General features: G+C 73.1%; 99 protein-coding genes and 7 pseudogenes. 48 read left to right on the top strand and 58 right to left on the bottom strand.

Annotated features, from left to right (window positions below; translation table 11 throughout):
* Positions 1-141: 141 nt before the first annotated feature.
* On the bottom strand, positions 142-2253 hold the full coding sequence (locus tag ACIGFK_RS35875; RefSeq protein ID WP_400055208.1) for a S9 family peptidase: 2112 nt from the start codon (positions 2251-2253) through the stop codon (positions 142-144).
* A 42-nt stretch (positions 2254-2295) separates the two neighbouring features.
* Complete coding sequence (locus tag ACIGFK_RS35870) at positions 2296-4077, bottom strand: N-acetylglutaminylglutamine amidotransferase (RefSeq protein ID WP_400055207.1); 1782 nt, start codon at positions 4075-4077, stop codon at positions 2296-2298.
* 308 nt (positions 4078-4385) lie between these two features.
* Between ACIGFK_RS35870 and ACIGFK_RS35865 the strand changes: the two genes are divergently transcribed.
* From ACIGFK_RS35865 to ACIGFK_RS35855, 3 genes are all read left to right on the top strand, one after another.
* Positions 4386-5615 carry an aromatic acid exporter family protein gene (locus ACIGFK_RS35865; RefSeq protein WP_376658046.1) on the top strand — a complete coding sequence of 410 codons (1230 nt, stop codon included), beginning with the start codon at positions 4386-4388 and terminating at the stop codon, positions 5613-5615.
* Between the two features lie 131 nt (positions 5616-5746).
* Positions 5747-5932, top strand: coding sequence for a hypothetical protein (locus ACIGFK_RS35860; protein WP_376658045.1), 186 nt, complete (start codon positions 5747-5749; stop codon positions 5930-5932).
* A complete protein-coding gene (locus tag ACIGFK_RS35855) occupies positions 5929-6426 on the top strand; it encodes a DUF5709 domain-containing protein (RefSeq protein WP_376658044.1) in 498 nt (165 codons plus the stop codon). Before ACIGFK_RS35860 ends, ACIGFK_RS35855 begins: the two co-directional genes overlap by 4 nt.
* Before the next feature lie 141 nt (positions 6427-6567).
* Here ACIGFK_RS35855 and ACIGFK_RS35850 read toward each other — a convergent pair whose 3' ends face one another.
* The 5 genes and pseudogenes from ACIGFK_RS35850 to ACIGFK_RS35830 all read right to left on the bottom strand — a co-directional run bounded on the left by ACIGFK_RS35850 (position 6568) and on the right by ACIGFK_RS35830 (position 10642).
* On the bottom strand, positions 6568-6834 hold the full coding sequence (locus ACIGFK_RS35850; RefSeq protein WP_386468219.1) for a protealysin inhibitor emfourin: 267 nt from the start codon (positions 6832-6834) through the stop codon (positions 6568-6570).
* A gap of 217 nt (positions 6835-7051) precedes the next feature.
* Positions 7052-8146 (bottom strand): glutamate--cysteine ligase, encoded by a 1095-nt coding sequence (locus ACIGFK_RS35845; protein ID WP_376658042.1) that lies wholly within the window; start codon positions 8144-8146, stop codon positions 7052-7054.
* Positions 8143-8310, bottom strand: a pseudogene (locus tag ACIGFK_RS35840) (SpoIIE family protein phosphatase); the annotation flags it as partial. The pseudogene ACIGFK_RS35840 and the gene ACIGFK_RS35845, both read right to left, overlap by 4 nt.
* A gap of 339 nt (positions 8311-8649) precedes the next feature.
* Positions 8650-9429, bottom strand: coding sequence for a hypothetical protein (locus tag ACIGFK_RS35835; RefSeq protein ID WP_386468223.1), 780 nt, complete (start codon positions 9427-9429; stop codon positions 8650-8652).
* On the bottom strand, positions 9401-10642 hold the full coding sequence (locus ACIGFK_RS35830) for a hypothetical protein (RefSeq protein WP_386468348.1): 1242 nt from the start codon (positions 10640-10642) through the stop codon (positions 9401-9403). Before ACIGFK_RS35830 ends, ACIGFK_RS35835 begins: the two co-directional genes overlap by 29 nt.
* Positions 10643-10825: 183 nt before the next feature.
* Between ACIGFK_RS35830 and ACIGFK_RS35825 the strand changes: the two genes are divergently transcribed.
* On the top strand, positions 10826-11098 hold the full coding sequence (locus tag ACIGFK_RS35825; protein ID WP_400055203.1) for a hypothetical protein: 273 nt from the start codon (positions 10826-10828) through the stop codon (positions 11096-11098).
* A 103-nt stretch (positions 11099-11201) separates the two neighbouring features.
* Complete coding sequence (gene hemC, locus ACIGFK_RS35820) at positions 11202-12134, top strand: hydroxymethylbilane synthase (RefSeq protein ID WP_386468226.1); 933 nt, start codon at positions 11202-11204, stop codon at positions 12132-12134.
* Here hemC and ACIGFK_RS35815 read toward each other — a convergent pair.
* From ACIGFK_RS35815 to ACIGFK_RS35785, 7 genes are all read right to left on the bottom strand, one after another.
* On the bottom strand, positions 12121-13299 hold the full coding sequence (locus tag ACIGFK_RS35815) for a D-alanyl-D-alanine carboxypeptidase family protein (protein ID WP_400055201.1): 1179 nt from the start codon (positions 13297-13299) through the stop codon (positions 12121-12123). The two genes, hemC and ACIGFK_RS35815, sit on opposite strands and share 14 nt — an antisense overlap.
* Positions 13300-13496: 197 nt before the next feature.
* Entirely contained in the window at positions 13497-14075 is a 579-nt protein-coding gene (locus ACIGFK_RS35810) for a hypothetical protein (RefSeq protein WP_376658037.1), read from the bottom strand.
* Entirely contained in the window at positions 14039-15406 is a 1368-nt protein-coding gene (locus tag ACIGFK_RS35805; protein ID WP_400055199.1) for a molybdopterin-dependent oxidoreductase, read from the bottom strand. Before ACIGFK_RS35805 ends, ACIGFK_RS35810 begins: the two co-directional genes overlap by 37 nt.
* A gap of 32 nt (positions 15407-15438) precedes the next feature.
* Positions 15439-16854, bottom strand: a complete 1416-nt coding sequence (locus ACIGFK_RS35800) for a glycosyltransferase 87 family protein (protein WP_400055197.1) — start codon at positions 16852-16854, stop codon at positions 15439-15441.
* The gene (locus ACIGFK_RS35795; RefSeq protein WP_376658034.1) at positions 16851-17576 is read right to left on the bottom strand and encodes a class I SAM-dependent methyltransferase; all 726 of its coding nucleotides are present in this window, start codon (positions 17574-17576) and stop codon (positions 16851-16853) included. Before ACIGFK_RS35795 ends, ACIGFK_RS35800 begins: the two co-directional genes overlap by 4 nt.
* Entirely contained in the window at positions 17573-18202 is a 630-nt protein-coding gene (locus tag ACIGFK_RS35790) for a DUF2064 domain-containing protein (RefSeq protein WP_376658033.1), read from the bottom strand. Before ACIGFK_RS35790 ends, ACIGFK_RS35795 begins: the two co-directional genes overlap by 4 nt.
* On the bottom strand, positions 18199-18912 hold the full coding sequence (locus tag ACIGFK_RS35785; protein ID WP_386468235.1) for a glycosyltransferase family 2 protein: 714 nt from the start codon (positions 18910-18912) through the stop codon (positions 18199-18201). Before ACIGFK_RS35785 ends, ACIGFK_RS35790 begins: the two co-directional genes overlap by 4 nt.
* A gap of 124 nt (positions 18913-19036) precedes the next feature.
* On the opposite strand from ACIGFK_RS35785, the gene ACIGFK_RS35780 reads away from it, so the two are divergent.
* Positions 19037-19777 carry a response regulator transcription factor gene (locus ACIGFK_RS35780; protein ID WP_376658031.1) on the top strand — a complete coding sequence of 247 codons (741 nt, stop codon included), beginning with the start codon at positions 19037-19039 and terminating at the stop codon, positions 19775-19777.
* Entirely contained in the window at positions 19774-20892 is a 1119-nt protein-coding gene (locus ACIGFK_RS35775; protein WP_376658030.1) for a sensor histidine kinase, read from the top strand. Before ACIGFK_RS35780 ends, ACIGFK_RS35775 begins: the two co-directional genes overlap by 4 nt.
* A gap of 101 nt (positions 20893-20993) precedes the next feature.
* Here ACIGFK_RS35775 and ACIGFK_RS35770 read toward each other — a convergent pair whose 3' ends face one another.
* The gene (locus ACIGFK_RS35770) at positions 20994-22055 is read right to left on the bottom strand and encodes an NAD-dependent epimerase/dehydratase family protein (protein WP_376658029.1); all 1062 of its coding nucleotides are present in this window, start codon (positions 22053-22055) and stop codon (positions 20994-20996) included.
* 182 nt (positions 22056-22237) lie between these two features.
* On the opposite strand from ACIGFK_RS35770, the gene ACIGFK_RS35765 reads away from it, so the two are divergent.
* The 7 genes and pseudogenes from ACIGFK_RS35765 to ACIGFK_RS35735 all read left to right on the top strand — a co-directional run bounded on the left by ACIGFK_RS35765 (position 22238) and on the right by ACIGFK_RS35735 (position 26996).
* Positions 22238-22489, top strand: coding sequence for a hypothetical protein (locus tag ACIGFK_RS35765; RefSeq protein ID WP_376658028.1), 252 nt, complete (start codon positions 22238-22240; stop codon positions 22487-22489).
* Positions 22486-23529 (top strand): annotated as a pseudogene (locus ACIGFK_RS35760) (cation transporter); the annotation flags it as partial. The gene ACIGFK_RS35765 and the pseudogene ACIGFK_RS35760, both read left to right, overlap by 4 nt.
* Positions 23530-23695: 166 nt before the next feature.
* Positions 23696-24223 carry a copper chaperone PCu(A)C gene (locus ACIGFK_RS35755; RefSeq protein ID WP_400055194.1) on the top strand — a complete coding sequence of 176 codons (528 nt, stop codon included), beginning with the start codon at positions 23696-23698 and terminating at the stop codon, positions 24221-24223.
* Between the two features lie 122 nt (positions 24224-24345).
* Complete coding sequence (locus tag ACIGFK_RS35750) at positions 24346-24555, top strand: heavy-metal-associated domain-containing protein (protein WP_400055193.1); 210 nt, start codon at positions 24346-24348, stop codon at positions 24553-24555.
* Between the two features lie 151 nt (positions 24556-24706).
* Entirely contained in the window at positions 24707-25342 is a 636-nt protein-coding gene (locus tag ACIGFK_RS35745; protein WP_376658026.1) for a metal ABC transporter ATP-binding protein, read from the top strand.
* Positions 25339-26214, top strand: a complete 876-nt coding sequence (locus tag ACIGFK_RS35740; RefSeq protein ID WP_386468245.1) for a metal ABC transporter permease — start codon at positions 25339-25341, stop codon at positions 26212-26214. Before ACIGFK_RS35745 ends, ACIGFK_RS35740 begins: the two co-directional genes overlap by 4 nt.
* Entirely contained in the window at positions 26172-26996 is an 825-nt protein-coding gene (locus ACIGFK_RS35735; RefSeq protein WP_386468247.1) for a metal ABC transporter solute-binding protein, Zn/Mn family, read from the top strand. Before ACIGFK_RS35740 ends, ACIGFK_RS35735 begins: the two co-directional genes overlap by 43 nt.
* A 57-nt stretch (positions 26997-27053) precedes the next feature.
* Here the strand turns inward: ACIGFK_RS35735 and ACIGFK_RS35730 are convergent, their stop codons facing one another.
* A complete protein-coding gene (locus tag ACIGFK_RS35730; RefSeq protein ID WP_400055190.1) occupies positions 27054-28742 on the bottom strand; it encodes a class I adenylate-forming enzyme family protein in 1689 nt (562 codons plus the stop codon).
* Positions 28739-30523, bottom strand: coding sequence for a CoA transferase (locus ACIGFK_RS35725; protein WP_386468251.1), 1785 nt, complete (start codon positions 30521-30523; stop codon positions 28739-28741). The genes ACIGFK_RS35730 and ACIGFK_RS35725 overlap by 4 nt, the downstream gene beginning before the upstream one ends.
* 143 nt (positions 30524-30666) lie before the next feature.
* On the opposite strand from ACIGFK_RS35725, the gene ACIGFK_RS35720 reads away from it, so the two are divergent.
* Positions 30667-31881 (top strand): acyl-CoA dehydrogenase family protein, encoded by a 1215-nt coding sequence (locus tag ACIGFK_RS35720; protein WP_400055188.1) that lies wholly within the window; start codon positions 30667-30669, stop codon positions 31879-31881.
* Here the strand turns inward: ACIGFK_RS35720 and ACIGFK_RS35715 are convergent.
* A complete protein-coding gene (locus ACIGFK_RS35715) occupies positions 31868-32962 on the bottom strand; it encodes a sugar ABC transporter permease (protein ID WP_376658020.1) in 1095 nt (364 codons plus the stop codon). The two genes, ACIGFK_RS35720 and ACIGFK_RS35715, sit on opposite strands and share 14 nt — an antisense overlap.
* On the bottom strand, positions 32959-34086 hold the full coding sequence (locus tag ACIGFK_RS35710; protein WP_400055214.1) for a nitrate/nitrite transporter: 1128 nt from the start codon (positions 34084-34086) through the stop codon (positions 32959-32961). Before ACIGFK_RS35710 ends, ACIGFK_RS35715 begins: the two co-directional genes overlap by 4 nt.
* Positions 34087-34426: 340 nt before the next feature.
* On the opposite strand from ACIGFK_RS35710, the gene ACIGFK_RS35705 reads away from it, so the two are divergent.
* Entirely contained in the window at positions 34427-35206 is a 780-nt protein-coding gene (locus ACIGFK_RS35705; RefSeq protein ID WP_376658019.1) for a hypothetical protein, read from the top strand.
* Positions 35207-35352: 146 nt separating this feature from the next.
* Complete coding sequence (locus tag ACIGFK_RS35700; RefSeq protein WP_376658018.1) at positions 35353-36051, top strand: sigma-70 family RNA polymerase sigma factor; 699 nt, start codon at positions 35353-35355, stop codon at positions 36049-36051.
* Positions 36052-36248: 197 nt separating this feature from the next.
* On the opposite strand, the gene ACIGFK_RS35695 is transcribed toward ACIGFK_RS35700, so the two are convergent.
* A complete protein-coding gene (locus ACIGFK_RS35695) occupies positions 36249-37250 on the bottom strand; it encodes a LacI family DNA-binding transcriptional regulator (RefSeq protein ID WP_376658017.1) in 1002 nt (333 codons plus the stop codon).
* Between the two features lie 222 nt (positions 37251-37472).
* Here ACIGFK_RS35695 and ACIGFK_RS35690 point away from each other — a divergent pair, with 222 nt between their 5' ends.
* Positions 37473-38408, top strand: a complete 936-nt coding sequence (locus ACIGFK_RS35690; RefSeq protein ID WP_400055186.1) for a nitrilase-related carbon-nitrogen hydrolase — start codon at positions 37473-37475, stop codon at positions 38406-38408.
* A gap of 170 nt (positions 38409-38578) precedes the next feature.
* Here the strand turns inward: ACIGFK_RS35690 and ACIGFK_RS35685 are convergent.
* The 3 genes and pseudogenes from ACIGFK_RS35685 to aceA all read right to left on the bottom strand — a co-directional run.
* Positions 38579-38791: pseudogene (locus ACIGFK_RS35685) on the bottom strand (3-hydroxyacyl-CoA dehydrogenase family protein); the annotation flags it as partial.
* A complete protein-coding gene (gene aceB / locus ACIGFK_RS35680; RefSeq protein ID WP_386468263.1) occupies positions 38767-40359 on the bottom strand; it encodes a malate synthase A in 1593 nt (530 codons plus the stop codon). The pseudogene ACIGFK_RS35685 and the gene aceB, both read right to left, overlap by 25 nt.
* A gap of 106 nt (positions 40360-40465) precedes the next feature.
* Positions 40466-41752 (bottom strand): isocitrate lyase, encoded by a 1287-nt coding sequence (aceA, locus tag ACIGFK_RS35675; RefSeq protein WP_386468265.1) that lies wholly within the window; start codon positions 41750-41752, stop codon positions 40466-40468.
* Positions 41753-42128: 376 nt separating this feature from the next.
* Here aceA and ACIGFK_RS35670 point away from each other — a divergent pair, with 376 nt between their 5' ends.
* A complete protein-coding gene (locus ACIGFK_RS35670) occupies positions 42129-43532 on the top strand; it encodes a short-chain fatty acyl-CoA regulator family protein (protein WP_400055183.1) in 1404 nt (467 codons plus the stop codon).
* 3 nt (positions 43533-43535) lie between these two features.
* Here ACIGFK_RS35670 and ACIGFK_RS35665 read toward each other — a convergent pair whose 3' ends face one another.
* On the bottom strand, positions 43536-43856 hold the full coding sequence (locus ACIGFK_RS35665) for a hypothetical protein (protein ID WP_400055182.1): 321 nt from the start codon (positions 43854-43856) through the stop codon (positions 43536-43538).
* Positions 43857-44288: 432 nt separating this feature from the next.
* Here ACIGFK_RS35665 and ACIGFK_RS35660 point away from each other — a divergent pair, with 432 nt between their 5' ends.
* Both ACIGFK_RS35660 and ACIGFK_RS35655 read left to right on the top strand, forming a co-directional pair.
* Positions 44289-44516, top strand: a complete 228-nt coding sequence (locus tag ACIGFK_RS35660; RefSeq protein ID WP_400055180.1) for a CbtB-domain containing protein — start codon at positions 44289-44291, stop codon at positions 44514-44516.
* A 14-nt stretch (positions 44517-44530) separates the two neighbouring features.
* Positions 44531-45358, top strand: coding sequence for a CbtA family protein (locus ACIGFK_RS35655; protein ID WP_376656261.1), 828 nt, complete (start codon positions 44531-44533; stop codon positions 45356-45358).
* A gap of 122 nt (positions 45359-45480) precedes the next feature.
* Here ACIGFK_RS35655 and ACIGFK_RS35650 read toward each other — a convergent pair whose 3' ends face one another.
* Complete coding sequence (locus tag ACIGFK_RS35650; RefSeq protein WP_400055179.1) at positions 45481-46515, bottom strand: helix-turn-helix domain-containing protein; 1035 nt, start codon at positions 46513-46515, stop codon at positions 45481-45483.
* 109 nt (positions 46516-46624) lie between these two features.
* Between ACIGFK_RS35650 and ACIGFK_RS35645 the strand changes: the two genes are divergently transcribed.
* From ACIGFK_RS35645 to ACIGFK_RS35630, 4 genes are all read left to right on the top strand, one after another.
* Positions 46625-47521, top strand: a complete 897-nt coding sequence (locus ACIGFK_RS35645; protein ID WP_386468275.1) for an alpha/beta hydrolase — start codon at positions 46625-46627, stop codon at positions 47519-47521.
* 143 nt (positions 47522-47664) lie between these two features.
* On the top strand, positions 47665-48840 hold the full coding sequence (locus tag ACIGFK_RS35640) for a serine hydrolase domain-containing protein (protein WP_400055212.1): 1176 nt from the start codon (positions 47665-47667) through the stop codon (positions 48838-48840).
* A 138-nt stretch (positions 48841-48978) separates the two neighbouring features.
* Positions 48979-50358 (top strand): oxygenase MpaB family protein, encoded by a 1380-nt coding sequence (locus ACIGFK_RS35635; RefSeq protein WP_400055177.1) that lies wholly within the window; start codon positions 48979-48981, stop codon positions 50356-50358.
* A 166-nt stretch (positions 50359-50524) separates the two neighbouring features.
* Positions 50525-51484, top strand: coding sequence for a 5'-nucleotidase (locus ACIGFK_RS35630; RefSeq protein WP_400055175.1), 960 nt, complete (start codon positions 50525-50527; stop codon positions 51482-51484).
* A 10-nt stretch (positions 51485-51494) separates the two neighbouring features.
* Here ACIGFK_RS35630 and ACIGFK_RS35625 read toward each other — a convergent pair whose 3' ends face one another.
* Entirely contained in the window at positions 51495-52568 is a 1074-nt protein-coding gene (locus ACIGFK_RS35625; protein ID WP_400055173.1) for an alpha/beta hydrolase family protein, read from the bottom strand.
* 91 nt (positions 52569-52659) lie between these two features.
* On the opposite strand from ACIGFK_RS35625, the gene ACIGFK_RS35620 reads away from it, so the two are divergent.
* The gene (locus ACIGFK_RS35620) at positions 52660-53625 is read left to right on the top strand and encodes an ArsR/SmtB family transcription factor (protein ID WP_376656313.1); all 966 of its coding nucleotides are present in this window, start codon (positions 52660-52662) and stop codon (positions 53623-53625) included.
* A gap of 61 nt (positions 53626-53686) precedes the next feature.
* Here ACIGFK_RS35620 and ACIGFK_RS35615 read toward each other — a convergent pair whose 3' ends face one another.
* Positions 53687-54265, bottom strand: a complete 579-nt coding sequence (locus tag ACIGFK_RS35615; RefSeq protein ID WP_386468280.1) for an Ig-like domain-containing protein — start codon at positions 54263-54265, stop codon at positions 53687-53689.
* Between the two features lie 307 nt (positions 54266-54572).
* Between ACIGFK_RS35615 and ACIGFK_RS35610 the strand changes: the two genes are divergently transcribed.
* Positions 54573-54794, top strand: coding sequence for a hypothetical protein (locus ACIGFK_RS35610; RefSeq protein WP_376656268.1), 222 nt, complete (start codon positions 54573-54575; stop codon positions 54792-54794).
* Positions 54795-54813: 19 nt separating this feature from the next.
* Positions 54814-55404 carry a hypothetical protein gene (locus ACIGFK_RS35605; RefSeq protein WP_386468283.1) on the top strand — a complete coding sequence of 197 codons (591 nt, stop codon included), beginning with the start codon at positions 54814-54816 and terminating at the stop codon, positions 55402-55404.
* 27 nt (positions 55405-55431) lie between these two features.
* On the opposite strand, the gene ACIGFK_RS35600 is transcribed toward ACIGFK_RS35605, so the two are convergent.
* A complete protein-coding gene (locus tag ACIGFK_RS35600) occupies positions 55432-56094 on the bottom strand; it encodes a TetR/AcrR family transcriptional regulator (protein ID WP_400055171.1) in 663 nt (220 codons plus the stop codon).
* Between the two features lie 124 nt (positions 56095-56218).
* Between ACIGFK_RS35600 and ACIGFK_RS35595 the strand changes: the two genes are divergently transcribed.
* The gene (locus ACIGFK_RS35595) at positions 56219-57295 is read left to right on the top strand and encodes a medium chain dehydrogenase/reductase family protein (protein ID WP_400055169.1); all 1077 of its coding nucleotides are present in this window, start codon (positions 56219-56221) and stop codon (positions 57293-57295) included.
* 196 nt (positions 57296-57491) lie between these two features.
* On the opposite strand, the gene ACIGFK_RS35590 is transcribed toward ACIGFK_RS35595, so the two are convergent.
* Together ACIGFK_RS35590 and ACIGFK_RS35585 are read right to left on the bottom strand one after the other, a co-directional pair.
* Positions 57492-58217 (bottom strand): dienelactone hydrolase family protein, encoded by a 726-nt coding sequence (locus ACIGFK_RS35590; RefSeq protein WP_400055167.1) that lies wholly within the window; start codon positions 58215-58217, stop codon positions 57492-57494.
* Positions 58218-58400: 183 nt separating this feature from the next.
* Positions 58401-59999, bottom strand: a complete 1599-nt coding sequence (locus ACIGFK_RS35585) for an alpha/beta hydrolase (RefSeq protein ID WP_386468289.1) — start codon at positions 59997-59999, stop codon at positions 58401-58403.
* A gap of 197 nt (positions 60000-60196) precedes the next feature.
* On the opposite strand from ACIGFK_RS35585, the gene ACIGFK_RS35580 reads away from it, so the two are divergent.
* Complete coding sequence (locus ACIGFK_RS35580; RefSeq protein ID WP_386468291.1) at positions 60197-61057, top strand: MBL fold metallo-hydrolase; 861 nt, start codon at positions 60197-60199, stop codon at positions 61055-61057.
* Between the two features lie 97 nt (positions 61058-61154).
* Here the strand turns inward: ACIGFK_RS35580 and ACIGFK_RS35575 are convergent, their stop codons facing one another.
* The gene (locus ACIGFK_RS35575; RefSeq protein WP_376656275.1) at positions 61155-61991 is read right to left on the bottom strand and encodes an undecaprenyl-diphosphate phosphatase; all 837 of its coding nucleotides are present in this window, start codon (positions 61989-61991) and stop codon (positions 61155-61157) included.
* Between the two features lie 247 nt (positions 61992-62238).
* Between ACIGFK_RS35575 and ACIGFK_RS35570 the strand changes: the two genes are divergently transcribed.
* From ACIGFK_RS35570 to ACIGFK_RS35555, 4 genes are all read left to right on the top strand, one after another.
* Positions 62239-62631 carry a BlaI/MecI/CopY family transcriptional regulator gene (locus ACIGFK_RS35570; protein WP_376656276.1) on the top strand — a complete coding sequence of 131 codons (393 nt, stop codon included), beginning with the start codon at positions 62239-62241 and terminating at the stop codon, positions 62629-62631.
* Positions 62632-62642: 11 nt separating this feature from the next.
* Positions 62643-63578, top strand: a complete 936-nt coding sequence (locus ACIGFK_RS35565) for a M56 family metallopeptidase (RefSeq protein ID WP_376656277.1) — start codon at positions 62643-62645, stop codon at positions 63576-63578.
* Positions 63579-63715: 137 nt separating this feature from the next.
* Positions 63716-64651, top strand: a complete 936-nt coding sequence (locus ACIGFK_RS35560) for a phosphotransferase family protein (protein ID WP_376656278.1) — start codon at positions 63716-63718, stop codon at positions 64649-64651.
* A gap of 562 nt (positions 64652-65213) precedes the next feature.
* Positions 65214-66002 (top strand): hypothetical protein, encoded by a 789-nt coding sequence (locus ACIGFK_RS35555; RefSeq protein ID WP_400055164.1) that lies wholly within the window; start codon positions 65214-65216, stop codon positions 66000-66002.
* A gap of 19 nt (positions 66003-66021) precedes the next feature.
* Here ACIGFK_RS35555 and ACIGFK_RS35550 read toward each other — a convergent pair.
* Positions 66022-66354: pseudogene (locus ACIGFK_RS35550) on the bottom strand (ArsI/CadI family heavy metal resistance metalloenzyme); the annotation flags it as partial.
* Between ACIGFK_RS35550 and ACIGFK_RS35545 the strand changes: the two are divergent.
* A pseudogene (locus ACIGFK_RS35545) lies at positions 66343-66701 on the top strand (aquaporin family protein); the annotation flags it as partial. The pseudogenes ACIGFK_RS35550 and ACIGFK_RS35545 overlap by 12 nt on opposite strands.
* A 17-nt stretch (positions 66702-66718) precedes the next feature.
* Positions 66719-67012: pseudogene (locus ACIGFK_RS35540) on the top strand (phosphotyrosine protein phosphatase); the annotation flags it as partial.
* A 64-nt stretch (positions 67013-67076) separates the two neighbouring features.
* Here the strand turns inward: ACIGFK_RS35540 and zapE are convergent.
* The gene (gene zapE / locus ACIGFK_RS35535) at positions 67077-68138 is read right to left on the bottom strand and encodes a cell division protein ZapE (RefSeq protein WP_400055163.1); all 1062 of its coding nucleotides are present in this window, start codon (positions 68136-68138) and stop codon (positions 67077-67079) included.
* A 178-nt stretch (positions 68139-68316) separates the two neighbouring features.
* Complete coding sequence (locus ACIGFK_RS35530) at positions 68317-68862, bottom strand: GNAT family N-acetyltransferase (RefSeq protein ID WP_400055161.1); 546 nt, start codon at positions 68860-68862, stop codon at positions 68317-68319.
* Positions 68863-69111: 249 nt separating this feature from the next.
* On the opposite strand from ACIGFK_RS35530, the gene ACIGFK_RS35525 reads away from it, so the two are divergent.
* Complete coding sequence (locus ACIGFK_RS35525) at positions 69112-71625, top strand: MDR family MFS transporter (RefSeq protein WP_400055160.1); 2514 nt, start codon at positions 69112-69114, stop codon at positions 71623-71625.
* On the opposite strand, the gene ACIGFK_RS35520 is transcribed toward ACIGFK_RS35525, so the two are convergent.
* From ACIGFK_RS35520 to ACIGFK_RS35505, 4 genes and pseudogenes are all read right to left on the bottom strand, one after another.
* The gene (locus ACIGFK_RS35520) at positions 71561-72823 is read right to left on the bottom strand and encodes an anhydro-N-acetylmuramic acid kinase (RefSeq protein WP_400055158.1); all 1263 of its coding nucleotides are present in this window, start codon (positions 72821-72823) and stop codon (positions 71561-71563) included. The genes ACIGFK_RS35525 and ACIGFK_RS35520 overlap by 65 nt on opposite strands.
* Positions 72820-74151 (bottom strand): annotated as a pseudogene (locus ACIGFK_RS35515) (MFS transporter). Before ACIGFK_RS35515 ends, ACIGFK_RS35520 begins: the two are co-directional and overlap by 4 nt.
* A gap of 284 nt (positions 74152-74435) precedes the next feature.
* Entirely contained in the window at positions 74436-74567 is a 132-nt protein-coding gene (locus tag ACIGFK_RS35510) for a hypothetical protein (protein WP_376656285.1), read from the bottom strand.
* Positions 74564-74998, bottom strand: coding sequence for a hypothetical protein (locus tag ACIGFK_RS35505; RefSeq protein ID WP_400055156.1), 435 nt, complete (start codon positions 74996-74998; stop codon positions 74564-74566). Before ACIGFK_RS35505 ends, ACIGFK_RS35510 begins: the two co-directional genes overlap by 4 nt.
* A gap of 283 nt (positions 74999-75281) precedes the next feature.
* Between ACIGFK_RS35505 and ACIGFK_RS35500 the strand changes: the two genes are divergently transcribed.
* Positions 75282-75719 (top strand): hypothetical protein, encoded by a 438-nt coding sequence (locus ACIGFK_RS35500; RefSeq protein WP_400055154.1) that lies wholly within the window; start codon positions 75282-75284, stop codon positions 75717-75719.
* 101 nt (positions 75720-75820) lie between these two features.
* Here ACIGFK_RS35500 and ACIGFK_RS35495 read toward each other — a convergent pair whose 3' ends face one another.
* Entirely contained in the window at positions 75821-76384 is a 564-nt protein-coding gene (locus ACIGFK_RS35495) for a hypothetical protein (protein WP_376656288.1), read from the bottom strand.
* Between the two features lie 115 nt (positions 76385-76499).
* Here ACIGFK_RS35495 and ACIGFK_RS35490 point away from each other — a divergent pair, with 115 nt between their 5' ends.
* A complete protein-coding gene (locus tag ACIGFK_RS35490; RefSeq protein WP_400055210.1) occupies positions 76500-77480 on the top strand; it encodes a sigma-70 family RNA polymerase sigma factor in 981 nt (326 codons plus the stop codon).
* Positions 77481-77607: 127 nt separating this feature from the next.
* Here ACIGFK_RS35490 and ACIGFK_RS35485 read toward each other — a convergent pair whose 3' ends face one another.
* The 4 genes from ACIGFK_RS35485 to ACIGFK_RS35470 all read right to left on the bottom strand — a co-directional run bounded on the left by ACIGFK_RS35485 (position 77608) and on the right by ACIGFK_RS35470 (position 80318).
* Positions 77608-77883, bottom strand: coding sequence for an isoamylase early set domain-containing protein (locus ACIGFK_RS35485; protein ID WP_376656289.1), 276 nt, complete (start codon positions 77881-77883; stop codon positions 77608-77610).
* 120 nt (positions 77884-78003) lie between these two features.
* Positions 78004-78261 (bottom strand): helix-turn-helix domain-containing protein, encoded by a 258-nt coding sequence (locus ACIGFK_RS35480; RefSeq protein WP_400055151.1) that lies wholly within the window; start codon positions 78259-78261, stop codon positions 78004-78006.
* Entirely contained in the window at positions 78261-78752 is a 492-nt protein-coding gene (locus tag ACIGFK_RS35475) for a DUF2975 domain-containing protein (RefSeq protein ID WP_376656291.1), read from the bottom strand. Before ACIGFK_RS35475 ends, ACIGFK_RS35480 begins: the two co-directional genes overlap by 1 nt.
* Positions 78753-78863: 111 nt before the next feature.
* Entirely contained in the window at positions 78864-80318 is a 1455-nt protein-coding gene (locus tag ACIGFK_RS35470) for a PLP-dependent aminotransferase family protein (protein ID WP_376656292.1), read from the bottom strand.
* A 53-nt stretch (positions 80319-80371) separates the two neighbouring features.
* On the opposite strand from ACIGFK_RS35470, the gene ACIGFK_RS35465 reads away from it, so the two are divergent.
* Together ACIGFK_RS35465 and ACIGFK_RS35460 are read left to right on the top strand one after the other, a co-directional pair.
* The gene (locus tag ACIGFK_RS35465; RefSeq protein ID WP_400055149.1) at positions 80372-81910 is read left to right on the top strand and encodes a DUF885 family protein; all 1539 of its coding nucleotides are present in this window, start codon (positions 80372-80374) and stop codon (positions 81908-81910) included.
* Positions 81907-82557: a LysE family translocator gene (locus tag ACIGFK_RS35460; RefSeq protein ID WP_400055147.1), complete on the top strand. Its 651-nt coding sequence runs from the start codon at positions 81907-81909 to the stop codon at positions 82555-82557. Before ACIGFK_RS35465 ends, ACIGFK_RS35460 begins: the two co-directional genes overlap by 4 nt.
* A 22-nt stretch (positions 82558-82579) precedes the next feature.
* On the opposite strand, the gene ACIGFK_RS35455 is transcribed toward ACIGFK_RS35460, so the two are convergent.
* Positions 82580-83020, bottom strand: coding sequence for a hypothetical protein (locus ACIGFK_RS35455; protein ID WP_400055145.1), 441 nt, complete (start codon positions 83018-83020; stop codon positions 82580-82582).
* A 150-nt stretch (positions 83021-83170) separates the two neighbouring features.
* On the opposite strand from ACIGFK_RS35455, the gene ACIGFK_RS35450 reads away from it, so the two are divergent.
* Together ACIGFK_RS35450 and ACIGFK_RS35445 are read left to right on the top strand one after the other, a co-directional pair.
* Positions 83171-84439 carry a sensor histidine kinase gene (locus ACIGFK_RS35450; RefSeq protein WP_376656296.1) on the top strand — a complete coding sequence of 423 codons (1269 nt, stop codon included), beginning with the start codon at positions 83171-83173 and terminating at the stop codon, positions 84437-84439.
* A complete protein-coding gene (locus ACIGFK_RS35445; RefSeq protein ID WP_376656297.1) occupies positions 84424-85071 on the top strand; it encodes a response regulator in 648 nt (215 codons plus the stop codon). Before ACIGFK_RS35450 ends, ACIGFK_RS35445 begins: the two co-directional genes overlap by 16 nt.
* Before the next feature lie 8 nt (positions 85072-85079).
* Here ACIGFK_RS35445 and ACIGFK_RS35440 read toward each other — a convergent pair whose 3' ends face one another.
* The 4 genes from ACIGFK_RS35440 to ACIGFK_RS35425 form a co-directional block, all read right to left on the bottom strand.
* Complete coding sequence (locus ACIGFK_RS35440) at positions 85080-85295, bottom strand: TolB family protein (protein WP_376656298.1); 216 nt, start codon at positions 85293-85295, stop codon at positions 85080-85082.
* A gap of 307 nt (positions 85296-85602) precedes the next feature.
* Entirely contained in the window at positions 85603-86796 is a 1194-nt protein-coding gene (locus tag ACIGFK_RS35435) for a hypothetical protein (RefSeq protein ID WP_400055143.1), read from the bottom strand.
* A 147-nt stretch (positions 86797-86943) separates the two neighbouring features.
* Positions 86944-88173 carry an FAD-dependent oxidoreductase gene (locus tag ACIGFK_RS35430; RefSeq protein WP_400055141.1) on the bottom strand — a complete coding sequence of 410 codons (1230 nt, stop codon included), beginning with the start codon at positions 88171-88173 and terminating at the stop codon, positions 86944-86946.
* A 107-nt stretch (positions 88174-88280) separates the two neighbouring features.
* Positions 88281-88862, bottom strand: a complete 582-nt coding sequence (locus ACIGFK_RS35425) for a DUF6529 family protein (RefSeq protein WP_386468320.1) — start codon at positions 88860-88862, stop codon at positions 88281-88283.
* Between the two features lie 196 nt (positions 88863-89058).
* Here ACIGFK_RS35425 and ACIGFK_RS35420 point away from each other — a divergent pair, with 196 nt between their 5' ends.
* Positions 89059-90030 (top strand): ankyrin repeat domain-containing protein, encoded by a 972-nt coding sequence (locus ACIGFK_RS35420; protein WP_400055139.1) that lies wholly within the window; start codon positions 89059-89061, stop codon positions 90028-90030.
* Between the two features lie 50 nt (positions 90031-90080).
* Here the strand turns inward: ACIGFK_RS35420 and ACIGFK_RS35415 are convergent, their stop codons facing one another.
* On the bottom strand, positions 90081-90278 hold the full coding sequence (locus ACIGFK_RS35415) for a hypothetical protein (RefSeq protein ID WP_400055137.1): 198 nt from the start codon (positions 90276-90278) through the stop codon (positions 90081-90083).
* A 359-nt stretch (positions 90279-90637) separates the two neighbouring features.
* Positions 90638-90895, bottom strand: a complete 258-nt coding sequence (locus tag ACIGFK_RS35410) for a hypothetical protein (RefSeq protein WP_400055135.1) — start codon at positions 90893-90895, stop codon at positions 90638-90640.
* 296 nt (positions 90896-91191) lie between these two features.
* On the opposite strand from ACIGFK_RS35410, the gene ACIGFK_RS35405 reads away from it, so the two are divergent.
* On the top strand, positions 91192-91470 hold the full coding sequence (locus tag ACIGFK_RS35405; RefSeq protein ID WP_376656305.1) for a DUF6296 family protein: 279 nt from the start codon (positions 91192-91194) through the stop codon (positions 91468-91470).
* 102 nt (positions 91471-91572) lie between these two features.
* Here ACIGFK_RS35405 and ACIGFK_RS35400 read toward each other — a convergent pair whose 3' ends face one another.
* The 7 genes from ACIGFK_RS35400 to ACIGFK_RS35370 all read right to left on the bottom strand — a co-directional run bounded on the left by ACIGFK_RS35400 (position 91573) and on the right by ACIGFK_RS35370 (position 99290).
* On the bottom strand, positions 91573-92937 hold the full coding sequence (locus ACIGFK_RS35400; protein WP_400055132.1) for a carotenoid oxygenase family protein: 1365 nt from the start codon (positions 92935-92937) through the stop codon (positions 91573-91575).
* A gap of 36 nt (positions 92938-92973) precedes the next feature.
* Positions 92974-93414, bottom strand: coding sequence for an SRPBCC family protein (locus ACIGFK_RS35395; RefSeq protein WP_400055130.1), 441 nt, complete (start codon positions 93412-93414; stop codon positions 92974-92976).
* Positions 93415-93496: 82 nt separating this feature from the next.
* Positions 93497-94999 (bottom strand): MFS transporter, encoded by a 1503-nt coding sequence (locus ACIGFK_RS35390; RefSeq protein ID WP_376656308.1) that lies wholly within the window; start codon positions 94997-94999, stop codon positions 93497-93499.
* 120 nt (positions 95000-95119) lie between these two features.
* Complete coding sequence (locus tag ACIGFK_RS35385; RefSeq protein WP_400055128.1) at positions 95120-97129, bottom strand: AAA family ATPase; 2010 nt, start codon at positions 97127-97129, stop codon at positions 95120-95122.
* A gap of 45 nt (positions 97130-97174) precedes the next feature.
* A complete protein-coding gene (locus ACIGFK_RS35380; protein WP_386468332.1) occupies positions 97175-97567 on the bottom strand; it encodes a nuclear transport factor 2 family protein in 393 nt (130 codons plus the stop codon).
* A 70-nt stretch (positions 97568-97637) separates the two neighbouring features.
* Positions 97638-98861 (bottom strand): cytochrome P450, cyclodipeptide synthase-associated, encoded by a 1224-nt coding sequence (locus ACIGFK_RS35375; protein ID WP_400055125.1) that lies wholly within the window; start codon positions 98859-98861, stop codon positions 97638-97640.
* A 186-nt stretch (positions 98862-99047) separates the two neighbouring features.
* Positions 99048-99290 carry a hypothetical protein gene (locus ACIGFK_RS35370; RefSeq protein ID WP_376662164.1) on the bottom strand — a complete coding sequence of 81 codons (243 nt, stop codon included), beginning with the start codon at positions 99288-99290 and terminating at the stop codon, positions 99048-99050.
* 601 nt (positions 99291-99891) lie between these two features.
* Between ACIGFK_RS35370 and ACIGFK_RS35365 the strand changes: the two genes are divergently transcribed.
* The 3 genes from ACIGFK_RS35365 to ACIGFK_RS35355 all read left to right on the top strand — a co-directional run bounded on the left by ACIGFK_RS35365 (position 99892) and on the right by ACIGFK_RS35355 (position 104673).
* Positions 99892-101250, top strand: coding sequence for an FAD-binding oxidoreductase (locus ACIGFK_RS35365; protein WP_376662163.1), 1359 nt, complete (start codon positions 99892-99894; stop codon positions 101248-101250).
* A gap of 63 nt (positions 101251-101313) precedes the next feature.
* Positions 101314-102039, top strand: coding sequence for a hypothetical protein (locus ACIGFK_RS35360; RefSeq protein WP_400055123.1), 726 nt, complete (start codon positions 101314-101316; stop codon positions 102037-102039).
* A 282-nt stretch (positions 102040-102321) separates the two neighbouring features.
* Entirely contained in the window at positions 102322-104673 is a 2352-nt protein-coding gene (locus tag ACIGFK_RS35355; RefSeq protein ID WP_400055121.1) for a collagenase, read from the top strand.
* Between the two features lie 92 nt (positions 104674-104765).
* Here the strand turns inward: ACIGFK_RS35355 and ACIGFK_RS35350 are convergent.
* A partial coding sequence (locus ACIGFK_RS35350) for a transglycosylase SLT domain-containing protein (RefSeq protein WP_400055119.1) occupies positions 104766-104996 on the bottom strand: 231 nt, incomplete at its 5' end.

The raw sequence follows: 104996 nt of genomic DNA, 5'->3' as shown, positions 1-104996 counted from the left end.
GCAGCGGGCCGGTGAGGGGAAGGCCGTGCGGCACGCTCAGGGACTACTAGCCCGGCTCGTATGTGACCTGGGTCCTGTGGGGCGCCTCACCGGCAAGGGCCCCGAATCTCACCGTCCGCTTACGGTCGTGACCCTGCTGTCTCAGGGCGCGGGCCTCGTGGCGAGCAGGTGGCGCTGCAGCCAATCCGCGGCGGCGCGCCGGTAGGTGCGGCGGTTGTCCGCCCGCAGGAAGTCGTGGCCTTCGTTGCGCAGTGTCAGGAGTTCCGCCTCGACTCCCCGCTCCCGGGCCGCGCGGACGAACTGTTCCGATTCCGTCGGCGGCACATTGGTGTCGTGCTCGCCGTGGATCGCCAGGACGGGGGCCCGCAGCTGGTGGACACGGCTCATCGGGGACAGGGCGCGCAGCAGCTCGCGGTCGTGTTCCGGGTGGCCGTACTTCGCGGCGGCGGACTGCGCGATCCACGGTTCCGTGCCGGCGAAGAACGTTGCGAAGTCGGACATTCCGCAGGCGGCGACTCCCGCCCGGAAGAGCTCCGGGTGCCGGACCAGCGAGGCCATGGTGAGGTAGCCGCCGTACGAGCGGCCCATCACGCCGAGCCGCAGCGGGTCGGCATGGCCCAGTTCGACGGCGTGTGCGGCGCAGTCCGCGATGTCGTCGATCGCAGCGAACCTGCCGGTGCCCAGGTCGGCGTCCACGAAGCTGCGGCCCCAGCCTGACGAGCCGCGGACATCGGGGGCGAAGACGTCCAGGCCGCGGCCGAGGAGCTCGTGGTAGACGGGGTCGAACACCGGCCGTTCCTGTTCCTCCGGACCGCCGTGCAGGTGGATCACGCAGGGGGCGGGCCGGTCGGGGTCGCGATCCGGCGCCCTGTAGTACCACCCTCCGAGTACGAGCCCGTCCCGGGCGCGGCAGCGCAGGGGCACGGGGCGTACGGGAGCCCGTCCGGGCGGGGCGGCCCGCCGGTCGGGGGCCGTCCAGCCGGTCCGCGCGGGGGTGAAGCCGCCTCCGAGCTCCCAGATGCCCGGCCTCCGCTGCGAACCGGACAACGCGGCGAACACGCCGCCGTGTCCGACCGCCGCCAACCGGGTCACCACCTCGTGCGGAAGGACCGGACGGGCCCACGGCCCGACGCCGTCCTCCGCGGCTGCGGTGGGCAGACCGACGCTCTCCAGTTCGGTCGCGCCGTGGGCGTTCCAGGCGAGGAGGGCCCACCGGCCGTGGTCGGGGACGGCCAGCAGGTCCAGGCCGGACCCTTCGCGCCCGATGGCCCAGGACTGCCCCCGGGTCGCCCCGTGTGCGTCGAGCCGGACCCTGAGCAGGGCCGCGAACTCGCGCCCGGTGTCGCTCCGCAGCCACAGCGTCCGCGCGTCGGCGGAGAACCGGCCGATCCAGGGGTCGCCGTCGGCGACGCGCACCGAGAAGGTGGTGCGGCCCGACGAGGTGTCCAGTACGAGCGCCTCCCGGTGGCCCCGCGGGCCTCGGCGGACCAGCGCGAAGCGTCGGTCCGCGCTCATGTCGCACACGCGCAGGGCGGCGGCGCCCCTCTCGCCGAAGAGCAGGACGGGGGCGTCCGTGCCGTCCGGGTCGACCAGGTAGGCGGCGAGCCCGCCCTCGGCGCCGGTCTCCGCGGCTTGCCCGGCGGGCCGGGCCGCAGCTCCGGTGTCGAGGAGGGTCGCGGGGCCGCCTCGTCCGGTCCGTTCCGGTTCGAGGCCGCCCGCCCTGCCCGCTGCGGCCTGACCGCCGTCCTCGGCGAGGTGTCCGGCCCCGCCGTGCCCCCGTCCCGCCGCGGACGGCCTGCTGACCGTGACGGCCAGGGCTGCGCCGTCACGGGTCCAGCAGCCGAGGTGGGCGGAGCCGCCCGGCTCGGCACCCGCGAGCACACGGCGGCCGGTGCCGTCCGGGCGCACCGCCAGGACCCTGGTGTGCTCGCTGCCGCCCGGTGCCACGGTGTAGGCGATCCAGCGCCCGTCCGGGGACCACGACACCTCCGTCACCGGGTCGGGGCCTGCGTCCAGGACGTGGGCGTCGTCGCCCCGGGCGGGCCCGCGCCAGAGCTGCGGTACGCCCGTGCGGTCACAGATGAACGCCACGTGCTCACCGCCGGGGTCGGCCGACGGGTACCAGCACCCGTGGGCGGGGAGCACCGTCGGCGGATCCGCCGGGTGGTCGTCCGACACCTGCGCGGGTGCGGGAGCGCGGGCAGCGGGGGTCGTGCCGAAACGGCCCGGGGACTCGGTGCGCTCCAAGGGCATGTCCGCCTTTCCACGGCTCGCATCCTTCCAGGATCGCTCGGATCAGTGGATACCGTGCGCCTGCAACCAGATCTCCAGGGAGGCCACCTGCCACAGCGTGCTGGCCCCGCGTCGGGCGCGGTGCCGGCCGGGGGCTGCCAGCAGGTCGGCCACGTACGCCTGGTCGAAGATCCCGCGCCGGCGCGCTTCGGGGGCGGCGAGCGCCTCGCGTACGTGTTCCAGTACCGGCGCGGCCAGGTTGCGGACCGCCGGCACCGGGAAGTAGCCCTTGGGCCGGTCCACGACGCCCGGCGGCAGGACCTTGCGTCCGATGTCCTTGAGCACCGCCTTGCCGCCGTGCGCCAGTTTGAGCTCGGGCGGGCAGGCAGCGGCGAGTTCGACCAGTTCGTGGTCCAGGAACGGCACCCTCGCCTCCAGGCCCCATGCCATGGTCATGTTGTCGAGCCGCTTGACCGGGTCGTCGGGCATGAGCGCGTGGATGTCCATCCGCAGGGCCGCGTCGAGGGACGTCTCGGCGCCGGGGGCGCCCATGTGGGACCGGACGAATGCCATGGAGGCGTCGTGGGCCGGGGCGGCGTCGGGGTGGAGCATCTCGGTGAGCCGGTCATGGCTCCGGTCGGTGTACACATCGGCGTACGCGTCGGCGGCGTGCTGCCGGGAGGCCGAGGCGATCGGCGGGTACCAGTGGTAGCCGGCGAACACCTCGTCCGCGCCCTGGCCGCAGAGGACCACCTTGACCTCGTTCGCGACCTGCTCGGACAGCATGTGGAACGCGACGGCGTCATGGCTGACCATGGGTTCGCTCATGGCGCCGATCGCGGCCCGCAATGCCGCCGGAAGCCGGTCGGAGGAAACCCTGTACCGGTGGTGCTCGGTGGCGAAGTGCCGGGAGACGAGGTCCGAGTAGGGGAATTCGTCGCCGTCCTCGCCGTTCTCCGCTTCGAAGCCCATGGCGAACGTGGCGAGGCCGTCCTGTCCCTGTTCGGCGAGCAGGGCCACGATCAGGCTGGAGTCGAGTCCGCCCGACAGGAGCACGCCGACGGGGACGTCCGCGACCGTGCGCCGCCGTACCGCCGTGCGCAGGGCGTCGTGCACGGCTTCCCGCCACAGTGCCGGGTCCTCGCCGAGTTCGGGCCGGCGGGTGTACGACGGCTGCCAGTAGCAGTGGTCCTCGTGGGAGCCGTCGCTCTCGATCACGCGGACGGTGGCGGGCGGGAGCTTGCGGACCCCGGCCAGTACGGTCCGGGGCGCGGGCACCGTGCCGTGCCAGCTCAGGTAGTGGTGGAGCGCCAGCGGGTCGACCGAGGTGTCCACTCCCCCGCCCGCCAGCAGGGCCGGGAGGGAGGAGGCGAACCGGAGGCGGTCGGTGTCCTCGGTCACGTACAGGGGCTTGATCCCGAGCCGGTCCCGGGCGAGTACGACTCGGCCCGTGCGGTGCTCCGCCACCACGAAGGCGAACATTCCGACGAGGAAATCGACGCACCGTCGGCCCCATTGGGCGTAGGCCTTGAGGAGCACCTCGGTGTCGGATTCCGAGAAGAAGCGGTGTCCCATGCCCTCGAGGCGGACGCGCAGCTCGCGGTGGTTGTAGACGCAGCCGTTGAAGACTGCGGTGAGGCCCAGGTGCGGGTCGGTCATGGGCTGGCCGCCACGCTCGGACAGATCGATGATCTTCAGCCGCCGGTGCCCCAGGGCGACCGCTCCCTGCGACCACGCGCCCCGGCCGTCCGGCCCCCTCCGCTCCAGTGCGTCCGTCATCCGCTCCACGGCGGCCAGATCGGGGCGGCCACCGTCCCACCGCAGCTCACCGCTCAGGCCGCACACGGGGCACCCCCGGCGCTGCTGCAAGGCCGTCGTCCCTCGACAGCCCTCTCCTCGGAGGGCTCCGCCACGTACACCATGGTTCTTCACTCCTGTGCCCGTCCGGCCGGTGCCGTGCGGCCCGGCGGGACGGGCGGTCGGCTCGTGGGGCGCCTGCCCGGCCCACCCGCCGCTTAAGCCCCGGCGCCCCGTCCTCACCGCCGATGCCGCCGCCGGCGGGCCGGTGGTCGGCGGCGTGCACGGACCGGCCCCGGCCCGCCTCCATGGCCCCGCAGTGTGATCGCGGAGCCATGCGGGGAAGGGGGAAGGGTATGCCCCACGACGCACCGCCCCCGCCTCCCGGTCACCGTCCCTTGCACCGGCTGCTGAGCAGACGGCATGACCCCGTGGTGGTGCAGAGCGTCCGTTCCACCGGGGCCGCCGTGGTGTCGTACGTCGTCGCGCTCCAGCTGAGCAGTGAGCCGGCACCGCTCACTGCCCCGCTCACGGCCCTGCTCGTGGTCCAGGTGACCCTGTACTCCACGCTCACCACCGGGGTACGCCGCGTGAACTCGGTCGTGGCGGGGGTGCTGATCGCCATCGGCTTCAGCGCGCTCGTGGGCCTGACCTGGTGGAGCCTCGGGCTGGTCATCCTGGCCTCGCTGGTGGTCGGGCACCTGGTGCGGGTGGACGAGTTCGTCCCGGAAGTCGCGATCAGCGCGATGCTGGTCCTCGGTGTCACACGGGTGGCGGACACCGCCTGGGACAGGGTGCTGGAGACGCTCATCGGCGCGGTGGTCGGCCTGGCGTTCAACCTGCTGGTCGCCCCGCCCGTCTGGGTGGAGCCCGCCAGCCGGGCGATCGACGACCTCGCCGCCCGCATGGCGGCCCTGATGACCGGCATGGCGCACGAGCTCACCGGCCGTACCACCGTCGCCGATGCCGCGTCCCGGCTGCACGAGGCACGGCGGCTCGACAACGACATCGCCGGGGTCGACTCCGCCCTGCGCCAGGCGGAGGACAGCCTGCGCATGAACCCCCGGGTACGGGAGGGGCTGATGTTCCGGCTGGTGCTGCGCACGGGGCTGGACACGCTCGAGATCTGCGCGGTCGTGCTCCGCGTCTCGGCGCGGGCGCTCACCGACCTGGCGAAGGCCCGTGCGGACGAGCCCATGTTCGCTCCTGCGGTGGCCTCGGCCCTGCGGGAGCTGTTCGGGCACATGGCGCTCGCCGTGCACAGTTTCTCCCGGCTGATCACCGCTCAGGTCAGCACCAATGCCGAGGAGCAGGAGGACCGGCTCATGCGGGAGCTGGGGATGGCACGCGAGAGCCGCGACCTCCTGGCCGGCCTGCTGCTGGAGCAGCTGCGCAGCTCACCCGCTCAGTGGCAGTTGTACGGGGCTCTGCTCGCCGATGTGGACCGAGTACTGGACGAACTCGACGTGGACAAGCGGTCCCAGCGGCTCATGGAGGAGCTGGACCGGCACTCCCGGCTGCGCCACGAGGACGGCGGCCGGATCCACCGCGCGGTGCGGCGCGTGAGCGGCCGCCGGGAACCGTGACCGGTGGGGCCGGAACCCCGCGCCCGGCCGGCGGCATGAACGTACCGATCCGGGGAAGGCGCACGCGTCCCAGGACTCCGCTGCGACCCACCGTCGGGAGCGCGGCACCGGGGCCATGAGAGGAGGCCACCGTGACGTCAGCACGCGGCAGCCACCCGCACAGGAGAGTCCAGCACGCCACCGGGGCGCCCGCGATTCCGTGGGAGGGCTTCGACGACCTCATGGACCGGATGATCGGTCTCTTCGAGGCGGGCCGTTCCGCCGGACACGGGGACCACGCAGAGGCCGACGAGGAACCGAGGAGGCGACGGCCATGAACGGAAGCGACGCCAGAGGGGACGACGTCCACCAGCCGCAGCAGGACGCGGAGCCCGGCGAATCGCAGCCGGACATGGAGAACGCCCTCGGCGAACCCGATCTCGACCAGACCCTGGACACGGGGTACTCACCGCCCGACCGCCCCGTCGCAGCCACCCGGCACGGCACCACAGCCGGGGAACAGCAGACCGGCGAGACGCTCGACGAACGGCTCGCGCAGGAGGAGCCGGAGGCGGACGCCATGGCCGACGACGCACACGTCATCCCCTGGGGGCCTGCCAGAGCCCCCGGGAGCGACGACGTGACCGGCGATCCGGGGGGTGACGCATCCACGGCGGGCCGGGAGCGGGCCGGCCGGATGGCACCGGCCGACGAGGGGCCGCAGGTGCGGCACATCTCCGTGCTGGCCCACGACTCCGGGATCGACGGCGGGGCCGCTTCGGCGGAGGAGGCGGCCATGCACGTGATCGAGGAGGAACCGGAGGACGTGTGACCAGGAGTCACTCCGCCGCCACGGACCGCCGGCCCCGGTACGGATCCGGAGTGGTGCGGCCGGACGGTCCGCCGGTTGCCGTACCGGCCCTTGCCGGGCCGGTACGGCGCCTCGAACCCGCGGTCGGGCGTGCGGGTCCGCTCAGACCGCTTCGGCCAGAACTGCGTCGATCAGCTTCCGCTGCTCCTCGGTGAGGTACGGATCCTGTAACTGCACCAGCTTGCCGTCGACCTGGACGAAGTAACTGAAGCCGTCCGGCACGGACCCCTGCCCGGCGGGACCCTCACTGCTGAGTGCCGCCTCGGCCAGCCGTTCCAGCTCGGCACCGTCGGCTCGGCAGTCCGTGTCCAGGACGGCAGTCGACTCCCGGCCCGCGAACCCGCCGGTGCGTGTCACGGTGATCAGCATGATGGAACCTCCTTGGACGGAGCACCGCCCGGCCCGTCGTCAGGCCGGAGGGCCGGAGGGCCGGAGGGCGGCGCACGGCTGTGGACAGACCTCGCCTGCCCCCGAAAACCCCGCTCGCACAGCTCCGCGTCGGATCTGCGGCGAAATGGCCGAAAGCCACCTCCGGCGCGGCGGATCCGGCCGGGTGAGGCGGTGGCGGGGTCGGCCCGGGCCGGGCTCAGTCGGACGCGGTCGCGCCGGTGATCAGTCGGAGGAGTCCCGGCAGTCCGCCTTCGGCGAGAGCCCGGCGCTGACGGTCCGCGGGGGTGCCCTCCTGGAGCAGCCGGTGCACGAGGGAACCCACCTGCCGCAGATCACCGGCCTCCTCCAAGGCGGGGGTGATGTACTGCAGGAGCGAGCACAGGACGTCGCCACTGCTGCGCGGCCGGCCCTGTGGATCCACGAGGTCGCCGTTCAGGCCGTGCCGGGCCGCGTGCCAGTTCCCGGCCTGGAGCAGCTCCGGCACCGGACGGGGCATGGGCAGGCCCGCCTTCTCGTCGGCGATCGCGGTGGCGACCAGCGCCCGGACGGTGCCCGCGAGCATGACGGCCTCCTCGGCTCCCAGCTGCACGTCCAGGCACCGCACCTCCACGGTGGGATAGCGCTCGGAGAGCCGCGCCTGCCAGTACACCTGCCCCCGGTCGACGATCACGCCCGAGGCCACGAGCGCATCCAGACGCCGTTCGTAGTCGGCCGACCCGTCGAAGTACGGGGGCGGCCCGCTGACGGGCCACCGCCCGAACACGATCGTGCGCCAGCTCGCGAAACCGGTGTCCTGCCCCTCCCACAACGGCGAGTTGGCCGACATGGCCAGCAGCGTCGGCAGCCATCCGCGGATGCGGTTCAGCACCGCGACCCCCGTCTCGGGGTCGGGGACCGCCACGTGCACGTGCATCCCGCTGATCAGCTGCTCGTCGACCAGCCGGCGGGCCTCCCGCTCCATCCGCAGGTAGCGCGACGACAGCGTCACCGGGACCGGCCGAGCCCCTCGCAGGGGAGCCGCGCCCGTGGCCGCGATCCGGCAGCCGTTCTCCTCCGCCGCCGAGCCGACGGCGTGGCGCAGGCGCAGCAGGTGCCCGCCGACCTCCTCCAGGTCGGAGCAGACCGGTGTGGCCACCTCGATCTGGGCCTGCAGCAACTCGTCCTGGACCTCGTCGCGCTCTGCCAGCGGGCCCAGGCCCGCCGTGCGGCGTACGCCTTCGACGAACGGTGCGGGCAGCCCGTTGGCCGGGTCCACCAGCAAGTACTCTTCCTCGACACCGACGGTGATCACCCTCTGCCGCTACCCGCTCGTGCCATGATCACTCGCTCACCGGGCACGGCGTCCTCCCCGCGCCGCTCGACCATGCCGTCGGTGGAGAGCAGCAGCAGGTCGCCCGGCCGCAGGGCGATGGCGGCGGTCGCGTACGCGTGTCCGGGCAGTAGGCCGAGCAGCGGCCCCCGGTGGTCCGTGCCGAGGGCCTAGGCGCAGCCGTCGCGCAGCAGCAGGGGTGCCGGGTGGCCCGCGCACGCCCACCGGTAGCGGCGCTCCGCGTCGAGCGATGACGGGGTGGCCCACCAGATGGACGGTGCGGATCTCACCCGAGCACGCTGAAGCGGACCTCCTCACCGGCCGGCTCTTCGCCGTCGAGCAGCCGGGTCAGCATCCCTGGGCGTCGAGGACTTCGCCACCCACCGGCTTCCCCTGGCCGACGCACCGCACGCCTACGCACGGTTCCGGAAGAAGCAGGACGGCGCGGTCAAGGTCCTGTTCGCCCCCTGACAGCGTCCCAGGCGTCACCGCAGTGCGACGGGCGGCATCAGATCGCTGTCGCTGATGGTGTACGTCAGCAAGGGATACTTGAAGTCCGATTCCTTGTTCTCGCGGCGCCGCAGTCGGTAGAACTCGTGCTGCTGCTCATCGTCGGCGGAGGTGAGACGCGGACCCTGCGGGAGGAACGCCTCTCCGTCGCGGAACCGGACGAGGGTCTTCGATGTTCGGAAGGTCACGCCCAACCACGGGTTGTCCGCCGTCTGGACGGGCGCGTCCAGCACGATCTTGTGCCTGAGTCGCCGATTCGAGTCGACGGAGAACGCGACGACGCCGTTGTGGACGAGAGGGATTTCGAACTTCTCGCCACCGGTCTCCTTCGATTCGAATATCAGCTTCCTCGGCGCTCCCGCTTCGGGATGCCGGTAGCAGGAGAAGACGGCGATGAACGAATCGTCGGCCAGATCAAGGGCTTGGTCGGAATGACCGCCCATGGTTCTGTAGGCGTTCGTGTAGCTCTCGATGAGAGCGTTGTTGAAGCCGGGCGCCAGCTCCGCACGTTCTTGGATCCGTTGCGCCAGCCGTTCGTGCACCGCCTGGAAACGCTGGGCCGGACTGCCGAACCGCGTGGTGGTTCGCACCAGAGGCACACCACCCGCCGCGTCGGCCTTGGTGAGCACGGCGCCTCGCCGGCCTCTTCCCAGTTCCTCCCAACGGGTCGACGCGGACAGCTCTGCAAAGAGGTCCTCCTCGGCCGGCAGAGCGCACGAGATGATCTCATCCGAGATCCTGGACTCGAGGGGCAACGTAGTCTCCCGTGTTCATGCTGAAGAGAAGTTCGTCCCCGTAGTCGATGAAGGACGAGGTCCTGTTCTCCTCGGCGTACAACCTGCGCAGTTCGTCCATGCCTTCCTCTGTGGGCGGCTCCAGCTTCACCAGGTCTCCGTCCACCTTGAGGTACGTGTGGGCGTTCTTGTGAACGGCTTCGGCACTCGAGCAGCGCACCACGTATCCAAGGCGCGTCGGCAGCAACTCGGCGCCCAGCGTTGAGGGCCGGATTTCATGCGTGTACAGACGGTTGGTGGACAGCGGCATGAAGAACACGGACCCGGGGTGGAGAGTCACGGTGAACTTCTCGGGCAGCGCGACCCCACCGCGTTCGCCGGCCGGCTCCTTGAGGCGAAAGCGGAGTTCGGTGAGCCCGCTGACCCCCTTCACACCGTAGTCGAAGGGGTCCTCGGCGAGGGGTTGCAGTTTGTCGAGCCCGTCATAGAAGGTGCAGAAGGCCATGATTCCATTGGCCGGCATGTCCTTGGTCTTGTCGGCATGGGACGAGATCCTGGCCTTGGACTGCTTGCGCTCGGCCGTGGCGACGGTGTTGTGGTAGACCTGCGCGAGGACGTGATTCAGCGGTGCCTGGTTCCGGAAGACGACGGCGGCCTCGCGGTTCAGTGCCTCGACGATGTGCGTGTCGGTCGGGCGGAATCCTTCCGTCGGCCCCGAGAGATTCGTGGAGCACCGGAGCAGCCGGAAATGCAGTTCGTCGCCGTCTCGCGTCACGGGCGTCAGATAGATTCCGCTGCGGTGGGCGGTCCCGGGCTTGGTGGACTCCGTCAGGGACTGGAACGCGTGCTCCGCACGGATCCGTCCGAAGTGATCGGCGTCGAGTCCGAAGAAGCCGCGGTAGTGCACGCCGACGCCGTGCACCCGGATGGGAACCCGGCCGAGGCCGACGACGGTCCAGGGCTGGTCGGCGCGCTCGCTGTAACCGTGGGACAGCTCCCGGACGACGAATACCCGGTCAGCCGAGTGCAGTTGCGGACTGCTGATCCCCGACAGATCGCCGCACAGGTAGACGGTCTTCTGCGTGAGGTCGAGCGAGCCGGACGCAAGGTCCTCCGGCGTGATCGCGGACCCGAAGAAGTCCCTGATCAAGTCATCGTCCTGCAACGCCGCAGGAGCGACCAAGAGGTTGCTCGCATCCTCGATGCGGGCTTCGGTCGGATCTGTTGTGTACATCGCGGTACCTGCCATTTGCAGATCTCGGTGGGTTGCTCGACCGGGGACATGACAGCGGTCCGCACTCTTCCCTTTGCGTGTCGAACCGCAAACGAAAGGGGACGGACCGTTGAACCTCGATGATCTCACGCTGGCTCGACAGCCGGCAACGGGGTTCTGCGGTAAGGGCGTAGGATCCCCGGCATGCCGAGTGCCACCGCAGAAGAACTCCTCGCCTCGGTCGGCGGGCTGTCCCCCGAGCGTGCGCAGGAGATCGCCGACCACATCGACGAATGCCGCGACCTGCTTGCGGCAGGCACTGAGATGGACACCGTCCAGGAACACCTGAAGGACCGGGGCGTCTCCGTCCTCAATGCAATCCTCATCACCACCAGACTCGTCGGCGACCACCCCAGCAGACTGCGGGCAGCGCGAGAGATCGTCGAATGCAGCCCGGCACGCACATCCGGCGGATGACACTCGGGGTTCCATTTTGGTGACACCGTGTCGGAAAGCGGATGGTTCCGACGCACGTAGTCTTGGCAGACAACGAGCCTTTGCCTGCCGGGAGTTGGGTCGAATGAGTGATGTGGTCCGGATCGGTTCCAGAGCGAGCAAGCTGGCCAGGACCCAGGTCACGGAGTGGCTCGCGCCGATCGCCGGGCAATTCCCCGGGATCACGTTCAAGCGCGAGGTCATCCTCGAAGGCGGCGATCAGGACCGGGTGACCCCGACGCTCGCCGAGGTCGCCCGGACGGCCGGCGGGAGCGCCTTCTCCACGAACCAGGAGGCGGCGCTCGTAGCCGGGCAGGTGGACGTGATCGTGCACTCGCTGAAGGACCTCCCCACCTCCGTGCGTGAGGGCACGCTCCTGCTGACGACCCCGGGACCGCGTGAGGACGTACGGGACGTCCTGTGCGGGGCGACGCTCGACAGCCTCCCGAAGGGGGCCCGGGTCGGAACCGGGGCTCCGCGCCGGGTCGCCCAACTGCTCGCGCTCCGGCCCGACCTGGACGTGGTGCCGATCCGCGGCAACGTTCCCGGGCGCCTCGCCCGGACGACCAAGGGCGGCCTCGATGCGGTGGTGCTCGCCGCAGCGGGCCTGAACCGCCTCGGCCTGATGCCCGAGGAGCACGAGGTCCTCGACCCCGCCGTCTTTCCTCCCTCCCCCGGACAGGGCGCGCTCGGCATCCAGGTCCGTGCCGACTCCCCCGCCGCCGGGCTCCTGGCGCAGACCGGAGACCCGCTCGTCGACGCCTGTGTGCGCACCGAGCGTGCCCTTCTGGCCGAGCTCCACGGGGGCTGCTCCGTCCCGGTGGGAGCCTGGGGCCGGGTCGGGCCCGACGGGCTCCTCCACCTCGTCGCCACCGTCACGTCCCTGGACGGAACCCGTCAGGTCACCGCTTCGGGGGAAGGACCGGTCGACGCCCCGGAGAAACTCGGCGCCTGTGTCGCGGACGAACTTCTCGCCAAGGGTGCGGCCGGCATCCTGGAGTCGATCAGGAACGTTTGACCTTCCGGACCAGGGCCGCTCCCGCGACACCGGCTCCCGCCAGGAGCGCGGCCGGCCATGCGTAGCCGGTGTGGGACTGCGCGGGGGACGCGGATGCGGCCGCCGAAGGCCCGCCTGCCTGCGGAAGCGCCCGCGAAGGCCTGGTCCGCGGAGGCTCGAGCGATCCGACCGGATACACCCGTCCGGCCGCGGCGAAGCCCCAGTCCAGCAGGGCCCGCGCCTCCTCGTACACCGCGAAGGCGCCGCCCCGTTGGGGGTTCATGACCGTGGCCAGGAGGGTACGGCCATCGCGTCGCGCGGCCGTGACCAGGGTGTACCCGGCTTCGGAGGTGTAGCCGTTCTTGATCCCGATCAGGCCCGGGTAGGTCCCGACCCCGTCCTCACCGGTCAGCAGCCGGTTGGTGTTCTCGATGCCGTACGTCCAGCTCGGCCGGCCCTCGGCGTCCGTGTCCCCGGGGAACGGGGCGTCGGTGAGGGCCGCGTAGCGCGCGAAGTCGGGGTCGGCGAGCCCCGCGCGACCGAAAACGGCGAGGTCGTAGGCGGAGGACACCTGGCCTTCGGCGTCATAGCCGTCAGGGGAGACCACGTGGGTGTCCCGTGCGCCCAGGGCGCGGGCCCTGGCCTGCATCCGGGCGGCCGTTTCCGCCCAGCCGCCGTTCATGGCGGCCAGGACGTGGACGGCGTCGTTGCCGGAGCTGAGGAAGACGCCCTTCCACAGGTCGGCGACCTGATAGGTACGGCCGGCGTCCAGGCCGACCAGGCTGCTTCCCTCTCCGACGTCGGCGAGCTCGGCCTCGGTGACGGTGTGGGTGCCGGCCCGCGGGAGGCGGGGCAGGGCCGTGAGCGCGAAGAGGGTCTTCATCGTGCTGGCCGGCGGCAGGCCCACATGGGCGTTGTGGGCGGCGAGTACCTCACCGCTGCCGGCGTCGGCCACCAGCCAGGACAGCGCGGAGAGGTCCTCGGGCAGGGCGGGACTGCCCTCGCGTGGCCGCAGTTGGACGCCGTCGCGGTGCAGGAGGCCCGGGTCCGGCGGGGCCGCAGCCCGCGGAGGCGCGGGCTCGGCTCGAACCGTCCCGGCGGACGCCGGCATGAGGACGACGCCCGCACCGGCGGCCAGAGCGGCCGCACAGGAGAGGCGCCTGCGCACTGACGGGCTGAGGGTCATCCCGTCACGGTAGGGAGGGTTCCGCGGGTGCGCAGCCGGGCGTGGGCCGACCGGAGCAACGGTCCCTGACGGTGTGACACCCGGTGGAGGCATGCCGGTCGGCCGGGGCGGCGTACGGCGATCCGCCCCCGACCGGACCGGCGCACCGTCCCGGTGCCGGCGGCGTGGCGTCAGTGGCTGCCGCGGCACCGGGCGTGTCACTCCCCGGGCCTGCGCGCCCGTGCCGCGGCCTGGGCACGGGCCCGGGCCTTCCGCGCGGTCCTGCCCCTGTGCCACAGCCGCCCGGCGAGGACGGCCGCCGAGGCGGCGAACAGGCAGGCGGTGATCAGCAGCCACCTCCCCAGGAACACGTCGGCCGGCAGACCCGTGGTGATCGTGTAGTGGCCGACCTGCCGGAGCACCAGCGGCCAGTACACGAGCAGCAGGACGCCGGAGACGAAGGCGGGCACCCGGACGTGGTTGACGCCGACCCGCGGTGTGCGCGCCGCTTCCCCGGCACCGTGCCCGAGGAGCCTCTGGACGGCCAGGTCGGTGACGGCGTACAGCGGCAGCAGGACGAGGTCGTGCAGGAGCGCGGCCCCGACGAACCACACGGCCACGCCGAGGGCGTCCCCTTCGAGCAGGCGCAGGCCCGCGTAACAGGCCAGCGCGAACGAGGCGAGGACGAGGAGCAGGTGGAGCGGGGAGGCGCCGTAGTGGTGGCGGAAGGAGTCCACGGCGGAGTCGGGGGTCGGGTGCTTCACGAGGGCTCCCCGAAGGTGAGACGGGTGACCCATTTGGTGTTGTGGACGCCGGGGGCGCCGGGGACGATCACCCGGGCCGGGTAGCCGTGGTCGTGGGAGAGGGTCGCCCCGTTGACGTGTACGGCCAGCAGTGAGCGCGGGTCCCGGACCTGGCTGCCGCTCAGGACGACCGAGCTGAACGAACCGCCCCGCTGGACGGAATCGACCAGGACCTGCGGCGTGTGCGTGCCCAGGTCCACGAGCGCGGCCAGGTCGGTGAGGCGGACGCCGCTCCAGTGCTGGTCGGAGGTCGACCAGCCCTCCACACAGGCGATGGGGAGCAGCGCTTCGTTCTGCGGGAGGTCGAGCAACTGGGCGTAGGTGAGGTCGATCTGGCGGCCCGCGCCGCGCACGGTCAGTCGCCAGGCCGGACCGATGTCGCTGGGGCGGATGCCGACGGACGCGGCGGTCTTGTTGATCTGGAAGCCGTTCGGGCCGGAACCGGGTTCCTGGCCGTGCGGCGCCAAGAATGCCGTCCGGCGGAACCAGCCGCCCACGCTCTGCCCTGCGGTCACGGCGAACAGCGCGAGGGAACCCAGCCCGACCATGCCCAGCGCGCCCCGCCGGGAGATCGTGGGGGCGGCCGGGACGGGCGAGACGAGACCGGCCGCCTCCTCGCTGTCCGGGGCGGGTTGCCGCGGCCCGGCGCGCAGGGCCCGCACGGCCCGTTTCAGCCGGAAGGCCACGTGGACCACGAAGGCGCCGATGAACACCCAGGCGCCGTAGAAGTGGAGCGTGTAGAAGGAGCCCGGAAAGATGTAGTGGAGCTGCGTGTTGAGGATGCCGGTCACGAACTCGAACCCGGCGCCCCCCACCAGCAGGAGCAGGGAGAGGCGCTCGACGGCCTGGGCGGGCGACCGCACCGGGGGCCAGGCGAAGAGCTTCGGGATCACCGACCACAGCTTGGCCAGGAGCACGGGCACGAGCACGACGCCGAGCGTGACGTGCACGCCCTGGGTGACCCGGTAGAGCCAGTAGGGGGAAGTCGGCCAGGAGAAGAGGTAGAAGCCCAGCCATCCCTTGCCCGGGGTCTGGTCGTTGACCGCTGCGAGGTCCGGTTCGTACGCGGCGTAGGACAGCAGGCCCGTGACGAACAGGATCGTGATGCCGAAGAGCAGGACGATCCCGAACACGGCGGTCAGCCACGGGCCGCGCAGCGGGCTGCGCCAGAACTCCGGGCGGGACGGTCCGCGCGGCGGGCCTGCCGCCCGAGCGGGTGCCAGGGCCGATCGCAGCCGGGCGAGGTACGTCGGGCGGCCGCCGTCGGGTTCCGTTCCGGCACGTGCCGGACCACCCGGGGCTGCTCCGCCGCCGTTCGCTTCCATGGTCTGCCTCCGTTGTCTGCGTGTGCGTGGGTTCACCGGGTTCCTCCCGCCGGGGAGCGGGAGCCCGGTACGGCCGTACGGTCCGGGGTGCGGCGTGACCTGCGGTGGCGCCTGCGCACCGCCCAGCCGCAGAGGACGGCCAGTGCGGCGACGGCGTACGCGGCCGTGCCGGCGTCGGGGGCGGCACGGCCCGTTAGGTAGGCGGCCGCGCCCGCCGCCGCGACGCCGAGCCATTCCCACCGGCCGTCGAGCGCCACCAGGGCGATCAGGAGGAGGGCGTACCAGGAATAGCCTGGAGTGGTCAGCAGGAAGGCGGTCCCGGTGACCAGGAGGGCACCGCTCCACGGGCGCTCGGGGTCGCCCCGGCGGATCACGTACAGGCTGACGGCGAGCATGCCCGCGGCGACGGCGGGCACGGCCCAGGAATCGGGGAGCAGCAGGCGCAGGAGGGCGTAGCGGTTGCCCGCGGAGGGGTCCTGGTAGCCCTCCTCGTCGGCGTATCCGCCGAGGTAGCCCAGGACGGAGGAGTGGGAGAGCAGGACGTACGGCACGTACAGGGCGGTGAGGACCGCCGCGGCCGGGAGCAGGGTGGCGGCGGCGTCACGGGCACGGCGCACGCCGGACAGGGCCCCCGGGATCAGCACGGCCGGCAGGAGTTTGGCCGCGACGGCCAGGCCGAGCACCGCGCCGCCCCAGGCGCGGTGGCGGACGGTCAGGCCCAGCGCGAGGACGGACAGCAGGACGGCGAGGACGTCGGCGTGGGCGTTGTTGACGGCTTCGACGGCGATCGCCGGGCACCAGGCCCAGTAGGCCGCGGTACGGGGATCACCGCGTCGGCGGAGGATGCGCAGCAGCACCAGCGTGGTGGTGACGGCGAGGACGGCGCCGCCCGTCTGGAGCGCCTTGTGGCGGACCCCGTCGGGTGAGAGGGCGTGGACGAGGAGGAAGTACAGCTCGCCGGCCGGGGGGTAGACCGTGTGGACACGGGGGCGGTTGATCCGGGTGCAGACGCCGTCGGACACCGGGGCGAGCTCCGGCCCGCCGCACGCCTTCCCGGTGGGGAACAGCCAGGTGTCGCGGTACGGCAGGAGGGCGGTGTCGGCCGGGGCGTGGTCGTAGGGGGAGATGCCCGCAGCCTGCACGCGGCCGTCCCAGGCGTAGCGGAACGAGTCGGTACTGGTACGGGGCGGGGCGATCAGGCCCGTCAGGGCGACGGCGACGCCGCCGGCGAGGACGAGGGCGGTGGCGTGCCGGGCGGGTACCCGGCGCAGGGACCACACGGCTGCCGCGAACAGGGCCCAGCAGGCGGCGTACAGCCAGGACAGGCCGGCCGGGTCCGTGACGTAGCCGTCCGTGCGGACGGTGAGGACGAGCAGCGCGACCAGGGCGGTCACGAGGACGGCGGTGGCGGCGGTGGCCCGCGGGCCGGCGGTGGGCGGTCGGGTCACGGCGCGGCTCCGGGACGGGTGGGGGTCCCGGCGGCTGCGGCTCCGCGCGGTGGTCCGGGGACGAGTTCGGCGAAGTTCCGGCCCGCCAGCGTCCAGTTGCGGACCGTGCGCCAGCCGGAGGCCTCCGCGTGGCGCAGCAGGGCCCGGCGGCCGGCCCGCGCCCAGGGGAAGGGGGTGCCGAGCGCGCCGCGGCCGTCGTCGAGGCGCACCTCGCACCGCTCGTCGACCTCGACGGGCGCGGCCTCGGCGATCAGGCGCCCACCGGGGGCGAGCAGGTCCGCGGTGCGCTTCAGGAGGGCGGCGGGGTCTCCGCCGATGCCGATGTTGCCGTCGATCAGCAGGGCGGTGTTCCAGCGTCGTTCGCCGGGCAGGGGGTCGAAGACGGAGCGGCACAGGGCCGTTCCGCCACGGCGTGCGGTCCGTGCCACGGCGGCGGGGGTCACGTCGATGCCGAGTGCGCGGTGGCCGCGCTCGGCCAGCGCCGCGACGAGCCGGCCGGGTCCGCAGCCGATGTCGAGAACGGCTCCGCGGCAGCGGGCGAGCACGCTCTCGTCGGCGGCGTCGGTCCCGGCGCACCAGCGTTCGACGTCCAGGGGCAGCAGCCAGCCGTCCGTGCGCCGCAGGAAGAGGGGGCCCCGTCCGGCGTGCAAGGCCTGTGCGTAGGGGTCGGCCCGCCATGCCGGGCCGAGAACGGACGTCCGGGAGGGGGCGGGGGCGGTCATCGTGCCACCGGTGCATCGTCGCCGAGCTGCCGGTGGCGCCTGGCGAACAGGCCTGCCGGGGCCAGGGCGGCCACCTCGGCGGCGTCGGCGGCGGTGTCCACGTCCCGCAGCCGCGGCAGCAGCCCGGTGCGCAGGCCGGCTGCCCGGAGCCGCTCGTACTGCACCGCCCCGGTCTCGGGTACCGACATGGGCACGCCGAGCAGCAGCTCCGGGTCCGGCGCCGCCAGGCCCAGCGCCCAGAACCCCCCGTCGGCGGCGGGGCCGAACCAGGCGTCGTACGCGCCGAAGGCCAGCGCGGGCGCCAGGAGCGCCGGGGTCACCTGCGGGGTGTCCATGCCGATCAGCAGCGCCGGGCCGGGGCATCCGGCGAACGCGGCCGCGAGCCGTTCGTCGAGGCCCCCGCCGCTCTGCGGCACGACTTCGAAGCCGGGCGGCAGCCAGGGCCCCGGGGCTCCGTCCAGGACCAGGACGTGCCGGTCGGCCGGGGTGTCCGCCACGGCCGCCAGCGTGTCGGCGAGCGCGGCCTCGGCCAGCGCCGCCGCCTGCTCGGGGGTGAACGGCGGGGTGAGCCGGGTCTTGACCCGGCCGGGCACGGGCGCTTTGGCGATCACGAGCAGGCTGGTCACCGCGCGCCCCCGGACCGCTCGGCACGGCCGGGGTGAGCGGGGACGTGCGCGGGCTCTGCGAGCACCGCGCGCATGTCGCGGACCGCGTGCCACGTGCCCCGCCAGGTGCCGGTGACCTTGGACTTGCCGCTGCGAGGGAGGTAGGGCACGTCCTCCTCGCGCACCCGCCAGCCCTGGTCGGCGGCGCGCACGACCATCTGCAGCGGGTACCCGGAGCGCCGGTCGGTCAGCTCCAGACGCAGGAGATCTTCCCGGCGCGCGGCCCTCAGGGGGCCGAGGTCGTGCAGGCGCAGGCCGGTGCGGCTGCGCAGCATCCGGGAGAGGGCGAGGTTGCCCGCCCGGGCGTGCGCGGGCCATGCGCCCCGTCCCTGGGGGCGGCGGCGGCCGAGCACGAGATCGGCTTCGCCCGCGGCGAGCGCCCGGACGAAGCCGCTCAGCAGGCCGGGGTCGAGGGAGGCGTCGCAGTCGCAGAAGCAGACGTACTCGGCCTCGGCGGCCACGAGTCCGGCATGGCAGGCGGCCCCGAAGCCGCGCCGGGACTCGGCTACGACGGTGGCGCCCAGGGAGCGGGCGATGTCGGCGGATCCGTCGGTGGACCCGTTGTCCACGACCAGGGCCCGCCAGCCGGCGGGGATGCGGGCGAGCACCCAGGGCAGGGCTTCGGCCTCGTTCAGGCAGGGCAGGACGACGTCCACGGAGTTTTCGGTCACGGCGTCCACCGTAGGAATTCCTGGGGGACATAGCGGACATCAACTCCTTACGAAACGCGGACGTCGGCCGTCGGGGCGCGGCCGCCGGAGACGGCGGAGGCCCTCTGATGCGAGGCTTGCCGTCATGAGCACGGCCACGAGCACCACCCCGTCCGCCCCACCCGCCCGGGTCCTCGTCGTCGACGACGACCCCACCGTCGCCGAGGTCGTCATCGGCTACCTGCGCCGCGCCGGCCACAGCGTCGACCACGCGGCCGACGGCCCCTCCGCCCTCGACTCCGCCGCCCGGCACGACCCGGACCTGGTCGTCCTCGACCTCATGCTGCCCGGCATCGACGGCTTGGAGGTGTGCCGCCGGCTGCGCGCCGACCGCCCCGTTCCGGTGATCATGCTGACGGCGCGCGGTGACGAGGACGACCGGATCGCCGGCCTGGAGCTCGGCGCGGACGACTACGTCACCAAACCCTTCAGTCCCCGCGAGCTGGTCCTGCGCGTCGAGTCCGTCCTGCGCCGCAGCCGGGCCGCGACGCCGGAGGCCACCGGGCGGGCCCTGCTGACCGGCGCGGGAATCCGGCTCGACCCCCAGACCCGCCGGGCTACCAGGGACGGGCGGGAACTCATGCTCACCCTGCGGGAGTTCGACCTCCTCGCGCACTTCCTCAGCCGTCCCGGCCGGGCCCACGGGCGTGAGGAGCTGATGCGGGACGTGTGGGGCTGGGACTTCGGCGACCTGTCCACCGTCACCGTCCACGTACGCCGCCTGCGTGCCAAGATCGAGGACGACCCGGCCGCTCCCCGGCTCATCCGGACCGTCTGGGGCGTGGGGTACCGCTTCGAGGCGGGCGGAGAGGGGGGCGACCGGTGAAGGACGTCCTGCTGATCGCGGCGTTCGCGTTCGGGGGCGCGGCCTGCGCGGGCCTGCTCGGCGCGGTCGCACTGCGCCTGCTGCGGCACCGCTCCGTGGCCGTCTCCCTGACCGTCGTCGCCGCGGTCGCCGTCACCGCCATGCTCGCGGGCACCCTCGCCGTCGCGCGGGCGATGTTCCTCTCCCCGCACGACCTGACCGTCGTCACCCTCGTGGTCGCCATGGCCGCCGTCGTCTCCCTGGCCACCGCGGCGCTCCTCGGCCGATGGGTCGTGGCCCGCGGCCGCGACCTCGCCCGCGCCGCCCGGGACTTCGGCGAGGACGGCAGTTTCGCCGCGCCTCCGGCCCGGGCCACCGCGGAGCTGGCAGCCGTCACCCGTGAACTGGCGGCCACCAGCGCCCGGCTCGCCGCCTCCCGGGAGCGCGAGCGCGCCCTGGAGTCCTCCCGCCGCGAGCTCGTCGCCTGGATCTCCCACGACCTGCGCACGCCGCTCGCCGGGCTGCGGGCGATGGCCGAGGCGCTGGAGGACGGGGTGGCCGCCGAGCCAGCCCGGTACCACCGGCAGATCCGCACGGAGGTCGAACGCCTCGACACCATGGTCGGCGACCTCTTCGAGCTCTCCCGCATCCACGCCGGGGCCCTCGAACTGACCACCGGCCGCGTCTCCCTCCAGGACCTGGCGGCCGACGCCCTCCTCGGCGCCGACCCGCTCGCCCGGGAGCGCGGCGTGCGGCTGTGCGGCGACGACCTCACCCACGTCCCGGTCGAGGTGGACGGCAAGGAGATGACCCGGGTCCTGGCCAACCTCCTCGTGAACGCCATCCGCCACACCCCCGCCGACGGCACCGTGGCCGTACGCGTCGGCCGGCACGAGAGCCACGCCGTGCTGTCCGTCACCGACGGCTGCGGCGGCATCCCCGAGGAAGACCTGCCGAAGGTCTTCGACACCGGCTGGCGCGGCAACCCCGCCCGCACCCCGCCCGCCGGAGCCGGACTCGGGCTGGCGATCGTACGGGGCATCGTCGAGGCCCACGCCGGGCAGGCACGGGTGGACAACGTGCCCGGCGGCTGCCGCTTCGAGGTCACCCTTCCCCTCGCGGGCACGAGCGCCTGACCCGCACGCTCGCGCCACCTTCGCGGGCACCCGGCGCAGGCGGCCAGGACCACCCCGGGCGGCCTGACCGATCCGGGGTGGCCTGACCGACCCGGGCCGGCTTACCCGACCCGGGCCGAGGCCCGCTGCCCGGCCCGGGCGAACTCGGCCATGCCCCGGGCGAACCCCACCTCGGGACGCCAGCCCGTCTCGCGCCGCAGCCGGGACGAGTCCGCCGTGATGTGCCGGACGTCGCCCAGCCGGAACTCCCCCGTCACCACGGGCGCCGGGCCGCCGTGCTCCGCCGCGAGGGCGGCGGCCATCTCCCCCACCGTGTGCGGGTCGCCGCTGCCCACGTTGTACGCCGTGTGACCGCCGGCCGACAGGCCCTCGACCCCGGCCAGGACGGCCGCGTTCGCCCGCGCGACGTCGCGTACGTGCACGAAGTCCCGACGCTGCGCACCGTCCTCGAACACCCGTGGGGCCTCGCCCCGGGCCAGCGCGGACCGGAAGAACGAGGCGACGCCCGCGTACGGGGTGTCCCTCGGCATGCCCGGCCCGTACACGTTGTGGTACCGGAGCGATACGGCCGTACCGCCGGTGGACCGTGCCCAGGCGGCGGCCAGGTGCTCCTGCGCGAGCTTCGTCGTCGCGTACACGTTCCGCGGATCCACCGGCGCGTCCTCGTCCACCAGCCCGGGATCGAGTGCGGACCCGCAGCGCCGGCAGCGCGGCTCGAAGCGGCCCGCCTCCAGATCCGCGAGCGCCCGTGGCCCCGGCCGCACCACGCCGTGCTCGCGGCACTCGTAGCGCCCCTCGCCGTACACCACCATCGACCCCGCCTGCACGAACCGCCGCACCCCGGCTTCCGCCATGCCGGCCAACAGCACTGCCGTCCCCAGGTCGTTGCAGGCGACGTACTCCGGCGCGTCCGCGAAGTCCTTGCCCAGGCCCACCATCGCGGCCTGGTGACACACGGCGTCCACACCTCGCAACGCACGCCTCACCGTCTCCGCGTCCCGGACGTCTCCCCGGACGAACTCGGCATCCGGCATCTCGGGAGCCTGCGGATGAGCGGCCGGCAGCAGCGCGTCCAGCACCAGCGGTGTGTGTCCCCCGGCCGCCAGGACGGCCACGACGTGCGAGCCGATGAACCCGGCTCCTCCTGTGACGAGTACTCGCATGCCCGCCACGCTACGGAACCCCACTCCTCGGCGGGCGCTTCCGCACCGGGCCGTAAGAATTCCGTCACCCGGGCTGCCGCAAGGCCGCCGACGCTCCGGCCGGAGCCCGGGAACTCGTCGGCCCACCGCTCCGACCACTCAGGGGGAAGCCATCAGCGCACCGAACGTTCAGTGGAGTGGCCATGGCGCAACCTCAGCAGTCCCCCGCCGGCGCGTTCCTCTCTCTGCGGCGGTGGGTGCCGCCGCCGGCGCTCACGGGGTTCGTGGTGTTGCTGGGGCTGGTCTTCTGCCTGTCGTACGCGACCGGTGCCGCGGTCGGGCCGGTCGCACCGGGTATGCACTCCAGCGGGACCGGCGCCGTCCCCGACGCCGGTACTCCCGGAGGGCACGGGCACGGCGGCGCGAGCGGCCCGCGGACGGGCGGTGCGCGATGAGCCCTCGGCAGGCGACGGCCCCGGCCACCACGGACCTGACCGTCGGCGGCATGACCTGCGCGGCCTGCGTCAATCGCGTGGAGAAGCGCCTCGGGAGGATCGAGGGCGTCAGCGCAACGGTCAACCTGGCGACCGGCCGGGCACGGGTGGTGCATCCGCCCGGCATGCCGGCGGCCGAACTGGTGGCGGCGGTCGAACGCGCGGGCTACACAGCCGAACTCCACGCGCCCCCCCGAACCCCGGAGCCGGACGGAGAGCGAAACGGATGAACCGGTGCCGGTGGAGGACCGGAGCGAGCGCGAGCGGCTGCTGATCACCGTGCTGCTGTCCCTGCCGGTCATGGCCCTGTCCATGGTCCCCGCTCTGCAGTTCCGCAACTGGCAGTGGCTGTGCCTCGTGCTCGCCGCGCCCGTGGTCGTGTGGAGTGCCTGGCCCTTCCACGCCCGGGCGCTGCGGGGCCTGCGGCATTCGACGGCCACCATGGACACGCTGGTCTCGCTCGGCGTCGTCGCCTCGTTCCTCTGGTCCCTGTACGCGTTGTTCCTCGGCGGTGCGGGTCAGCCGGGCATGCGGATGCCCTTCACCCTCCTCCCCTCCGCCGGAGGCGAGGTCGCCCACGTCTATCTGGAAGCGGCGGTCGGCGTACCGCTGTTCGTCCTGGCCGGCCGGTTCCTCGAAGCGCGGGCACGTCGCGGCACGGGGGCGGCGCGGCGGTGAACGCGGGCGGGCTGCTCGTCGTACGGGCCACCGCCGTGGGCGCGGACACCCGGCTCGCACGGATCACCCGCATGGTCACCGATGCCCAGGCCGGGAAGGCGGCGGCGCAACGGCTGGCCGACCGCGTGGCGGGGGTCTTCGTCCCCGTCGTCCTGACCCTGGCCGTCACCGTGCTGGGCTTCTGGCTCGGCGCCGGTGCGGATCCGCAGCCGGCGGTGACCGCGGCCGTCGCCGTTCTCGTCGTCGCCTGCCCCTGCGCGCTCGGTCTCGCCACACCGACGGCACTGCCGGCCGCCACCGGCCGCGGTGCCCAACTGGGCATCGCAGGCTGTTCCCGACGACCAGCAGCGAGCTGGCCGACATGGCCGCCGCGGCCACCATCGGATTTGAGCAGGCCGACCGCGGCCGGCGGGGTGCCGGTCTTGTCGAGCACGACCGTGTCGACGTGACGCAGGGCCTCCAGGGCCCGCGGTCCGCTGATCAGGGCCGATGACCGGATCCGCTCGACGAGGGGTGACGCAGGCCTGGCGGCCGACGCGCGGGCGCCTGCGTGAGGCGCACCTGGCCGCGGCCGCCCCCGTGATCGCGTTCCTGGCCGGCCTGTGCGGGCTGACGGCCTGGGCCGGCTCCGGGGCTGCCGGCACCCCGCCCCGCATCGCGGTCGACGACGGCCGCGTCTTCCTCCCGTACGCCGGCAAGGAGAACACCGCGGCGTTCTTCCGGATCTCGAACCTGGGCGGCACAGAGGACCAGTTGGTCTCCGTCACCTCCCCGGCCGTGGAGCATTCCGTGCTGAGCCGGCACCGGAGCACGGGTACCGGCGCCGACCCGATGGACATGACCGGTTCCGTCGACATCCCGGCCGGGGGCTCCGTGCAGATGTCCCCTTCCGGTGTGGACGTGATGGTGACGGTGGGGGAACGCCTGCAGGCGGGTCAGGTCGTCCCCTTCGTCCTGCACTTCCGCCACGGCAGAGCGGTCGAGACGATCGCGGTCGTCGTCCGGCCCGGCAGCTGAACCCCGCCACCAGGGGCGTGCGGCTCACGACCCGCGGAAACCGGATGGCCTCTCCGTACGACTACGTGAGCGGAGCCGACCGGAGCCTTTGCCCCGTACGCAACTGCCGAGAAGAGGACGCCATGGACGAGCAGCGCTACCGCGTGAACGGAATGACCTGCGGCCACTGTGCCGACCACGTCACCGAGGAGGTCAAGCAGGTGCCGGGGGTGAGCGACGTCGTCGTCGATCTCGAGGCGCACGCCGTCACGGTGAGCGGTGCCCCGCTCGACGACCGTCTGATCCGCGCCGCCATCGCCGAGGCCGGCTACGAAGTCGCCGCGACGTCCTGAGCACGGGTCGCGGATACAAGGGCTCGGCGGGTTGCGGCTCGACGCGGTTCGTCCGCGGAAATCCCCGGCTCACGGGAACTACGGCCCTTCGCCGTCCGACCCCTGGGACGTGGGCGGCGGACACGCAGCCCGGGACGGCGAAGGGCGTGGGATGGGCGGGCTGGACGTACGCATGAGGGAAGTCGCCTGCCGGCACGGCCGGGTGGAAGCCGTCTCCGGCGTGAACCTGGAGATCGCCGCCGGTGAGCGCGTGGCGCTGACCGGCACCAACGGCTCCGGCAAGACCACCCTGCTGCGTGCCGTCCTCGGTCTGCACCGTCAGATGACGGGCTCGATCTCGGTCGGCGGCCGGGAGACCGGCTCCCCCGCCGAGTGGGCCTGGCGGCGCCGGGCCTGCGCGTGGATCCCCCAGAAGCCGGCCGCCGGACGGTTCCCCCTGCTCGGCGCCGAGCTGCTCGCCGGCAGTGCGGCGCCCGAGGACGCCGGGGAAGCCGCCGCCCGGCTGGGGGTCGGGGCTCTGGTCGAACGGCCGCTGCACACCCTGTCCGGCGGCCAGTTGCAGCGGATGTACCTGGCCCGCGCGATCGGCTGCGTGGCTGCGGGCTCCCAGGTGCTGCTGGCCGACGAGCCCACCGCAGCCCTCGACTTCGACGGGCAGGCGGAGGCCGCGGACGTCCTGACCTCGCTCCCGGTCACGCTGGTCGTCGTCACGCACGACCGCGCCCTGGCGGACCGCTGCGACCGCGTACTGGAGATGGCCGCGGGCCGGCTGCGGGAGGTCCGGTGACCTCCGCGCACCTCGCCACCGCCGATCTCGGTGCGCTCCTCCAGCTCCTCCCCGTACAGAGGGCCGGGCTCGCGCTGCTGCTTGCCGCGATCGGCCTGCCCGTCGTCGGGGTGGTGATCGTGGGGCTCGACATCATGCCGGTCCGTTTCGCGATGATGCACGTCGCCCTGCTCGGCATCGCCGTCGGGCTGCTGACCGGCCTCGACCCCATGCTGTGCGCGCTCGTCGCCTGCGCCCTGGCCGGAGCCGGGGTCGCACCGCTCGCCCGCACCCCGGACGGCCTGTCCGGAGCCATGGGCCTGCTGATGAGCCTGGCCATCGCCGCCGCGCTGCTGCTGCTCGCCGTGTCGGGGGTCAACGCGTCCGGGGCGTTCGCGCTGCTGTGGGGGTCGATCCTCTCGGTCGGCACGCCCGATCTGGTCGTGCTCGGAGGGCTGGCCGTCGTCGTGCCGGGCCTGTTCTGGTGGCGGCGGCGCGATGTCGGCCTGCTCCTCCACGACCGCGAGCTCGCCCAGTGCTCCGGTGTTCCGGTCCGCGCCCTGACCGCGGCCCTCCTGGTCCTCGTCGCGATCGCGGTCGCCGGGGCCATCAAGCTCACCGGCGCCCTGCTGGTCGACGCCCTGACCCTGCTGCCCGCCCTCGCCGCGCGCCGCCTGGGCAGCTCGCTGAAGTCGATCACCCTCTGGGCGGTCGGCATCGGTGTGGCCGTCAACGCGACCGGGTTCCTGCTGGCCCTGTGGCTGGACTGGCCGCCGGGCCCCGTGCTCGTCCTGACGGCGGGGGCACTCGTCCTCGCCGTGCACTTCATACCCGAACGGAGAATCAGCTCATGGCGCGCACCCGCGTCCGCATCTCTTCCCTCCTCGCACTGAGCGCGGCACTCGCCCTCGCCACCGGCTGCGGAAGCAGCACCGACCCCGAGCCCGCGGGCGGCGGCTCCGTGAACGCCGGGGGGCCGGCCTCCGGGAAGGACGGGCCCGTGGTGGTCGTGACCACCACCTGGGAGGGCGCGTTCGCCAAGGCGGCGGGCGCCGAGGACGTGAAGGTCATCGTGCCGCAGTCGGTCCACCACGCCCCCGACTACGACCCCAAGCCCTCGGACCTCGCGGCGGTGGCGAAGGCCGACTTCGTGCTGTACGCGCCCTTCGAGCCGTACGCCGCGAAGATCAAGGAGGCCGCCGGCTCCAAGGCAAGGCTCGTCGAGGTGAACCTCGACAACGACCCCGACAAGGTCAAGACCGAGGTCGACAAACTGGCCGGCCTCTTCGGCACGCAGGACGCCGCCACGAAGTGGAAGACCGGCTTCGACGCGGAGTACGGCAGCCTGAACGAGGACGTCCAGGCGGCCTGGCCCGGCGGCAAGAGCCCCTCCGTCGTCACCCAGGTCTTCACCGCCTGGGCCGCGAAGCTCGCGGGCGCCACGCCGGTGGGCACGTTCGGGCCCGAGGCCGTCACCCCGTCGCAGCTCGCCGGCCTCTCGGCGAAGAAGCCGGCCCTGGTGCTGGACAACGCCCACATGTCGACGGGGACGGTCCTGCCCGACTCGGGCGCCGTGCAAATCAAGATCGTCAACTATCCGGGCGAGGACCTCGACCTGCTGCCCGTCTACCGCAACGCGGCGGCCGAACTGAAGAAGGCCATGGGCGGCTCCTGATCCAGGCGGTCCGGTGACCCGTCGAGCCCGGCAGCCCTCGGCTGCCGGGCTCATCGGTCATCCGGCCTGGGCGAGGGGCGCCGGCTCGGGCACGTCGTGCCGCGCCAGCGGCAGGCCCGCGGTCAGCCGCTCCCGCAGAGCGTTCCGGTCCGGCTTGCCCGCCGCCGTCAGGGGTATCGCGGCCACCACGAGGAGCCGTTCGGGGTGCTTGCGCCGCTCCATCCCCCGTGCCGTCAGGTGGGCGCCGAGGGTGTCCAGCGTCGGGGCCTGCGGGCCCCGCGGCACCACGCAGGCCGCCAGCCGCTCCCCCATCAGCGGATCGGGCACGCCCACGCACAGCACGTCCCGTACCTGCGGGTGGGACCGGAGTTCACGTTCGACCTCGGCGGGGCTGATGTTGGCGCCGCCGCGGATCACGATGTCCTTCAGGCGTCCGACGACGTGCAGGACGCCGTCGGCGTCGAGGTGGCCGAGGTCTCCGGTGCGGACCCAGCCGTCGGGGGTGCGGTAGCGGGCGTCCAGATCGGGCGCGCCCACGTAGCACAACGGCGTCATGGGGCCCCTGGAGATGATCTCCCCGATGTCGCCGTCGGGGAGCGGTTCGTGGGTCTCGGGGTCGGCGATGCGGATCTCGGCGACCCGGGGGTCAGGATGGCCCGCGACGGTGCCCGAGGCGTCGGTCGGCGGCACGGTGTCGGCCAGTCCCGTGTGGCAGTTGACTCCGTCGGCGGAGCCGTAGAGGTTGACCACCGGGCAGCCGAAGGCCTTCGCCGCGGCGGCAGCAGTGGTCTCGTCGAGCGGGGCGCCGCCCAGGACCAGCGCGGTGGGGGGCGGCACCCGCTCGCCCGTGGCGTCGAGGCGCTCGAGCATCATGCGGACCATGGTGGGCACGCCGAGGACGTGCGTCGGCGCGTGCTCACGCATCGCCGCGACGGCGGCCTCGGGCGAGAAGCGGTCGAGCAGGACCAGGGTGCCGCCGTGCCTGGCGAGGGTGACGGCGGTTCCGCTGGACCCGAATGCCGAGGCCAGCGGTACGAGGAACAGGCAGCGCGGCGCCGTGGCGTCGGGGATGAGCGAGGCGAGGAAGTTCCCTCGCCCGCCGGCCAGCGCGTTGTGCGAGTAGGCGATCATCTTCGGCTCGGCTTCGGAACCCGAGGAGACCAGGATCCTGGCCGCGCTCTCGGGGTCCGGGCGGGCGGGGACGAAGCCACTGGGGTCGCAGCGCATGAGGTCCGGCCACGGCACGGTGCCTTCGGGTACGGGGCCGGGGCCCACCGCGACGACGTGGCGGAGCGCAGGCAGGGCGCGGGAGAGGGTGTGGAGGTCGGCGGCGTGGCGGAAGTCTCGGTGTTCGGTCGCGGCGATGACGGCGACGGCCTCGGCCCGGCGGAGCAGGCATTCGGCCTCCAGGGTGCCGCGGCCTACCGGGAAGGGCAGGGCGACGGCGCCGAGCGCGGCAAGGGCCAGGTCGGCGATGACGGCGTTGCGGTCGTTGGGGAGTTGTACGCCGACCACGTCGCCCCCGCGTATGCCGAGATCTCTGAGGCCCGTGGCCAGACATCGCACCTTGCGGTCCAGGGCGGTGTAACAGAGCTTGCCCTTGGCATCCAGGACGGCCGTGCGGTGCAGGTCGGCGATCTGGCGGGCCCGGAACAGGCTGTAGAGGTCGAGGTCCGGGCAGGTTCCGTCGAGCACCCAGGAGCGGCGCAGTTCGGCGGGCAGCAGATCGTGCAGTTCGACGGTCATGCGAAGCTCCAGGGGTCGGGAACGGCGGGGGCACCGTACGCGTCGCGGCTGATCGAGCCGGCGAAGCGCGTGTCGTGGTGCAGGCCGGCGAGGTCGGTGGTGACGGCGGTGGCGGCCAGGCCGTGGGAACGCAGCTGCGCCAGCGCGTCGCCGGTGGGGAGCTCGCGCAGGTCGTACGCGGCCGCGGCCCTTGCACTGTCGTCGGTGGGGGCGATCCAGCCGTCGGCCGTCGGCAGCGGCTGCCGGAATCCGGCGGGCCGCCTGGCGTCCTCCCCGCGCGCAACCCGCCGCAGGGCGGGGCCGGTGAGGGTGTCGGCGGCGCCGAGGAGCGAGGAGTCCACCCGTACGCCGTGGCCGGTGCGTTCGCGCAGCAGGAGTCCCGCGAGTACGGCTTCGGCGCCGTGCAGGCCCCCGAGTACGTCGAGGAGGGTCATCAGCGAGGGCGCAGGAGGCTCTCCTCCGGGACGGACGGCCTCGCCCACAGCCGTGCGGGCCTGCACCATGAAGTCGGTTCCCATGGGAGCGTCCTGGAGCCGATCGGCCCAGCCGCTCGTGTAGGCGTAGACGAGGGCCGGATTGACGCGGGCGAGGTCTTCGGCGTCGAGCCCGAGCCCGGCGGCCTTGCCCGGCGCCCAGTTGTGCAGGAAGACATCGGCCTCCGCGGCCATCTCCCGGAGCCGGCGGCGGTCGGCCCCGGCCTTGATGTCGATCTCGACGGCCTTCTTGCCCCGGTTGAGGGCGAGCCAGCGCGCCGAGATCCCGGAACAGGCGGGCGGCATGCCGCGCAGCGGGTCTCCGCCCGGCGGCTCGATCCGGATGATCTCGGCCCCCAGCAGGCCGAGCAGGTGCGCGGCGAGCGGTGCCTGGATGCGGCGGCCGGCTTCCAGCACCGTCAGGCCGGTCAGTGGCCGGCCGGCCGAAGGGGTGGCGGTCGCCCGGGGGCACGGTGATGCAGGGTCGGCGGCCAGCGGCTCCAGTGACCAGGGCGCGGCGCCGTTGGCCTCCAGGGCGCGTTCGGCCAGGGTCCGCAGTACGCACACCTCGGCGCCGGAGACCACTGCGGCCTGCCGGATCCGCGGGAGGGGATGTGAGCGGGTCACGGTGTGGAGGGCGTGGGGGAAGGGGGCGCAGGCGGTGGCGTAGCGGAACTGGAACGGCCGCCACCCGGCGCGTATCGCGTCGGCCGGGGCACCCAGGGCACGCCAGAACCCGGCCCATGCTGCCGGGTCGAGGGTCTCCAGCTCGAACAGCACTCCGTCGGCGGAGGTGAAGGGCGGTCCTCCCGGGGCGAGTTCGGCGGCTTCGCCCTCATCGGCCCCGGCGGCGGCGAGGTACTGGGACACGGCCAGCAACCCGGCGCGGTCGGCACTGGCGGTGACGTGAGAGGGCGCGGCCCCGCGGGCCTGCCCGACCAGACCGGCGAGCAGTCCCTGCACGGCCAGGACGGCGGTGGCCGTCGCCGCGTAGTCGGCCGCCAGGCCGCGCGGACTGCCGTCGCGCCGGCCATGGACCGCCATCATGCCGGTGGCGGCCTGCACGGTCGCCTCGTCGACGAGCCCGCTCCCCGGGTTCGCCCAGGTGACGGCCGCACGACCGGGCTCGAAGCCTCCTCCCGAGAGCGTGACGGAGCCCGACTCGCCCTCGTCGGCGGGCCCGTCGGATCGCGCTCCGAGCAGCCTCAGGTGTTCGGCCACGACGTCGGTGATCTGCGGGGGCCCCGAGGTGCCGAAGCCCAGTGTGTCGAGCGGCCGGACCGTCTGCGTGGTTGCGGGGGACGCCATGCCTCTCCTCTCCCGGCGCGGCGGTGGCCGTCGCCCAGGTCGAACGGAACGCGGGAACTCGCAGGGGCGCGCACCCGACCAGTTCCTCGGACAGGGAGTCGGACAGCAGTTCCCATGGGTTCCCGGCAGCGAGGAGGAATGCAGTGACGGAATCAGCCACCGCACACGGCGTGGACGGTCAACCCGATCCGCTGATCGCCGAGTTGAGGGAGAAGGTCGGCCGGTTCGTCCGTACGGAGGTGATCCCGTCCGAGACGGTGCTGGACGGCGGCGGGAAGGAGGCGACCGCCGCCCTGGCAGAACTGCGGTCCGAGGCACGAGCCGCCGGGCTGTGGGCCCTGCCGCTCCCGGCGGACCTGGGCGGCGGCGGCCTGACCTTCCGTGAGTACGCGGCTCTCGCCGAGGCCGAGGGGGCCAGCGACCACGGGCCCGCCGCGCTGGGCTCCGCTCCGCTGCTCGACGTGACCATGCTGAACCGCTACGGCAGCAGCCGGGTGCGCGAGGAGTACCTGAAGGGGCTGGTCGCAGGGGAGATCCGTACCTGCTACGCCATGACCGAACCGGACGTGCCGGGTACCGACCCCCTCCTCACCGCGACCCGCGCCGAAGTGCAGCCGGACGGCAGCTGGTGCGTCAGCGGCCGCAAATGGTTCACCTCCGGCGCCGCCGGCGCCGACCTCGTCACCGTCATGGCGCGCACCGAAGGGACCACGGGGGAGCGGGAGGGGCTCTCCCTGCTGCTCGTACCGACGGGCTCCCCCGGATTCCGTGTCGTACGCCAACTGCCGGTCCTCGGGGCGGCCGGCCCGTACGAGATCGAACTCCACGGGGTCCACGTGCCCGCCGACCACCTCCTCGGTGCGGGCGGCGACGCCCTGGCCATCGCGGGCGAACGGCTCGCACTCGGCCGGACCCTGCGCTGCCTGCGCTGGCTCGGCCAGGCCCGGCGGGCCTTCGACCTCATGTGCGAACGCGCCGCCACCCGCAGCGGATCCCGCGGGCCGCTCGCCGAGCACCAGCTGATCCAGCAGCACGTCTTCGACGCCCTCCTCGCACTGCGCACCACCCGCCCGCTGGTCCACGAGGCCGTCGCCCTGATCGCGGCCGGACAGGACGCCCGTACCGAAGTGGGGCTGGCCAAGGTCGCCGCCGCGCGGATGCTCCAGCAGGTCGCGGACTCCGCCATCCAGGTGCACGGCGCCGCCGGACTCGGCCCGGACACGGCGCTGCCGTCCCTGTTCCGCGGCGGGCGCACGGCCCGCATCCTCGACGGCCCCGACGAACTGCACATCACCTCGGTGGCCCGCCGGGTGCTGTGCGGCTACAGCCCGGGGCGCGGGGCGGCTATGCGCGGGTGATGTCGACGAGGCCGTCGAGCGCGGCCAGTCCGAGGGCCAGGAAGAAGTCGCCCCAGATCAGTTCGTTGCGCACCGCCAGGCCCTTGGCGGCGTCGTAACAGCCGTCCAGCAGCATTCCCGCCGGACGGCCCGGGCCCGGCCCGGTGAGGTGGGCCCGGGCCAGGCGGCTCAGGATCGCCACGGCCCGGTCCGCACACTCCTCGGCCCCGGGCGCCCCGGCACGCCAGAGCTTGAGCAGCGCGACGGCGATGATCGCCGCCGCCGAGGTGTCGACGGGCCCCTGCGGCCGGAACGCCTCGTTGGGCGGGACGGTCCTCCCGGCCGGCGCCGCCGTCTGCAGCAGATGCCCGGCGGCGGAGGAGAGCCGCTCCGGCCGATGTCCGGCCACCTCCGGATGCAGCAGTGCGTCGGCCACGGCCAGGAGCAGCCATGCCTCGCCGCGGCTCCAGCCCGGTGCCGGGTCCTCGCAGGGGTGCCACCCCGTTCCCGGGTCGAACTGCCAGGCGGGCCGGGGCCGGCTGCCGTTCCCCGCCCCCTCCTGCGCGCCGAGGCAGAGGTCGAGGTGGCGGTGCAGATGGGCTGCCGCCACGGCAGGCCCTTCGGGTCCGGCTCCGGCCAGGAGGGGCACCAACCCCGGTACGGCGTCCGCACGGGCGAGGAGCCGGGGGCCGCCGAGCGCCGCGCCCCAGGGCACGATGCCCGCGCCGGGGTCGTAGGCGTCCAGGCAGGCGCGGGCCGCCTCCGCCCGGAGCGAGACCGCTCCGGCCGTGTCGTGGGCGAGGGCCGTCGCGTACCAGAAGACCAGTCCCCGGGTGGCGGTGTCCGCTTCCGCCCACGGTGCGAGCCGGGCCGTGCATTGCGCTGCGGCCCGCCGGTGTGCCTCGTCCCCGGTGTACCGGGCCCGCAGCCACAGCAGTCCGGCCCAGAAGCCGCCGGTCCAGGAGCCGCGGCCGGTCGTCTGCCACCGCCCGTCGACCGGGTCGGCGTACAGCGGGAAGCGGGCGCCGACTTCGGCCTCGGTCACCGTCACCCGGCCTATGACCGCTGCGAGCGCCCGGCGGGCCCAGTCGCCGGAGGTCACGCCTTCCCCGTTCCCGCGCGCCGGTCCCGTACGGCCCAGAGGAGCGCGACCGCTCCCGCCGCGGCGAACTCCACGGCGACGAGCAGCCAGCCGAACCCGTACCGCCCGCTCCGTGCGAGCAGGCCGAACAGGGGCGGCCCCACCGCGAATCCGGCGAAGAACCCCGCCGCGACGAGCGCCGATTCCTGTCCCGCCCGGCCCGGAGCGGCCCGCTGCATGACCAGCACCGTCGAAACGGCATTGCCGGACACGGCGAACACCCCGACGGCGACGGCGCCGGCCCATACCAGCGGACCGGCCAGCCGCCCTCCGGCCAGGAGGGCCGCAGCGCCCACGGCACCGCAGGCCAGCAGGCCCGGCAGCCACTCGGCCCGGCCCGGGCGCGCCGCCTTCGACCACCCGACCCGGCCGAGGACGCCCGCAACTCCGAGGACGGCGACCAGGCCACCCGCCACGGTGGGGCCCATCCCCAGGCCCCGCACCCCGTACAGGGCGAGGTAGGTGTTCACGGACGCGATCCCGGCTCCCAGGAACAGCGAGAAGCCCGCCAGCCAGGCCACCGTCCCCCGCGGTACGAACGACGTACGCGCAGGCGGGACCGACCGGACGGGCGCGTCGGCAGGCAGTACGCGCAGCGCCCACACCCCCGCGAGGAGGGCGGCCCCGGAAGCCGTCCACACCGCGCCGCGCCAGCCGAGCCCGCCCGCGAGAGCGGCGAGCGGCAGTCCGGCGGCGAACGCGCCCAGCTGCACACCGGACTGCTTGAGGCCGGTGACCGCACCCCGCCGGGCCGGCGGGACCGCGGCGAGGACGGCCTTGTTGGTGGCGGGGTTGGCCAAGGCCTGCGGTATGCCGCCCAGCGCGACCGCACCCAGCAGCAGACCGCTGCCCGGCGCCGCACCGATCAGGGCCAGCGCAACGGCGGAGACGACGAGCAGGATCACGAGCGAGCGTCGGGGACCGATCCGGTCCACCAGCCGGCCGCCGGCCGGGGACAGGGCAGCGGCCGTCCCGAACCCGACCGTGCTCGTCAAGCCCAACACGGGTGCCGAAATGCCCAGTTGCCCCACCAGGCGGGGACCCAGCGCGCCGAGCAGGAACAACTGGAGCATCGAGAACGCCATGGCGCAGGTGAGCAGCGCGGTCAGGCGACGGACCTCCCGGTCCTGCCTGCCTGATGCCGGAGCGGTCGCTGCCGTCATCCCCTCTGCCGCCACGGAAATCCCCCTGCCAAGGATGTTGAACAACACGACCGGCTGGGAAGGCAGTCGGATGGACCGGCACCGCAGTTCCCGCTCCCCTCTGTGCCCTGCACCACACCGGCCGGACGACCGGCACGGCGCACCACAGGAACGGTCGAGAACTTGTCAGGAAGTGCGCACCCCGGTGCGCAGCCCGGAAAGCCGGTGCGAGGATGAACCCGCCATGACGCCAGGCCGTTGTTTCCGAGCCTTACGGGCTGCGATGTTCGCAGCCGTCTGCGTGCTGCTCGCGACCGTCGGCCACCTGCTCATGTCCGGTATGGCCGTGCCCTGGTGGGCGATGTCCGCCGCGTTCGCGGGCACGGCGGTCATGGCCTGGTGCCTCGCGAGCCGCGAACGCGGGCCGTTCACGGTGACCGCGGCGACGGTCGCCGTCCAGGCCGTGCTCCACTCGGGCTTCTCCCTGGCCCAGTCGGTCCTGCACCCGGCCTTGCCGTCCGGTACGTCGTTCGCCCGCCAATGGGCCGCGTACCTGATGTGCGGAGAAGGCACGACGTCGGCGCTGTCCGCGCGGGACGCCCTGAAGCTCGTGAACGACGCGGGGCTCGGCGGTCTCGTGTCCCAGCCGCCGCCGGGCACCGCCGTTCAGGACGTCGTCTCGCACGCCCACCACGGCATGCACGACATGCACAACATGCCGGGCATGGCCGGTGCCGCAGCCGAGGCCACCGCCGCCCTCATGCCGGCGGACGGTCACGGCATGGGCGGCATGTCCCCCACGGGAATGCTCGCCGCGCACCTGCTGGCCGCGCTGCTCTGCGGCCTGTGGCTGGCCCACGGCGAACAGGGGGCCTTCCGCGTCCTGCGCGCCGTCGCAGGGTGGCTCCGGACACCGCTGCGGCTCCTCTTCGGACTCGCCCCGGCACCTCTGCCGCCGCGCATCCGCGTACGCCGGGCAGGGCGCGACCGCGCACTCCCGCAGCTGTTCCTCGTTCACGCCATCACCTCACGGGGTCCGCCGACGGGAACCGCTGTCCTGTGACAGCCGGCTCCCCGAGCGTGCGCTGACGGCCCTGCTCCGCGGCCCGTCGCCCCTCGGGCATCGGCCATGCCCTCCGGCAGGCCGTACCCCCTTCACCGGCCCGCCACGGGCGGCGCCGGACACCTTGCCCCTAAGGACCTGTGGCGATGACTCCTGCCCTGCCCACCCAGCACCGTCCCGCCGGCGAAAGGCCGGCCCGGCACACCCCGGACTCCGATGCGGAGGTGACCCGACTGGCCCTCGCCGCACGCGACGGCGACCCGGCGAAGGCCGACCGGTTCATCCGGGCCCTGCACCGCGACGTATGGCGGTACGTGGCGTACCTCAGCGCGGATCCCCAGGCGGCCGAAGACCTCACCCAGGACGTGTTCCTGCGGGCCCTCGCCGCGCTCCCCCGGTTCGAAGGCCGCTCCTCCGCCCGTACCTGGCTCCTGTCGATCGCCCGGCGCACCGTCGTCGACAGCGTGCGGCGCGCCGCTGCCCGACCCCGGCTGTCGGACCGCCACGACTGGCAGACGGCCGCCGAACAGAGCCAGCCGCACGGCCTTCCCGGCTTCGACGACGGCATCGCCCTCGCCGAACTCCTGGCTGCGATCCCGGCCGAACGCCGGGAGGCCTTCGTCCTCACCCAGCTGCTCGGGCTCCCGTACGCCGAGGCGGCGGTTGCCGTCGGCTGCCCCATCGGCACGGTCCGCTCCCGGGTGGCCCGCGCCCGCACCACCCTGATCGCCCTGCTGACGGACGCCGAACCGCCCGCGGCCCCGCCGGAGCAGCAGTCCCTCCCTGACGCGGGAGGCACCACCCCGGCCCTTCCTTCCGCCGCGCCCGTGCCGTCCTTGGTCTGACAGCCCGGTTCGCGCATGGCGGAGGCCGACACGTCCTTCCAGGGCGTTGCCGGGAGGCCGCGGTCATGCCGGTGGTCCTGCCCCCTTCACCGGAAGGGGGCAGGACAACTGTCACCCTCGAACCCTCCGGAGGATCACCCCGCCCACCCCCGAGCCGCTGCTCCTGATGCCCTTCCCGCCTGACCCGACCCGCTCCGTCAGACCGCCGGTCGGGCGGAGGAGCGGTCCTCCAGTGCCCAATCGTGGAGGCGGACGGTGTCGGGCCGAGCCCGGCCGGCCAGGACGTCGCAGAGGAGGGCCGCGCAGCTCCTGCCGTATTCGGCGGGTCGGAGGTCGATCGCCGTGAGGGGCGGGTCGCAGCTCCGTACGGCGACGCCGTCGACGCAGGAGGCGAGCTGGAAGTCGCGGCCGATCGTCCGGCCGAGCTCGGTGGCGGCCCGCAGCACTCCGGGCGCGGCTCCGTCGGGGGCGCAGATGACCGCGTCCACGGCCGGGTCGGCGGCCAGCAGGCGGCGGGTGTGCTCGGCCGCCTCGGCCGGGGTCACGGCGAAGGGGACGGTGTGGACGGTGACGGACACCCCCCGCTCCGCGCTCCAGGTCCGGGCCGCCGTTCGCAGCGCCTGGGCCCAGGAGGAAGTGGCTTCGGGGGCGAGCAGGGCCGGCGCCTGCGCACCGCGTTCACGGACGTGGTCGAGCAAGGCGGTGAGGGAGGCCGCGTTGTCACAGACCACCGCCGCGGTGGGAACGGCCGTGGGGCCCGGGTAGCGCTCGCCGGTGACGACCGGGACGCCGGCATCGAGGAGGGCCGGTACGGCCGGGTCGCCGATCTCGGGGTCGACGACGAGCAGCCCGTCGACCCTCGAGGCGAGCGGGCCGTGCGCCCCGGCCGCCGAACCGAGGAGCACCACGTCCAGGCCCTCCTCCTGGGCCCGCTCGACGGCACCGAAGGCGAGGTTCATGTAGTAGTCCAGCCGGGTGGCCGTCTGCGGCAGGTACAGGCCGATCGCACCGGTGCTGGCCCGGCGCAGTCGCCGGGCGGCGCTGTTGGGCCGGTATCCGAGCTGGTCGGCGACCTCCCGTACCCGGTCGCGGGTGGCCTCGGCGACCCGGCCGGAGCCCTGGAGTGCGTCGGAGGCGGTGCTCTTGGAGACGCCCGCCTCACGGGCCACGTCGAGCAGGGTCACGGTACGGGCGGTCACGTTTCCGAATTCTAGGCGGTCACCGCCCACCCTTGCCGGAACGTTCCGGCAACGTTTACATTCCTTCTTGCCGGAACGTTCCGGCAGAGGTGCCGGCCAGTTGCCGCCCCCTGCCGGTACCGACCGAACCGGTCTTCACGGCGTGCGCCCTAACTGAATCTTCAGTCAGCACGACGCCACACCGCTCCACGAACGCCCGACCCTCCCGAAGGCAGTCCGCCCGTGACCTCTTACTCCGTCCTCACCTCCTACGGCTCCCCGCTCGGCTCCCCCGGCCGCACCAAGCCCGCCGAACGGGAACCGCTGCGCGTCGGCCTCGTCCAGATGCGCTGGCACGCCGACCCGGCCGAGCACGACGCCCACCTGCGCGAGGGCGTGGCCCTGGCCGCCGCACAGGGCGCGAAGGTGGTCTGCCTGCCCGAACTGACCCGCAGCCCCTACTTCTGCAACACCGACGACCCCATGGCCGACGGGGCAGCGCGCTGGCTGGAGGACGTGGAGACCGGCCCCACGGTCCGCCTGATCAGCGAGCTCGCCACCGAGCTCGGAATCACCGTGCACGCCTCCCTCTACGAGCGCGCCGAGGACGGCGGCCTCGGCTACAACACCGCCGTGTGCGTGGACCCCGACGGGAAGCTCATCGCCCGCACCCGCAAGAACCACATCCCCGCGTTCCCCGGCTACCGCGAGGACCTGTGCTTCCGCCCCGGCGACAGCGGGTTCCCGGTCGTCTCGCACGAGGGCGCCCGCTTCGGCTTCCCGACCTGCTGGGACGAGTGGTTCCCGGAACTGGCCCGCGCCTACTCCCTGGCCGGCGCCGACGTCCTCGTCCACCCCACCGCCATCGGCTCCGAGCCGGACCTGCCGGACTTCGACACCCGCCCCATGTGGGAGCACGCCATCAGTGCCAACGGCCTCGCCAACGCCCTGTTCGCCATCGTGCCCAACCGGGTCGGGACCGAGGGCCGCTCCACCTTCTACGGCTCCTCGTTCATCTCCGACCCCTACGGGCGGATCATGCTGCGCGCCCCGCGCAACACCCCGGCCGTCCTCGTCGCCGACCTCGACCTCGACCAGCGCCGCGACTGGCTCGAGTTCGGCCTCATGCACACCCGCCGCCCCGAGCTCTACGGGCCGCTCACCGAGCCGACGGCCTGACCCCGTCCGGCCCGGCCCGCGGCCGACGGCCCCGCATGCCGCATGCCGTACGCGCGTGAGGCCGCAGGGGCCGGGGAGCAACGCGAGGGGGTGCGGCGGACACCACTCCGCCGCACCCCCTCCACCACACGCTGCCGGGCCCCTCAGCCCGGCAGCGGCACCGGGTCCCCTCAGCGGTCCCGGTCGTAGGTGTGGAACCCCCGGCCCGTCTTCCGGCCCAGCAGCCCCGCCTCCACCCTCCGCATCAGCAGCGGCGGCGGGGCGCAGAGGGGTTCCTTGAACTCGTCGTAGAGCGACACCGCGATTCCGGCGCCCATCTGCCCACCGCCGACTATCCCGACCCTGCGGAGGGTGGTGCTCATGACCGGACGCCCTGGATGTGCACGAGGTGGCGGGTGTAGGCGTCGGGGGTGAAGAACAGCGGGAGTTCGCCGGCGAGGGCGGTCCGCTCGAACAGCTCCCGCACCTCGTCGACGGCGGCCCAGGGGTGTTGGGCACCGAGGGCGGCGAGCTCCTCGTCCAGTACCTGGAGCACCGTGCCGCGGTCGAGGACCCCGTGGCGCAGCCACTGCCAGATCTGGACCCGGGCGATCTCGGCGGTGGCGGCGTCTTCCATCAGCCCGTAGAGGGCCACGGCGCCCTGGCCGCGCAGCCATGCGTCGAAGTACCGCAGTGCGACGGCGATGTTGGTGCGTACGCCCTGTTCCGTGGGCGGGCTGCTGATCCGGCGGACGGAGAGCAGGTCCGGGGCCGTCACGTGCACGTCCTCCCGGGTGCGGTCGAGCTGGTGCGGGCGCGCGCCCAGGACCCCGTCGAAGACCCCGCGGCAGACCGGGACCAGGCCCGGGTGGGCGACCCAGGAGCCGTCGAAGCCGTCCTCGGCCTCGCGCTCCTTGTCCAGGCGCACCTTCGCAAGGGCCGACGCGTTGGCCTCGGTGTCCTTGCCGGGGACTTGGGCGGCCATGCCGCCGATGGCGTGCGCGCCGCGCTTGTGGCACGTACGGACGAGCAGCTCGGTGTAGGCCCGCATGAACGGTGCGGTCATGGTGACCCCGGCGCGGTCGGGCAGTTGGAAGTCGGTGCGGTGGCCGAAGGTCTTGATCAGGCTGAACAGGTAGTCCCAGCGGCCCGCGTTCAGGCCTGCGGAGTGGTCGCGCAGCTCGTAGAGGATCTCCTCCATCTCGAACGCGGCCGTGATCGTCTCGATCAGGACGGTGGCCCGGACGGTGCCGCGGGGAATGCCGAAGAGGTCCTGGGAGAAGGCGAAGATGTCGTTCCAGAGCCGTGCCTCGTACCGGTTCTCCAGTTTGGGGAGGTAGAAGTACGGGCCGCGGCCGGCGTCGATCTGCCGCTGCGCACAGTGGAAGAAGTACAGGCCGAAGTCGACGAGCGGCGCGGGGACGGGCCGGCCGCCGAACTCCAGGTGCTCCTCCAGGAGGTGCCAGCCGCGGGGCCGGACCATGATGGTGGGCAGGGTCTCGCCGAGGCGGTACTGCCTGCCTTCGGTCGTGGTGAAGTCGATCCGGCGATGGATGGCGTCGCGGAGGCTCAGCTGGCCGCCGATGACGTTGTCCCACGTGGGCGCGGTGGCGTCCTCGAAGTCCGCCATCCACACCTTCGCACCGGAGTTGAGGGCGTTGACGGTCATCCGCCGCTCGGGCGGTCCGGTGATCTCCACCCGGCGGTCCTCCAGACCGGGGGCCGGCGGAGCCACCCGCCAGGTCCTGTCGTCACGGACGGCAGCAGTGGCGACGGGGAAGTCGAGAGGGGATCCGGAGGCCAGCCGGATGGCCTGTCGACGGCGCTCCTTGAGCAATTGCTGCCGGCGCTCGCCGAAGGCTTCGGTGAGTCCGGCGAGGAAGTCCAGGGCCGCAGGGGTGAGGATTTCGTCGTGGCGGTCACCCGGGGCCGCGAGGACGCGCACGGCGCGGGCAGGGGCACTGGTGGTCATCGGGGTCCTCCTGGGCTGGAAGGGGGAACCGGGGAGCGGGCGGGAAGGAATCGCCCGGCTCCCCGAGCGGCTGAACGGCGTACGGGGCGGGGCCGTCCCGACGGGCTCAGTGGAACTGCTCCTCCTCGGTGGAGCCGGAGAGCGCCGTGGTGGAGGAGGCGGGGTTGACGGCGGTGGAGACGAGGTCGAAGTAGCCGGTGCCGACCTCGCGCTGGTGCTTGACGGCGGTGAACCCCTGCGCCTGGGCGGCGAACTCGCGCTCCTGGAGGTCGACGTACGCGGTCATTCCGTGTTCGGCGTAGCCGCGGGCGAGGTCGAACATGCCGTGGTTCAGGGAGTGGAAGCCGGCCAGCGTGATGAACTGGAACTTGTAACCCATGGCGCCGAGTTCGCGCTGGAACTTGGCGATCTGGTCGTCGTCCAGCGCCGCCTTCCAGTTGAAGGAGGGTGAGCAGTTGTAGGCCAGCATCCGGTCCGGGTACCGGGCGTGGATCGCCTCGGCGAACTCGCGCGCCTGGGCGAGGTCCGGGGTGCCGGTCTCGACCCAGATGAGGTCGGCGTACGGGGCGTACGCGAGGCCTCGGGCGATGACCGGGGCCATGCCGTTCTGCACCCGGTAGAAGCCCTCGGCGGTGCGCTCGCCGGTGGTGAACTGCGCGTCGCGCTCGTCGACGTCGCTCGTCAGCAGGTTCGCGGCGAGGGCGTCGGTGCGGGCGATGATCAGGGTCGGGGTGTCCGCGATGTCGGAGGCGAGGCGGGCGGCGTTGAGGGTGCGGATGTGCTGGGAGGTGGGGACGAGGACCTTGCCGCCCAGGTGGCCGCACTTCTTCTCGGAGGCCAGCTGGTCCTCGTAGTGGATGCCGGCCGCACCTGCCGCGATCATCGCCTTGGTCAGCTCGAAGGCGTTGAGCGGGCCGCCGAAGCCCGCCTCGGCGTCGGCGACGATCGGTGCCAGCCAGTCCGTCGTGTCCGAGCCGCCCTCGGCAGTCGCGATCTGGTCGGCGCGCAGCAGCGCGTTGTTGATCCGGCGGACCACCTGCGGGACCGAGTTGACCGGGTAGAGGGACTGGTCGGGGTAGGTGTGCCCGGCCTGGTTGGCGTCGGCCGCGACCTGCCAGCCGGACAGGTAGATCGCCCGGAGTCCGGCGCGGACCTGCTGGACGGCCTGGCCTCCGGTCAGCGCGCCGAGTGCGTGGACGTAGTCGAGTTCGTGCAGCTGGCGCCACAGCCGCTCCGCACCACGCCGGGCGAGGGTGTGCTCCTCGCGGATGCTGCCGGAGAGCCGCACCACGTCCTCGGCCGAGTAGGTCCTCTCGATGCCCGCCCATCGCGGGTCGTCGGCCCACCGCTGCTTCAACTGCTCGGCCGCCGCCGTCGTGTTCGTGTCTGCCATGACCGTCACCGTCTCCGTGAGTCGCTTCGCCTGCCAACGCGCCCGCCTGTCGCGGCGAGCCGATGGCACTCTGTGCCGTGATCTGGGATCGCGACCGCCGGACCCGAAGGGTGGAACTGAGCAATGCCGCAGGTCAGCCGAGTCAGGGCGGTCGGGATCTCCAACGTCAGGGCATGAGTTGCACCCTGGGTGTCCGTATCGGCTGCCGGGGTCCGGCGGTCGCAGAACCGACTCTGACAGCGGCATGCAGTGCCATCAATCAGGTACATCTGCCAATTTCTGCGAATCTTCCGGGGCGGATTTGCCAAGGTTGCGAAGGCCGGCACCGACAGATCCGCGCGTACCCTGAAGCCGGAGCGAGGCCGAGGGGGTACGAATGAGCAAGACGTACGCGGGGGCACGGTTGCGGCGGCTGCGCGAGGAGCGCCGGATGAGCCAGGCGGACCTGGCACGCGTCCTGGCCATTTCGCCCAGCTACCTGAACCAGATGGAGCACGACTCCCGGCCCCTCACCGTGCCCGTCCTGCTGCGGCTCACCGAGGCTTTCGGAGTGGACCCCGGATTCTTCTCGGAACGCGACACCAGCCGCCTCGTCGCCGATCTCCGAGAGGCCCTGGCCGGCGAGGTCGCCGAAGCCCGCGTCTCCCCCTCCGACCTGGCCGAACTCGCCGCCAGGATGCCCGCGGTCGCCGCCGTCCTGCTCGACCTCGGCCGACGCGGTCAACTCCTGGCCGAGCGGCTCGCGGACACCGCGGACGGGCGCGGCGGGGGCCCTGCCGCACCGCGCTCACCGCACGAGGAGATCCGCGAGTTCTTCTACCGCCGCCAGAACTACCTCCACGACGCCGACCTCGCCGCCGAGGCCCTCGCCCAGGAGGTCGGCATCCGTACCGGCGAGGTCGTCAGGTCGCTCTCGAACCGCCTCGCCGGCCACCACGGGATCCGCCTCGCCCCGGACTCCGACCGCCTCCACCACTTCGACGCCCGGACGCGCGTCCTGCACCTGTCCGGCCGGCTCCGGCCCGGCCAGCAGGCGTTCCGGATGGCCACGCAGCTCGCCCTGCTCGAGTACGGCGGCGAGCTGGACCGCCTGGCCGCCGAGGACTTCGAGCACGGCTCCCCCACCCATGGCCTGGCCCGGATCGGCATCGCCAACTACTTCGCCGCCGCACTGGTCCTCCCGTACCGCGTCTTCCACACCGCAGCCGAGGAGTTCCGCTACGACATCGAGCGGCTCACCGACCATTTCGGGCTCGGCCACGAAACCGTCTGCCACCGCCTCAGCACCCTCCAGCGGCCCCGGCTGCGCGGGGTCCCGTTCTCCTTCGTCCGCGTGGACCGGGCCGGGAACATGTCGAAGCGGCAGTCCGCCACCGGGTTCCACTTCTCCCGGGCAGGCGGCACCTGCCCGCTGTGGAACGTCTACGAGGCCTTCGCCGCGCCCGGCCGCATCCACGTCCAGGTCGCCGCCATGCCGGACGGGCAGCGCTATCTGTGGACCGCGCGCGCCGTCACCCGCCACCGCGGCGGCTGGGGTGAACCCGGCAAGACCTTCGCCATCGGCCTCGGCTGCGAGATCCGCCACGCCTCCCGGCTCGTCTACTCCGACGGGCTCGACCTCGGCAACGCCTCGGCCGCCACCCCCATCGGCATGGGCTGCCGGCTGTGCGAACGCCTCGACTGCCCGCAGCGCGCGGTCCCGCCCCTGGGCCGCACGCTCGCGGTCGACGAGAACAGCAGCACCTTCATCCCCTACCCAGTGGCACACGACCGGGGGTAGGCATCACCGGCGGTCCAGCCGGCGCGCTTCCCCCGAGGTCACCGGCTCCCCCGCCCGCACCCCGTGCAGGACATGGGCCAGTACCTCGGCGCCGCGCACCACGCGCGGCCCCGGCCGGTTGAAGTACGCGGGCCCGTCCAGGACCCACACCTCCCCGGCCCGCACGGCGGGCAGTTCGTCCCAGTCCGGTGCGAGTGCGGCGAGCGCCTCCGTGTCCAGGGTGGAGAGCGAGGAGCCGGAATGGGCGGCGCCGCCGACCGCATCGGAAATCTCACGGCTGCTGAGTTCGTCCGCGGCGAATTCGGCCCGGGTGACGACGGGCACGGACGCAACAGCCGCTGGCGGCCGGTCGCATGCGTGGGTGCGTCCGACCAGGTCGCGGCGAGCCCGAGGTCCGCCACGGTGTCCGTGGCCGCCGGGAGCAGGGAGACGATGCGCATGGACCGACTGCAGGCACCCGTGGGCGTCCCCTTCGAACACCGCCGCGCCCGCGCGGTGTTCGGAGCGGCACGACGGCGTCTCATGTGATCAGCGACTCATCCGCTTGGTCAGACGGCGCACGGGGCTGTACCGTCAGGCGACATTTACACATAGCGACGACGGCGAGACGGAAGCCCGGTGTGAATCCGGCATGGTCGCGCCACTGTGTGCTGCGACGGCACTCCTCACTGGGGGTGGCGGCGCGGCGAGTCAGACCCTCGGACCGTCGTTCCGCACCACCACATGGGACGCGTTGTTCCCCCAGGAGGTTCCACCATGGCCGAGGCCGTCGTTTCCGCCGCCATTCCCACCCCCGCCGTCTCTCCGTCGGCTCCCCTGCCCGTGCGCGCCGTTCTGCCCTGGGCCCTGTTCGTCGGCCTGCTGATGCTCGTGGCCCTGTACTTCGTCGGCGCCGAGCAGGGCGCAACCGCCGTGTTCTCCGGCGAAGGCGTCCACGAGTGGGTGCACGACGGCCGTCACCTGCTCGGCTTCCCCTGCCACTGAAAGGCGCACGCACCATGTACGCCTCCACTGTCAGAGGTCTGCTGGTCCGCGGCATGCTCGCGGGTCTGATCGCCGGTCTGTTCGCCTTCGCCGTCGCCTACGTGGTCGGTGAGCCCCCGGTCCGGGGCTCCATCGCCGTCGAGGAGGCCACGGCCGCCAAGGAAGCCGCTCCCGCGGCCGGCCACGCCGGTCACGGCGCGGCCGCCCCCGCCGCAGCCGAGGAAGAGGAAGAGGTCGTCAGCCGTCCCGTCCAGTCCACCGTGGGCCTCGCCACCGGTGTCCTGGTCTACGGGGTCGCGCTGGGCGGCATCGCCTCCCTCGCGTTCTCCTTCGCCCTGGGCCGCGTCGGCGGGTTCAGTGCCCGGGCGACGGCGGCACTCACGGCGGCGGGCGCCTTCACCACCGTCTACCTGGTGCCGTTCCTCAAGTACCCGGCCACCCCTCCGGCGGTCGGCAACCCGGACACCATCGGCCAGCGCACCACCCTGTTCTTCCTGATGATCCTGCTCAGCGTCCTCCTGGGGGTCGGCGCGATCATCCTGGGACGCCGGCTGGCCCCGCGCCTGGGCAACTGGAACGCGACGCTGGCCGCCGGCGCGGGCTTCGTCATCGCCACCGGGCTGGCCTTCCTGGTCCTCCCGGACAACTCCGACGCGGTCAAGCCCGAGTTCCCCGCAGCCCTGCTGTGGGAGTTCCGGGTCGCGTCCCTGTCCGTCCAGCTCGTGCTGTGGGTCGTGTTCGCCGTCGTCTTCGGCGTCCTCGCCCAGCGGCTCCTGGCCCACCGCACCGACCCCGCCGGTGCGCAAGCCACGGCGCCGCAGCCGGCGTCGGCCCTCGGCTGATCCCCGCGCCGCAGCCACCACAGAGCCCTGCCGTCCCCCGGCCGACCGGGACGGCAGGGCTCTGTCCGTCTGCCGCGACCGCTGCGCGGCCCGGAGGTAACAGGGCCCGGTCCGCCCGCTCCTCAACCGCCCAGCAGCCGCCATGTGGTGAGGGCGAGCCGGGCCCGCATCAGTCCGGTGGGGTCGGTGAGGTCGATGTCCAGGATCTTCGCGATCTGTTCGAGCCTGCGGGCGATGCTGCTGTGGTGCAGGTGCAGCAGGTCGGCCGCCCGCCGCAGTGAGCCGGTGGAGCAGTAGGCGTCCAGGGTCTCCAGGTCGTCCGGGTTGCCGGCGATGCGGTCCACGGCGGCCACGTCGGCGTTGTCTCGTGCGGCCTCCGGCGGAACGTCGGCCAGCAGCGCCAGCGCGCCCAGCTCGGCGTAGCGGACCACGGGCCGGCGCCGGGTGGTGAAGCGGAGGGCCGTGCGGGCCTGCCGCCACGAGCGGTCGGGGCTGTCCGCAGCGCCCATGCCGGCGCGGGCACCGGGCGGGAGCCGGGCCGGGTCCACGCCGGTGGCCAGGATCACGCCCACGTCGGCGAGCGGCGCGGCCTTCACCTGTCCGGCCGGGCAGACCATGCTCCCGATGCGGTCGAGCGGGAGCCGCGCACGTACGGCGAGGACGTGGACCGGCAGGCCGGGGGCGAAGCCCAGCAGGCGTAACGCCCGTGCCCTGGATGCCTCGTCGCTGTCGGCACTGATCGCCAGCTCGACCAGGGCCGGGTCGGCCATGGTGGTGCTGGCCGGACCGTACCGCTCGACGGCGGACGCGGCGGCGATGGCCAGCCGGTCGAGGAGGACGCTGTCGAGCGGACCGGGCGTGCCTGGGCGCTCCAGCCACACCGTGCCGATCTCCTCGTCGTCGAGGGTGATCGGGACGGTGGTGGACGCGGCCGCGGGCGGGCCGGAGGGTTCCCTGCCGTCGGGGGCGACGCGGATCGCACGCCCCGTGCCGTGGAGGCGGATCCCGGCGACGCACTCGGCCAGGCCCGCCGAGGCCCGGGCGAGTGCCGGGAGGTCCACCCTCCGGCGCATCAGCGTGTCGTAGAACGCGACGATGCGGAGCGCTCCGTCGACGTACGGATCCAGTCCCGACAGCCGTACGGCCAGTGCCTCCATGGCAGAAAGCATAGGGGGAAGGCGGCCCGCCGGACGGTGCGTGATCGGGGCGGGATGCGCGACGGTTGGCGGATGACCCGGTGGGCGGCCCGCCGGGAGGATTGCCGTCATGAACCCCGAACTCGAAGCATTCGTGCCGTTCTTCCCCCGCATCGACCTGGCCGATCCGGCCGCCGGCCGCGCCCTGTACACCGAGCTGGCGTCCGCGCGGCCCGCGCCGGACACCGCGGGCATGGAGGTCGAGGACCGCACGGTGCCCGCGGATCCGGACGTGCCCGTACGGATCTACCGCCCGCACGGTGCCCGGGGAGCCATCGTGTGGCTGCACGGCGGCGCGTTCGTCATGGGTGACGTGGACACCGAGCACCCGTGGGCCGCCCGGGTGGCGGCGGACACGGGCGTGGCGGTGATTTCGGTGGGCTACCGGCTGGCCCCCGAGCACCCGTTCCCGGCCGCCCTGGACGATGCGTACGCCGTACTGGTCTGGGCGGCCGCGCACGCGGCCGAACTCGGCATCGACCCCGACAGGATCGCGGTCGGCGGGCACAGTGCCGGCGCGGGTCTCGCGGCCGCAGTGTCATTGCGGGCGCGCGATCAGCAAGGCCCGTCCATCCGCTTCCAGCTGCTCAACGAAGCCGAGCTCGACGACCGTCAGGAAACGTGGTCGGCGCGGAACTTCACGGAAACCCCCTGGTCCACCCGCGACTTCGTGGCCGCTTCCTGGAGGCACTACCTGGGCTCCGCGCCCGCCACCCCGTACGCGGCCCCGGCCCGGGCCGCAGACCTGTCCGGGCTGCCGCCCGCCTACGTCTCCTCCGCGGAGTTCGACCCCAACCGCGACGAGAACATCACGTACGCACTGCGCCTGCTCCAGGCAGGCGTGTCGGTCGAGCTGCGCCAGTGGCCCGGCACCTTCCACGGCTCGCAGGCGATCCTGTCCGCCGAAATCTCCCAGCGGCAGATCGCCGCGATCGGCCGTGCCCTGCGCGACGCGCTGGCCGGATGACACCCCTCGACGACGGAAGGACGGATGCCATGAGGATCCGACAGGCCCGACAGAACTCGCAGACCCCGCAGACCCCGCAGACCCGGCAGACCCGGCAGACCCGGCAGAAGATCCGACTGGTGTTGTGCGCGGGCATGGCCGCGATGAGCCTCGGGACGGGCACGGCCCTGGCGAACCCGTCGGCCGCCCTCGACCCCCGGGGGCTCACGTCCGCCCTGGACGGCGTCCACCGAGCCGGGGTGCCGGGGGTGTTCGGCGAGGTCCGCGATGCCGGCCGGACCTGGCGCGGCGCTTCCGGTGTCGCCGACCTCGCAACCGGCCGCCCCGTCACTCCGGCCATGCGCCACCGCGTCGGCAGCGTGACCAAGACCTTCACTGCCGCCGCCGTCATGCAGCAGGTCGAGCAGGGGCGGATCCGGCTCGACGCCCCCGTCGGCGACTATCTGCCGGACCTCGTGCCCGGAGAGCGCGGCAGGAAGATCACCGTGCGGATGCTGCTCAACCACACCAGTGGCATCCCCGACTACATCCCTTACGCCTTCCCGTCCCTCCAGGGCCTCCCCGCGGGACCGGACGTCCCCAAGAGCCTGGACGACAACAGGTTCCGGCAGTTCCGGCCGGCCGAGCTGATCGAGCTGGGGCTCTCGGCTCCCCCGACCGGGGAGCCCGGAAATCCCACGGGGGTGTACTCCAACACCAACTACCTGCTCCTCGGCGAGCTCCTGGAACGGGTGACCGGCCGGACGGCCGAGGAGTACATCACCCGGAACGTCATCGAGCGCGCCGGACTCCGGCAGACACGGTTTCCCGACGGTCCGCGCATCGAAGGGCCGCACTCCAGGATGTACGAGGCCCTGTTCGGCCTGCTCGACCCGCCGCGCGACTACAGCGTCTACAACATGTCCTGGACCGGCACGGGAGCCGCCCTGGTATCGACCATGGACGACCTCAACCGCTTCTACGCCGCGCTGCTCGACGGAAGGGTCGTCAGCCGCACGTCGCTGGCGCAGATGCAGCGCACGATCCCGGTCATCGCCCTGGACGGATCGACGATCCAGTACGGCCTGGGCCTGCACAAGGTCGAAATGCCGGGCTGCGGCACGTTCTGGGGCCACGACGGCACGGTCTGGGGCTCCGGAACGATCTCCTTCACCCGGGCCGACGGAAGGCGCCAGATGTCCGTTGCCGTGAACCTCCAGAGGTGGCACAGGGCGGACGCCGCGGGGCAGCCTCAGCCCCACCCCATCGACGGCGCGCTGGCGGATCTGTACCGGGAGGCGCTGTGCGGCGACGCGCATCCCCGGACCGGGAACCCGTGACGGGCGGTCTGACGTTCGGAGGAACCCACGTCAGGGTGGAGGCCGGGCCCCGGGCGGGCCGGGCGGACGGCGGGGCCGTTGTAAGGGGTGTTGGTGTCCCTGTGAAAGAAGGAAGCCCCCGTGTCTCCTGTGACCTCTGTGGCCTTACCCCCCGTCGAGACCCTGCTGCGGCGGACCCTCGGCGAGCGGCGCATGGGGCTCGTGGCCTGGCGGTTGCTCGTGATGCAGATCGCGCACCCCGTCGTCGCCGCGGGCATGGACCGGTACTCCACCTACCGCGCCCATCCCTGGCGGCGGATCGAGCACACCATGGAGAGCGGCAGCCGGCTGTTCTTCGCGGGGCCCGAGGAACGGCTCCTGGAAGTGGCCCGCCTCCAGCGGACCCACCGGCGCATCAGCGGGACCGACGCGGCCGGACGGTCGTACAGCGCCGAGGATCCCGAGGTCCGCGGCTGGGTGATGGTGACCCTGTACGAGTCGATGACCGCCATGCGCGAGCTGTCCGGGGACCCCCTGTCGCCCGCCGAACGCGGCGTGCTGTACACGGAGTTCCTGGACGTGTGCGCCGCCCTCGGGATTCCGGGCGAGGTGCTCCCGGCGAGCGCCGCCGAGGTCCCGGCGTACGTCGAGCGGACGGTCCGGGAGGTCCTGGAGTACGGCCCCGAGGTCCGCGACATGCTGTACGGGATGCTCCGCCAGGCCCCCGTCCCCCGCCGGATGGGGCGGCTCGCCCCCGCATGGCCGCTGCTGCGGGCGGTGATCGCCCGCGCACTGGCCGCCCTCACGGTCAGCGATCTGCCTCCGGCCTGGCACGAGAGGTTCGGGACGTCTCGCGGGCCCGGGGGCGCCGCGCTGTCCTGGACGCTGCACCACGGGCTGCGCCACGCCATGAACCTGGCTCCCGACCGGGTGCGCTACCGGAGCCGGTCCGTGAGCGGCGCACCCGCCCGGGCGGCGGTGCCCAGGGCGCGGAGCGGAGGGGACTCCCGTCCGGCCCGGCTGGAGGCGTTCTTCCGCCAGGTGCTGGACCAGACCGGCAACGGCCGGGTCGACTCCGCCGACCTGCAGGCCATGGTGCACGCCATGTGCTGGCGGCTCGAACTGCCCGCCGAGCGGGAGGACGAGCTGTACGCGGCGTTCGAGGACTGGTGGCGGCAGCTGCGGGAGGCCGCCGACACCGACGGCGACGGGGGCGTGGACTGCCGCGAGTTCGTGTCCGCGATGCTGGCCGGGGTGGACCGCGACCCGTCGTACCTGGAGAAGGGCCTGGTCCCGGCGGTACGGGCACTGTTCCGGGCCGCCGACACCGACGGCAGCGGCTACCTGGGCGCGGACGAGTACCGGGGGCTGTTCGGGGGACCGCGGGTGCACCCGGCCGAACTCAACGACGGGTTCCGGGAACTGGACGCGGACGGGGACGGACGGGTCGGGGAAGCGGAATTCGTCACCGCCTTCTGCGACTTCTTCACCGCCCGGACCAACGGCACCGCCGGAGCGGGTCTGCTCGGCCGGGCCTGAGACACCAGGGCCGGATCCGCGCCCGGACGCGGATCCGGCCATCGGGCGCGCCGACCGGCCCCCGGTGCCGTCCGCCCCGGGCCCTGAACCGAGGGGCGCGAGTTTTCCGTCCGTGCGACCGGGTGATAACCATCCCGATGTGGCACACGTGCTCGTGGGGGGTGTCATGAGGTACGACCTGGCCGGCCGCCTGGTGATAGGCATCGCGTCGAGCGCCCTGTTCGATCTCACCGACTGCGACGCGGTGTTCCGGGAACGGGGAGAGGACGCCTACCGGGCCTACCAAGAGGCCCACCTGGACGACGCCCTGCCCAAGGGCGTTGCGTTCCCGTTCGTCCGCCGCCTCCTGTCGCTGAACGACCTCTCGGATCCGTCGGACCCTCTGGTCGAGGTCATCATCCTGTCGCGCAACGACCCGGACACCGGCATGCGTGTCATGCGTTCGGTCACCGCGCACGGTCTGCGCATCAGCCGGGCCGTCTTTCAACAGGGCCGTCCCTCACACCGGTTCATGCCGGCCCTGAACATGTCGCTGCTCCTTTCGGCGAACGGAGCCGACGTGCGGGAGGCGGTCGCCGCGGGACTGCCCGCGGGACACGTGCTCGACACCGCACGGGTCGACGACGAATCGGATCCCGGACTGCGCATCGCCTTCGATTTCGACGGAGTCCTGGCGGGCGACTCCGCCGAGCGGATCTACCAGAGCGTCGGCCTCGACGAGTTCCGCGCTCACGAGGTGCGCAACGCGACCACCCCTCACGATCCGGGCCCCCTGAGCGGGTTCCTCGCGGGGATCAACCGCATCCAGCGCCGCGAGGAGGAGCAGTGCCGGAAGGTACTGGCCTATCAGCCCCGCCTCCGGGTGTCCCTGGTCACCGCTCGGGACGCCCCCACGCACGAACGTGCGGTACGGAGCCTCAAGCAGTGGGGGCTTCGGGTCAACGACGCCTTCTTCCTCGGCGGGATCGACAAGTCCGCCGTGATGAGCGCCTTGGACCCCCACATCTTCTTCGACGACCAGCTCTCCCATCTGGACGGCACGGCCCCGGCCACGCCCAGCGTTCACGTCCCGTTCGGAGTGGTCAACACGTCCCGGTCGAGCAGTGTCTCCGGCCCGGGCGGTTGAGGGGTTCCCGCTACGACAGATGGCGAGCGAAGAAGGCTCCCACCTCACGCCGCACCTCGGCGAGTGCCACCCCGGGGCCGCCGGTTCCGACGAGCGCGGCCCGCGCCGCCGCCGTCACGACGCCGGCGCTCTGGAGCTGCGGGACGAACGTTCCGTAGTCGGTGAACGCCCAGTGGCCGGCGTCGGCGAGCAGGGCGCGGCGACCCGGCATGCCTGCCCAGGAGGAGTCGATGCGGGCGCCGCCCTCGAATCCGTCGGTGCGGAACAGCAACACCGGCCGGTCGAAGCCGACCGGTGCCGGGTACAGGTCGAGATAGCCCTCCAGGTTCGCCACCGCGCCGACCCGGCGGTCGCGGCCGGCCGCGTACACCGCCGCCGTACCGCCTGCCGAGTGCCCGTACAACCCGATCCGGTCCGGGTCCATGACCTTGGCCGGCGGCAGGTCGCGGAGCCTGTTCAGGACGAAGCGGAGGTCCGCGATCCGAGTGTCGGCCATCGTGCGGAAGGCCGCCGGGTCCGGCGGCCCCGTCAGGACGGTCGTCCGGATGCCGGCCGGCAGCTCCACCTGCGAGGCGTCACCGGGATGGTCCACGAGGACGACCACCCGGCCGTGGCTCGCCAGGTCCTCGGCGAGGCTCGTGCCGAGCGTGCGGGAGTCGCCTCCGCCGGGTGAGTACACCAGCACCGGCCGCCGCCCGGGCAGCGACGGCGCGCCCCTGTGCGCGTGGGTGAGGACCGCGCCCCAGTCCACCGTTCCCGGCTCCGGCAGCCCCAGGTGGACGCGCGGCGCGAGACCGGCGAACGCCTGGGCCTCGCGCGGGGTCAGCTGCGGTGCCCGGGAAGTACCGCGCACCGATCGGGCCGGGTACAGGACGGTCAGCATCAGCTCCCGGACCCCGCCCACCCACGGGTCGGTACGGGCTCGATCCGTGAGGTGGACCACCTGCATGCCGACGGGGTACAGGCCGGTGGGTGCGGGCAGCCGGAGGAGCGGGCGGGGTCCGGAGGCGGACGCGACCGTGGGGAGCAGGGCGGCGGCACCTGCACATAGGGTGCCTTTGAGGAGAGTGCGTCGGGAAGTCATACGGGAATCCTCGGGGCGGGGCCGTCACGGCGCGAAGGTTCAGGCCCTGGCCGAAAGGCTGGTCGGGGAAGGGGAGTTGTGAGCCGTGCAGGTGCTGCGCATCCATTTCACCGCGGAGGACTTCGCCCGGATCCGCTTCGCACGCCACCCGGCACCGCTCCAGGAACTGCACGCCGCCCTGACGACGGCTGTGGCACCGCGTGTCGGACCGCTCTTCTCCCAGTGGCGCAGCCGTGTCCTGCGTGGCCTGCCGGCCTCCGCCGAGCCGCTCGCCGATCTGGTTCCGGCGGGCCGTCCGCCGTCCTTCCTCGACGTCCGCGGCGCCACCCTGGCCGACGGGTTCGAACGGATCCGAGCAGCCGGCCCCGGAGTCGTCCGCTCCGAGCTGGAGCGGGTCTACGGGACGATGGCCGCGCCCCGCTGGATCCGCGGCCTGCACGCCGGCGAGGACGCCGCCTGGCGCACCCTGTGCCGCGCCCAGCAGGCCGCGTACGAGACGGTCCTCGCCCCGGCCTGGTCCGTCGTACAGGACCTGCACCACGAGGAGTTCACCGGCTACGCCCTCGCCGTCGCGGAACACGGTGTGGCCGCCGCGCTGACCGGCCTGGCCCCCGGCAGCCGGCTCCACGGCGGTGTGTGGGAATGGCCCGGCACGGCGCCGGCCCGCGAGGTCCGCCTCGACGGACGCGGCCTGGACCTGCTGCCGACCTTCCACCACCCGGCGGGCCCACTGCTCCAGGACGTCCCGGGCCGTCCCGTGGCCCTGGCCTACCCGGCCGGGCCGGGGCTCCCGCCCACCGCGGCACGCCCGGCCGTCCCCGCCGACGCCATGACGGCCGTCCTGGGCCGCACCAGGCTCGAAGCCCTGCGCCTCCTCGCCGAGCCCCACACCACGACGTCCCTGGCCCGCGCCCTCCGCGTCAGCAACGCGACGGCCTCGTCCCATGCGGCGGCACTGAGGACGGCGGGCATGGCGACGACGACCCGCACGGGCCGCTCGGTCACCCACGAGCGCACGGCCCTCGGCACACTGGTCGCCGGAAGCGGGCCACCGTAGTCCGCCGAGGACCCGGCACGGTCAGCCGGAGCGGTCCTGGCGATGGCCGAAGCGGCCGAACCTACGTGCTGCTCATTCCGAGGACCTGATAGGAGTCGCTCGCGTTCCGGCCGAAGGCATTGGCGCACCTGTCGTATCCGTCGAGGTCGTAGGCGCAGGCGGTACCGCCGCCGAGCGCGCCGGCGGTCCAGAACGGATAGGGCAGCCAGGCCGCGTAGGTGGCTACCGGGCCCGAACTCGGGTAGTAGCTCGCCCACAGTCCCTTGAAGTCGGCCAGCGTGGGGAGGGTGAGGCCGACGGTGGCACATGCGGCGTGCGCGCCGCTCAAGCTCGCGGCCGGCGACACCAGGTACACGGTGCGCAGGCCGCGGACGGCGAGCTCGTACTGCGCGGCAGTGCCGGTGGAGTCGTGAGCGGTGATCACGCACCGGCCGACGCCCACGGCCGTGACCGTACCCTGCGCGTCGACCAAAGCCACCGCCTCGTCGGAGGACCGGTACGTGTGCGGACCACTGCCATGGGTGGCGGCACGCCGGTACTTCGCGCTCTCGGGGACCTCGACCGGGGGCCGACCGGCGATGGCGATGTAGCCGTCGCCCGACAGGTCGAGCTCGGCGGGCACGGTGAACTCTGCGGACATGGGCACCTCGTTCGTACGGATTGACGGCCGCTGCTCCCGCCGCATTCAACACAGGGGCAAGCCGTCACGCCATGGCCACCCCGTGGGAGTGCGCTCTGCCCGCCGCGGTGCCCGCCAAACCGTTCGACCGGGACGGACCGTGAAGGCGATCATGAGCGAGTGACGCCGATGGAAGCAGCAGCAATCGCCCTGCAGGACCACGCCGCCCTCTGGAGCGCGGGGGAAGCCCGTGCGGGCGATGTCGTCGATGCCGCCTGCGACGCACTCGCCGCCGGACTCGACACCCCCGCCTGCGCATCCTTGCCGCATGCTCTTCGGCGAGCTCACGCCTCGGGAGCCGGCCTTCCGGATCCACGAGGGCTACGGCCATGAACTGCCCTTGACCGAAAGGCTCGCCGAACTCGACGACGGGTACGACGTCCTCGCATACGGCGACAGGACCGTCGACCGGATCGAGGCCGAGGTCAGGGCCGAAGCCCAGCGCCGCGCAGCCCACCCCGCACGTCCCGTCGAACCCACGCAGGCGTGAACGGAACCGAGGAAACACATTGATCACGGAGTATCAGCAGCGCGTACGCGATCGCTACCTTGCTGCCCCCGTCATGCAGGCACCGGCGCCCTGGCAGCCGGTCCCGGAGCACACGATCGACATCGGCGGCCTGATCGGCATCGGCTTCGCGGTCCATCCCGACACCGGACGCGACCTCGTCATGGTCGTGTCCCACGCCGGACACGGGCTCTTCGACGCCGTCACCGGCGAGAGGCTCGCACGCGACCGGGATCCCGACCCCGCCAGCAGCACCCCCGACGCACACCCGGACCTCACCTGCCCCGGACTCGGCCCCGCCGCAGGCACCCACATCCGCATCGCGGGCCTCTTCGGCGGCGGCCTGCACAGCACGACGCCGGACGGCTGGGCGGTGGATGTCGTCAGCCCCGACTGGCCCCACGACCGCGTGATCCTCTCCGCCGACGGTGGAGCGAACGGAGAAGCGCCGGGAAGCACCTGGTGGCACGTCTTCCACTCCCGCTACTCGGAACTGCGCACTGCCGGCTTCTCCCCGACGGGTCGCACCCTGGCGATCGCGACCAGCAGCGACATCACCCTCTGGACCCGCCCGACACCGTTGGGGCAGTAGACCGAGCCTCAGGCGGCGGGGTGGCCGTCAGCGACTCGTGAGGGCCTCCGCCTCCGCGGTGTAGAGCAGCTCCGGGTCGAATCCCATGCCGGTGAAGTGGCCGGAGAGTTCGAGGGAGAGCATGCCGTGGAGGCGGGTCCAGAAGGTGAGCGCGCGATGCAAGACCGCCGGCGGGACCGGGTGTCGGGCGGCCCAGGCGCGGTGCTCGTCCAAGTGCTCCTCCAGGTGCGCCTCCACCGGTGACGGTGGCACGGCGGAGGGCTTCTCGGCGGCGCAGGCGTCGAGGAGGACGGCCATGATCTCGGTCGTGATCCTGGTGGTGTCCTCGGGAGCCTGGTAGCCGGGCACGGGGGTGCCGTAGACGAGGAGGTAGCGCTGGGGGTCGGCCAGGGCCCACGTGCGCAGCGCCCGGGCCAGGCCGCCGAGGTCGGCGCCGGCCGCGGCGCGGGCGTGGAAGGCGTCGGCCAGGCTGCGGTAGGCGTCCCTGATGAGCTCGCTGATCAGCTCGTCGCGGTTCGCGAAGTACCGGTAGAGAGCGGGCCCGCTCATACCCATCTGCTTGGCGATGGCGTTGAGGGACAGCGCGGAAGCCCCTGCCGTGGCGATCTGCTCCCACGCGTGCTGCTTGACCTCCTCGCGCACCTGGGTGCGGTACCGCTCCCTGGGCGTCTTCGCATCCGGCTCGCTCACGGCCCGCCTCCACTCTCTCGTCAGCCTGTTGGTTAGAAGCTATCACGAATGTTCTTGACTCTCGCGATCGAGCGGGTTACAACTTCTAACGAACGAGAAACCCTCTACGAAATGAGTGAGCGGCATGAACAGCGAAGACCTCACCCCGACCCCCCTTGCCGCCCGTGCCACCCGTGCCACCCAGGCCGTCCAGGTCGTCCTGCCGGGCATCGTGGCTCCGGAAGACCTGCAGATCCGCCGCGCATCCGTGCCGGAGCCCGGCCCGGGGCAGTTGGTGATCGCCATGGAGGCGACCGGTGTCTCCTTCGCGGAGCAGCAGATGCGCCGTGGGCGGTACTACGACCAGCCGCCGTTCCCGTTCGTGCCGGGATACGACTTGGTGGGCCGCGTACTGTCGACCGGCCGGGGGGTCACCCCGGAGCTGGCCGGCCGACGGGTGGCCGCGCTGGTCAAGGTCGGCGGCTGGGCGAGCCACGTGCTCGTCGACGCGAAGGACGCGGTCGAGGTGCCGGACGGCCTGACCGCGGCGCAGGCCGAGACCGTCGTGGTCAACGGAATCACCGCCTGGCAGATGCTGCACCGCACGGCCCGGGTGCGCTCCGGGCAGACCATCCTGGTGCACGGCGCCAGTGGCGGCGTGGGCTCCGTACTGGCCCAGCTCGCCCGCGCGGCCGGCGTGAAGGTGATCGGTACGGCCTCCGCCCGCCACCACGAAGCGCTGCGGGAGCTGGGCGTCACCCCGATCGACTACCGCGCAGAGGACGTGGCGGCCCGGGCCCGGGAACTGGCTCCCGGCGAGGTGGACGCCGTCTTCGACCACGTCGGCGGCCGCAGCGTCATCGACTCATGGCACCTGCTCGCCCCTGGCGGCACGCTCGTCTCCTACGGCAGCGCCTCCACGCGTGACGACACCGGCTCCAAGCAGATGCCCGTACTGAAGATCCTCGCCCGCACCTGGGTCTGGAACGCCCTGCCCAACGGCCGCCGCGCGCACTTCTACAACATCTGGGCCGGCCGCGCGTTGGACAAGGACCGCTTCCGCACCCAGCTGCGGGACGACCTCACCGAGGTCTTCGCCGCTCTCCAGCGCGGCGACATAACCGCCCGGATCGCCGCCCAACTCCCGCTCGCCAAGGCAGCCGAGGCCTTGCACCTGGCGGAGTCCGGCACCGTCAGCGGCAAGGTCGTCCTGACTCCCTGAATCCCTGAATCCGCAGCCGAAACAGGACCGGGACCGGGGCATGGGCTCCCGCCCGACGGTGGGCCGGGGCCGGCTGCTCGTCCGCGACAACGGACACGGGCTCGGGGACGCACCCGAGGGCGCCGGCAGGGCCCGAGGCGACCGGGGAGCCGGGAGGCCGACGCCTACCGGCTGTCGTCGGCCTGGCCGTCCGGACTCACTTCAGGTGCCGGTCGTAGAACCGGCCTCCGTCCTCCACCTCGAACCACGGGGTGCCGACGTGGCCGCCCATGTTGGCGTGCAGCGTCTTCTCCCGGCTGCCGAAGGCGTCGAACAGGTCAAGGGCGTGCTGCCGGGGGTTTCCCTCGTCGTCCCACTGCAGGAGGAACAGCAGGGGAACGGTGATCTGCCGCGCCTCCTCGCGCTGGGCGCGGGGCACGTAACCCCCGGCGAAGAAGCCGGCGGCCGCGATGCGCGGCTCGACGGCCGCGAGCCGGATGCCGACCGCGGTCCAGCCCGAGTACCCGACGGGGCCGCCGATCCCCGGCAGTGAAAGGAGGGCGTCGAGGGTGGCCCGCCACTCCGGGACCGCCCGTTCGACCAGCGGGCCGACGAAGGACTCGAAGACCTCGTCGGCCGGCTCGCCCGCCTGCATCGCCCGGCGGAGTTCGGCGCGGGCGCGGTCGTCGGCGTCGGAGCGGGGCCGGTCACCGCACCCGGGGGCGTCGATGGCGGCCACGGCGTAGCCGAACGCCGCGGTTCGCCGGGCCCGGGCCACCAGCCGGGGCTGCGCCTTGGGCAGCCCGTTGTTGTGGGCCATCAGGATCAGCGGGACCGGCGCGGCGGATTGCGGCGTCCACAGGGTGCCGGGGATCTCGCCGAGGGTGAATTCGCGTTCGAGGAGACCGTCGTCGAGACGCTGCTGTTCGGAGGTGAACTGCATGGTCGTGCCTTTCGGGAGCTGCTGAACGGCGCTCCCGGACGACCTATCGCCCGGCCGTGACCCCGGAGGAGAGCACCCACGTGAATACGTCCACGGGTACCACCTCCTCGTTCTCTCGCACGGCCTCCGCGAAGGTAGCAGCGGTCGCCGTGGTCCACCAACGGTTTTACGGGGGCCCGCCCGTCAGGAGAAGGGCACCTTGTCCGCGCGGCAGACCGTGCCGGGGGGCGGCAGCGTCCCGTCGACGAAGTAGCGGCTCTCGTACGCGCTGATGCAGCTGCTGCCGTTGTTGAAGAGCGCGGTGTGCCCGTACCCGTCGTTCGTGAGCAGGCGGGCGTCCGCCAGTTCACGGGCCATGGCCTGGGCACCCGTGTAGGGAGTGGACGGGTCGTACCGGGTCCCGATCACCAGGACGGGGTGCGCGGTGGGCGTGTTCCACGGGCCGTCGTACCCGGCGGCGGCACGGGCCGGCCAGGTCGCACAGGGCTCCGCCGCCCACGTCCAGTAGCGTCCCGCGTCGCCGGCCCGCCGGACACTGTCCTCCTCCAGGCCCTGGTAGGCGGCGGGATCGCGCGGGTTGGGGCTGTCGGCGCACCACACGGCCGCCGCCTGCTCGTCCCCCAGGTACGGGTTCGGCTGGGCGACGGGGGGCGGGGGCGGGTACACGGGGGGCGGGGGGACGCGGCCCTGCGACAGCTCCTGGAGCCTGCCCGCGAGAGCCGTCCAGCCGGGGTCGACGATGTAGAGGCTGTTCACCGTGTCGGCGACCGTCTTGCCGTACGTCCACGGGCCGATCGGACGCTCCCGGAGGCGCTGCATCAGCAGGTCGAACTTCTCCCGGGTGGCCCCGGGGCTCCCCGCCGAGAAGGCACAGCGTGCCGCGGGCGCCGATCCGCACAGGGTGAGGAACCGGTCCAGGGTGGCCGCGGCGGTGCGGTCCGAGCCCATGCGCAGGAGGGTCGTGGTGCGGGGATCGTCCTGCGGGCCGGCCGCGGTCCAGGCGCGCGGGGCGATGTTGCTGTCGAGGACCATGGCGCGGACGCTGCCGGGGAAGAGGTTGGCGTAGGTGGCGCCGAGGATCGTGCCGTAGGAGACGCCGAGGTAGTTCAGCTGCGGGTCGCCGACCGACCTCCGGAGCAGGTCGAGGTCCCGGGCGGTGTCGGCGGTCGACACGTGGCGCAGCAGGTCCGGGTCGCGCTTCTGGCACAGCTTGCCGAGGTCCGCGTAGGCGTCGATCCACGCCTTCCGCTCCTGCGCGCCCACGGGGAAGCCGCCGGGTGGGCGGGCCGCCCAGGCCTTGGCGTCCTCAGCGGTGTCGAAGCAGTTCACGGCCGTGCTGCTGCCGATGCCGCGCGGGTCCCAGCTGACGATGTCGAACCGTTCCCGCAGTTCCTTCGGGAAGGCGTCGTAGTTCTGCGGCACCTGTACGGTCCCGGGGCCGCCGGGACCGCCGGGGTTCACGAACAGGGTGCCGATGCGCCGGGCGGGATCGGTGGCCTGCCGGCGGACGACCGCCAGGTCGATGGTGCGGCCGGCGGGGGCGGCGTGGTCGAGGGGCACCTTGGCCGTCGCGCACTCCCACGGGCTGCCGGGCTTGCACGGGCTCCAGTCCAGTTTCGGTACGGTGACCGACGGTGACGGCGAGGGGGGCGCGGGTGGCGGGGGCGCGCTGTGTGCGGTGGCGGGGCCGGGCCCCGTGAGCAGGGCCGAGCAGGCCAGTGACGCGGCAAGGACGGCCGCACGGAGTCGGCGGCGGCCGGCTGTGGGACCCGGTGCGGACATGTTCCGCCCTCCTCCGTCACGGCGAGGGCCCGGTCCGGCGGTCGATGCCGCCGCATCGGTACGCACGCCCGTACCACTACGAAACCGCGATCCGGCCGCACGCGCGAGCCGGGCGCGGGTCCTGCGCAGTGACCTGCGGCGCGGGCTCCTCCGGAGGCTCACTCCCCCGCACACGGCGGCGAGGGTAGGTTGGACACGTGATCGATTTTCTCCAGGGCGCCCCGGTCGCAGGCAGTCTCGACGTCGTGTGGCACGCCGGCTGGCCCTCACCGAAGCACGACCCCGCTCCGGAGATCCAGGTCCACGCCTACTCCGAACACACGGTGATCCTGCGCCAGAACAAATCCGTGCACTACGAGGCCCCGTTCCTCTTCCTCCTCTTCGGCAATGAACGGGCGCTGCTCCTCGACACGGGCGCGTCCGCGGACCCGGCCCACTTCCCCCTGCGAGAAACGGTCGACCGGCTCGTCGAGGAGTGGCTGGAGCGCCATCCGAGACCCTCGTACGCACTGCTGGTCGCCCACACCCACGGACACGGCGACCACATCGCGGCGGACCCGCAGTTCGCCGACCGGCCCCTCACCACGGTCGTGGGACCCGGGCCGGACGAGGTCACGGCCGCCTTCGGCCTCGCCGACTGGCCCCACGGCACGGGCGCACTGGACCTGGGCGGCCGGATCCTGGACCTGATCCCCGGCCCCGGCCACCAGCGGGCCGCAGTGGTCTTCCACGACCGGCACACCGGCCTCCTGCTGACCGGCGACTCCTTCTATCCGGGGCGGCTCTACATCGAGGACCGGGCGGCCTACTCGGCCACCGTCGACCGGCTGCTGGACTTCTGCGCCACCCGGCCCGTCCGCCACCTCCTCGGCTGCCACATCGAGATGACGACCACGCCGGGCGAGGACTACCCCCGCGGCACCACGTACCAGCCGGACGAGCCTCCGCTCCAGCTCACCACGGGCCATCTGCGCACCCTGCGCAGGGCCCTCGACGAGACGGCGGACGACCACGGCACGCACCCCTACGGGGAGTTCGTCCTCGTCTACCGGGACTGACCGGCGGCCCGGACGACGGAAAGTCGCCCGGGGACCGCGCTCGCGCCGAGACGGGCCAGTATCAGGGTCAGCTTCAAGTTCAAGTTCAGGGTCAGGGTCAGGCCGCGATGACTCCCGTGCCGAGGAGGCCGAGCAGGAGCAGGCCGACGATCACGCGGTAGACGACGAACGCGGTGAAGGTGTGCTGGGCGACGTACTTGAGCAGCCAGGCGATGGAGGCGTAGGCGACGACGAAGGAGACCGCGGTCCCGACGGCGAGCGGGGCGAGATCGACACCCGAGCCGACGGCGTCCTTGAGCTCGTAGATGCCGGCCCCGGTGAGGGCGGGGATGCCGAGGAAGAACGAGAGGCGGGTGGCGGCGACCCGGTCGAGGTCCAGCAGGAGCGCGGTGGACATGGTGGCGCCGGAGCGGGAGAAGCCGGGGAAGAGCAGGGCGAGGATCTGCGAGCAGCCGACGAGCATCGCGTCCTTGAACGAGGTGTCGTCCTCGCCGCGCTTGTGGCGGCCCATCTGGTCGGCCACCCACATCACCCCGCTGCCGACGATCAGCGAGCCCGCGACCACCCACAGGGAGGCCAGCGTCCCTTCGATGAGGGGCTTCGCCGCCAGGCCCACCACCACGATCGGGATGGTGGCGAAGATGATCCACCACGCGAACTGGTAGTCGTGGTGGTAGCGCTCCTCCTTGTCGGCCAGGCCCCGCCCCCAGGCGGTGACGATGCGGACGATGTCCTTGAAGAAGTACGCGAGGACGGCGGCGATCGCGCCGACCTGGATCACGGCGGAGAAGCCGACCACCGAGGGGTCGTCGACCGGGATGCCCATGAGGCCCTCGGTGATCTTGAGGTGCCCGGTGGAGGAGATCGGCAGGAATTCGGTGATGCCCTCGACGATGCCGAGGACGGTGGCCTGACCGAGGCTGATGGCGCTCATCAAGGTCCTGTCTGGGGTGGGGTGGGAAGCGGAAGAGGACGTTGCACGTACGGATACCGACGCGGATACCGACTCGGACACGGGTACGGACACGGGTACGGGGCAGCCGGCGGCCCGGTGGGCGCGCCGGAGCTCCGGGCGGGGCTGTCGTCGGGCACAGGTGCATGGCACACTCGTGGAACAGCATTTACGCGTGCGTAGAACTTCTACGCGACTGTAGAAGATGGTCGGGAGAACGACAAACCCCATGGACGCGAACACGCACGATCAGGCACCCAGGCGGCCCAACGGCGCCCGGGAGGCGCAGATCCTCGAGCTGCTCCAGCAGGCCGACGGCGCCCAGACGCCCGGCGAGGTCGCCGAGCGGCTCGGCGGGGAACTCTCCTACAGCACCGTCGTGACGATCCTGACCCGCATGCACGGCAAGCAGATGCTGCACCGCTCCCCGCGCGGCCGGGCCTACGCGTACGAGCCCGTCACCGACGAGGCCGGGTTCGCCGCCCGCCGGATGCGCTCCGTCCTGGACGACCGGCCCGACCGCGAGGCCGTCCTCGCACGCTTCGCCGACGAGCTCTCCGACGCCGATGCCGAACTCCTGCGCCAGATGCTCGGCGACGCCGACAGCTCCGGCCCGCGGTAGAGGGCCCGCGGATGCACCTCGCCGTCTACCTGCCGCTACTACTGCCGCTGCTCGCGCCGCTCGGTGCCCGCCTCCTCGCCGAACGGTGCGATCCGCGCCCGGGCACCTGGCTGCTCACCGCCTCCGCACTCGTGCTCGGCGCCGCGAGCACCCTCTGCCTCGGCCTGCTCGCCGCCACCGGGCTCGCCCGCGTCCCGCAGCTCGCGGCGCTCGGCCACCGGTCCCCGCTCACCGCCCACGACGACCCCGCCACCCTGCCGATCGCACTGGCGGCGGGCCTCATGCTCGGCGGAGCCACCCTGATGGCGCTGCGCTTCCTGGTCCGGCGCGCCCGCTCGCTCGCCGCCGCCGCGCTGGACGCGGCCTGCATGCCGGCCCGTGACGGCCTGGTCGTCGTGGCCGACGAGGCCCCCGACGCCTTCGCCCTTCCCGGACTGCCCGGCCGGATCGTCATCTCCACGGGCATGCTGCGCACGCTCGACACCGACGAACACCACATCCTCCTGGCCCATGAGCGCGCCCACCTGACCGCCCACCACTACGCGTTCGTCGCCACCGCCCAGCTCGGTGCAGCCGCCAACCCGCTGCTCCGTCCGCTGGCCCGGGCCGTCACGTACACGATCGAACGCTGGGCCGACGAGAACGCCGCCGCCACCACCGGCGACCGGCGCAAGGTCGCCCGGACCGTCGGCAAGGCCGCGCTCGCCGCGAAGCACCACTCCCGCCGAACTCCCGGCGGCGCACTCGGCTTCCTCGGCCTGCGCGAACGGCGCCGACCGCCGGTCGGCCCCGTCCCACGCCGCGTCGCAGCCCTCCTCGCCCCACCGCTCGGCCTCCCCCGCACCCTCGCGGCGGCCACCATCGCCGTGCTGGTGGCCGCCACCCTGGCCTCGGTGGAGGCGGCGCTCGATCTGCACGTCCTGTTGCAGTCGGTGGGGGCCTGGTAGACGCCGGAGGGGAGCGGGCGGGATCGCCGCCGCCCGCCGCATCAGGCCCCTGAGCAGGCAATGCCGTGCAACCGGTGATCACCATGTGATCTCCTGACTCCACCGACAAGATCACCGTCTAGGGCTGGGGAGCACTCATGACCGACTTGCGGCAGGTCCACGATGCAGCTCGCGAGATCGCAGCTGCCGCCCTGGGACGCGATGCCGGCCCCATGACCACCGCCGAGAGCAGTTCCCACCACGTGTACGTCGGCGCGGACGTCGTCGTGAAGATCATCGATGCCGCCGGCCACACGCGGCTGAACCGGGAGATCGCCCTGGCGCCCCACCTGCCGGCCGGCCTGACGCCCCCTCTGCTCGACAGCGGGCACCACCGGCTGGGCACGCGCGACGTTCGCTACGCGTGCTACACCCGCGCGCGGGGGGCGGCTCCCGGCATGGGCATGCCCGGCGTGGACGCCGCGACCGCGCGCTCGCTGGCGGAGGAGGCGGTGCAGCGGCTCGACCGACTGCACAGCTGGACGCCCTCGGCTCACATCGGCCGGATACTCGGAGAACCCCTCGACCACGGCGGGTTCACCAGCCGGGCCGCGCTCGTCGCCGAGATCGAAAGGCTCGCCGCTTTGAACCGGGACGGAACCGTCCCGCGCCGCCTGGTCGACGGCCTCACGGCGATCGCCGAGCACGCGCCCGACCAGGCACGAGCGGTCGTTCCGGTCCACGCGGACTGCCATTGGGACAACTGGCTCGTTCAGGAGCAGCGCGTAACGGCCTTGCTGGACTTCGAATGGGCACGCTTCGGCGAACCCGCCGACGACTGGTTCTTCCTGGCCCGGTTCAGCGGCCCGCACGCGCATACCGTTCTCGACGTGATCGCGCGGGCGACGACGACTTCGCAGGACGCCCTCCGCGCAGCATGCGAGATCCGCGAAGCGACCTACCTCGCTTCCGACCTCTGCATCGCCCTCGAGCAGCCCGCCACCCATTCACGCATGGCCACGGAGAGGCTGCGGGCACTCGAGGAACTCACCGTCGGGCGCTACTGGTGGCCCCGCACCCCGATGCCTTCGTAGGCCCGTGGCGGACCGGCCCCGCGGGACTCACCCTCCCCCGGACACCGCCGGTGCCAGCAGCCTTCCCGCATCCTGCGCGAGCCGCGCTGACCGGCACCATGGGAACGTCCGATCCGGCGGGCAAGCGCGTACTCGTCACCGGAGGAGCACGAGGGCTGGGCGCCGAAATGGCGCGGGCGATGGCGACTGGGCAGCGGCCGTCGAGCGCACCGCCGCCGAATTCGGCGGCCTGGCCGTGCTCGTCAACACCGCGGGCATCGAGGTGACGCAGCTCCTCGTCGACACCGACCCGGACGAGATCCGGGGGGATGCTCGACGCGCACGTGATGCCGCCGGTCGACTACCTGGACAAGGGCGCGTCGCTGGGCGCCGACGCGGTGTGTCCGACCGCTCCATGACGTACGGCGAAGGTCAAGCGGCGCCTTGCCTGAGCGGGCGCGATGGCCGCACCGCACCGCGGCCATCGCGTTCCACCGGCGGGCGGTGCGACCCTACGTAGGCGGAGGGGGCCGGGTACCGGTCCCGGCACTCGCCGCGGCAGCGGGTGAGAGATCCTGAACCGGTGAACGAGACATCTGCTGCGCCCGTGACCGACCTCTGGCCGTCGGCCGTGGCCGGGGAGACCGATTGGCTGCGGGAGCTGGCCGACGACGACGGGCTCACCGGCTTCATGCCGCCGGGGCTGCCCGACGCCGCCTGGGTGCTGCACTCCATGTACGAACACGAACTCGGGCCGACCGGCATGTCGTTCGTCGCGTACCAACGAGCCGTGCTGAACGGCGGCGGGCACGAGATCATCCCGGGCCTCGACCCCGCGGACGTCTTCGGTCACACGGTGGGCGAGCCCCACGGACCCCGATGGCACCGGCTCCTCTGGTCGGACCTCGCGCGGCGCACCGGTGATCCCGTCGCACCCGAGGGGCATCTGCCCTGCCACCGCTCCTTCCCCTCGCTCCGGGAACCGAGCGGCTGGCCGGTCGGCATCACGGGGCCGTTGGAGGGCCGCCTGGACCGGGCCGACTGGAACCGGCTGGTCGACCTCCTCACCGAGCACAGCCCGCAGGGCGCGGAAACCCGCTGCCTGGCCTACTACAGCCCGTTGCTGCAGAGGGCCGAGGACTTCGACAACCTGCGATTCCGGGCCGGGGCGCTCGCGGACGCCAAGGCGCTGTACGACCACCCCGAAGAGGACAACTGGACCCCGTCCAACCTCTGGGCCCAGGACCGGTCCTGGGTCCTCTGCACGGACTACGACCTCTGGGCCACGAAGGTGGCGGGCCCCGCCCCGCTCGTCGAGGCCCTCCTCGACGACACCCACATCGAAGCGGTACGCCTGCCCTGGGCCTCCTGACTCCGGCCGAGGTGACCGGTCAGCTGCCGCAGGCGCATCCGGCACCGGGAGTGCTGCCGGCGCTCCCGCCGAGGGTGTCGGCGTCGGCCTTGACGACGTAGACCTCCCACGGCTCCCTGCCCGGACCGGTGACCCACACCTTGTCCCGGAGGGCGTAACAGCAGGAGGTGTCGCTCTCCTCGAAGGTCGCCAGCCCGGCCTCCTGCAGCCGGGTCGCGGCGGCGGTGACGTCCGCCGTGGAGGCGACCTCGACGCCGAGGTGGTCCAGGCGGGTGTCCTCGCCGGACCCGCCCTCGATGAGGACGGGCTTGAGCGGGGGCTCGGTGATGGCGAAATTGGCGTAGCCCTCGCGGTCTGGTTCACCGGTCGTCGGACCGGCGAAGGCCCGGCCCTGCGTGACGTCGCCGCGTACGTGCCCGCGCAGGTCGCCGGAGCAGTCGTCGGCGCGGTGCTGGCCGACGCCGTGTTCGGAAAGCCGCTGGGTGCACTTCTCCCCCCACGGCCGGTGGGCCGGACCACCTGTGGCTGTTGGTTCACCTCTCCACCTCCTTCGCCAACCCCGCCGTGACGATCGGCCGGGCGTTCACCGACACCGTCGCCGGGATCTCCCCCACGTCCGTCCTGCCGTTCCTCGCAGCGCAGCTGATCGGCGCCGCCGCCGGTCTCGGCCTGGTCGCCGTCTGCTTCGGCCGCCCGGCCGCCGTGACCGAGGACGATCGGCCCCTGCGAACACCGTGGACCCGGCCGTCGTCGAGGCGATGGAGGAAGTCGGCATCGACATCTCCGCCGAGGCCCCCAAGGTCCTCACCGCCGAGGCGGTGCAGGCGTCGGACGTCGTGATCACGATGGGCTGCGGCGACGCCTGCCCCTACTTCCCCGCCAAGCAGTACCTGGACTGGCAGCTGGAGGACCCGGCTGGACAGGGCGTCGCCGCGGTCCGGCCCATCCGGGACGAGATCGAGCAGCGCATCCGCGGACTGCTCGGCGAACTCGGCATCGCGGCGGAGTGACCTCCGGACCGCTCGGCATCCGCACTCCTCACTCCCCTTCCGCCTCGGGTGGCCGCAGCCGGGCTCAGTTCGCCCGCTGGAGCATCGCCAGCCGGCTCGCCGTACGGTCCAGGTCGCGGGTCAGGGCCTGGCCGTCGGGGAGGGCGGTCAGCGGGTCGGAGCCGATGAGGACGAGTCGGATGTCGCGGTCGCAGGCGACGTCCACGAGGTTCGCGAACCGCTGCCGTCCGTCCGCGGATGCCTCGGCCAGCGGGGGTACGCCGTCCAGGACCAGGGTGGCGAACCGTCCGGCGAGGGCCAGGTAGTCGGGCACCGCCGTCGCGGTCTCGCACAGCGCGTCGAAGCCGAACCAGACGAGGTCGCCGCGGACCGCGCGGGCCGGCAGCTCCCGCAGGTGGGCCCGGACCGCGGTGGCCTCCGCGGGCGCCGGTGCGGTGAGGCCGCATGCCTCCAGGGCGGTGTCGCCCCGGGGCAGGCACAGCCCCGTCGCGAACCGGCGGCCGCCGTCCGCCGCCCCGGGCGCCGCGAGCCGGCGGAAGTCCACCGGGCCCGTGACGTCCAGGACGTCCATCCGCTCCTCTATCAGCTTGATGGTGGGCTCGAACAGGTGGTGGTAGAGCGGGTCCGGCATCAGTCCGGCGGGCGGGTAGTTGGAGGTGGTGACCAGAGTGATCCGGCGGTCCAGCAGCGTGCGGAAGAGGCGTGCGATCAGCATCGCGTCGCCCGCGTCGTGTGCGTGGAACTCGTCGAAGACCAGGACCCGGCTGTCCCCGATCAGCTCGTCGAGAGCGCCGTCGACGGCGCTCTGCCCGTCGTGGCGGGCGCCCGGCCTCGTCACCCCGTCGTGCAGCCGCCGGAAGAAGTCGTGGAAGTGCAGGCGGCGTTTGCGCCCGCCGGGCAGCCCCTCGTAGAAGGTGTCCACCAGCCAGCTCTTCCCCCGGCCCACCGGGCCCCAGACGTAGAGGTCACGGGGCGGTGCGGGGAACGTCCAGGCCGGCCGGGCGAGTTCGCCCGCCAGCCGGGCCAGCCGCTCGACGGCGGCCTCCTGGGCCGGGACGACCGAGAATCCGCGCCGCGCGGCGGCCTCGTGGAAATGGCGGCGCATGGCCTGCTCGTGCTTGCGCACCGGGTGGCTCCTCTGTTCGCATGCCCGTTCCGTCGGGACGCCGGCGGAGGGATCTGGCGGGTTCGGCGGAGGATCATGATCACACCGGGCCCGGCCGCGCGGACAGGCCTGTCCGCCCACGACGAAACGGCGGGCCCTGTGTGCGGCACGGGCACCCCGGCGGGAGCGACCGGGGCGATCAGAGGGGATCGAGGAGCATCAGCACCTCGTCCCGGGTGTCGTCGGGCGAGAGCCGGAGGGCCCCGGGCCAGCGGCCGACCTCACGCCATCCGAGCCGGCCGTAGAAGTCCTCCAGCCCCTCGCCGCCGCGGGCCGCAAGACGGAGCTGCTCGAGCCCCAGGTCGTCACGGGCGGTCTTCCGCAGCTCGCGCATGAGGGCGGAGCCGACACCCCGGCCCCGGAATGCGGGGTGGGTCTGGAGGTGGTGGACCGTGCCCCAGTGCGCGACCAGCCGGTAGGGGTCACGGCGGAGGACCACCCATCCGGCGAGGGCGTCGCCGAATCCGGCGGCGATGAGCCGGGTGTGCTGCGGGTGGAGACGGCCGAGGAGCTCCTCGATGACCGGAGCGACCTCGTCGTCCTGTACCGGTGGGAAGGGGAACCCGGCGGCACCGCCCAGGTTGGTGACCGCGATCCAGCAGTCGATCAGCCTGCGCCGGAGTTCCGGCGTGACCTCGCCTGCGTCGGTGAACCGGATGATGTCGGGCGTGCCGGCGTGCCTCATGGAAGCAGCATGTCAGCAGGATCCGACATCGCGACGAGTCCCGTTCCACCGCTCGGCCGTGCAGCCGGGATCGCAGGTCCGCCCCGGGGCGCACCGTGTCCGCGCCGCCGAACGGCTCGCCCCGGAGCCGCGAACCGGCGGGCGACTGCCGCACGTTCGAAGGACGGCGTGCCGATCGTCATCCCGGCCTTCTTCCGGCATACGGGGTACGGGTTCCCTCCTGCCGGACAGTTGGCATACTTCGTCCCCGTGGACCAGTTGATCGCAGCAGACCCGACCCGCATCGGCCCCTACCGTCTGATCGCCCGGCTGGGTGAGGGCGGCATGGGACTGGTCTATCTGGGCCGTTCCGAGGGCGGGCGCACCGTCGCCGTGAAGGTCGTGCAGGCCGAGCACGCCGGGCACCCCGAGTTCCGCAGGCGCTTCGCCCGCGAGGTGGCCGCCGCCCGGCGGGTGGGCGGTGACTGGACGGCCTCGGTGCTCGACGCCGACCCGGAGGCCGCCGTGCCCTGGGTGGCGACGCAGTACATCCCGGGGCCGGACCTGCGCACCGTGGTCGCCGAGGACTTCGGGCCGCTGCCCGAGCACTCGGTGCACACCCTCGCCAACCGGCTCGCCGTCGCCCTGGAAGCCGTGCACGATGCGGGACTGATCCACCGTGACCTGAAGCCGTCGAACGTGCTCATCACCGTCGACGGCCCCCGCGTCATCGACTTCGGCATCGCGCGCGCCATGGACAGCCTCGCCGGGGACAGCCTGCACACCCGCACCGGCATGCTGATCGGCTCTCCCGGTTTCATGTCGCCGGAGCAGGTCCGCGGCCTCGACCTCACGCCCGCCAGCGACGTCTTCTGTCTCGGCGCCGTCCTCGTGTACGCCTCCACCGGACGGCTCCTGTTCGGAGCCGCCGACTCCGGGCTGAACGCCCACCTCTTCCGGGTCGCCGAGGAGGAGCCGGACCTCACCGGTGTGCCGCAGTCGCTGACCGGTCTCGTACGCGCCTGCCTGGAGAAGGTCCCGGCCGACCGGCCCACTCCCCGGGAGGTCGCCGCCCGTACGGCCGTCGACCGGGACGGGGAGTGGCTTCCGGACAGGGTGCTGGCACAACTCGGCCGCCGCGCGGCCAAACTGCTGGACTGGGCCCCCGAGACGTCCGATGCGCAGCCCGCCGCCGAGCCCGCCGCGCAGCCGGACCCCCGCATCCCCTCCGTCCCGCGCCAGCACCGGCCGGTGCCGGTGCCTCCCCCGTACGCGCCCACGACCCCGGCCGTGGAGCAGCTCGTCCCCGCGCAGGGCTTCGGGCCTCCTCCGGCCGGACTCCCGGAGCCGGCTGCCCCGCACTCCAGGCGCTGGTGGGGCCTCGGGGTGATCGCCCTGACGCAGCTGCTGGTGCTGCTCGACGTGATGGGTTTCAGCACGGTCCTGCCGGCCGTGCAGTCCGATCTCGGCTTCTCCGGCGACGGCTTGAACCCGGTCACCGCGTACGTGCTCGCCTTCGGCGGGCTGCTGCTCCTCGGCGGGCAGATCTCCGACCTCGTGGGGGCCAAGCGGGCCCTGATGATCGGTCTGGGCGGCTTCGCGCTGGCCTCCGTACTCTGCGGCTCGGCCGGCGACCCCGGTCTCCTGATCACGACGCGCGCCCTGCAGGGTGCTTTCGCCGCCCTGCTGACACCGTCCGCGCTCTCCCTGGTGTCCACCGGTTTCACCGAGCCGAGGGAACGCGCCCGGGCCTTCGGGATCTACGGGGCGGTCGCGGCGGGCGGCGGCGCCCTCGCGCTGCTCGCGGGTGGCTGGCTCGCGGAGGCGGCGTCCTGGCGCGTGACCCAGTACGCCGCCGTCCCGCTCGCGGCGCTCGCGCTGGCGGGTGCGGCCACCCTGCTGCCGGGCCGCCCGCCCGGCGTCGGCGCCCGCTCCGACTGGCTCGGCGTGCTGCTCGGTTCCGCCGGACTCGCCGCCCTGATCTACGGCACGGACGAGGCCGCGCGGCTCGGCTGGACCACTCCCCTGGCCCTGGGCCTGCTCGCGGCGGGCGTCCTCCTGCTCGTGGCCTTCCTGTGGCGGCAGACCACGGCGTCCGGCGCCCCGGCGGACGGGTCCCCCGTCGGCGGCCGCGACCGCCTCGGCTCCGTCCTGGCGATGGTCCTGACCGGCGCCGGACTCCTGGCGCTGCTCCCCGCGCTCACCGCCTACATGCAGTACGTCTTCGGCTACTCCCCCGGCATGGTCGGCGTGATGCTCCTGCCGCTGGCCGCCGCGGCCGTCATCGCCGCCACGCAGGTCTCGGCGCGCCTGCAGCACCGCACCGCGCCCCGCGTGCTGATCGTGTCGGGACTGGTGACCGCTGCGGTCGGGCTGCTGGTCCTCGCCCTCGTCGACTCCGGCAGCGCGTACGGTCCCCATCTGGTGCCCGGCATGCTCCTCGCCGGTTTCGGCAGCGGCCTGGCCTGCGGGCCGCTCTTCGCCACCGCCACCGCCGGCATCGCCCCGCAGCGCTCCGGCACGGCCTCGGCGATCGTCGTCACGGCCCAGCAGCTCGGCGAGGCGATCGGTGCGGCGCTGCTCCTCACGCTCATCGGCGTCCGTCTCACCGCCTCGTCCGAGGACAGCCAGGCCGAGGAGATCATGCACGGCTACACCGACACCCTCTGGTGGGGGGCCGGCGCCCTGCTGCTGGCGGCGCTGGTCACCGGCCTGCTGGTCACGGCCCGGGCACCGCAGGCGGCCGGCGTCGACGCGCAGCGGCCGGCGCCGGCTCGACCCTGAGGGTGCGGGGTGCCTGCGCCGGCACGGCGGGCAGGCGGAGGGGCGCCCGGCCCGGGGTGATGCTGCCGAGGACCCGCGGGCCCGCCGCGCCCGTGCACTGCGGCAGGGTGCCCGGCAGGCCGTGCAGGGTGAGCCAGCCCAGTACGGCGAAGGCGTACGCCTCCTTGGCGGCGCTGGGCAGCCCGAGCGCGTCGGAGGTGCGCAGCCGTACCGAGGCGCCGAGCTCCTGCCCGAGTGCGGTCATCAGTGCGGGGTTGCGGGTGCCGCCCCCGGAGGCCAGCACCTCCGTGACGCCGAAGGGGCGCAACGCGTCGGCGATCGTACGGGCGGTCAGCCGGGTGAGGGTGGCGAGTACGTCGGGGGCGGGCAGCGGGCCGACCGCGTCCAGGGCCGTCCGCAGGTAGCCGGAGTGGAACAGCTCGCGACCGGTGGTCTTGGGCGCGGGCAGCACGTAGTACGGCTCGGCGAGCAGCCGTGCGAGCAGCGGCCCGTGGACGGTGCCGCGGGCGGCCAGGCGGCCGTCGGCGTCGTGGTCGAGCCGCCCGGCGGTGAAGTGGCGGGCGGCGGCGTCGAGGAGGGCGTTGCCGGGCCCGGAGTCGAAGGCGGCCGGGGTGCCGTCGGGGGTGAGGACGGTGGCGTTGGCGATGCCGCCGACGTTCAGCGCGGCCGGGACGCCCGGGTGTCCGTGCAGCAACATGCGGTCGATCAGGCCGACGAGGGGTGCGCCCTGCCCGCCGGCCGCGACGTCCCGGGTGCGGAAGCCGGAGACGACGGGAAGTCCGGTCGCCTCCGCGATCCATGCGGGTTCGCCGAGCTGCAGCGTGCCGTGCACGCGGCCGCCGTCCGCCCAGTGGAAGACGGTCTGTCCGTGGGAGGCGACCAGTTCGGCCCGCCCGGCGCAGAGCTCGCGGTCGGCCCGCACGGCGAGCCGCGCGAAGGCCTGCCCGATGCGCGTGTCGAGGCGGCACACGTCGGCGAGGGTGGTGCGGCCGGGCGGGAGCGCAGCCGCGAGCGCGCGGCGCAGCTCGTCGTCGTACGGTTCGCTGACCATGCCGAGCGGGGTCAGGTGCAGTGCGGTGCCCTCGCGCGTGATGCGGGCGGCCGCGGCGTCCACGGCGTCGCAGGAGGTGCCGGACATCAGGCCGATGACGGTGGTCTGCGCCGCCTGCGGTGGGGGCGGTTCGGGGTGCGGGGTCATCTCAGGGGCCTCAGGTGGTCGTCGGGGCGCAGGGTGAGCAGGGCGGGTACGGCCAGGGCGCAGGCCCCCGCCGCGTACAGGGCGGGGACGTCCGGGTTGCCGGTGTGGCGTACGAGCGTGGTGACGATCAGGCCCGCGCAGCCGGAGAAGACGGCGTTGGAGAGGGCGTAGGCCAGGCCGAGCCCGGTGCTGCGCGCCCGGGCCGGGAACATCTCCGCGAGCAGGGCGGGGCCGGGCCCGGCCAGCAGTCCGATCATCGCGCCGGCCGCCGCCAGCAGTGCGGCTTTCGCCGCGACGGAGGGCGCGGGGTCGCGCAGCAGGTGCAGGAGCGGTACGGCGGTCAGGGCGACGAGGGCGCTGCCCGCGAGCATGACGGCCCGTCGGCCCACGCGGTCGCTGAGCGCACCGGCGGGGAGGATCGCGGCGGCGAATCCGAGGTTGGCGAGGAAGGTGGCGGCCAGGGCCTGCTGGAAGGTGGTGCCGAGGGTGGCCTGGAGGTAGGAGGGCAGGACGACGAGGAAGGTGTACCCGGCCGCGGACCATCCCATGATCCGCCCGACCCCGAGCAGGACGGCACGCAGCAACTCCGCCCGGGCCGGGCCGTCCGCCGGACCGCCCGACGGGCCGCCCGACGGGCCGTCGGCAGCACCGGGCGCGGCGGAGTCCGGCGGTGGGGCGGTTTCCGGCAGGCGCAGGCGGAGCCACAGGGCGACGGCGCCCAGCGGCAGGGCCAGCAGGAAGGGGATGCGCCAGCCCTACGCGTACAGGGCGCTCTCGGAGAGCAGGGTCGCCAGTCCGGCGGCGAGGCCCGCGCCCGTCAGGAGCCCGAGGGCGACCGTGAAGGACTGCCAGGCGCCGTGGCGGCCGCGTCGGCCGGGCGGTGCGGTCTCGGTCAGGAGGCTCACGGCGCCGCCGAACTCGCCTCCGGCGGACAGGCCTTGGAGGCAGCGCAGCAGGGTGAGCAGCCATGACGCGAGCGCGCCGACGGCGGAGTGGGCGGGCAGTACGCCGATCAGGGCCGTCGCCCCCGTCATCAGGCAGACGGCGAGGACGAGTGCCGGGCGGCGGCCCGCCCGGTCCGCGAACCGCCCGAAGAGCAGGGCGCCCAGGGGACGGAAGAAGAAGGCGATGGCGAAGGCCGCGTAGGTGGCGACGAGCGCCTGGCCGCGGTCGCCGCCGTCCGGGGTGAAGAAGCGGGCGGCGATGACGGTGGCGAAGGAGCCGTACACGCCGAACTCGTACCACTCCACGAAGTTGCCGACGGATCCGGCGACGAGGGCGTGCCGGACGGTCGGCGGGCGGACGGGCACGGGGGCCCCGGCGGACACCGCGGGTCTGCTCTGCGGGCGGGAAGCGGGACGGGCCACGGTGGCTGGCTGCCCTGGGGGAGTCCCGGCGATGCGCGGGGCCGGCGGATTTCAGCGGATCGGCCGCACCCGGGGGCGCGCTCGCCCGCGGGCGGCGCTCGCCCGGGGCCGGGCCGCGCCCTCCGCGCCCGGCACCGTCGATGGGCAGTACGGCCCGCTACCGGGGCGCCTCCGCCGTCCGGTCCGGAGGCCGCACCTCGCACACGCGGGAGCCGGATATGGCCCGCAGTGCGGCGCGCGCGGCGTCACAACTCGTCGTCCTCCGGTACGGAACGCCATGCCCCGTGCGGGACGGGCCGCTCGTCGGCGTCGAGGAACGCCCTCAGGACGGGCTCCGCGGCGGCTGCGGGCGCGCCGATCTCGGCCAGCAGCTTCACCGTCTCGGTGACCGCCCGGTAGGCGCCGCCGCGTTCGGGGAAGGGGGCGACGGCCCGGACGAGGACGGGGACGATCTCGTCGGCCCGTCCGGTGATCCGCCAGAGCGCTCCCGCGGCGTGGAGCGGCAGCCACCCTTCCTCCTCACGGCGAGGAGTTCGCGCAGCTGCTCGACGTACGGGGTGCCCTCAGGCCCCAGTTCCCGCAGCAGCACGGCGTCGTCGTGCCGGCCGAACGGCTCGCCCGGCTGCGCGGGCAACAACGCGAGCACGGGGTCCCGGTCGCCGGTCAGCCGCCCGTACGCGAGGGCCAGGGCCCGCGGTGCGAACGACTGGCCCTCGGGCGGGGCGTCCAGCAGGGCGCACAGCCTCTGGCGGGGCACGGCCTCGGCCGCGGCCGGCCCGATCGCGGCGAGGTCGTCCAGCGCCCACACCGCGCTGTCGGTGTCCAGGAGAACGAGCAGTTCCGGGATCGCGGGGGCCGCGGCGGCAGCAGCAGCAGCAGCAGCAGCACGTCAGCGTGGGCTCCGAGCCCTCCGGCGGTCTCGTGCACGGCGGCTGCGGAGTGGCATCGCGCACGGCCTGCGCCCACGTGTCGGCAGCGCGGGCGTCGGCGGCGGCCTTTGCGGCGAAGACGTCCAACGGCATTGTCCGACCCTCTTGTTACCGTCGCGTACTGGTAGGCCATCACGATCCGGACCGGAAGAAGAGGGACCTGTGACGAACCCTGAGGACCTGCGGCAGTTCGGCGTCGATGTGTACGACCGGTGGACCGCGATGTGGAACGGCGACACCGCACTCGCCGCGCGCATCATGGCGCCCCGGTTCACCCTGCGCTACACGCAGGCCGGCACCGAGGCCTTCGACGACGTGACGACGCCGGACCGGCTCGCCGCGACCATAGCCGCCTGGCACGGGACCCGGGCGGAGCTGCGGTTCACCGCGGAAGGGCTCGCCGTCGTCGACCTCGAACCGGGCGCAGCCGCCGCACCGCCCTCCGGGGCGGTCGCCCGCCCGTACCTCGCGAGCTTCACGGCGGAGGACGGCTCGACCGTGGCCCGCAGCGGGACCGACACCCTGCGCATCGCGGACGGCCTGATCACCGAGGTGTGGTCGGTCTCCTCGGGCGCCGCCGGCCGGACCTTCTACCGGTAGACCGGTAGGGGCGTGAACCACGCCCCCACGTGAACCGGTCCCCGCGTCGTGCGACGTCGCGGGGGCTCGGGCCGGCAAAGGGGGCGGGGCGCACGGCGCCGTCAGTGCCCGGTCGCTCCGAAGGCCTGGTCGGCCGTTGCGAAGCAGTGTTCCTTCGGCTTCAGTACCTCGTGGAGGTGGCCGAAGTACTCCGTCTCGGCCGTTCCCGTGAGCACCGCCAGCAGGAAGGCGAGGCAGCCCGTGCCGTGGTGCTCCCACAGCGGGCCGCGGCCCTCGTTGTAGAGCACGGTCCACTCGTCGGGGTGCCGACCGGGACGCACCAGCCAGTACAGGAATGCGCCCGTGCCCTCTTCCCACGCCCACGGCAGGACCCTCGCCCCCTCCTCGAGCAGGGCCGCGGGCTTCGCCTCGAACTCCCACAAGCCGGCCAGGATCTCTGCCCGTTCCGTCGTCTGCGCGTGGAGGTCGCAGTCGTCGTAGGCGGAGCCGGGAACGAGCAGCCAGACCGTGTCGTCGAAGATGCCGTCGCCGTACGTCTCGACGAGCTGCTTGTAGTCGGTGGGCAGAGCGGTACCCAGGGCGTGTTCCGCCCGTGCCCAGTCCACGGCCGGCGGGGACTCGGCGGGCGGCGGGCAAAGGCGGACGAGGGCGTCGAGGGCGGTCATGGGGCGGACGCTACAGGGCCCGTCCGTGAAATGATCATGTGATGGAATTCGATGCGCTTGGTGCCCGGGTCGGCGATCCGGGACTGGCTCTTCGAAGGGGTACGGCATGGAGGAGATGAGAGCGGCCGGTGCTGCGGCGGAGGGGCTCGAGGAGTTCCGGCGCGAGCTGACCGGCTACTGCTACCGGATGTTGGGTTCGTACGCCGAGGCCGAGGACGCCGTGCAGGAGGCGCTGGTCCGGGCATGGCGGAGCATCGACCGCTTCGAAGGGCGGTCGGCGCTGCGGTCGTGGGTGTACCGGATCGCCACCAACGTCTGTCTGGACGCTCTCGCCTCCGGCAAACGGCGGGCACTGCCGATGGACTTGTCGGGTCCGAGCGAGGGCGGCACTCCGCCGGCGGGCGTGGAGGACGCGGCGCTGTGGGTGGAGCCCTGCCCCGGCGGTGATCCGGAGGCGGCCGCGACGACGGGCGAGTCGGTGCGGCTGGCGTTCGTCGCCGCGCTGCAGCACCTGCCGCCCAGGCAGCGGGCCACTCTGATCCTGCGGGACGTCCTGGGGTTCTCGGCCCTGGAGGTCGCCGAACTGCACGGCTCCACCGTCGCCTCGGCCAACAGCGCACTGCAGCGGGCCCGGGCCACGCTGGCCGACCGCCGCCGGGCGACGGGGGTGCCGGTTTCCCGGGCGGGCGACGACGGGGTCCGCCGGCTGCTGGCGGAGCGGTACGCCGCGGCCTTCTCGCGCCACGACATGGAGGAGCTGAACATGCTCCTCCACGTCGACGCCACGCTGTGCCTGCCCCCGTACGCGAAGTGGATGCGCGGCGTCCCCGACATCCGGGCCTGGCTCACCGGCCCCGCGATCGGTTGCCGCGGCTCGCGTCTGGTGCCGACGACGGCGAACGGCTCCCCCGCCTTCGGCCAGTACCGTCCTCACCCGGACGGGAACGGCTACGTGCCCTGGGCGCTCCAGGTAGTGGAGTTCTCGGGCGACCGGATCATCAGCATCACGGCCTTCCGCGACACCGGCCGGCTCTTCCCGCTGTTCGGTCTGCCGGACTGCCTGGACGCGGACGTCGTCCACGGCGTGCACGGCTGACGGCTCCCCCGGGGAACCCCGAGGGGCCGGCGGCGGGTTCCCGGCAGGCGGCAGCCGTTGCGGACCGCAGGCTGCACGCTGCCGGACGACGCCCGGGCCCCCGGGGAGGGCGATCCCAGGCCTTCGGTCAGGTGTGGATCCGGCCGTTCGCGCCGTCGTGGCCGTCGGCGTGTTCGTCGTCGAACCAGTAGTCGCCGGCGGCGAGGTAGCGGAACGAATGCCCGCTGTGGGTGGGCAGCGCGACCGTGGCGGCCCGGGTGCCGTCACCGCGGGAGGTGAGGGGGTGCGCGGCGGGGTTCCAGTGGTTGAAGTCCCCCACCACGCTGACCGGGCCGTCCGGGGTGTCCTCGGGCAGGACGAAGGTGACCTGGGTGCGGCCCTTGAGCGGTTTGCGTTCAAGCACGGAAACTCCCGGCGGTGAAGCGGGACAGAGGCACCCCGCACCGTCGCACAGGCGGGACCGCTCGCTCCCCGTACACACCGCCGACCGCACTGCCATCACCCGCCTGGCCGAGGGGCCACGTCATCCGCCGACCGCCTCCCCGGCCGCCTCCTCGGCAACTTCCCCGGCCGCTTCCCCGGCCTCCCAGCGCAGCAGGTCGCCCGGCTGGCAGTCGAGGACCTCGCACAGCGCGGCGAGCGTCGCGAAGCGCACCGCCTTGGCGCGGCCGTTCTTGAGTACCGCGAGGTTGGCGGGCGTGATCCCCACCCGGTCGGCGAGCTCGCCGACGGACATCTTCCGCCTGGCCAGCATCACGTCGATGTCGACGGCGATCGGCATCAGATCACCTCGTCCAACTCGGCCTGCATCTGAGTCGCTTCGACGTCGCGCGCGACGGCCTGGGCGAGCAGCATCCTCAGGACGAGCACGATGAGCGCGACGCCGAGGATGGCCACGCCGACCCCGGCCATGATGACGGTGACGCCCGGGTCTTCCCGCTGGCCGGGCGCGTTGACGGCGGTGACGGCGAACCACACGAGGGCGGCCGCCACGATCGCGCCGATCACGCCGTCCACGTACCGGAAGGCGGCGTGGGAGAACACGGTTCCGCGTCGCACCATCGTCACCAGCCGCCATACGCAGACCAGGGCGACCTGGGCCGACAGCATGCCCAGGATCGTGATCACGCGCAGCGCGGTCAGCGGGAGCGTGCCGTCCTCCGGGTCGTTCCCGCTGACCAGCGTCCAGACCATCAATGCCTGTACGCACACGGTGCCTGTGAGCACCACCACCAGCACGGCGCGCAGCGCCCCCACCGTCAGCTTTCCCATGGCCAGCCTTCCATCGAGTTACGATGGGAATCTATCGATTTTCGATAGGCTCGGCAAGGGGTGGGACGCCTGCGGTCCGCATGTCGACGGGCAACGCCCCCGATCCGCGCCTCAGCGGGTGCGGGGCAGCGCCTTCCAGGCCGCGGTCAGGCGGGAGACCAGTTCCCTCGCGGTGTCCGGGGCGAAGGAGCAGGGCAGGCGGAGGTGGTCGTCGTGCGCGCCCGTGGTGTCCATGGCGTTGCCCGGGATGACCTCGGCCCCGTGCCGCAGGGCCAGCTGAGCGTAGCCGTGGGCGTCGATGCCCGGCGGGAGCCGGATCCACAGTGCGGAGCCGCCCTGCGGGGGCTGCCATTGCCAGTCGGGGAGGTGCTCGGCCAGCAGCCGGGTCATCGTGGCGAGCCGCTCCCGGCGCAGGCGTTCGCGGTCGGGTGCCAGGGCGGGAAGCCCGGGCAGCAGGCGTGCGGCCAGGGCCTGGTCCAGCAAGGGGCTGCCGAGGTCTTCGAGCGCCTTGAGCCGCGCCAGGGGCTCGACGGCTTCCCGGGGCCCGCGGATCCAGCCGATCCGCAGTCCGCCCCAGACCGCCTTGGTCAGCGAGCCCACCGTGAGCACCGTTCCGCCGACGGGGTGTGCGCCGATCGGGGGCGGGGCCTGTCCGGGGGCGAGGGCCGCCGCGTGCGCATTGTCCTCGACGACGATGACGCCGTGCTCGGCGGCGAGTTGGGCGACCCGACGGCGGCGTCCGGCGGACATCAGGACGCCGGTGGGGTTCTGGAAGGTCGGCGTGACGTACAGCAACGCGGGCATGTGGGCGGCAAATTCGGCCGCGAGACGGTCGATCCGTACGCCGTCGCCGTCGAGCTCGACGCCGACCGGCCGGGCACCGGCCGCCCGCAGCACGTCCAGGCAGCCGGGCCAGCCCGGGGACTCCACGATCGCGGTCGATCCCCGCCCGAGGTGCAGCCGGGCGATCAGGGCGACCGCCTGGGTGGCGCCGGTGGTCACCACGACCTGCTCGGGCGAGGTCGGCAGGCCGTGGGCAGTGTGGTGGTCGGCGATCGCCTTGCGCAGCGCGGGGAGGCCGGCCGGATGGTATCCCGCGTCGCGCACCAGTACGGGCAGGTCCTCGCGGACCAGGTCGAGCAGCGCCCCTCCCAGGTCCGGCCCGCCGCCCTCGGCCGCCTGGCCGAGCGAGATGAGGTCCGGCGGCTGCGCCACAAGCCGTTGGATCAGCGCGGTGGCCCGGCCCTCGCGCACCCGCCCGTCGGCCGGGTTCCGCCGGGCGCCGGCTGCCGCGGTCACTTGGGTGCCGCTGCCCCGACGGGTCTCGACCAGGCCCGCGGCGCGCAGCTCGTCGTAGGCGGCGACCACGGTCGCCCGGCTCACGGAGAGCGCCTCGGCCAGCCTCCGTTCGGACGGCAGGCGGTCGCCGGGGCGCAGGTCCCCCGACCGTACGGCGCGGACCAGTGCCCCGATGAGCCGCCGGTACAGCGGCCCCGCTGCCGCGCTCCACTCCCCCAGCAGGTCGATCAGTACGGCGGGCTCGGAAGTCCCCCGGTTCCAGTCCACTTCCCACTCCATTGGCACGGGATCGCACGCCGGCGCCACCCGAGGCTAGCGGCATGACGATCACCGCTCCTCCCGACCCCCGACTGGCCGCCGTGTGCGGGCTGTCCGTACCCGCCGCACGGGACGGCGCCGGACGCCACGAGTACGACGGCACCGTCCAGGACCTCTCCCCGGACGGCGTGCGCCGCGGCCTCGCCGCCCTCGGCGGCCCCGTAGGCACCGCGCCGTACCGGGACCCGCACGACGAGGCGCACGCGGCGGCCGCCGAAGAGGCCCTGCGGGTCCGCTTCGGCGAGCTGGAACTGCACCGCAGCAACCCGCTCTGGCACATCGAGAACCTCGAACTGTCCGGTTACGACCGCCCGTACGCGCCCCGGGCCGAGCGGGAGGCCGCCCGGACCGCCCATCTGCGGCAGTGGCCGGACGCCGTGGACGCGGCGGTCGAGGCCCTCGACCGGGTGCCCGCACCGCTCGCCCGGGCCACACTGCCGCCGGCCCGTGGACTGGCGGCCCACCTCGACCCCGGGGCCGGGCCGGTCCACCTCGCCGCCGCCCGCGCACACGCCCGGCTGGTGGCCCACCTGGAACGGGCCACCGCCGACGGCCCGCCGTCCGCCGCACTCGGGGGCCCGGCGCTCGCCCGGCTGCTCGGTGCGGCCGAGGCCTGCACCGTCGACCTCGCCTCGCTCACCGCCAGGGTGGACGCCGAACGGGAGCGGCTGCGCACGCTGCTCGACGAGTCGCTGCGCCGCATCGACCCCACTGCCGTGCCCGCCGACACCATGCGGGCCCTGCAGGCCGACCACCCCGACGCGGACGGCCTGTTGGCGGAGTTCGCGCAGCTCGTCGACCAGACGGTGGCCTGGACCGCGCGGCTCGACCTGGTGCCGCACCACGACGTCGAGGTCACCGTCGAGGCCATGCCCGACTCACAACGCCGCTCCCTGGCCAGCCTGTTCGCGTCCGCTCCGTACGAGGCCGACGCCCCCGCGAGCTTCCGGGTCTCCCTCCCGCTGGACGGCTGGTCGCGGGCCGAGCGTGCACAGTGGCTTGCGACGGGCTTCAACCGGACCCTGATGCCGAACATGGCCGTGCATGAGGTCGCCCCGGGGCACGCCAGCCACGGCCGGGCGCTGCGCCGGGCTCCGAGCGAGGTCCGCCGTACGCTCCACTCCGAGGCCTTCATCGAGGGCTGGGCGCACTACTGCGAGGAGTTGGCCCTGGAGCAGGGCTTCCGGGCCGGCGATCCACGGGTCGCCGTCGCGGTCGCGCAGGACGCGCTCCGCCGGGTGACGCGCTTCGCCTGCGCGATCGGCCTGCACACCGGTGAGATGACCCTGGCGGACGCAGTGGCCCGGTTCACCGCGGACGTCTCGCTGGCCGGACCCGCCGCCCGGCACGAGGCTGAGCGCGGGCTGCTCGACCCCACCTACGGCCGCTACACCTGGGGCAAGTTCGCCGTCCTCGACCTGCGCGAGGAGGCCGCGAAGCGCTGGGGCAGGGGCTTCTCACTCCGCCGCTTCCACACCGCCCTGTTCGAACTCGGCGCCCCTCCGCTGGGGCTGCTGCGGACGGCGCTGGAGCGCGGGTGACCTCGCTCGCCGGCTTCGTGCTGGCCTCGCTGCTGCTGGTCGCCGTGCCCGGGCCCAACCTCGTCTACATCGTCACGCGCAGCGTGCAGCAGGGCCGACGGGCCGGTTTCGTCTCGGCGCTGGGCGTGGAGTCCGGAACCCTGGTCCATGTCCTCGCCGCCGCCGGCGGGGCGGGCACCCTGATCACCGGCCATCCCCTCGCCTTCGCGGTGCTGCGGCACGCGGGCGCCGGCTACCTCGCCTACCTGGGGGTGCGGGCACTGCTCAGCCGTCCGGGCCCCGTCGTCGACGCCACCGCCGGTGCCGGCGGAGCCGGCGAGGCCGCCGTACGTCCCGCCGGGCCCCGGCTGCTTCGGGTCTACCGGGACGCGGTCCTGATCAACGTGCTCAACCCCAAGGTGATCCTGTTCTTCCTGGCCTTCCTCCCCCAGTTCCTGCCGCCCGGCCTGCCGCCCGGGCAGACCCGCGTCCGGATGCTGGCGCTCGGCGGGGTCTTCCTGCTCGTCGCGTTCGTCCTGGACCTCGGTTACGCCTTCCTCGGCGCGGCGCTCGCCAGCCGGCTGCACGGCACCCCGAGCCGCGAGCGGCGGCTGTCCCGGCTGGTCGGCGGCGTCTACCTCGGACTGGCGGTCGCGGTCTCCGTCTGAGCCCAGCACGCGCGGTGCCCCGTCAGCGCGCCTTGGGGAAGGCCCCGCGGAGTGCGGAGCCTCGGGTGAGGAAGGCGAGGTGGATCACCGGCAGCATGCAGACGCTCTGCATCAGGGCATACCACAGCGGGCAGACGCCCGGCACGAAGTCGACGCCGATGATCGCGATCGGCATGACGACGGTGAGACCGCTCAGACGCTCGAAGGCCCGCCGGGATCCCCCGGCCGCGGAGACGGTCATCCGGTGGATCAGCAGGGTGATCAGGGGCGGCAGGACCGCCCTGACCCACATGAACCCGTTCACCGTGTGCCCGCAGGCCGCCACCACGACGACGGCCGTCAGGGCGGCGGCGGTCAGCGCGCCGTAGAGGCCGATGCTGCGTTGCGCCGAGGCGAACGACCCCTGGATGCGGGGGTCGTCGAGGAAGGCCGGACCGGTCGTGGTGTTCGTCTTGGTTTCCATGTCATCGACGCTACGGAGCGCCGGGCGGGCCCGGTATCGGTCTGGACCCACCGTCGGGTGGGGCCGGCCCCACTCCCCGGCGCACCGGGGCCGTCGCAGGCTCCGTACGGTGCACAGTGGGTGGACCGAGCGGCGAGCGGAGGAGATCGGATGAGTCAGCCGAGGCAGCTGGGCAGTCGGCTTGCCCGCGCCGGTGTGGGGTTCTTACGGGCGTGCGTCCTGGCGGCCGTCACCCTGCTGCTGCCCGCCGTGTGGACGTCCGCCGTGGCGCTGGGGATCCGGTGGGGTGCGCACAACCCGTGGTCGTGGCTGATGCCGTCGGTGCTGGTGTCGGCGGGCACACTCGTGCTTCCCCGCCCGGTCTGCCGGCTCGTCCGTGTCCTCGTCGCGCGGTGGACCGGCACCGTCGTCCCCGCCGGATACCGGGAAGCCGGGCCGGTGACGCGGATGTCCACCGGCTACTGGTGGAACGGCTTCGGCTACGAACGCACCCGCCGGGACGCGCTCATGGACCAGCGGTGGCGGATGTGGTGGCGTGACCCGGCCACCTGGCGCGACCTGCGCTTCACGGTGATCGCGCCGGTGACCGTGGGCATGGCCGCCGCACTTCCGCCGGCCGCGGCGGCCACGGCGGTCCTCGGGATCGCCCAACCGGGCTGGCCCGCCCGCCTCGTCGGGCTGTGCGGCCTGACCGTGGCCGTCACCTCCGCCCCGTACGCCTGGCGGACCGTCGAGCCGGTCGCCGTACGCTTCCTGAGCCCGACGCCCGCGATGGCGCTGGCGGACCGGGTGGACGAACTGACCGCCCAGCGCGCGGACGCGACGATCGCACAAGCCGCCGAGATCCGCCGGATCGAGCGGGACCTGCACGACGGAGCGCAGGCCCGCCTGGTCGCACTCGGCCTGTCCCTCGCGACCGCCGAAAAGCTCATGGAGACCGACCCCGGCCGGGCCAGGGCCCTGATGCAGGACGCCCGCGCCGGGGCCACCGCCTCGCTGACCGAACTCCGCGAACTGATCAGGGGCATCAGCCCTCCCGTGCTCACCGAGCGCGGCCTCGTCGACGCGGTCCGCGCCCTCGCCCTGGACATCCGCCTCGACGTGGCCGTCAGCGCCGGCACCCCGCTGCGCCTGGACCCGCCGATCGAGTCCGCCCTCTACTTCGGCATCGCCGAGCTGCTGACCAACGCCGTCAAGCACGCCCGTGCCCGCCGGGCGCAGGTCTCCCTCGTGCAGGACGGCACCGGCGTGGTCGCCGAGGTCGAGGACGACGGCCGGGGCGGGGCCGGCATCCGATCCGGCGGCGGGCTCGCGGGGCTGCGCCGACGCCTCGCCGTCTTCGACGGCACCTTGGAGATCACCAGCCCGCCGGGCGGCCCGACGTGTGTGAGGATGGCGGTGCCATGCGAATCGTCGTAGCCGAAGACCTCTACCTCCTGCGTGACGGCATGGTGCGCCTGATCGAGGCGTACGGCCACCAGGTGGTGGCCACCGCCGCCACCGGGCCCGAGACCCTCGACGCGCTGCGGGCCTGGCGCCCGGACGTGGCCGTCATCGACGTCCGCATGCCGCCGACCCAGTCGGACGAGGGGCTGCGGGCCGCCCTCGCCGCCCGGGGCGAAATACCCGGGCTGCCGGTCCTGATCCTCTCCCAGCACGTGGAGCAGTTGTACGCCCGCGAGCTCCTGGCCGATGGCTCCGGCGGCGTCGGCTACTTCCTCAAGGACAGCGTGTTCGACGCCGACCAGTTCATCGGCGCCCTGGAGCGGGTCGCGGGCGGCGGGACGGCGATGGACCCGGCCGTGATCGCGAAGCTGCTGGCCGGCGGTTCCCCGGGCCGGGGAGTCGACCGGCTCACCGAACGCGAGCACGCCGTACTGGGCCTCATGGCCGAGGGACTGTCCAACCAGGCCATCGGCCGCCGCCTGTTCCTCAGCGAGGGCGCCATCGGCAAGTACACGACCTCGCTGTTCGGCAAGCTCGGCATCACGGACGACGAGGACACCAACCGCCGCGTCCGCGCGGTCCTCACCTACCTGAACAAGCCGTAGGCGGAGTCCTACGGGCGCCAGTCGGCCTCCAGGTCGTGGGAGCCGGGCCCGGTGACCGCGGTCTGCGCCAGGGTCGACAGGCTGATCTTCATCACCCTGCTCGTTCCGCCCGCGTCCGCCCGGTTGAACGCCAGGTACGCGCCGTCCGGGGACCACGTCGGATGGAGGTCGTCCGCCGCGGTGTGGGTGAGCCGGGTGGCGGGGGTGCCGTCGATGTCGGCCACGTAGATCTCGTGCTGGGCGCCGCCGCCGTGCAGCGGGCGAAGACGATCGTACGCGCCCCTGCTGCGCCCGCGCCGCCCGTGGCACCGAGGGTCAGGGGTACGGCCAGGGCGACCGCGGTGGCGGTCAGCGCCGCCCGGCGGCGGCGGGTCGTACCGCGCGCGGGTGCTTCCGGTGCCGACCCGTCAAGATGCCCACCCCGTCCCCTCCTTGCGGCCTGCTGCGGACCGCTTCGCCCCGCCAACATCCCACCGATGGGGCCAGGGAGGAAGCGAGGGCGTCCGCCCCGCCTGAGGACCTGCGCCCCCCCTAACCCACCGTGCGCGGCACCCAGACGACGGCGTGGAAGGGGCCGTTGGCGTTGGTCGGGTCGGCGGGCGCCAGTGCTGCGCTGCCTGCGACGACGCCGTTGCGGTTGGCCTGCCTCGCGGAGGAGTTGCGGCCGCCGAGGGAGGCCAGGTAGGTGAAGTCGCCGGTGTCGGCGCGGGCGGCGAAGGCGAAGGAGTTGGGGGCGAAGTTGTCACCGACCATGAGGTTCCCGGAGATCTGCCTGACCTCCGTGACGCCTCGCCCGGAGCCGATCACGGCACTCGCGTGCGTCACGAGGTCGAGCGAGCTGGCGAGCAGGCCGTCTCCGCCGGCCACCGTGCTCCCGCTGATCAGCTGGTCCTTCAGGAAGTGGGACCCCAGGTCCGTGCGGTCGCCGGTGCGGAGGTCGTAGGCGTAACCGGTGAGCCGGTTGTCGGCCGTCCGGGACTGGCCGACCACGGTCGAACCACTGACGGAGTTGGCCGTGCTGGAGCCTCCGCCGAGGGTGCCGAGATCGGTCATCGTCCGGTTGCGCAGGTTGTAGGCGAACCCGTGCCGCGTGGCGGCGGGCGTGTCCGGCAGGGAGGAGCTGCCCACGACCGTCACACCGCTGACGGCCGCCGCGGTGCTGTCGCCCGACGGCCCGGCGAGGCTCCCGAGATCCGTCATGGTCCGGGTGCGCAGGCTGTAGGCGAACGCGTGGGTGACCAGGTCGCCGGGCAGTGTCGACGACCCCACCACGATGTCGCCGTTGACGCCTGTGACGTCGGTCCTGCTGCCGCCGAGAGTCCCGATGTCGACGAGCCTCCGGGTCCGCATGTCGTACGCGAATCCATGCGTCGGGCCGTCGGCGGTGAGGTCCGACTCCCCCACGACGAAGTCCCCCGCCACGCCGGTCGCCTCGCTGGAGTGCCCCAGCGTGCCGAGATCGGTCATGGTGCGACTCCGCAGGTCGTACGCGAAGGCGTGTTCGGCGGCGTCGCCCTTCGTCAGCGAGCTTCCGGCGACCGTGTTGCCGTCGATGGCGTTCGCCTTGCTACGGGTACCGCCAAGGGTTCCGAGGTCCTGGACGGCGTACTGCACGGAGCCTGCCGCCGGCCCGGCCGACGACGTCTCGGCCCTGGATGCCGGACCTGCGCCCACGACGAGCAGGCCTGCGGCGACCAGACTCCAGGCACGTGAACGAATGCGCATGATGCCCCCCTGGCATGAACGCTCGAGACGAGCACGGTTCGACGGGCCGTTGCGCCCTCCCCTGGGCACGGGTCCGTCGCATGTTCCGAACAGCTCTCACTTGTACGGCAGTTCCGACCGCTCAAACAGTGGCCGGTCGGCCACACGTCAGAGCGACTCCTTCGGGGGCCGCTCGCGCAAGGCCCCGTAGGCGAGGAAGTAGGCCGGCACCCGGTTCAGCCACCGCGACTGGGTGATCAGCCCGGTGAGCCGCGCGGCCCGCCCGGGATTGCCGAACGCGACCCGGCCGGCCAGCAGCGGCTCGATGACCTGGGTGTGGGCGAGGCGTTGCAGGCCCTGGGTCGCCACCGTCGTGGGCAGTCGCCGGTGCTGTACGCGGCGTACGTCCCGGAGGCCGACCGTGCCTTCGCGGAGCGGGCGCACCAGGTGGCGGGCAGCGGCCACGGCGTCCTGCACGGCGAGGTTGATGCCGATGCCGAACACCGGCGACATCGCGTGGGCGGCGTCGCCGATGCACAGCAGCCCGGGGCGGTGCCACCGGCGCAGCCGGTCGAGCCGTACGTCGAGAAGTTTGACCTCGTCCCAGGAGGTCAGGGCGTGGGCCCGGTCGGCCAGCCAGGGGGCGGCCTCCGCGAACCGGGTGTTGAAGCGCTCCAGGCCCTCGGCTCGGCGCGGGCCGTCGGTTCCCTTGGGAATGAGCGCCGCGCACTGCCAGTAGTCGCCGCGGTCGATGAGCGCGGTGAAGAACCGGTCTCCCAGGCCCCCCACGAGACCGCTCGGGTCCTCCTCACGGCGCGGCAGCCGGAACCACCACGCGTCCATGGGGCAGGGGAAGCTCTCCAGCCCCAGTTCGGGCAGGTCCCTCGCCAGCGAACCACGGCCGTCGCAGGCCACGGTCAGCGAAGCCCGGAGTTCGCCGACGGTGCCGTCGGAGGTGCGGTACCGCACGCCCGTGACCCTCCCCCGTTCCGTCAGGAAGGAGGTCGCCTCGGTGTTCATGCGCAGGCTGAAGGAGGACTCGCGGCCCGCCTCATCGGCGAGGAGGTCCAGCAGGTCCCACTGGGGCACCATCGCGATGTAGTTGTACTTCCCGTGCAGCGCCCCGATGTTCCCCACCGTGATGAGGGACCGGTCCGGGCCGATGGGCAGCTGTACCGAGGTCACCCGTCGCTGCGGCAGCCGGGCGAACTTCTCCGCGAGGCCGATGGCGTCCAGCAGCGACAGGGTGGACGGGTGCACGGTGTCGCCGCGGAAGTCGCGCAGGAAGTCGCCGTGCTTCTCCAGTACGGTCACCTCGACCCCGGCGCGGGCCAGCAGCAGGGCCAGCACCATCCCGGCGGGCCCGCCCCCCACCACACAGCAGCCCGTACGCTCCACGGCAACCACTCCCTTCACCGGCATCGGGTAGGCCCCAGGAGGACGTATACCGCACCTGCGGCAGCACGGGCGGCAGGCCGACGCCGCGCCGCGTCCGGTGCCGGCCGCTACCCGAACGACAGCACCGGCACGGAGTCCCCGTTGAAGTGCCACAGCGCGCTCGAGTACCAGAGCACCACGACCACGGCGAACAGCGCGCCCCCCGCCAGCGGCAGGGCCCAGCCCGGCAGGCGCCGGCTGTGCACCAGCAGGACCTTCGCGGCGAACGCCCCGTAGAAGAAGCAGCCCGCGACGGAGTGCACTGCCGCGCGCGAGCCGGTCAGCTGCACGCCGTACGCCCGGATGCAGTGCACCGCGATCGGGACGGTGAGGGCGAACAGCACCACACCGGTGATCCGGTGGCCGATCGGCACCGGACCCGGCACCCGGCGCACCCCGGGCAGCCGCCGGTACATCCACAGCGCCAGCACCAGCTGGAGAACGGCCAGCCCCAGGACGCCGGTGGCGAGCCGGGCCTTGAGGCGCATGGCGTCCGCGCCCTCCCGGCCGAACAGCGTCGCGGTGTAGTCCGGGGTGTTCGACCGCCCGAACAGGAACACGGCGGCGAACACGGCGACGCCGACCGCGAACGCCAGTGCGAGAGCGAGCCCGGCTTCCGGGCGGCGCAGAGCGGGCCGGGCGTGCGACATGATGCTCCTCGTCTCGGAACGCCGGGGGTCGGCGGGTTCGCCCTCCCTTGTACTCGCCCGGCCCGTCCGATCGCGGCCGACGCGGCCGTAGCGCCCTCACGACGCTCGGCCCGGCATTGTCAGACCGGCCTGCGATGCTGCCCGTACGGGGCGGACGCCGACGGGAGCCGCCGGATCGGATGGGGCGGGGCGCAGAATGACGGATCGTCATCATGGCTGGGCGGACATGGGCTGGGAGAGCTGGAAGGATCACGAAGACGTCCGGCGTCGCCTCGCTCAGGGCGCCGATCCGGAGGAATGGAGCGGAGGCCGTCCCCTGCACCGGGCGGCGGCTTTCGGCTCGCCGGAGGTCGTGGCGGAACTGGCTCGCCGCGTTGCGGACGTCGACGCGATCGAGTACGGGACGACCGCGCTGTGGGAAGCCGTCCTGTCCAACCAGCCCGACAACGCGCGAGCCCTCGCCTCCGCCGGTGCAGACCCCTGGCTTCCCTTGATCGGCGGCTGGTCACCGGGGCGCCTCAGCCTGGCGGGTCCGACACCGCACCTGTTCGCCATGCCCGAGGGAGAGCTCGGGCTGAGCGAGGCGGAGCGGACCGCGGCACGGGAGGGCAGGCGGCTCACCTCCGTGCTGGAAGGCATCCATGACGACGGCATGGGTCTGGCCTGCGTGGCCGGGATCGACGCCGAGGAAGCGGTGCGTCGCCTGGAGGCGACGCCGGCGGGGGCCGAGGAACTCGAGGAACTGGAGGAACTGCTCGAGGAGCCCTGGGCGTACGAAGGCGATGAGAGCCTGGAGATCATCGGCGTCACGACCGTGCCGGGAGGCTGCGTCGTCACCCAGCCGTGGGGGTACGCACCGTCCATGCCCGGTGTACTGAAACGCCTGTCCGCCGGAACCGTCTGCTACGGCTTGTACGCCAACCCCAAGAGCGGCAACCAGGGCTGCATCTTCCGCGACGGCGTCGTCGAAGGCTGGGACCTCCACCCGGGCGGCGGACCGAACCCGGACGACGCCTCCGGGGAAGTCCTGGCCTCCTACCTCTACCGGTACAACGCGGTGGCGTATTCGTGCGCCTTCGCCGGACTACGACTCACCGACGCCCACGCCGTCACAGGGCCGCCCGACAGGTGGGTCAGGCTTCCGCAGCGTGACCATTGGGCGCAGTGACCCGAGGACCGCCCCGGCACGCCGTGGACGGACCCGCCCGAGCACTTCGACTAGGAGTCCAGTACCACTTTCGCCGCGCCGGCCATGCCCGCATACATGGCTGCCATCTGGGCGTGGAGCATCGCCGCCGCGTGGTACTCGTGCTCCTTGCCGAGCGTCCACGTCTGGAAGGCCTCTTCGGCACCCTTGCGGTGGCGGTACGCCAACTCGTAGTACTCCGACGCCTGTTTGTCGCCCATGCGTCCCATCCGGTCCCCCTCGTCACTCGATTCGCGTCCGACGCCGGGTCAGACTACGGACCGGGCGGAGATCATGAAACCCGAACGTCCGCCGTGCGCAGGGGAGAAGCGCCGCGACTGGCCAGGAAGTAGTACTCGCTGCTGTGCTCGTCGTGGCCCCGGATGCCGTTCGGACGCCTGCCAGACCTCGCGGCGCGGCCGGCCCCACGCCTCCTCCGGCTCACCGAGCAGTACCCGAAGGCGTTCCAACGGCGATGGCGTGCGTGTCCACCGTCCCTGATGTGCGACTGATCAGGGACATCGTCGGGCCCCCCTCTGACATCGCCGGCCGGCCCGCCGTCAGCGGCCGCGCTGCGGCGGGGTGCGGATCAGCTCGCGGAGGAATCCGGCAGCCGCCGGAGTTCGAGCATGGCCACCGAGATCTTCACCGCGGTGGAGATCGTCAGGGCCTGCAGGAACGGCATCCCCATCAGCCAGAGGGCCACCATCATGACGGTGAGGACCACGAACGCGGGGAGCAGATTGGTCCGCGTGATCGCAGTCTTCAGGTGCCCGGCTCTGCTCCGATGCCGATCCGCGGTACGGACCGGACGCGCGGTGAGGCCGTCTTCCTCGGCTTGCGGCATCGGCTCCTGCCCTTCCCTCGTGCTCGTCTCCGGCCACGAGCCTCGGGTGCACCCCGGCGGCCTGCCACCGCTGCCGCCCGTCCCGCGGCCATCCGGTGTACGGGTTCACCTCAGCGGGCCAGGTGGGAGGCGCTCCGTCGGAGCCGTACCCCGGCGCGGGGCACATGGTTCCACCGGGTGCCGCCGTATGGCCGCGGCGTGGCCTGCGCAGGCGCCGGGTCGGGCTTAGCGTGGCAGGTGGGGGCAGCCACGGCCATACGATCCGGGGACCAGACGTCACGGCAGGAGGGTCAGCCATGAGCACGCCGCACGAACCCGAGGGCCCCCGGTCTCCGGACGGCGACGCCGGCCCGGCGGACGCGTTCGAGGTGGTCTTCGCCGCCGCGGACGGAGTCGGGGAGGACGTGGTCCGCATGACCCGCACCGGCGCGGCGGGACCGGGCGGCCACCCCGTCTACGAGGACGCCACCGGCATCGTCCGCGCGGAGATCAGCGACAGGGGCGAGGTGCGTGTGCTGGCCACCGGGGGCGGCCAGGAGCCCGCCCGCGTGCTGCGGGCCCAGGCCGTCGCCTGACACCCGGTGCCCCCGCCGGGCCGGACCGGCGTCGGCGCCCACGGGCATGCGCCCGCCCGGCCGACGGCCGGGCGGGCGGCGGGCGCATCCTGCGCGAGGGCCTCAGCCCGCCGCTTCCTCCAGGTCGGTGTCGGGGACCCAGGAGCCGTGGACCCCGGCCGGTACCCGGTGGGGCAGGTGGACGGTGGCGACCCGGTCGAGGCCCGAGGCATCGAGGACCAGCAGCTGGGAGGCGTTCTGCTTGAGGTCGGAGACGACGGTGAGCAGATAGCCGTCGTCCTCGCAGGAGGCGTTCGCGGCCGGGACGAAGACGGCCTCGCTGGGCAGGCGGGCGTCGCCGACCTGGTGGATGCGGCGGGCGCCGGTGGTGCGGTCGTACTTGACCACTCCGTAGCCCCCGAAACCGTTCTCGTCGGGGAAGGAAACGGCGTAGTGGTAGCGGTTCTCGACACCCGTGTAGTCCTCGTTGAGGGTCGGGAACTCCACCGGCAGGTCGTCGACGATCTGCTCGGCGACGGTGCCGTCGGCCGGGTCGAGGACCCAGCGGCGCGTGTACGAGCGGGCCGCGGGTTCGCTGCCGCGCCCGGGGGCGCCGATCCACCAGTTCCAGGAGAGCTCGAAGCCCTCGCGGTCCACGGTCGGGCCCTCAAGGACGATGCGGCCCCGGCCGTCCTCGAAGGCGTTGGCCACGTGCAGCATGCTGCCCGGCTCGATGGAGAACCAGCGGACGTCGCGGGCCCCGTCGCCGCCGCGCGGCATGACGCCTATGCGGGCCGGCTGCTCGTCGCTCCACGCGTACGGGATGCCGGAGTGTTCGGTGGGGTCGAAGGTGACGTTGCCCTCCACGAAGACCACGTGCCGGCGGGTGACGGCGAAGTCGTGCTTGAGGGCGGCGGTGGCGCCGGCGATCTCGCTGCTGTGGACGACGTCGCCCTTGGCGTCGGCGACGTAGTACGTCAGGAACGGCGGGAACGGCGACGAACCGAAGAAGTGGAGCTCCCCGGTCACCGGATCCGCCTTGGGGTGCGCGGTCATCGCGGTGGTCAGCTTCCCTGAGAAGTCGTACGCGCCGACCGTGTCGAGGTCGCGGGTGAGCTCGAAGGGGAAGTTCGACTCGCACAGGGCCAGGAGCCGCCCGGCGTGTTCGATGATGTGGGTGCCTGCGGTGCTGGCGGTCAGGTCGGGCCCGTGCTCGGTCATGTACGGGGCGCCGTCGAGGGCGGGGGTGTGCACCCAGCGGTTGCGGTACCACTCGGCCCGGCCGTCGCGCAGCCGGATGCCGTGGACCATGCCGCTGCCCTTGAACCAGTGGGTGGGGGTGACGCCGGGCTTCGGGTTGTGCCCGTTGCGGAGCATCCGGCCGGTCAGCTCGGGGGGCAGGGAACCCTCCACGGTGAGCCCGGTGGCGGTGACCTCCTCGACGACGGGGGTGTAGTGGCCGGTCAGGTACGGCTTGGAGACGGTCATGACGGAACCTCTTCCTTCGTGCGATGCGATGGGTGGTCAGGCGGCGTTCTCGGAGCGGGACTTGAGGTGGGAGAGCCAGGCCTCCAGGGAGGCGCGCAGGGCCTTGCCGAGTTCCTCGGCCGCGGCCTCGACCGGGGCTCCGCTCCACGACTCCTCGGTGCGGACGACGACGTGGTCACCGTCCTGCTCGAACGTCCAGACGTGGATGCCGGTGATGCCTGCGGAGGGACCGCCCCAGACGATCCTTCGTTCGGGGGTCATCTCGTACACGGTGGAGGTGATCTCCATGCCGTGCGTGCTCCAGTCGAAGGAACTGCCGGGCTCCGTCGGGCCGTCGGGCCGGGCGGCGTCGATGTCCGGGTTCCAGGTGGGCCAGGCGGCGATGTCGGTGTGCAGCTCCCACACCGTCGCGATCGGGGCGTGGATCCGGGTGCTCAGGCGGGCGATGGCGGGAGCGGTCTCGTCGATGGTGATCACGGTTCTTCTTCCTGTGCTGGGTTGGAGCGGGGTTGGAGGCGCCGGTGCAGCGGAGGGGATGGACGGGGGCCGGTCCGCCGTCTCAGCCCGTGCGGGTGCGCGGGGAGGTGGTCGTGGTCGGTGTCGGGGTGGCGTGAGCGGCGCCGGGGCGCCGGGTGAGGAGCAGGGCGAGCACCGCCGTCAGGGCCAGGACCGCGGCCGAGACCGCGAATGCGGTGCGGTAGCCCGCGGTGAGGGCTTCCGCGGCGGGTGCGTGGTGCGAGGCGCCGGCGGTGACCGAAGCGGCCAGCGTCGTCAGGGCGGCCAGACCGATCGCGCCGCCGACCTGCCGGGTGGTGTTCACCAGCCCGCCGGCCAGGCCCGCGTCCTGCGGACGGACGCCCTCCACGGCGAACGCGGTGATCTGGACGAAGGCCGCGCCGAGGCCCAGACCGACCAGGACGCTCGGGCCGAGCACGTCGGCCGCGTAGCTCCCGTCGGCGCTCATCCGGGACAGCCACAGCAGTCCGGCGGCCTCCGTCAGCAGGGCCGCGGTGACGGCGGCCCGGGCCCCGACGCGCCGGGCGAGGAGCGGGGCGAGACCGGAGCCGAGCATGTTGGCGGCAGCGAAGGGCAGTTGCCCCGCTCCGGTGGTCAGCGGGCCCGATCCGAGCACCTGCTGCTGGTAGAGCGGCAGGAAGAAGAACAGTGCGATCCATACGGACCCCAGCAGGGCCATCAGCAGATTGCCCGCGGCGACCCGCCCGGCGCGCAACAGCCTTGGCGGCACCAGTGCGTCCGGCGAGCGGACCTCGATCACGGCGAAGGCCGCGAGCAGCAGGGCGGCCGTGCCGAGGGCGCCCACCACCCGGGCGTCGGTCCAGCCGGTGGCCCGGACCGTGGTCAGCCCCCAGACCAGGCAGGTCAGGGCGAGGGTCACGGTGGCGGTGCCGAGCAGGTCGAACCGACCGGACGGCGACGCGGACGGTGACCCGGACCGCGACCCGGACCCTGCCGGTACGAGGACCGTCACCGCGGCGGCCACCAGCACCGTCCCCAGCGCGACCACGTGGAAGATCCACCGCCACCCCCAGGCTTCGGTGACCGCACCGCCCAGCAGGACCCCGGCCGCCCCTCCCGCCCCGGAGACGGCACCCCACACGCCCAGGGCCCTGCCGCGCCCCGGGCCGGTCGGGAACAGCTCCATCGCCAGGGCGAGCGAGGCGGGGGCGATGGCGGCGGCGCCGAGGCCCTGCACGGCGCGGGCCGTGATCAGTACCCCGGAGGACGTCGCCAGTCCTGCCGCCGTCGAGGCGGCCGCGAACAGTGCGAGCCCGGTGGTCAGCACCAGGCGGCGGCCGAGGAGGTCGGCGAGCCGTCCGCCCGCCAGGAGCAGCGCTCCGAACGCCAGGCCGTAGGCGTTGACCACCCACGTGGTTCCGCCGTCCGACAGCCCTGCCCCGGAACGGATCTGCGGGAGGGCCACGTTGACGATCGAGGTGGCGAGCATGACGGTGAACTGGGCCGCGGCGAGCGCCGCGAGCACCGCTCCCGGCCGGGGTGCCCGGGGGGCCGCCCGGGCCGTCTGTGTCCGTACTGCGTTCATGGCGCACAGACTCGTGCCGGACGCTGTCCACTCTCCAGGCCCTGAGGATCCGGGCCCTGTCCACTCCTGTCCGCACCTGTCCACCCCGGCCCCGCCCGGGTCAGGGGCGGGGCCGGGCCGCTACCGGGGGTCGTGCAACTCCTGCTGCCACAGTGCTTCGCACAGCAGGTCCAGGCCCTGCCGCAGGTGGCGGCGGTAGGTGCCGTACGGCAGCCCGAGGCGGCGCGCGGCGGCCTCCTGGGTGGGGGCACCGGAGAAGTGGCCCGCCGTCAGCGCCTCGCGGGCGCGCACCCCGCGCGGGTCGCCGGCGAGGTCGTCGACGGCCCGGCGCAGCAGCGCCCGCAACTCGTCGACGGGCTCGGCGAGGTCCGCCGCGAGGCGGGTGCGCAGCAGGGCGCAGGCGGCGAAGGCCGCCGTGTCGCGCCAGTGCGCCAGCGCCTCGCGCACGGCCTGGTCGAACGCGGCGCGCGAGACGGGCGACGGCCCGGCCGGGACGGGGAGGGAGGCGGCGTCGGCCGCCGCCGTGAACCGCAGGAGCCACGTCTCCACGGGCAGCTGACGCCAGTCCACGCCGAACAGCCCGTAGGAGTACGCCCCGACGCGCGGCCGCGCCCCGGTGTCCACCAGGGTCCCCCGGACCCGTTCGGCCCAGGTCTCGGCGTCCCGGAAGACGGCGAACCCGTACGCGCGCCCGCGCGCCCGGGCGGCCTCGGCATGGGCCCGGGAGCTGCTCAGGTCGGTGACGCGCGAGGGGACCTGGTAGCGCTCCGGATAGACCGAGAAGCGGCTGATGCCAATGTGCTCGCCGGACCGCACCGGCGCGGTGACGTCGGCGTACGCCCACGCGGCGGCCACGACCGGGTCGGTGGCCAGGTCCCGGGGGTCGGGAGGCGCCGGCAGGGCCAGCCGGGCCGTGAAGGCGACGATCCGGCCCGTGCTCACCAGGCGGTAGACGCTGAAGGCCTGCGGCTGGCGCTGCGCCCAGTAGCGGACCAGTTCCGCGGAGGCGGCCCCTTCCGTCTCCTCGGCCATGCGCAGGACGGTGTCGAGGTCGTCCGGGTGCAGGGGGCGGTCGTGCACCTCGTCCTCGCGGGACCAGGTGCGCACCCGGGCCAGGGTCTCGCCCTCCCGGAAGAGGTGGAAGAGTTCGTCGGTGACCGTCCACACCCGGTCCTCGGGCCCTTCGCGCAGAAGGCGCAGGTACTCGTCCGCCAGCCGTCGGCGCATCGACTCGAACGCGTTGGGCGCCCGCCAGCGCAGGTCGGCGGCGAGCGTCTCGCGCGCCGCGTCGTGCGGGTACAGGCCGCGGAGCGCGGACTCCATGAAGGGCAGGTCCCGCAGCCAGGAGAAGAGCAGATGGGCGTCCTCTTCGGGCAGCACCGAGGCGAGCAGTTCCTCGGACGTGGAGTGCGCCTGCGCCGCCACCTCCAGCGCGCGGCGGTGGGCCGCCGTGGGCACCTCGCCGATCAGCCCCGCCAGCAGGGTGCGCAGCACTCCCGCCGAGGGGGCCCAGACCTCCTCCCTGCCGCAGCCCTCCGATCCCGCGGCCGCCGCGAGGGACAGGGCCAGCGGGTTGCCCCCGGCGAAGCGGAGCACCCGGTCCCGCAGCTCGGGCCGGATCTCCGCCGCGATCAGCAGGCGCCGCGCCTGCTCCTCGGAGAAGGGCCCCAGCTCGGTCACGTGCAGCAGCCCGGACCAGGCGGGGTCGGCCGCCCACTGCGGCTGCGGCGCGCGCCGCCCGGCCAGGACGACCAGGGTGTCGTCGGCTGCCCGGGGCAGGAAGTGCTGCCACAGCCAGTCCTCCAGCCACTGGCAGTGCTCGAAGGAGTCCACGATCAGGACCGCGCCCGGAACGTCCAGGAAGGGGCCGGCGGCGCGCTCGAAATCGGCCGGGTCCCGGCTGACGAACCGGCCGTCGAGTTCGACGAGCAGCCGGCCGGCGTCGCGGGCGTGGTCGGCCATGCGCCGCAGCAGCGTCGACTTCCCGATGCCGCCCGGCCCGTACACGTAGAACGCGAACGGTGCCTGCGGGCCGCCGTCCAAAGCCTCCTCGAAGCGGCCGAGTTGCTCTTCCCGGCCGACGAAGGCCCGTACGCGTGCCCGGCTCAGCCTGTCACCGACGGATACCACGGCCGCTCACCACCTCTCGTTCCCGATGACCCGCGTCTCCGGATCTCATTTGACGGAGCCGAGGTTGCCGTCGTCGGGGAGGCCGTCGATCAGCAGCGTGGTCTCCTCGACGCGCTGGAACCGGCCGTCGGGGGCCATGAGGGCGAAGAGGTAGACCTCGATGCGGGAGACCCGGCCGTTGTCCTGCTCGACGGTGACGGTGTGCCGATCGGCGTAGCGCGGTCCGTCGCGGAGTTCCTCGTGGACCTCTATGTGTCCGCTGCGGACGAGGGAGCGCAGGCGCCTCATGTGCTGGACGAAGCCGGCCCGGTCGCTCCACACGCCGTTGGTGCGCTGGCGGTAGTCGGGGCTGAAGTGCCGTTCGACGGCCTCGTCGAGATCGAGGCCCGGGGTGAAGAGCAGGTCGTTGATGGCGCGGGTGATGTCGGTCGGGCTCATGGATGCCTTCGCTCGTGGGGGGACGGAAGGAGGAACGGGGTATCGGAAGGGAAGAGTGAGGGCTACGACGTCAGCCGCGCACGGGGGTGAAGTCCAGCGGCAGGGCCACGGGTCCCCGGGTGTACAGGCCGGCCTCCCGGTAGCGGGAGCCGGGGCTGTGGCGGACCCGGTCGAGCAGGGGCAGGAGCATCCCGGCGACGGTCTCGATCTCGGCGCGTGCGAAGGCCGCGCCGACGCACTGGTGCAGTCCGGCGCCGAAGGCCATGTGCTGGGCGGCTGCGGTGAAGGAGCGGGCCGTGCCCAGGTCCGGACGGTGGATGTCGAAGGTGTCCGGGGCGATGAAGGCCTCGGGGTCGCGGTTGGCCGCGCCGATCATGCAGAAGACGGTGGCACCGGCCGGGACGGTGGCACCGCCGAACGCGGCGTCCGCCTCGGCCTGACGCGGAACGAGCTGCACCGGCGGGGTGAGGCGCAGGGTCTCGGCGATCGCGGCGGCCAGCAGCTCGGGGTCCCGGCGCACCTCGGCCATCTGCTCGGGGTGGTCGATCAGGTGCTTGAAGAGCAGGGCCAGCGTCTTGTCCGCGGGCTCGGTGGCGGCCACCAGCACGTTGACGATCAGGGCGGTGACATCGCGGTCGCTCATCGCGATGCCGTCGAACTCGGCTGCGCACAGCTGCGACATCAGGTCCTCGCCGGGGTCGCGGCGCCGCTGCTCGATGACGGGCCGCAGGTACGCCTCCAGCTGCTCGGCGCAGTCCAGACAGTGCCGGCGGCGCTCGGGGGAAAGAGCGAGGCTGGTGATGAACTCGGAGATCCCTGCGTTCCAGGCGGCCACCCGTTCCCGGTCCGCCGGATCCAGGCCGAGGACGTCCAGGGTCACCCGGACGGCAAGGGGCTTGCCGAAGTCGTTGACCAGGTCCATCCGGCCCTGTGGGAGGAAGGGCGCCATGAGTTCCGCCGCGTTGGCACGGACGGCGCGGACGTGGTCCTGCAGGGCCCGGCCGGTGAAGGCCCGTACGACGATCCTCCGTTTGGCGGTGTGCTCGGCCCCGGTCATCTGCGCGAGGACGGGCCCCCGCATCACCGGTTCGGCACGCACCTGGAGCGTCTCGGTCGTGAACGCCTCGTGGTCGGTCAGCACCCGTCGCACGTCCTCGTGGCGGGAGAGGAAGTAGCTGTCGATCCCCTGCTCGTAGTGCACCCGAGCCCGGTCCCTGAACTGTGCGAACCAGCGGGCGGGATCAGCGGCGAAGTCCTCGGAAAGGACGCCGACATCGGGAACGGCCAAGGGCATGGGGGGGGTGTCCTCTCGACGTGCAAGGTGCGGACGGAGCCGGTCCGTCGGACCCACCCGGTGGGCAGGACGAGGGAACGGACCGGCAGGTTGCGTCCGTTGCACGCCTTGTTCGTCAGGGACACGGCCCGATCCACGCGATGCGAACGGCCGGCCCCGGGGATTTCCCGGGGCCGGCCGTTTCCGTCAGTAGCGGACCCAGAGGACGATGATGTCCTGACGGGTGGAACTGAGGGGCTCACAGAAGAAGATCGGGCCCCAGATCCGGTACCCGGCCTGGCCGGTGGCCTGGCAGTCGGCGTACGAGGTGTGGTGGCTGCGTGCGTAGAAGCCGGGGCCGGGGTTCGCCTCGGCCGTGCCGGCCATGCCGAGCGCGAGGGCTCCGGCAGTGGCGACGGTGGCGAGAGCGGCTGCTGCGCGGCGGTACATGGCATGTCCTCCTGAAAACGCCGGTTGCCCCGGCAGAGTGTCTGACGATGCGATGTGGTGCGGTACGTACCGGCTGCGCAGCCGGGCACGAACGTACCGTCGCGAACAGGGCCGCACAATAGGTCTAGGCCAATGCGTCACATCCTCTCGGATCCGGCCGCGCACTCCGGGCGCGTGCCGACAGGCGGACCACCCCACCTCACCCTGCGGATCCCCGACGACCGGCGCCACCCACCCCCGAACCGCCTGCCCCGCAGAGGAGTTGATGCCTTCCAGGCGATGCCGACGACGCCCCGCAGCCCTCCCCGACCCTTGGTTCCGGGGCACCGTGGACTTCCGGACACTCGCGGTTCCGCAGCCTTGTGCGCAGTGTCCGGCCCGCCTACCCTCCTGGGGTTGCCGTTCTGTCATCCGGGACAACCGAAGGCTCGCCGCCCGAAACCCGATCACCGGGAATCGGAGTCACCGTGCCCAGTAACGACACCCCCGCGCCCGCTGCCCGCCCGCTGGGTGGTCTCCGACTCCGGCAGCTGCCGTGAGCGCGCGGGTCCGTCCGTCGGACGACGTCGTCGGGCCCTTGCGATCCGCGCTGGGATCCCGGGTGCACGCGCCGGGCACCCCGGGGTACGGGAACGCTCTGGCCCGGGTCTTCTTCCCCGAAGCCGCCCGCCGGCGGCCTGCGTGCGTCGTGGCGCCCCGCACCGCCGACGACGTGGCGACCGTCGTGCGGGTCGCGGCGGGGGCGGGAGTCCGGGTGACGGTGCGCGGCGGCGGGCTGAGCTCGAACTGCGTCGCCGACGGGGCCGTGATGCTGGACCTCTCCGAGCACCTGGACACCGCCCGTGCGGCCGGGGATCGGGTGGTCGTCGGCGGCGGGGCGACCATGGCCACCATGCTCGGGGTCCTCGCCCCGGCAGGCCGTGCGGTGCCGGTCGGCGTCGTCGGGCATACCGGCCTGGGGATGGCCACCCGAGGCGGCATCGGACATCTGACCAGGTCCCTGGGGCTCACCGTCGATCACCTCGTGGAGGCCGAGCTGGTCCTCCCGTCCGGTGACGTCGTCCGCCTCTCGGAGAAGAGCCCGGGCGAGGAGGCCGACCTGTGGTGGGCGGTCCGGGGCGGCGCGCCTTCCGTAGGGGTGGTCACCTCCGCCGTGTTCCGGACCCACGCGATCACCCCGGTCCGGGTCGACCGGGCGGTGGTGGGCCTGGACGCGCTCGCCGGCTATTTCCGGGTCGCCCCCGAGCTTCCGCGGGACACCAGCATGAGCGCGGTCCTCGGCCACAGCTCCCTGTCGCCGGACGAGCCGGTCCTGTTCGTCTACACCGCTTGCGCGAGCCCGCACGACAGCGCGGTCGAGCGGGCCGGGTCCGCTGCCTCCGCCGTCGCCGCCGGGGCGGGTTCACCTCCGCTCCACCGCTCGGAGACGTACGGCCGGTACCTTGCCGGACTGCCCGAGTTCGCGATTCCCGGCGCGGGCGGAACAGAGCCCGGGCCGGTCCGGCTGCCCGAGCCGGGCGACGGTCCGCGGGGTTCCTTCTTCGGCAAAGCGGCTTTCACCGGCCCCACTCTCGACGCCGCGGTAGCCGACGCCCTCGCGGACCGCATCCGCGCCGCACCCACGAGGGCCTGCCGCATCGACTTCCAGCACACCGGCGGAGCGTTGGGCGACATCGACGACACGGCCACCGCGTTCTGGGGCCGAACCGCCGAATGGAGCGTCCCCCTCAACGCGATCTGGGACGACGACGCCGACACCGAGGCCTGCATGACGTGGGCCCGCGACACGCAGCAGGCCCTGGCCGCACACACCCTCGGCACCTACAACGTCGAACTGCGACCGGGCCTCCCCGAAACCGAGACCGAGACACGAGCGGCCTACGGCGGCAACCTGACCCGGCTCCGAGCACTTCAACACCGCTACGACCCCGGGGCGCTGCTCACACCGCCCCTGGCATGACCGACGCGGATCCGGAATGCCCGAGGGGTCGCATCACCGCTCTCGGGACGGTTCAATGCGTACGTGGTGAACTGGGCACGGATGTACGACTGCCGCTTCGACACCGACCGCGTCCCCGAACTCCTGGAGCGGGTCGAACGCGAGAACGACGACAAGGCGTGGGAGGAGCTGGGATACCGGCTGATCCTCGAGCACGACCTGCTGTCGCTCGCCGGCCTCGCCGCCCTGCCCCGGCTGGTGCGCCTCGCATCGGGTCATGCGGATGCGAGGCACCTGGCCGGTGAGATCATCGAGCGGGCCGCAGGACACCACGGCGGCGACGAACTCCTGGCGGACAGCGCCGACGCGATTGCCGAGTTCGGCGCCCTCCTGGACCGCCATCTGCAGTCACGGCCGGCCGACTACCTGGCGACCTTCCGCGCGCTGCTCGCGGTCAGGGAGCAGTACCACTGGGCCAACGCCCTGGGGGACTTCACGGACGACTTCTACCACCTGGCCTGCCCCCACTGCGCCGCGGAGGTGACCATCGCCATCGGTGACCACGGGCGCTATTCGGCGATCAGGGACTGGAACCTCGGCGATGTGGACCGGCGGGACCTGCGACCGGCGCCGGCCGAGGAACTCTTGGGCGTCGGCCGATGGATGCACGAGACCACTGTCCGCGACGGGGAAGCCCTGCTCGCGAAGGGAATCGCCCATCTCTTCGGCAAGGCCGAATGCCCGACGTGTGCCAGCGTGTTCACCATCGCGGACGAGTACGAGGCCGCCAACCGGCCGGTCCTGCAGTAGGGCGGCGCCGCCCAGGCCGGAGGCGGACCCGTCCACGGCTGGTCAGCCGGCTGGCCGCGCAGGCCCACACGCCGCATCACGGGTCGCTCCCAACTTGGAGGCCCGTGGGGATCGTTGACGGGGAGACGGACGGGGTCGGCCGTTGACAACGTTTTCTGTCGCCCCGCCTACCAATCTGGCCAGAAGACTTCCGGCGCGGTGCGACATGTGAAATTTTACATGTCACACATCAACCGCCGTGTCCCCAACACGCGGCCACCACGGCCCCGGAGGCCCCCACAGATGCATCCCTTCCGCATATCGAAGGCCGGCGCGCGCAGACTTCCTGCGCTCGGCGCAGCCGTCTTCCTTGCGCTCGGCCTGTTCACGCCGCAGAGCCAGGCCGCCTCCGCCGGCGCCACGGCCCCGTCGGGTACGAACGCACGCGGAGCTGCGGCTTCGGCGCCGCGGTCGATCCCGGTCCCCAAGTCGCCGGATGCGATGAACAACAGCTCGCGCTTCCGGATCTCCTCGCAGGACAGCGCCCTGGAGTCCACCCCGGCGGCCCCCTCCCCCGTCCCCACCGCCAAGCCCACCAAGGCCGACAAGGCCGACAAGGCCGACAAGCAGTCATCGGCCGTCGCCGCGGACGACTGCAGCGACCTCTCCGGCGTCATCAACGCGACGGGCAGCGCGCTGGTACAGCAGCTCAAGGCCCTCCCCCGGATCAACTGCACCTACCCCCTGTTCGGCCTCACCGGGGAGAACGCGCGCAAGGCCTTCCGCGAAGCCCAGATGGTGACCGTCGCCAACGCGCTGCGCGACGCCTCCGCCACCTACTCGGGCAACAACAGCGCCGCGGTCGGGCAGTTGGTGCTGTTCCTGCGCGCCGGCTACTACGTGCAGGACAACAACGCCGACGTCGTCGGCGACTACGGCACGGCGCTGGACACCGCGGCCCGCGGCGCACTGGACGCCTTCTTCGCCTCCCCCCGCAGCAAGGACGTCACCGACGCCAACGGCGAGATCTTCAACGAGGTCGTCACGCTGATCGACAGCACCCACACGGCCGGCCGGTACGCCGGCGTCGTCAAGTGGATGCTCGGCAGCTACGACGCCACGTGGCCCGGCCAGATGAACCTGGCGATGCAGCACGTCGAGTGGGTCGTCGAGAACGGCTTCAAGGCCAAGAACGACGCCCGCGGCTGGCGCGCGGCCCTCAAGGCCGACCCCGCCGTCCTCGACACCTGGGCCGGCTTCATCACCCGCAACGGCGCACAGCTCAACCGCCTCGACGTCGTCAGCAACGTCGGCCGCTACCTCGGCTACGGCCTCGACGTCCCCGAGCTCAAGGACCGGCTCCGGCCGCTGCTGAAGGACCTCATCAACCGCTACCCGAACATCGGACCCACCGCTCCGATCACGATGAACCTGGGCTGGTACACGCGCCAGTACGACCGGGGCAACTGTGCGGCCTACGCCATCTGCGACCTGGGCGACCGCGTGCTCCCGGCGGTCCTGCCGATCCAGCACACCTGCACCCCGGGCCTGAAGATCCGCGCCCAGGACATGTCCCCCGGCCAGCTCGACAGCACCTGTACGAGCCTGGTCAACCAGGACGCCTACTTCCACCGGATCATCGGCGACAAGGGCGCGATCCCCGGTGACCTGAACACCAACCTGGAAGTCGTCGTCTTCGACGACTACACCAACTACTCGCTGTACGCCTGGGCCATCTACAACATCGACGTCGACAACGGCGGCATGTACGAGGAGGGCAACCCGGCCGCCCCCGGCAACCAGGCCCGCTTCATCGCCCACGAGGCCCACTGGCTGCGCCCGGACTTCCAGATCTGGAACCTCAACCACGAGTACACCCACTACCTCGACGGCCGCTACAACATGGCCGGCGACTTCGAGGCCGGCATCGTCACGCCGACCATCTGGTGGGTCGAGGGCATCGCCGAGAACATCTCGTTCGGCTACCGGGGCGAGCGCAACGCCGACGCGATCGCCGAGGCCCGCAAGAACACGTACAAGCTCAGCGACCTGTTCGACACCGTCTACGGCCAGGAAGAGGACCCCCAGGTCAACTCGAACCGGGTCTACCGGTGGGGCTGGCTCGCGGTCCGCTACATGCTCCAGGCGCACCCCGCCGACGTGCAGACCGTGCTGGGCAAGTACCGCACCGGCGACTGGAACGGTGCCCGCACCTTCCTGAAGCAGACGATCGGCACCGGTTACGACGCCGACTTCGCCACCTGGCTGACGACCACCTGCTCGACCGCCGACTGCGGCCCGCTGCCGGAGGCCCCGTCCACCCCGCTGTGCACCCTCGGCGACCCGCGCCAGTTCGACCAGAACTGCCGCCGGGACAACCTCGCGGCCGCCGCCTGCAACTACAGCTACCACTTCGTGTACCTGCCGGCCGGCGTCAAGCAGCTGACCATCACCAGCAGCGGCGGCACCGGCAACGCCGATCTGTACTACGGCGGCAGCAGCTGGGCCACCACCAGCAGCTACCAGGCGAAGTCCACCAACGCCGGCAACGGCGAGACCCTGACGATCGACAACCCGCCGTCCGGCTGGGTCTACTTCAGCCTCGCCGCGGCGCAGGACTTCAGCGGCGTGAGCGTCTCCACGCAGTCGAAGTAGAGCGGCCCGGCACGACCGACCGCACCCGCATACGCAAAGACGCTCGGCCGGGAGCAAGTCCTGGCCGAGCGTCTTCGTGTACGTGTGGCGGCTTAGTACCAGTGGTTGGCGGACCAGAAGTTCCAGGCCTCGACCGGGCTGCCGTAGCGGGAGTTCATGTAGTCCAGGCCCCACTTGATCTGGGTGGCCGGGTTGGTCTTCCAGTCCGCGCCCGCCGAAGCCATCTTCGAGGCCGGCAGGGCCTGGGCCAGGCCGTACGCGCCGGAGGAGGCGTTGGTGGCCGTGTAGTCCCAGCCGCTCTCATGCGAAATGATCTTGTCGAA

This window comes from Streptomyces sp. NPDC085524 (assembly GCF_044541755.1).
GTDB lineage: Bacteria > Actinomycetota > Actinomycetes > Streptomycetales > Streptomycetaceae > Streptomyces.
Note: the sequence above shows the minus strand (reverse complement) of the source record. Positions and strands in the feature narration are given on the sequence as shown.

Coding starts and splice junctions, on each gene's coding strand:
- ACIGFK_RS35480 (WP_400055151.1), bottom strand. CDS start 78,261: ATGCCGATCGCCGTCGACATCGACGTGATGCTGGCCAGGCGGAAGATG.
- ACIGFK_RS35355 (WP_400055121.1), top strand. CDS start 102,322: ATGCATCCCTTCCGCATATCGAAGGCCGGCGCGCGCAGACTTCCTGCG.
- ACIGFK_RS35655 (WP_376656261.1), top strand. CDS start 44,531: ATGTACGCCTCCACTGTCAGAGGTCTGCTGGTCCGCGGCATGCTCGCG.
- ACIGFK_RS35530 (WP_400055161.1), bottom strand. CDS start 68,862: ATGAGGCACGCCGGCACGCCCGACATCATCCGGTTCACCGACGCAGGC.
- ACIGFK_RS35475 (WP_376656291.1), bottom strand. CDS start 78,752: ATGGGAAAGCTGACGGTGGGGGCGCTGCGCGCCGTGCTGGTGGTGGTG.
- ACIGFK_RS35625 (WP_400055173.1), bottom strand. CDS start 52,568: ATGACTTCCCGACGCACTCTCCTCAAAGGCACCCTATGTGCAGGTGCC.
- ACIGFK_RS35630 (WP_400055175.1), top strand. CDS start 50,525: ATGAGGTACGACCTGGCCGGCCGCCTGGTGATAGGCATCGCGTCGAGC.
- ACIGFK_RS35560 (WP_376656278.1), top strand. CDS start 63,716: ATGACCGACTTGCGGCAGGTCCACGATGCAGCTCGCGAGATCGCAGCT.
- ACIGFK_RS35490 (WP_400055210.1), top strand. CDS start 76,500: ATGAGAGCGGCCGGTGCTGCGGCGGAGGGGCTCGAGGAGTTCCGGCGC.
- ACIGFK_RS35590 (WP_400055167.1), bottom strand. CDS start 58,217: ATGCAGTTCACCTCCGAACAGCAGCGTCTCGACGACGGTCTCCTCGAA.
- ACIGFK_RS35445 (WP_376656297.1), top strand. CDS start 84,424: ATGCGAATCGTCGTAGCCGAAGACCTCTACCTCCTGCGTGACGGCATG.
- ACIGFK_RS35425 (WP_386468320.1), bottom strand. CDS start 88,862: ATGTCGCACGCCCGGCCCGCTCTGCGCCGCCCGGAAGCCGGGCTCGCT.
- ACIGFK_RS35420 (WP_400055139.1), top strand. CDS start 89,059: ATGACGGATCGTCATCATGGCTGGGCGGACATGGGCTGGGAGAGCTGG.
- ACIGFK_RS35805 (WP_400055199.1), bottom strand. CDS start 15,406: ATGGAAGCGAACGGCGGCGGAGCAGCCCCGGGTGGTCCGGCACGTGCC.
- ACIGFK_RS35585 (WP_386468289.1), bottom strand. CDS start 59,999: ATGTCCGCACCGGGTCCCACAGCCGGCCGCCGCCGACTCCGTGCGGCC.
- ACIGFK_RS35755 (WP_400055194.1), top strand. CDS start 23,696: ATGACCGGATCCGCTCGACGAGGGGTGACGCAGGCCTGGCGGCCGACG.
- ACIGFK_RS35370 (WP_376662164.1), bottom strand. CDS start 99,290: ATGTACCGCCGCGCAGCAGCCGCTCTCGCCACCGTCGCCACTGCCGGA.
- ACIGFK_RS35750 (WP_400055193.1), top strand. CDS start 24,346: ATGGACGAGCAGCGCTACCGCGTGAACGGAATGACCTGCGGCCACTGT.
- ACIGFK_RS35410 (WP_400055135.1), bottom strand. CDS start 90,895: ATGCCGCAAGCCGAGGAAGACGGCCTCACCGCGCGTCCGGTCCGTACC.
- ACIGFK_RS35375 (WP_400055125.1), bottom strand. CDS start 98,861: ATGCCCTTGGCCGTTCCCGATGTCGGCGTCCTTTCCGAGGACTTCGCC.
- ACIGFK_RS35875 (WP_400055208.1), bottom strand. CDS start 2,253: ATGCCCTTGGAGCGCACCGAGTCCCCGGGCCGTTTCGGCACGACCCCC.
- ACIGFK_RS35670 (WP_400055183.1), top strand. CDS start 42,129: ATGAGCAAGACGTACGCGGGGGCACGGTTGCGGCGGCTGCGCGAGGAG.
- ACIGFK_RS35520 (WP_400055158.1), bottom strand. CDS start 72,823: ATGACCCCGCACCCCGAACCGCCCCCACCGCAGGCGGCGCAGACCACC.
- aceA (WP_386468265.1), bottom strand. CDS start 41,752: ATGGCAGACACGAACACGACGGCGGCGGCCGAGCAGTTGAAGCAGCGG.
- ACIGFK_RS35455 (WP_400055145.1), bottom strand. CDS start 83,020: ATGGAAACCAAGACGAACACCACGACCGGTCCGGCCTTCCTCGACGAC.
- ACIGFK_RS35415 (WP_400055137.1), bottom strand. CDS start 90,278: ATGGGACGCATGGGCGACAAACAGGCGTCGGAGTACTACGAGTTGGCG.
- ACIGFK_RS35830 (WP_386468348.1), bottom strand. CDS start 10,642: ATGTACACAACAGATCCGACCGAAGCCCGCATCGAGGATGCGAGCAAC.
- ACIGFK_RS35640 (WP_400055212.1), top strand. CDS start 47,665: ATGAGCCTCGGGACGGGCACGGCCCTGGCGAACCCGTCGGCCGCCCTC.
- ACIGFK_RS35660 (WP_400055180.1), top strand. CDS start 44,289: ATGGCCGAGGCCGTCGTTTCCGCCGCCATTCCCACCCCCGCCGTCTCT.
- ACIGFK_RS35575 (WP_376656275.1), bottom strand. CDS start 61,991: ATGAGCGCCATCAGCCTCGGTCAGGCCACCGTCCTCGGCATCGTCGAG.
- ACIGFK_RS35565 (WP_376656277.1), top strand. CDS start 62,643: ATGCACCTCGCCGTCTACCTGCCGCTACTACTGCCGCTGCTCGCGCCG.
- ACIGFK_RS35405 (WP_376656305.1), top strand. CDS start 91,192: ATGAGCACGCCGCACGAACCCGAGGGCCCCCGGTCTCCGGACGGCGAC.
- ACIGFK_RS35650 (WP_400055179.1), bottom strand. CDS start 46,515: ATGGAGGCACTGGCCGTACGGCTGTCGGGACTGGATCCGTACGTCGAC.
- ACIGFK_RS35570 (WP_376656276.1), top strand. CDS start 62,239: ATGGACGCGAACACGCACGATCAGGCACCCAGGCGGCCCAACGGCGCC.
- ACIGFK_RS35730 (WP_400055190.1), bottom strand. CDS start 28,742: ATGACCGTCGAACTGCACGATCTGCTGCCCGCCGAACTGCGCCGCTCC.
- ACIGFK_RS35380 (WP_386468332.1), bottom strand. CDS start 97,567: ATGAGCCCGACCGACATCACCCGCGCCATCAACGACCTGCTCTTCACC.
- ACIGFK_RS35700 (WP_376658018.1), top strand. CDS start 35,353: ATGACTCCTGCCCTGCCCACCCAGCACCGTCCCGCCGGCGAAAGGCCG.
- ACIGFK_RS35850 (WP_386468219.1), bottom strand. CDS start 6,834: ATGCTGATCACCGTGACACGCACCGGCGGGTTCGCGGGCCGGGAGTCG.
- ACIGFK_RS35810 (WP_376658037.1), bottom strand. CDS start 14,075: ATGGGTCACCCGTCTCACCTTCGGGGAGCCCTCGTGAAGCACCCGACC.
- hemC (WP_386468226.1), top strand. CDS start 11,202: ATGAGTGATGTGGTCCGGATCGGTTCCAGAGCGAGCAAGCTGGCCAGG.
- ACIGFK_RS35815 (WP_400055201.1), bottom strand. CDS start 13,299: ATGACCCTCAGCCCGTCAGTGCGCAGGCGCCTCTCCTGTGCGGCCGCT.
- ACIGFK_RS35765 (WP_376658028.1), top strand. CDS start 22,238: ATGGCGCAACCTCAGCAGTCCCCCGCCGGCGCGTTCCTCTCTCTGCGG.
- ACIGFK_RS35855 (WP_376658044.1), top strand. CDS start 5,929: ATGAACGGAAGCGACGCCAGAGGGGACGACGTCCACCAGCCGCAGCAG.
- ACIGFK_RS35795 (WP_376658034.1), bottom strand. CDS start 17,576: ATGACCGCCCCCGCCCCCTCCCGGACGTCCGTTCTCGGCCCGGCATGG.
- ACIGFK_RS35735 (WP_386468247.1), top strand. CDS start 26,172: ATGGCGCGCACCCGCGTCCGCATCTCTTCCCTCCTCGCACTGAGCGCG.
- ACIGFK_RS35400 (WP_400055132.1), bottom strand. CDS start 92,937: ATGACCGTCTCCAAGCCGTACCTGACCGGCCACTACACCCCCGTCGTC.
- ACIGFK_RS35710 (WP_400055214.1), bottom strand. CDS start 34,086: ATGGCGTTCTCGATGCTCCAGTTGTTCCTGCTCGGCGCGCTGGGTCCC.
- ACIGFK_RS35495 (WP_376656288.1), bottom strand. CDS start 76,384: ATGACCGCCCTCGACGCCCTCGTCCGCCTTTGCCCGCCGCCCGCCGAG.
- ACIGFK_RS35770 (WP_376658029.1), bottom strand. CDS start 22,055: ATGCGAGTACTCGTCACAGGAGGAGCCGGGTTCATCGGCTCGCACGTC.
- ACIGFK_RS35615 (WP_386468280.1), bottom strand. CDS start 54,265: ATGTCCGCAGAGTTCACCGTGCCCGCCGAGCTCGACCTGTCGGGCGAC.
- ACIGFK_RS35745 (WP_376658026.1), top strand. CDS start 24,707: ATGGGCGGGCTGGACGTACGCATGAGGGAAGTCGCCTGCCGGCACGGC.
- ACIGFK_RS35865 (WP_376658046.1), top strand. CDS start 4,386: ATGCCCCACGACGCACCGCCCCCGCCTCCCGGTCACCGTCCCTTGCAC.
- ACIGFK_RS35450 (WP_376656296.1), top strand. CDS start 83,171: ATGAGTCAGCCGAGGCAGCTGGGCAGTCGGCTTGCCCGCGCCGGTGTG.
- ACIGFK_RS35725 (WP_386468251.1), bottom strand. CDS start 30,523: ATGGCGTCCCCCGCAACCACGCAGACGGTCCGGCCGCTCGACACACTG.
- ACIGFK_RS35435 (WP_400055143.1), bottom strand. CDS start 86,796: ATGCGCATTCGTTCACGTGCCTGGAGTCTGGTCGCCGCAGGCCTGCTC.
- ACIGFK_RS35825 (WP_400055203.1), top strand. CDS start 10,826: ATGCCGAGTGCCACCGCAGAAGAACTCCTCGCCTCGGTCGGCGGGCTG.
- aceB (WP_386468263.1), bottom strand. CDS start 40,359: ATGACCACCAGTGCCCCTGCCCGCGCCGTGCGCGTCCTCGCGGCCCCG.
- ACIGFK_RS35390 (WP_376656308.1), bottom strand. CDS start 94,999: ATGAACGCAGTACGGACACAGACGGCCCGGGCGGCCCCCCGGGCACCC.
- ACIGFK_RS35595 (WP_400055169.1), top strand. CDS start 56,219: ATGAACAGCGAAGACCTCACCCCGACCCCCCTTGCCGCCCGTGCCACC.
- ACIGFK_RS35780 (WP_376658031.1), top strand. CDS start 19,037: ATGAGCACGGCCACGAGCACCACCCCGTCCGCCCCACCCGCCCGGGTC.
- ACIGFK_RS35705 (WP_376658019.1), top strand. CDS start 34,427: ATGTTCGCAGCCGTCTGCGTGCTGCTCGCGACCGTCGGCCACCTGCTC.
- ACIGFK_RS35645 (WP_386468275.1), top strand. CDS start 46,625: ATGAACCCCGAACTCGAAGCATTCGTGCCGTTCTTCCCCCGCATCGAC.
- ACIGFK_RS35465 (WP_400055149.1), top strand. CDS start 80,372: ATGACGATCACCGCTCCTCCCGACCCCCGACTGGCCGCCGTGTGCGGG.
- ACIGFK_RS35610 (WP_376656268.1), top strand. CDS start 54,573: ATGCTCTTCGGCGAGCTCACGCCTCGGGAGCCGGCCTTCCGGATCCAC.